The organism is Rhizobium sp. RU36D, assembly GCF_900176345.1.
Lineage (GTDB): Bacteria > Pseudomonadota > Alphaproteobacteria > Rhizobiales > Rhizobiaceae > Allorhizobium.
Window position 1 is genome coordinate 170,493 of record NZ_FWXU01000003.1, and the last position, 112,359, is coordinate 282,851.

The following is a 112,359-nucleotide window of genomic DNA, read 5'->3' on the forward strand; positions in this document are numbered from 1 at the left end:
CGAATAGGCTTCGTCCCAGATCTGCGCCAGGCCGTATTCGTAAAACAGTGTCGGAACGTCGAGGCTGTAGCGCGATGCAAACGGGAAGTAGCCGCCGAAGACCTTGATGTCGACGGGCGAATTCATCGAGTCGTCGTCCGACTGGACGGCATCGATCGTGCCGGCCTGCATGGCGCGGAACAGTTCCCCGGTCGGGACCAACTGGTCGGCGGTGTAGAGCTGTATTTCCATCTCGCCATTGGCAGCCTTGTTGAAGGCATCGACGGCGGGACGGATGACGAATTCGGCGAGTGCAGCGCCGGCATAGGTCTGCAGCCGCCACGTGATCTTGGCATTCTGGGCCTTGACGTAAGGTGCTGCCAGAACGGCGGGGGTCGCCATGGCGGCCGTCTTCAGGAATGAACGTCTGCTGTTGGTCATTTCGTTTCCCTCTGTTCTTCGTTTCTCTGAGAACCCGGCAGATCTTGTGATCCCGCGGGTAGTCTTTTGGCGGGCCCGTTTGCCGGGCCTCTTGTCATTCGAACGCTAGCCTCTGACGTAGACCTGGCTCGGCAGCCATGTCGCAATCTGCGGGAAGATCATGATGATGATCATGCCGAGTATCATGATCAGGACGAAAGGCACGATCGACCTGTAGATGTCGATCAGCCTGAGATCCGGCGGCGCCATCGCCTTCATCAGGAAAAGATTGTAGCCGAAGGGCGGTGTCATATAGGCGATCTGGCAGGTGATCGTGTACAGCACGCCGTACCAGATCAGCGCATTGTCGACCCCAAGGTCCAGCTTGCCGACCAGCGGAATGTAGAGCGGCGCAACGATGACCAGCATCGCCGTGTCATCCAGGAAAGCCCCCATCACCAGGAACGACAGCTGCATCATGATCAGGATCTGCCAGGGTGTCAGGCCGATATCGTTGACCAGCAGCTTTTCGATCGCGCGGACCGCCCCCAGACCATCGAACACCGCACCGAAGCAGAGCGCTGCCAGGATGATCCACATGAACATGCAGGAAATGCCGAGTGTCTGCTCCAGGACGCGGTTCCACACCGCCTTGGTCAGGCGGCCCTTGTACCAGGCAGCAAACAGAGCGCCGAGAGCACCAACGGCCGAGCTTTCGACCAGGCTGGTGATGCCCATCAGGAACAGCCCCATCATCAGGAAGAAGATGAGGAATGGCAGGATGCCGGCGCGCAGCAGCTTCAGCTTCTCGACCATCGGCATGTCGCGCTCTTCCTTCGGAAGTGCGGGACCAAGCGCCGGATTGAGACGGCAGCGGATGATGATGTAGATGCAGAACAGCGTCGCGAGCAGCAGGCCCGGAAAGACGCCCGCAAGCCAGAGCTGGCTGACCGGCTGGCGCGCGATCATGCCGTAGAGCACCAGCACCACGCTCGGCGGGATCAGGATGCCAAGCGAGCTGCCGGCCTGGATCACGCCCGACACCATGATTTTGTCGTAGCCGCGGCGCAGCAATTCAGGCAGCGCAATCGACGCGCCGATCGCCATACCGGCAACCGATAGGCCGTTCATGGCCGAAATCACCACCATCAGGCCGATCGTGCCGACCGCAAGACCGCCCGGCATGCCTCCGAACCAGACATGGAAAGCCTTGTAGAGGTCTTCCGCAATGCCGGATTCCGACAGCATGTAGCCCATGTAGATGAACAGTGGCAGCGTCAGCAGCGGATACCACTTCATCAGCTTCATGCCGGCCGAGAAGCCCATCTCAAAGCCGCCATTGCCCCAGAGCACGGCTGCGGCGACAACACCGACAAAGCCGATGGTCGCGAAGACACGCTGTCCCGTCAGCATCGACATCATCATCGACGAGAACATCAGGAGCGCGATCATTTCATAGCTCAGCATGGCGCTCATGCGATCGGCCTCCCCATGGCGACCGCAAGGTCCTTGATGAAGATCGAGGTGGCCTGCAGGAATGTCAGGACGATACCGACGACCATGATGATCTTGATCGGCGCCATGTAGGGCGACCAGGAGGAATAGCTGGTTTCCCCATATTGAAGCGCATAGGCTGTGCTTGATACGCCGCCCCAGAGCAGGAAGAACAGATAGACGAACAGCATCATGATGGTGATGACGTCGACCAGCGCCTTCGTCTTCGGCGACCAGCGACCATAGAGCAGGTCCATCCGCACATGGCTGTCGAGCTGCAGCGAATAGGCTCCGCCCAGCAGGTAGTAGCCGGCCATCACGAACTGCGCCATTTCCAGCGTCCAGTGAGCCGGCAGGAACATGCTCTTGGACAGGGAAGAATAGAGCAGGATGCCCATCATGACGAACACGCCATACATAATGATGCGTCCGACACGGCGGTTAAACGCATCGACGATGCGCACATAGGTCTTCAGCGCCTCAGGCATCGGCACATTGACGGCAATCACGGGGCATGCCCCGCATCGCTGCCGTTCCTTTTACTTCACGCATTCCAGCCGGCATAGGTTCCCCTTATTGTTGGTGCCGTCATTCGTCGTGTCTTTTGGGCTCCGTGGTTTCAGAGCCAAACCCTCATGCGGTCAGGCCTTCGCGCAGCAGGCGGCACAAATATGCCGCCACGCGCTGCTGTCCCGCATCGTCTCTCACGAGATCGTTGCGGACCTCGATCATCACATTCATCAGCCCGTTTGGCAGGGCATGAAGCTTCAGGCTGTGGGTCACGCCATCGGCAGGGCCATAGGGTTGATTGCGCTCCACCCTGTGAGGCGGATCTGCACCGACAGCACTCAGCATGCCGTCTGCCAGCCGGCTGTCCTCGTCATGGAGGATGCCGATCTCCACCGCTCGCGGCTTGCCGAAATAGACGGGCGTGAAGGTGTGAACCGTGACCAGCACCGGCGGGCGCCCGGTAGCCACCCTTTCGGCAACGATCTCAGCAATGCGATCATGGAAGGGCACGTAAAGTGCGGCTGTCCGAGCATAGCGCTCGGCGGTGCTCAAATCCTCGTTGCCGGGAATCCGGTAGATCTCGGAGGTTTCCGGCATGGCGGCCGGACTGTCCGGCGGCCGATTGCAGTCATAGATCAGCCGGGAGAAGCGCTGGTACACGAGGGTCCCGTCGAGCTCACTGGCCATGAGCCGTGCGACCACCAGCGCGCCCGGATCCCAGGCGATGTGACTTTTCAGCGCTTCGGCCTCAAGCCCGAGATCGCCGGCCCGCTCCGGCAGTGTCGACGACGCGTGTTCGCAGATCAGGAGGATGTCACCGCCCGCGGTCTCGTTCTCCACGGCGACGGACGCGCCATCGGCAGCGGTCAAAATGTCCGATCGAACCAGCATGTCTACCGCCCCCTGGAATTTTCCCAGCTCCCGTTACGAAAAGAATTCTTCACGATTAACCCGTTGTCAATCTCCTGTTGAAAATTCCTCTTCAAAAATTCCGTTGACTCCCGGCAATTGTGACAGGATAGATTTGTGACAACGCCGACAAAGATCGGCAGGGGAACATGAGGTCACAGTGCCGAATACGTCGAGGACAGTCTCGGACACAATCCGTGCGCATTTTGGCGGGCTGACGCGCGCCGAACGGCAACTGGCCGACAGTCTGCTCGACAACTACCCGGTATCGGGTCTTGGCAGCATCACAACGGTTGCCGACAATGCCGGCGTTTCCACACCGACCGTCGCCCGCATGGTGCAGAAACTAGGCTACAAGGGTTATCCCGAATTCCAGGCGCATCTGCATCAAGAACTGGAAGCCACGCTCTCCAATCCGATCGCCAAGCACGATCGCTGGGCGGCCAATGCACCCGACACTCATATCCTGAACCGCTTTGCCGATGCGGTGATGACCAACATGCGCCAGACGCTAACCGAGCTCGACACCAACGTCTTCGATGAGGTCGCTCGCCTGCTGTCGGATCGCAAGCGCTCCGTCTATTTTGTCGGCGGCCGCATCACCGGCGCGCTGGCCGAATATTTCTATACCCACATGCAGGTGATCCGGCCCAAGACGACGCTGATGTCGCTGAATGCCAGCGCCTGGCCGCAGCATATGCTGAACATGAGCCGCGGCGACGTGCTGGTGATTTTCGACATCCGCCGCTACGAGGCCGACATGGTGACGCTGGCGGAAGTGGCGAAGGCAAGCGGCGTGGAGATCGTTCTTTTCACCGACCCCTGGAGTTCGCCGGTCTCCAAGCATGCCCGGCACAGCTTCAAGGTCCATATCGAGGCACCCTCAGCCTGGGATTCCTCCGTCGTCATGCTGTTCGTCATCGAGGCTCTTATCGAGGCAGTGCAAAGCTCCTCCTGGGCCGAGACGCGCGAACGTATCCACACCCTGGAAGGCCTGTTCGAGCAGGCCCGCCTGTTCCGCAAGCCACGGTAAGATGTTGAGCCAGAGAGAAAAAGGGAGGCCTCTAAACGACAGAAATTGCTGCAGGGACTGTGAAAGCAGCCGTTCGAGGAGCCGCTCAAGCCGTCACAAAACTATCACCCAACACGCATAACAACTCGCCCATCGCTGTGACACCAACAAGGAGAACGTCAGTGAAAACTAATTTCCGCCGACTGCTGTCGCTTTCGACCGCCATGGTCGTGGCCTCGACTTCGCTCGCATTCGCAGAGCCGAGCGCCGAACTCATCGCCGCTGCCAAGAAAGAGGGCATGCTGACCACCATCGCCCTGCCCCACGACTGGTGCGGCTATGGCGAAGTCATCGCCGCCTTCAAGAAGAAGTATCCGGAAATCACCGTCAACGAACTGAACCCGGATGCCGGCTCGGCTGACGAAGTCGAAGCCGTCAAGGCCAACAAGGATAACAAGGGCCCGCAGGCTCCTGACGTTGTCGACGTCGGCCTCGCGTTCGGTCCGCAGATGAAGAAGGAAGGTCTCCTTCAGCCGTACAAGGTTTCCACCTGGGACGAGATTCCGGACAACATCAAAGACGCCGAAGGCTACTGGTATGGCGACTACTACGGCGTCATGTCCTTCCTGGTGAACAAGGACCTGGTCAAGACCGCGCCGCAGGATTGGGCCGATCTGCTGAAGCCGGAATATGCCGGTCAGGTCGCGCTAGCCGGTGACCCGCGTGCTTCCAACCAGGCCATCCTCGGTGTTCTGGCTGCCGGCATGTCGACCGGTGCCAAGGCTGGCAAGGAAGCCGGTGAAGCCGGTCTGAAGTATTTCGCCGAGCTCAACAAGGCCGGCAACTTCGTACCCGTCATCGGCAAGTCCGGCACGCTCGCCCAGGGCGCCACCCCGATCGTCGTGATGTGGGACTACAACGCGCTCGCCGCCAAGGACACGCTTGCCGGCAACCCGCCTGTTGAAGTCGTCGTTCCCGCTTCCGGCGTTCTCGCCGGCGTCTATGTCCAGGGCATTTCCGCCTATGCTCCCCATCCGAATGCAGCCAAGCTGTGGATGGAGCACCTGTATTCCGACGAAGGCCAGAACCTCTGGCTGAAGGGCTATTGCCACCCGGCCCGCTTCAACGCAATGGTCAAGGCTGGCAAGGTTCCGCAGGACCTGATCGACAAGCTGCCGCCGGCTGCTGCCTATGAAAAGGCCTACTTCCCTACGCTCGAGGAAGTCGACGCCAACAAGGCTGCCGTTACCGGCGGCTGGGATGCCGTCGTCGGCGCCAACGTCCAGTAACCGGACATGACTTCCACCGTCCCGGCTTTTTTGGAGCCGGGACGGATTTTGACAAACGCAGTTTTCATCTGACATTAGAAAAAGCCTGGGCCGGGGATCGAACAGGATGCAATCCGAAAATGCCAGCATGCAGACGGCCCCGATGCCGCCAAAGCGACGGTTGCCATTGTATTGGCTGGGAGTCGTGCCGTTCTTCCTGTTCGTGACGCTGTTTCTGATCCTGCCCACGATGCGCATCGTTGTCGGCGCATTCCAGACACCCGATGGCACCTTCACCTTCAACAATATCCTGGGGCTTTTCAAACCCTCGATCCTGGCGGCCTACTGGATATCGATCAAGATCAGCCTCGCCTCCGCGGTGCTGGGCTGCGCCATCGGCTTTGCCATGGCAGCCGCCGTTGTGCTTGGAGGCCTGCCGCGCTTCATCCGCGGACCGCTTCTGACCTTCTCCGGCGTCGCCTCGAACTTTGCCGGCGTGCCACTGGCCTTTGCCTTTCTGGCGACCCTGGGTCCCGTAGGCCTTATCACCGTGTTCCTGCGCAGCGAACTGGGCATCGACCTGCGGGTCCTCGGTTTCAATCTATTGTCCTTCTGGGGCCTGACGCTGACATACCTGTTTTTCCAGATCCCGCTGATGGTGCTGATCATCACGCCGGCCCTTGACGGGTTGAAGCGCGAATGGCGCGAGGCGGCCTCGATCCTCGGGGCAACGGGCTTCCAATACTGGCGCATGGTCGCCTTTCCGATCCTCTTTCCGTCGCTGCTGGGCACGCTGGCCCTGCTTTTCGCCAATGCCTTCGGCGCGGTCGCAACAGCGATCGCGTTGACGGGCTCCTCGCTGAACATCGTGCCGATCCTGTTGTTCGCCCAGATCCGCGGCGATGTGCTGGGCGATCCGCATCTGGGCTATGCCCTCGCCTTCGGGATGATCGTCGTCACCGGCGTGGCCAATGCGCTCTACATCTGGCTGCGGACACGCAGCGAAAGGTGGCTGAAATGATGAGAATCTGGAACTGGGCTGCCTTCACCTTCGGGCTCCTATACTTCACCCTGCCGCTCGTCGGCATGACCAACTTCTCGCTGAAGATGCGCCGCGGCGAGTATTCCTTCGACGCCTATGCGAAAGTGTTCGGCGATCCGCGCTTCCAGGAAACCTTCGGCTACTCGGTCGGCATGGCGCTGTTCACCATCGTGTTCGGCGTTCTGCTGGTCGTGCCCACCACCTATTGGGTGCGGCTGAAGATGCCGTGGCTGCGGCCCTATATCGAATTCATCACGCTGCTACCGCTCGTCATCCCCGCCATCGTGATCGTGTTCGGCTATATCCGGCTCTACAACACGTCGAGCTGGCTGCCGCTGACAGGCACCACGACCGGTACTAACATCCTCCTGATGTTCGGCTATGCCACACTCGCCCTGCCCTACATGTATCGCGCCGTTGATACCGGTCTTCGCACCATCGACGTGACAACACTCACCGAAGCGGCACAGAGCTTGGGCGCCGGATGGGGCACCATACTTTTCCGCGTGATCATGCCGAATGTGCTGGTGGCCGTGCTCTCGGGTGCCTTCCTGACCTTCGCCATCGTCATCGGCGAATTCACCATGGCGGCCCTGCTGAACCGTCCGGCCTTTGGGCCCTACATGCAGCTCCTAGGCGCCAACCGCGCCTATGAGCCGGCGGCACTGGCCGTCATCGCCTTCTTCATCACCTGGGGCTGCATGGGCATTATCCAGCTCGTCTCCCGTCTCCAGAAATCTGCACAGCGTCCGGTCTGAGGATTATCAAGCATGTCGTTTCTCACCCTCAGCAATCTCCAGAAATCCTTCGGTCCGGTGACTGTCGTCCACGGCTTCAACATGGCTATCCACAAGGGCGAGTTCATCTCGTTTCTCGGGCCATCCGGTTGCGGCAAGACGACGGTCCTGCGCATGATCGCCGGCTTCGAGACGCCAACAGGCGGTACCATCTCCATCGACGGCAAGGACCAGACATCCCTGAAGCCGAACCAGCGCAACATCGGCATGGTGTTCCAGGCCTACGCGCTGTTTCCCAACATGGACGTCTTCGGCAATGTCGCCTTCGGCCTCAAGGTGGCCGGCATGCCCAAGGCCGATATCGAGCAGCGCGTCATGGAAATGCTGCGGCTGATCAAGCTCGACCATCTGAAGGACCGCTACCCCTACCAGATGTCCGGCGGCCAGCAGCAACGCGTGGCACTGGCCCGCGCCCTGGCGCCGAAGCCACAGGTGCTGCTGCTCGACGAGCCGCTCTCGGCGCTCGATGCCAAGATCCGCGTGTCGCTGCGCGAGGAAATCCGCCAGATCCAGCAGCAGCTCGGCATCACCACCGTCTTCGTCACCCATGACCAGGAAGAGGCGCTGTCGATCTCCGATCGCGTCGTGGTTATGAATGCCGGCCGCGCCGACCAGATCGGCAATCCCTTCGAGATCTACAACAAGCCTGCCACGCGCTTCGTCGCGTCCTTCGTCGGCACGCTGAATGTCATCGAGAGCACGGTGATCGATCCGACCACCGGCACCATCAAGGTCGGAGACGATACCGTCACCCTGAAAAAGCCCCTGCAGCAGCCGGCGGGAAGCCCGGTTCAGCTCGCGATGCGGCCGGAAGCGGGCTCGCTCAGCGGCCGCACCAATGGCGACACGACCTTGCACGGCACGGTGATCTCCAGCCACTTCCTGGGCTCGGTCATCCGCACCCGGGTCAATGTCGCCGGCAATCCGCTGTCCTTCGACATGTTCAACGATCCCGGCACCAAGCCGCCGGCCGTTGGCGAGGCGGTCGCTGTCAAGATAAACGCCGACGACCTGCTCGTCCTTCAGGACTGAAACCCACTATCCTTTGCAACGTCGCAGGGGTTGCTGACGTCACAGCTTGGCGGCACCTCACGAGACAGGGCTTGAACCGGAGCGCCGGTTGCTTCTACTGTGTCCCTGCGGGCCTTCACGGTCCCCTGGTCGGAGGGTTGGCATGGGCATGAGAAGGTCTAGGCACGGCATGGTCACACCCCGCAACAACGCATGGACGAGCCTGACATGACGGTGGGTATGCGCACCATCGATCTCGTGGAGATGTTCTCCGAAGTCGCGGCCGCCATGCAGGAAAACGGCGAAATCCTGTCCCGTCTCGACACCATCGACGGCGACCATGGCAAGACCATGGTTCAGGCCTTTGCCCTGATCGAAACGAAACTGGCGGCGCTGGAGCCGGACAGCATCTCGCCATCCGACGTCTTCGATATGGCCGCGGAAATCCTTCTTTCGATGAACGCCGCCTCGGCAAGGCTTTATGCCGCCGCCTTTCGCCGCGCCGGAACCTCCATCATGCGCCGCCGTGTGCTGAAACCGGAGGACTTCGCCACAGCCTTCGGTCAGATGGCGGCGGGCATCGCTGCCCATGGCGAACCAGGAGCCGAGGCGCGCAACATTGCCGATGTCTGGGACACCGCCGCCCGCGCCTATATGGCAGCGGCCCATGCCGGCCACGCGCCGGTGGAGTGCCTGACATCAGCTCTCTCGGCTGCCGAAGGCGATACGGAAACCAGCTCGCTGCTGGCCGGCACGGAAGCCTTCATGACGGGACGGCGCTTCATGGATGCCGGCGCAATCTCGGCGCTCGTGATGATCCGCGCCATGCGCGACGCCCTCCGCTGACCCACGCCATCAATCCATCTCTGATCATCTCACTCCAACCCTGGAGCCCATAACCTTGACCTCTGCCTTCAGCCTCGTCGTTCTCGACAGCATCACCGATCCCGGCAAACCGGACCGGCCGAACGAGGATCGCTTCGGCTACAATGACGTCGCGGCTTTCGTGCTGGATGGTGCGACAGGGCTCGGCGATCGGCAGTTCATGGACGGCCATGGCTCCGACGCGGCCTGGATCGCGGAGTTCGGTGCGGACCGCCTGGCCGCAAGACTGGATGTCGAGGCCGATCCCAAAGCCGTGCTCGCCACCATATCGGCAGAGGCACGGCAGCACTTCGAGGCTGTGGCCGGCAATCAGCCGCGTTATGCCTGGCCGCTCTGCAGCCTCACGGCCCTGCGCGCGACGCCCAATGGTTTCCAGTATTTCGGCCTGGGCGATAGCTGCCTCTACCTGCTGCATGACAACGGCCAAAGCGACTTCGTCATCCCGATCCCCGGCGCCTATGAATGGGAACAGCATGCCGCCGCCAAGCACATCGCCCGCCTCGGCGGCATCGGCGCATCCGGCAGCGCCAACACCGACCCAACCACGCTGGAAGATCTGCGCCGCGGCCGCGCGCGGCAGAACACGCCCGACGGCATCACCTGGACCTTCGGCATCGTGCCGGAAGCGGCTGAGCATCTCTTTATGTGCGACGTGCCCGTCCACGGCGGCGGCGCATATGCCCTGCTCTGCTCCGATGGCCTCGCGGACCTGGTCGCCCTCTACAAGGCCTATGATGCCGGCTCGCTGGTGCAGGCGGCCAGGAGCAAGGGGCTGGCCGCGTTGGTGGAGGAACTCAGGCGGTTCGAGCGGGAAATCGATCCGGATGGGCTGAAATACCCAAGGTTCAAGCAGAGCGATGACACGACGGCGGTGCTCTTGCGGCTGACATCAGCAGCCTGACCTCACGCCCCCATCCGCAGAAACAAAAACGCCTCCCACGGGGTAGATGGGAGGCGTCTGCTTTGGCAAGCCGGGCGAAAAATGGCCCGACCACAACCGTCACTCAGCCGCATCGATTCCTCATCCCCCAAATGGGGGAGAGGCGAATTTTTCTAGCGACTGGCAGTCGTCAAGCCGCCTCGTCCACAGCGCCCGCTGCCTTGCCCGGCACGTAGTTTAGAACCGGCCCGAGCCAGCGCTCGATCTCCTCGACCGCCATGCGCTTGCGGGCCGCATAGTCTTCCACCTGGTCGCGCTCGACCTTGGCGACGCCAAAATAATAGCTGTCGGGATGGCCGATATAGATGCCCGACACCGAGGAGCCCGGCCACATCGCCATGCTTTCCGTGAGCTTCACGCCGGTCGCGGCTTCCGCGTCGAGCAGCGAGAATAGCGTGACCTTCTCCGTATGATCAGGCTGGGCGGGATAGCCCGGTGCCGGGCGGATGCCGGCATAGCTCTCGCCGATCAGTTCTTCCGGTGCCAGCGTCTCGTCGCTGGCATAGCCCCAGAATTCGCGGCGCACACGCTCGTGCATATGCTCGGCAAAGGCTTCGGCGAAGCGGTCCGCCAGCGCCTTGACCAGGATCGACGAGTAGTCGTCATTGGCCCGCTCGAAGCGCTCGGCAATGGCGATCTCCTCGAAGCCGGCGGTGACGACAAAGCCGCCGACATAATCCTCGACGCCGCTATCGACAGGCGCGACGAAGTCCGACAGCGCCACATTCGGCCGGCCATCGCGCTTCGATAGCTGCTGGCGCAACGTGAAGAAGGTCGCGAGAGCTTCGCCACGATCTTCGCCGGTGAACAGCCTGATATCGTCGCCGATGCTGTTGGCCGGCCAGAAGCCGATCACGGCCCGCGGGCGGAACCACTTCTCATCGATGATCTTGGCCAGCATGGTCTGCGCATCGGCAAACAGCGCCCGCGCCGCCGCCCCCTGCGTCTCGTCTTCCAGGATCGCCGAATAGCGGCCCTTCAACTCCCATGTCTGGAAGAACGGCGTCCAGTCGATATACTTCGCCAGTTCCGCCAAGTCGTAATCCTCGAACACCTTGGTGCCGGTGAAGCTCGGCTTCTTCGGCTTGTAGCTCGACCAGTCCACCTTTTCCGCATTCTCCCGCGCGCGCGCGAGCGGCAGGCGCTGCTTTTCCCGTTCGGCGCGGGCATGGGCCTCCGCCACCTTGGCATATTCCGCGCGGATGCCGGCCGCATAGCTTTCGCGGGTATCCGGCGACAGAAGCGCGGAGACCACGCCGACGGCGCGGCTGGCATCGGTCACGTAGACAGCCTGGCCCTTCTCGTAGCGCGGGCTGATCTTGACGGCGGTATGCACGCGGCTCGTCGTCGCGCCGCCGATGAGCAGCGGAACCTCAAAACCCTGGCGCTCCATTTCGGAGGCCACATGCACCATCTCGTCTAGCGAGGGGGTGATAAGTCCGGACAGGCCGATGATATCGACCTTCTCCTTGATCGCCGTCTCGAAGATCTTGGTGGCCGGCACCATGACGCCGAGATCGATGATTTCGTAGTTGTTGCAGGCCAGCACAACACCGACGATGTTCTTGCCGATATCGTGCACGTCGCCCTTGACGGTGGCGAGCAACACCTTGCCTGCCGTCTGGCGTTCGCCCTCGACACCGCCATTGGCGAGCTTCTCGGCTTCCATATGCGGCAGCAGCACAGCGACGGCCTGCTTCATCACGCGCGCGGATTTCACCACCTGCGGCAGGAACATCTTGCCCGACCCGAAGAGATCGCCGACCACGTTCATGCCCGCCATCAGCGGCCCTTCGATCACATGCAGCGGGCGTTCGACATTGAGCCGCGCCTCATCGGTATCGGCATCAATGTACTCGGTAATACCGTTGACCAGCGCGTGCTCCAGCCGCTTTTCAACAGGCCATTCGCGCCAGCTGAGATCCTGCGCCTTGGCCTCCTTGCCGGGACCGCCGCGGAAGCGCTCGGCAATTTCGAGCAGCCGTTCGGTCGCATCGGCGCGGCGGTTCAGCACCACGTCTTCGCAGGCCTCGCGAAGCTCCGGGTCGATGCTTTCATAAACCGCCAACTGGCCGGCATTGACGATGCCCATGTCCATGCCCGCCTGGATGGCGTGATACAGGAACACGGCATGCATGGCCTCGCGCACCGGTTCATTGCCACGGAACGAGAAGGACAGGTTCGACACACCGCCGGAGATATGCACCAGCGGCATTTCCTGGCGGATCGTGCGGGTCGCCTCAATGAAGTCGACACCGTAATTGTTGTGCTCCTCGATGCCAGTGGCGACGGCGAAGATATTGGGGTCGAATATGATATCCTCGGGCGCAAAGCCCGCGTCTTCTGTCAGCAGCTTGTAGGCGCGACGGCAGATCTCGATCTTGCGCTCATAGGTATCGGCCTGGCCCTTCTCGTCGAAGGCCATGACCACGACGGCCGCACCGTAATTGCGCACCAGCTTGGCCTGGGTGATGAAGGCTTCCTCGCCTTCCTTCATCGAGATGGAATTGACCACCGCCTTGCCCTGTACGCATTTCAGGCCGGCCTCGATGATCGGGAACTTCGAGCTATCGATCATGACGGGAACGCGAGCGATATCGGGTTCGGCCGCGATCAGGTTGAGGAACTCGACCATGGCCTTCTCGGAGTCGATCAGGCCTTCGTCCATGTTGATGTCGATGATCTGCGCGCCGTTCTCCACCTGGTCGCGAGCGACCGCGAGGGCGGCGGTGTAGTCGCCCGCCGTGATGAGCTTGCGGAACTTGGCCGAGCCGGTGACATTCGTCCGCTCGCCGACATTGACGAAGGGAATGTCCTTGGTCAGCACGAAGGGCTCAAGGCCCGAGAGCGACATGAAGGGTACATGGTCGGGCACCTGCCGCGGCTTGTGACCGGCAACCGCCTGGGCGATCGCCCTGATATGCTCCGGCGTCGAGCCGCAGCAACCGCCGACGATGTTGACGAGACCGTCGCGGGCAAAGCCCTCGACCTGCGCTGCCATCATCTCGGGCGTTTCGTCATACTGGCCGAATTCGTTTGGCAGGCCGGCATTGGGATAGGCGCAGATGAAGGTATCGGCGACGCCGGACAATTCCTGAAGATGCGGGCGCATGGCATCGGCACCGAGCGCGCAGTTCAGCCCGATGGTGAAGGGCTTGGCATGGCGCACAGAGTTCCAGAAGGCCGACGGCGTCTGGCCGGACAGCGTGCGGCCCGAGAGGTCGGTAATCGTGCCGGAGATCATCACCGGCAGGTGGATGCCCTTGGCCTCAAACCGCTCTTCGCAGGCGAAGATTGCGGCCTTGGCGTTCAGCGTATCAAAGATCGTCTCGATCAGGATGAGATCGGCGCCACCATCGATCAGCCCGTCAATCTGCTCGCCATAGGCGATGCGCAGATCATCGAACGAGACGGCGCGATAGCCGGGATTGTTGACATCAGGCGAAATCGACGCGGTACGGTTCGTTGGCCCGATGGCGCCGGCGATGAAGCGGCGCTTGCCGTCCTCGCGCTCGGCGCGGATGGCGGCACGACGGGCCACGATGGCACCCTGCTTGTTGAGGTCATAGACCGCCTCCTCCATCTCGTAGTCCGCCTGGGCAATGCGGGTGGACGAGAAGGTGTTGGTCTCGATGATATCGGCACCGGCCATCGCATAGCGATAGTGGATCTCCTCGATCGCATCGGGCTGGCTGAGGATCAACAGGTCGTTGTTGCCTTGCTGATGGCAGGCGCAGCCGATGAAGCGGTCGCCGCGAAAGGCGGTCTCGTCGAAGCCCAGCCCCTGGATCTGGGTGCCCATGGCACCGTCGAGAATGAGAATGCGCTCCCGCGCGGCCTTGGCCAGGGCTTCAGCAATCTCCTTGCCATCGCGCTTGGCGCCTTCGGCACCGAACAGACCGTCGAGCATGAGCGAACTCCCTTGTTCTCATTGCGACACACTATCGAAATCACATAAAGATATGCTTATGTCAACATGCGAATGCTCATGTGTACATTTCCCTTGGAAATGGTCCCCTTAAGCGCGGTGACAAGCCGCCCCTCACCCGCTATAGAAATTCAACCGATTGAATGCGATGCGACTGAGGAGGACAGCATGACCGAGGCAACTGAAGGCGTGGCGACGACCGCATGGAGCGAGCGCAGCTATCACCGCCATTGGCTGCTGGCCCAGGCCGACAGCCTGTTCGATGTCTTCCAGTTTAACTCTATCAATCCCAAGGGCGGCTTCTACGATCTCGATCCGACCGGGCGCCCCTTCCCTGGCGACAACCAGATCCGCGGCATTCATTCGAGCGCCCGCATGGTGCATTGCTTTGCCATCGGCGAACTCTTGGGCCGGCCGGGCTCGGGCGACATGGTCGACCACGGCATGGACGTGCTGTGGAACCGCCACCGCGATCAGGCGAATGGCGGCTATTTCTGGCAGGTCGATGATACCGGCGCCGCCGATGGCTCCAAGCAGGGCTATGGCCACGCCTTTGTGCTGCTCGCCGCCTCCTCCGCAAAAGTGGTGGGCCATCCCCTCGCCGATGCCATGCTGGCGGATATCACCGAGGTTCTGGAAAAGCGTTTCTGGGAACCGGCGCACGGCGCCATCGCGGAAGAGTTTTCTGAGGATTGGCAGCCCGTGCCCGGCTATCGCGGCCAGAACTCCAACATGCACCTCACCGAAGCGCTGATGGCGGCCTATGAGGCAACCGGCGAAACCCACTATCTCGACAAGGCCGCCAGCATCGCCGACCTGATCATCCGTCGCCGCGCGGCCGAATGCGGTTACCGGGTTGCCGAGCATTTCGACGAAGGCTGGACCATCGACGAAAACTACTATCACCCGAACGAGATGTTCCGCCCGGCCGGCACGACACCGGGCCACTGGCTCGAATGGGCCCGCCTCGTGCTGCAGCTCTGGGTCCTGCGCGGCAAGACCGACGACTGGATGCCGGTCGCCGCGCGCGGCCTGTTCTTCCAGTCCATGTCGCTTGGCTGGGACAAGGACCAGGGCGGCTTTTTCTATACGCTCGATTGGGAAAACGTGCCGGCCAAGCGCGCCAAGCTGTGGTGGCCGCTCTGCGAAGGGGCGGCGGCAGCGCACTTCCTCAACCAGCACCAGGAAAGCGATTTCCACGAGCAGAGCTACCGCAAGATCTGGAGCTTCATCGCCCGCTACAGCCTCGATCGCCAGCATGGCGGCTGGCATGAGGAACTGACCGAAGATCTCCAGCCGTCGCACGAGCTGTTCAAGGGCAAGGGCGATATCTATCACGCCCTGCAGGCTTGCCTGATCCCGCTCTTTTCGGCGACCGGCAGCCTGACAAAGGTCATCCCCGAGTCCGGCAGCCGCTTCTGAACGATTGGATAAGCATGTCTCCCAAAAGTGGACGCCGCTTTTGGGACAAAGACATGCGAAAACAAAAGTCTACAGCAGGGCGACCTGCTGTAGCCGCCGATCACTCGGTCGGCGGCGTGCCATCCGTCTCAAACGACGCCACGAAATCCTGCAAGCGTCCGAGCTTGCCGGCGCAGCGAACCGTCATGCGCCCGCGATAGGGATCGCCATAGGTGCAACTGCCTTCGGCAGCAATGACTTCGGGCTTGTTGGTTTCCAGGCCGTCGTTCAAGACGATGCGGTCCACCTGCACGGCATTCGATTGCTGTTTCGAATGAATCCCCGACACCGTGAAGATATGGCGGCTGCGCATCATGAAGTGGAAACCGGTGCGCCCATCGGCATAGACGGCCATGCCGAGCTCGCCGGTGCAACGCCCGGTCAGATCGTCGCGCGCAATCGACACCTTGAGGCATTGCCCCCTGACGGTGAGCAGGCCCACGAGATTTGGCGGCGTCTCCTCGGCCCTGATAACCCAGGCCGAACAGCCCACCGCCAGCATCGTGGCTAGCAACAAGGATCCGCGCCGGCGCATCAATAGCCCGGCATCGGCGCCTGCGGGTTCTGGCGGAACCAGTCGATATCGCGCTGCGCCACCCCAAGCTGGAAATTGACGTCATCAATGTCACGACGCATCCGGCGGATTTCCCGATCCAGCTGGTCGATCTCGTCGCGCAGCAAGCGACGGCGGTTCTCGTCCTGCGAGCCCTTCATCTCGTTATATTTCCGGTCGATCTCGGATTCCTTGAACGACATGCTGGAGCGGATCGAATCGGCTTGCGAGCGCAGTTCGTAGCCACGGCGTCCGAGGCCATAGCCCTTCAGGAAGCCGGCCGATGTCTCCGGCGGGCAGACATTGTGATAGCTGTCGCCGGCCTCGCCATGGGTCAGACCGCTGAGCGGCGTGCAATAGCGCTTGAGGCCGGCCTGGTAGCCCTCATACCACTTGGTCTGGTCCGGCACGACCTTGATCCGGGCGCAGGATTTGACGTGGGAGGCAAAACGATCCTGCGGATTGTAGCCCGCGGCACCGTCGGTATCCCCGATCACAAGCCAATCCGCCGCGGCGCATTCTTCCTTAGACAAGGAGTTGCACGATGCCAGCGACAACAAAACGACCATCATGGTCAAAAGCGGAACGAAACGCATGAAATCCCCCAAAGATTTGCCAGTTCCTTATAGGCGCTTTTTTCGCCACAAGCCTAGGCGTCATCGCCCAATTCTGGAGGTTCCCCAGCTCAAATGAGCCATTATCGCGCCTCCACCAGATTGCCATCCGCCAGGGTGTCGCGCGGATGCAGGATCACAACATCGCCCTGCGACAGACCCGACAGCACTTCGGCCGTTTCGTCGTTCATATGGCCAATCTCCAGGGGAACCTGTCGCGCCCGGCCGTCCCTGAGCGTGAACAGGTTCCATTCCCGGCCATTGCGGAACAGCGCGGAGATCGGCACCTGCAAGGCGTTCTCGCTCTGCCACAGGGTCATCCGGGCATAGACTCTGAAGCCATGGCCGAGACGTGGATCGCCCTCATCGAGATCCAGCACCAGATTGACCCGCTGCTCCTCGATCCCAAGTGCCGAAACCTTGGTAAAGCCGGCCGGCTCGACCCGTCTCACCGTTGCCGGCAAGGCACGGTCGCCGCCCCAGTCGATAATCTCCGCCTTGGCGCCGGGCGCCAGTCTCACCGCGTCGGATGACAGGAGGTCGACCTGGACTTCCAGATCCCGGGGATCGCCGATCTCGGCAATCTTCGCTCCCACGGCGATCGGCTGCTCGCTCTTGGCGAAGACACTGAGAACGACGCCATCCACCGGCGCCGTCAGGTTGACGCAGCAGGTCCGGCGCATGTCTGCGGTTTCCGTCGGCTGGCTGAGTTTTGCCTCGATGCTGGAAAGCTCCGCCTTGCGCAATTCGATTGCAGCGCGCATCTGGTCGGCCTGGGCCTCCAGCACCTCCACATCAGTGCCCGCCTTCTGCAGGGCACTTTCGGCCATGACGCCCGTTTTGGCCAGTTGCACGGCGCGGTCCAGATTCTTGCGCGCCAGATCCAGATCGAACTGCACGCGCCGAGACTCGATCTCGGCCATTCTCACGGAGGCCCGTGCACCATCGCGTGCCGCCGTCAGTTCCGCCAGGCTGCGGCGATCGATGAGCGGCGGATCGAGCGGATGGATCGCCGCGACAACGGTGATATCGGCGCGAACCCTGTCGCCTTCAACCAGCAGCGTGCGGGCCAGATGCCCGGCAATCGGTGCTGAGACGGTGTAGACATCCCGCACCCGCGTGCTGCCCTCCTGGGATATCGTCACCCTCATCGGCCCGCTCACCACAGTCGCAGTATCGACCGGTTGCGGCTGTTCGCGCATCGCATAGGCCAGGCCACCGGCCAGCGCGGCCAGCAACAGGAACAAGGCCAGACGTTTTGCCCATATCATCATGGTCACTCCCGTGTTTTCAGCACTGCGATCAGGTCGAGATTGTCGATCCGCCGGCGCACGATCAGCGCCGCCGCAAGCGAGGCGGCCAGCACGACCAGGCTCGCCATCGCGAAGGTGGCGCTCTCGACGACGAAGGGGATGCGGAACAGATCGCTTGCCACGCCATCAATGACCATCTTCGAAAATCCGTAGCCAAGCCCCCAGCCCACCGGCTGCGCCGCAAGCACGATGATGGCAAGCTCGGTCAGAAGCACGCTCGACACCTCGCCGCGGGTGAAGCCCAGCACCCGGAGGCTCGCCAGTTCGCGCGCCCGCTCCGAAAGCTGGATGCGGGCGGAATTGTAGATGAGGCCGACGGCGACGATGATCGCCAGCGTGGTATAAACCACGTTCATCATGGTGATATTCTGTTCGATGGTGGCGCGGAACTGGTCACGCGACAGGCCGATCACCATGATATAGGCGATGGCCGGCGTCGCCTTGACCGCGTCGAACAAGGCGACACGCTCCAGCGGATCGATGGCAACCCGCACGCCGGTAAGGCGCCGCCCGTCGCCAACCAACCGGTCCAGCGCCTCCTTGCGCATATAGGCATCGATTCCGACAAGGCTCTGGGAAATGCCGGCGACCACCACCGATACCCGCCGATGATCCTTCTCGGTCAGCTCCATCTCGAGCGTATCGCCGACGCGGAGATTGAGCTGTTCCGCCACCCGGCCCACCACCAGCAATCCGTTCTGTGGTGTGGGAATCGGCCGCATGTCCCGATCCATGATCTGCAGCAGGTCGCTGTCTTCCTCCACGCCAAACACGGTCAGTTCCTTGTCGCGGTGGCCGTGATGCAGCTTGACCGGCACCGAACGGAATGCCTCCGCGCGCAATACGCCCGGCAGCCGCGCGACTTCGTCAAGCGCCGCCTGCGGTCGTTCCCGGTCGAACCTCAGCAAGGCATCGGACCGCTCCATGCGGAAGAACACCTGCTCGATCATGTATTCGACGGAGTCTGAGGTGAACATCGCGACCACCAGCAGCGCGACCGAAAAGGCGGCGCCAAGCGAAGTGAGCGCCGCCCGCACCGGCCTGCGGATCATCTGGCGCAACGCCATGATCGTCAGTTGCGAGAAGATCTTCGAGGCGCCGCCGCCGGCCGCAAACATCTGGCGGAACCGCTCCGGTGCTGGCGGTTTCATGGCAATCGCGGCCGGCAGCGCGATCACGGTCCAGATCGCCCTGCCCGCTCCAGCAAGCGCCGAGGCGATGCTGACGCCGGCGGCAATGCCATAGAGGTCGAAGCTCTGGCGGAAGATCAGGAACGGAAAGGAAAAGAATTCCGCATAAAGCCGTGTCAGCCCGCGCCCTGTCCAGTTGCCGACGATGCAGCCGATCGTAACGCCGATCATCGCCACCACGATGGTCAGCTTGGCATAGTGCCAGGCCACCGCCCATTCGCTATAGCCGAGTGCCTTCAAGAGCCCGATCTGTTCACGCTCCAGCGCGATTAACCGCGTCAGGATCATGTTCACCAGGAAGGCCGCGACAAACAGGAAGATCGGCGGGATCACCGCTGCCATGGCCCGCAACTGGGTCAGCTCGTTATCGAGGAACGTGTGGGAGATCTGGTCCTTGCGCAGATAGGCGCCCCGCCCGCCATAGCGCTCCAAGACCTCATCCACCGCGCTGAGCAGCGGCGCGGTCTGCACGCCGCGCAGGGTCGACAGCGCTAGGCTGTTGAAGGCCCCGCCCATGTCGAAAATACCCTCCAGCGTCGAGCGCGACATGTAGAAAACGCCAAAGCGGCTGGGATCCGGCATCATGTCGCCGGGCCCGATGGCATAGATATATTCCGGAGACAGCACGATGCCGGTGACCACAAGCTGCTGCCGGCGGCCGTTCATGATCGCGGTAAAGGTGCTGCCCTCGCGCAGCCGATGGGCGGTGGCGAAGCTCTCGATGACGGCTGCCTCCTGCGGCCGCCCCGGATCCGGCAGTCGCCCGGAGCGCATGTAGAGCCTGTTGACCGAGGGCTGGCCGTCGTCTGGCAGCGAAACGGCCACCCCGGTGGCGGGCGCTTCCATGCCGGGCATGTCGAGCAGCACGTATTTGACGATCCTGAGGTCGATGCCCGCAACGCCCTCGATACCGGCGATCCTCTCGCGCAGGGAAAGCGGCGCCCGATTGGCCGTGGCGAAGACATTGGCAAAGCGATAGCGGTCGTAGAAGGCGGAACGGGTCTCCTCCAGCGATCGATAGGCGCCGATTGCGATGATGATCGTCATGACACCGCAGGCCATGACCAGCGCAATCGCCAGCACCTGGGCCCAAAGCCGCGCGAGATCGCGCAGCAATTTGCGATCGAGCATCGACATCACCAAGTCACCTCTTCCGGCTTCAGCCTGATGGCGTTTTCCACCGCTTCTTCGATGCGCCCGTCCCGGAAGGAAAACACCCGGTGGGCGATCTGCCGGATCCCGGCATTGTGGGTGATGATCGCAGTTGTGGTGCCGAACTCCTCGTTGACACGCCGCAACACCTCAAGCACCAGCACGCCGGTCTTGGAATCGAGCGCGCCGGTCGGCTCGTCGCAGAGTAGCACGCCGGGACGCTTGGCAATCGCGCGCGCGATCGCCACCCTCTGCTGCTCGCCACCGGACAGCTGCGCCGGGAAATGCGTCATTCGATCCTTGAGCCCGACCATGTCGAGCGCTTCGGCCGGATCAAGCGGGTTCACGGCAATCTCGGCAACCAGCGCCACATTTTCCCAGGCGGTCAGGCTCGGGATGAGATTGTAGAACTGGAAGACGAAGCCGACATGCTCGCGGCGAAAACGCGTCAACTGCCGCTCGGAACAGGCCGTGAGATCCTGCCCATCGAACCGCACCACCCCGCCCGACGCCCGGTCGAGCCCACCCATGATGTTGAGAAGCGTCGACTTGCCGCTTCCCGACGGCCCCAACAGCACCGCCATCTCGCCACGATGAAGCGCCAGATCAACACCCCGCAGCGCCCAGACCTCCACATCGCCGGTGCGATAGGACTTCGTGACATTCTCAACCTGAAACAGCGGCTCCGCCATGCCCAACGCCTCATTGACGGCTGGGACTATACCCGATGAGGGAGCGTCGGTCTTGAGGTGGATCAAAGGAGGTGGCGGGGGGTGCCAAGGATGAATTGCATGCGTATCAGCACGCATACCAGCTTGCGCCAGCGCATAAAAAGCGAAGCCTGCGCAACAAAAAACAGAATTGGTACATCAAGAGAAGCACCTCGAACCCTGGCATCAAGATGGCGGGGTCTTCTCAGCCTGCCACCTTGACCTCAGTGATCATCCAAGGCTGCTCAGCGACCTCGATAAAAACTCCATGGCATAGTTGGCCACGTCCTTTGGCGGCAGCGTAGGCGCGGTTAGGGTGACTTTCCTTTTGGCTCTCACAACCTGTAAATCTCGAAATTCAAGTACCGTTTCATTCATGCCGATTAACAGGTGCCTCCCGTTAACAAGCAAATCATGGCCGTTAACGTGCAATGCTCCTTGGACGCGTCGAAGTGCAGGGGCGCTCGTACCGTCAGCAGTGTGCTCCTCAGTATTTCTAGCTTCCCAAACATAGTCAAGGAGAGGGTCGAAAATGCGCTCATGATGCATTTCGTCCGCAAGCTTATCCATTGAATTATTTCGATAATGTGCTGAAACTTGGTTCAAGCTTCTGCGCCACGCAGAGAGAAAAACCTCCCAGGCTCTTTGTTGTTCAACAATATCTGTTGACAGAGATAAGCGTGCCAGTGCCTCTCGCGCCTCGGTCGCACTCCTTCGTATACGTGCTTCTTGCGTCATGATGCACTCTCCGATGTCTGAGCACGGGAGTGAACAAAGGGTCGTTCGATGAGTCAACGAGAACAGAAGGGGCACGCTAGGTTGATTGAGGCGCAACGCTTGGCTTTAATCTGGGAGTAAGGCGCCACGACGGCGGGCCGTTCTTTGACATCTTGACGCGTCAAAGCCCGTTGAAGACGTGGGTTTTGGATCGGTCTGCAACAATCCCGCCGGCATTCGCGCGAGCCTAGATATACATCCCCCGGAAAACCGGCGTGCTCTCCTAACCTCAGATATTCATGGCGTCGATAATGCTCCCCATGTCCATCGTCATATTGGCGAAGGGACGTATGGCGCATGTGTGCGGCGGCTTGTTCGGGATGGCGGCACGCTCGCACACTGCCGTTTGACAATGCTTCTGGAATTTTCATCATTCGATTTTGGGTGACAATGCTCCCGCTTTTAAGATGAACCATAGCTAAGTTGTTGATTTTATTGAATTTTTCTGAAAAAATGATTGGTGGGCCCGGAGGGACTCGAACCCCCAACCAAGCGGTTATGAGCCGCCGGCTCTAACCATTGAGCTACAGGCCCGCCGTGCCGGGGCATGGCCGGTTGGGTCATGCGGGGGCGGGTCGCGGGCAATGGTTCCCGCGACGGAAACCCGCTCTAAACCAAATAATCGAAAGCTACAAGTCGTTGCCGCAATGGCTTCACAATCAATCGTCATGAGGGCATTGATCATGCCAAACTAGGGAAACCATCATGCAGATCCAGAAGAATGTCCTCCTCGCCGCCGTCGCCGTGTCTTCATTGCTTGCCGCGCCGGCGGTGGCCGAGGAGCGCCCGCGCGAGGCCACGATCATCGTGTCCGGTGAGGGCGAAGCGAGCCTTGCGCCCGATATGGCGATCATGACCATGGCTGTCGTGAAGCAGGCGGAAACGGCTGAGCAGGCCCTTGCCGACAACAATGGTGCCATGGCATCCGTGCTTGCCGATCTCAAGGCGACTGGCATCGAGGATCGCGATCTGCAGACCACCGGCTTTTCCATCTCGCCGCAATATCGCCAGGAGCCGGATGGCAATGGCGGCTACAAGCCCCCGGTGATCATCGGCTACCAGGTGAGCAACTCGCTGACCCTGCGCATTCGCGATCTCGCCAAGCTCGGCGAAGTCATCGATCGCTCGGTGAAGCTCGGCATCAACCAGGGCGGTGAGATCAACTTCACCAACAACGATCCCGAAGCCGCCGTGACGGAAGCGCGCAAGGCTGCGATGCAGGAAGCCATGGCCAAGGCCAAGACGCTCACCGAAGCCGCTGGCGTATCGCTTGGCCGCGTCATCGAAATCAGCGAGAATTTCGCCCGTCCCATGCCCCAGCCGATGTTCCGCGCCGCCGCGGCCAAGGAAGTGTCGGATGCCGTTCCCATGGCCTCGGGGGAGAACACCTACACCGTCACCGTTAACGTGACATTTGGCATCGATCCGGAGTGAGCCGAACCCGGCCGTGCCAGTCGTGGCACGGCCACATCGCCGGGCTTGCATGACCGGTCGCCGCTTCGGGCGGATATCGCGAGGGAGCCATGGTGAGGTATTCCCGACTATGCCCAGAGATGGCAGGGCGTCGCATCGGGATGTGGCGCCGGTGAACGTCATCGCGTCGATAGCAATCGCCGCGGGTGGAATGATGCCCTGCATGCCGGCCGGGGCACGACCGATGGTCTCGGGCACTCGCATCTTATGACCACCCAAAACGACACCGTCCCCGCCGAGCCGAGATCGACGGGGACGGTGCTCGGCAGTCCGCTCCCGGGCAAGGAGACATGACGGACGGCCGGTTGACGCGGGGCCGCGGGCGAGGCCCCGATGACGGAGAAGGATTAGCCGCGCAGCAGCGGGCAGCCGCGCACATTGGCGAACACCATCCGGTCCGGATAGCCATGGCGCAGGCCGCCGATCACCACCCGACGCGGGGAGATATCGCGCACATGGGCGCGGCGCAGACCGTTCCAGCGGGCTTTCTCAACAGCATGGCCCGGTGCGCAGGCGCCATGCCGAGGGCCATCCCAGCCCGGTCCACGGCCACGATCGTCCCAGCCGCGGCGCGGTCCGTCCCAACCGGGGCCACGGCGATCCCAGCCGGGGCCGTCGACATAGATGCCAAAGCCAATGCCATCGGCGGCGGCGGTCGAAACACTGCCGAAAACCGCGGTGAGCGCCATGGCAGCGGCAATGCCCAGTTTTGCGAAATGATTGGTCATGGTCCTGTCTCCTTGGTGCGATGGGCCTGTCCGCCCAATCGGTTCCCGCTCTCATCAGCGATTGGTGAGACACTAGTCGACCGCACCTGAACGCTCTCAGAACCACGCGTTCAGCTTTCGTTCATCGCAAGGAAAGACGAACAGGACCCTGTTTTCACTGCGTTATTAGGGAGAGAGATGCAGCACGATCTCTCGCCGGTGCGCCTCGTCGCGGTGTTCGAAGAGATAGAGCCCCTGCCATGTGCCGAGCAAAGGCGCGCCATCCGCGACCGGAATGGATAGCGACACTGCAGTCAGCGCCGCCTTGATATGGGCTGGCATGTCGTCGGGCCCCTCGAGGCGATGCGTCGCCCAGTTCATGGATGGATCGGTAGCGGCCGGCACCAGTCGCCTGAAGAACTGATCCAGATCGCGACGCACATCGGGATCTGCATTTTCCTGGATGAGCAGCGAGCAGGAGGTATGCCGCACGAACACCGTCAACAGCCCCTCCCCGGCACCTTGTTCGCGCACGAAGGCGTGCGCCCTGTCGGTAAACTCGTAAAATCCCTGTCCGCGCGTTGCGATCGTCAGTCTGGTTTGCGGCATGCCGGTCTTCTCCTCTGCACATGTGTAAACGCGCCAGCCTGCCCTGCGCTGCCAAGATAAGACAAGACAGAATCATTTTGCTTCCCGCCAAGATGCAGTAGGGTCGCCGCGCCATTCAGACCGAGGAGGAATACCGTGTCGAGCGACAGCAATCTTATCGAAATCCTTGCCGAGCAGGAAAGCCGCCTGGTTTTTCCAGCCTTCGACGAGACGGTCGCCCTGGCCGTCGGGCTGAAGCTCGTGGATATTGCGCGTCGTGACAACGCCCCCGTGATCATCAATATCAGGACGCCGGACCGGGTCTTGTTTCATGCCGCGATGCCAGGCTCCTCGCCGGACAATGACCATTGGGCGCGGCGCAAGAGCAATGTGACGCTGCGCTTTCACAAGGCATCCATGCGCATCGGCGAGGCGCTGCGGCTGAAGGGCCGGGAACCATCGCCCGATATCGGTCTCGACCCCCTAGATTATGCCAGCCATGGCGGCAGCTTTCCCGCACGCGTTGCCGGCACCGGCGTGGTGGCCGCCATCACCGTCTCGGGTCTCGCCTCGCGGGAAGACCACGACATGATCGTCGCAGCCATCGAGGATTATCTGGCCGCGCTCTGATCGGCCCGCTCGACCAAGTCCCGCTGCGAAAACAGCGGCATCAGCAGCTCGAAAGGCTGTGGCTTGCTGTAGTAATAGCCCTGTTGCCGGCAGCAGCCGGTAGCGGTCAGCCAGTCTGCCTGCGCCTTGACTTCGATGCCCTCGGCAATCACCTCGACGCCTAGTCCTTTTGCCATCTGTAGAACCGCCCGCACGATCGCCTGGTCCACCGGCTGCCGCTCCACATGGGTCAGCAAGCTGCGGTCGAGCTTCAGCCAGTCGATCGGTAGCTTGCGCAGCGAGGCAATGTTGGAATATCCGGTTCCAAAATCATCCAGCGCCAGCCGAACCCCGCGTTTTGCCAGTTGCGACAGTTCGCGGAAGGCGGTGCGCAGGTTGCTCATGACAAGTTCCTCGGTGATCTCGATCACCAGGGCGCTTGCGGGAAATCCGGTTTCCGCCAGCACCGCCTGCACCGTCGCAGCCAGCCCAGATGTGCGAAACTGGCTGGGCGAAGCATTGAGCGAGACGTAGGAGATCTTGCCGGATAGGACCAGCGGTGCGGCCAGTTGGCAGGAGCGCTTCAGCATGGCGCGGAACAGCGGCTCCATCAGGTTCTTTTCTTCCGCCAGTGGGATGAACAGCGAGGGCGGAAGCATGCCGCGCAGCGGGTGCCGCCACCGCGCCAGCGCCTCCAGTCCCACCACCTTGCCGGAGATGGTATCCACGATCGGCTGGAACCAGGGCAGAATATCCCCGCAGGTCAGGGCCTGCGGCAGTTCGGAGGCAAGGCCGCGTCGCTCTTCGACCTCGGTGCGCAGCTTGTCGTTGAAGGCCTGCATCTGCGAGCGGCCGTGTCCCTTGGCATGATCGAGAGCCATGCCGGCAAATCGCTGCAGGTTCTCAGGCGTGGACGCGTGATCCGGCAACAGCGCGTAGCCGATGCTGGCGGTGACATCCAGCATGCGGTCGTCCACCGCAATCGGCGGCCGCAAGGTATCGAGCAGCGCCAAGGCGAGCGCGTCGGCCGCCATGTCCTCGTCTATATCGCCTGCAACAAGCGCAAATTCGTCGCCGCCCAGGCGGGCGGCATGATCGATGCTGGGACAAGCCGCAAGCCGGCTGGCTACCGCGCACAGAACCGCGTCGCCGACGGCATGTCCCATCGTGTCGTTGATGCTCTTGAAGTTGTCGATGTTCAGCAGAAACACAGACAGCCTCTTGCCAGTGGCCAAGGCCTGGGCGATCGCCTCTTCGAGATAGGTGGCATGGTATCGTCTGTTGGCAATGCCCGTCAGCAGGTCCTCGCGCGCCAGGGAAACGGCGCGTTCCCGCTCCCGCGTCAACTCGGCCGTCCGCTGATGGATCCGCTCTTCCAGTGCGCCGGCAAAGGCTGCGAGTTCGCGGTTCGCGACAGACAGCGCCTGGGATTTTTCCTCCAGAAGAGCCTCGGCCTTGATGCGCGCTGCCTCTTCCCGCTCAAGACGTCGTTCCAGCCGCGCGATCTTCTGCTGGTCGGTTTCCACTAGGCTCGCCGCCGCGGACTTGCTCATGCTGCCAATCCGATCGACAAACGATTGATAGCCCCGCCCGCTTCCGAGGTGTTATCCCGACACCCTTTGAACCCGATACCGGTCATTTCGAACATATGCCCCCCTCGTCCTCCCAGCAGTTGGCGGATGCTCTTTAGAAAACAGACCTGTATCGGAAAAAGCTTAGCAAAGCATTTGCAAGGCAATTTTGTTTCGATGTGACACAGAAAATCACCGCATCACATAATGTATACAATGAGGAGCGACGGATTTCGCCTGCCTCAAGAGCCGTAAAGGCTGATGCGGACGATCAGGTCATTGTCCCGTTCGACAACAAGCACGGCCGATGTGCTGAGGCCATTGTTCTTCAGGGTCACTTCTGCCGCACCCCGCTGCTGCGTGGCATCACTCATGAATACGCTGTCGGCAAACTGCACATCGCCCTGCAGCAGATAGGCGGCGAGCGAATTTCGCAGACTCTCCCGGCCGATGATGCGGCTGCCGCCCGGCAGATCCAGCACGCAATCGTCATCCACCATCATCTCAACGCCGGCAAACTCCCGGCGGTTGATGAGGTCGATCAGTTTGGACATCGCGGTTTCAAGGCCAGGTCTCATCGTCGTCATCCCCTATGTTTCCCCGTTGAGGGTGCGGAGCTTAACGCATCTCGGTCAGGCTGGTTCCAGACCCATACCCTGGCGGCAGCAGCGCGCCACGGGCCGCCTGCTGCACGGATTGTGTGACCGGCATCATCGCCTTTCCCACCGACCGGCTCCAGTGCCAGAAAAGTGGCACGTCGAGAAAGGCATTGTCGACCAGCGGCACCAGCCTGCCCGTCGCAATCAGATCCGAGACCAGGTTCAACGGGTTCATTCCCCATCCAAGTCCAGCCAGGCATCCATCCACGAAAGCCTGCGACGACGGCAGCCAATGGGTCGGCGGGTCGATCCGCTGACCGGTCGTCGCTTCGATCCACCGCGTCTGCAGGGCGTCCTTGGCATTGAAGGTGATGCAGGGTGCCTGTGCCAGCGCTTGGCGCCCGACACCCTCAGCAAACCAACGGCTGACAAAGGCCGGGCTTGCCGTCGCGATATAGCGCAGGGCGCCGAGCGGCTTGACGTCGCAACCCTGCACGGCGCCGGAAAAGGCGCTGACCGCGGCCCGCACCTCGCCGCGCCTAAGCCAGTCCGCACTGTGATCCTGGTCGTCGAGCACGAGATCGAACAGGCATTCCCCGGCGCCTGCCATGGCCTCAATGAACCAGGTGGCCAGGCTGTCGGCATTGACGGCAATGCGCAGCATCGGCATTGGACCTTCGCCAAGGCCCAATTCGCGGCTGAGCCCGCGCTCCATCAACGCCACCTCCTCGGCATGGCGGAAAAGGCGTTCGCCTGCTGGCGTTGCCACGCATGGCTGCCCCCGGACGATGAGGATGATCCCAAGCTGCTCCTCGAGCTGCCGCACGCGCTGCGACACCGCAGACGGCGTGATGGCGAGATGCCGTGCGGCCTTCTCAAAACTGCCGGTGCGGATCACCGCCTCCACCGCCGCCACCTGCGCGTAGTCGAACATCGGATTAAAATTCCTAATGCCAGGACAATTTATTTAATTTTCCTAATGGTCGGACATGATCTAGTCAACGCCGTGCATAACGGGGAAAACACAATGCTAGCAGCCACCGTCTCGGGTTTCTTCCTGGGTTTGAGCCTTATCGTTGCCATTGGCGCGCAAAACGCCTTCGTCCTGCGTCAGGGGTTGTTGAAAAGCCATGTCTTTGCGATCTGCCTGACCTGCGCCCTGTCGGATGCCCTTTTGATTGCCGCCGGCGTGAGCGGCTTTGCCGGTGCTGCCGATGCGCTGCCCTATCTCGTTCCCTTGCTGCGCTATGGCGGAGCAGCCTTCCTGTTGATCTACGGGCTGCGGAGCTTCCGCTCGGCCTTCGGGCAGGCCCAGACGCTGGCGCCGGCTGATGCCACCTCGACCGGCCTTTCAAAGGCGCTGGCCACCTGCCTGGCGCTGACCTGGCTCAATCCGCATGTCTATCTGGATACGGTCGTGCTGCTCGGATCAATCTCCACCCGCTTTGCAGGACACGAACTCTATTTCGGCCTGGGCGCCACGACAGCCTCCTTCGTGTTTTTCTTCTCGCTCGGCTATGGCGCCCGGCTGCTGCGGCCAGTCTTTGCCCGTCCCCTGGCCTGGCGGATCTTGGATGGGGCTATCGCGCTGATCATGTGGTCGATCGCGGCACGGCTGGTGCTGATGGAGTGACTGCGATAAGACCGAAACAATGATTTCGAGGGAGGTGCGCCATGTTTTTGACCGAGAGGGATATCGTCGAACTCACCGCCCTGCGGCATGACCTGCACCGCTTCCCGGAAATCTCTGGGGAGGAGCGCGAAACCGCAGCGCGCGTGCGCGACTTCGTCAAGGGTTTCGGGCCCGACGCGATCATCGAACATCTCGGCGGTCATGGCCTGGCGGTGGTGTATGACAGTGGCAAACCCGGCCCGACCTTGCTCTTCCGCTCCGAACTCGACGCCCTTCCGATCGAGGAGTTGTCCGAGATCCCGCACCGCTCGATCATCAAGGGCAAGGGCCATCTCTGCGGTCATGACGGCCATTCGACCATTCTCGCGGCCATGGCAGTGGCGCTATCGCGGCAGCGCCCCGGCAAGGGCCGGGTGGTGCTGCTCTATCAGCCGGCGGAGGAAAACGGCGCCGGCGCGGCTGCCGTCATCGCAGATCCGCGCTTTTCGGAAATTGCGCCCGATTTCGCCTTTTCGTTGCACAACCTCCCGGGCATGCCGCTCGGCCATGTCGCGCTGAAAGCCGGCCCGGTCAACTGCGCATCTCGCGGCATGCTGATCCGCCTGACCGGCAAGACCGCCCACGCTTCGCAGCCGGAAGCCGGCACCTCTCCCATGCGGGCCATGTCTGGCCTGCTGCCGCTGCTGACGGATCTGGCCCATTCCATGCCGCCGGACCCGGCATTCCGCATGGCGACCGTCACCCACGCACGCCTTGGAGAGGCCGCCTTCGGCATAGCCCCGGGTGAAGCCGAAATCTGGGTGACGCTGCGTACCCTCACCGACGACCGCATGGCCGAACTGGTGGCAATGGCAGAAAAAGCCGCACACGATGCCGCTGCTGCGCATGGCCTGCAGTTGCAGATCGGCTATCACGACATATTCCATCACTGCGAAAACGCGCCCGAGGCCGTCGGCCATCTGCTGCGCGCGGTTGAGGCGGAGAGGCTGACCCACGACGAGCGCGGCCTGCCGATCCGCGCCTCGGAGGATTTCGGCCGCTTCCGCGACAAGGCGCCATCGGCCATGTTCTTCCTAGGAGCCGGCGAAGCATCCCCCGCCCTGCACAACCCGGATTACGACTTTCCCGACGCGTTGATCGCGACCGGCGCCCGCGTCTTCATGCGGGTCGTGCGGGATATCCTGGGTTAATTTTCCACCGCCCGGATCATTTCGGGCGTCCACTCGCTGCGCGGTATCACGTCACCAACGCTGAAAGAAAATGACGTGACCTTTGTGACCTTGGCATCCACTTCACAGCGAAAATAGACCTTGTGAAACTTGCCCTTTGCATAAAAGTTGCTTTCAGCCATCTGTACGCCTGATGCTGGCATGCTGTATCGTCGCACCAACTCGACAGCGTAACGCGGCTTCATGTTCCATAACTGCAATTGCAGTTCGGACGAACACAAGACACCGCCCCTAATATCAGGAGGCGTTTGGCCAATCGCGGTCATCGCCAAGAGCGCATCGGTATCGCTCTGGGAGTAGAGTTTCTTCGCCTTGGTCAGCTTGACCTTGCCTGTTGTCAGCGCATCTGTCGGAAGGGACGAGGCAGGCTTGGCCGCGGGTGCCGCCAGCACACCAGCCTTCCCGTCGTCAGCCTCTCCACCCGCACCCGCACGGCTGGGGGAACTCGGACCGAAATCAACGCTGGGCGCCTGGATGTTGTCGGGTATCAAGCTGCCGGCCAAAGTCTGGTTGCCCTGCTCCGGCCCTTCCGATGGTGCGTCCTGGCCAGCCATGGCAACCTGTTCGTCCGGGCTCGTGGCATCGGTGACGTCGGCCGCGTCCTGCTCGGAGGCTGCCGCTTCGGATGCATCTTCTGCTGTCGACGCCCCATCGGTTGCGCCTGGACCTTCAGAGCTTACGCGCGGCCCGCTATTTTCCTCGCCATATCTGCGCACAACCTGCATGAGCGGCACCGGCGATCCGGCACCTTGCTCTCCCTGCGGCTCTGCGGGCTCCGGTTCCTCTGGCATTGCCTCAGCCTTCTCTTCCGGCGGCTTTTCCTGCGGAGCCGGTGGCGGTGGTGGCGGTGGAGGTGGCGGCGGTGGCGGTGCAGCCTGCTCCTCAGCCTGCTTTTCCTCTGGCGGCGGCTCCTCTGGCTTCGGCGCTTCTTCCGGCTTTTCTTCCGGCGGCGGAGGGGGCTCGGCCTTGGCCTCTTCCGGCTTCGGCTCCTCCTTTGGCGGTTCCTCGGCCTGCTCCGGCTCCTCCTCGGGCGGCGGGATGAGATCGACGCTGACGCTTTCCTCCGGCTCCGGCACGGGCGGCTCAGCCGGCAGGTCGATAAGCAACGCGGTTCCGACCGATAGATGCAGGGCCACGGAGGCAATTACGCCTAATCCGACTCGGTCCCGCCAGTTTGCAAATTCCTTAAGCATCGATCGTTCACTACATTGGCCAGCGCCGGCTGCAAAATCAAATCGCCGTAGCTCTCGCTATAGATAGGTGCAGGGCACCGCGCCTGCGATATCGCCGCCCTCGCCTAGACCATTCCCAAGGGCAAAATTTGGCAAAGGGTTCATCATATGCGAGTTTTTTCATGTGCTGATGAGCGAATAATTTACTGCGATGCCTTCAGGATGGGCTATTGCTCAGCCAGGACGACAAAGACTGGTCGGGACCGGACGCCGTCATATCGACGCTCTGATCGGCACAAGGCCGGGCACATCGAATGGAGTGAGGAAACATGTACGCGGTTGCGGTTCTTGATCGTGAGGCTCTGGAAGTCTTTCGGCGGGAATATCCCTGGCTCGAACTTACACCTGACGTGATTGAGGTCAGCCTCTACATGGACGAAAACGGCGCTCCGGTGCGCGTGACCGCCGCAAGCCTTGGCGCCTCAGGGGAGATGCAAGCCTACGACGTCAATGCCTTCGGCGCCGAAACCCTTCTGGCGCTCATCCGCCACGCCCCCCGCGGCAAGACCGCAATGGAGGACTGTCCCGAGGAGATCGAAGTCCGAACCCTCCTGGAAACCCTGCCGATCGCGGATGGCATCCGCAGTGTCGACGAGGTCGAGGCCCAACGAAAGCAGCAGTTGGAGCGCGCCTATGAAAGCCTGCGCACCATCGCCGCCAACAAATTTGAGCAGGCACTGGGCCAGGCCGCCAATGCCACCGAGCGCGACCGCATCGCCAGGAACCTGGCGGCCATCCCGGCAACGCTTCCCGAGATCGACGAGGCCAGCAAGAGCATCTTCCTGGAAGTAGACCTCTGGCGTCTTGTGGCCATCGTCCGCGACGAATATGTCCTGCCGGCCGATTACGACCTGTCGCTGCGCAAGCCCACGGAAAAATCCGTGACCGGCGCCTTTGCCGCAATCGAGGCCGACGCGCTCGCCTATCCCCTCATACAGGCCCTTTTCGACCTCTCGCCGACGGCCTTCTCCATCTCGACGACCGGCCAGGACAGCTCGCGCTTCGTGCGGGTAAACCAGGCCTATCTCGACCTTGTGGGCAAGGCCTGGGACGAGATTGCCGGCTCGGAAATGGTCTCCTCCGGCCTCCTGACCGACGACGCCGGCGCCCGCGCGCGCCGCTTAAGCCTCCTCGACAGCGACGGCGGCTATGTCGGCGAAATCGCCCTTATCCGCAACGGCAAGGGCGAAACCGTCACCGTCTCCATCTCCGCCCGCCGCCTGTTCCTGTCCGGCCAGTTCTACGATTTCGAAGTCCTGACCCCGATTGCGGGGTGAGGCGGGGCGGGAAAGTGTTTCAGCGGAAATGTTGAGGCAAACCCTTTTGCCGGCACTCGTCTTTCAAAGGGATTTGGAAAGCCAATCAAGAACAGGATCGATCCATTTGGCATAACTGGAAACCGCTTTGTCGACGCGTTCAGCTACCTTGCCGCCCTCCTCGGCACGTCGCAAGGCTCCCCATATCCGATTTTGCATGCTCATTTCGGCATGTTGAGCAGCACGGACGGGATCGACACCCGCAATCGGATCAGGCGGCAATGTGGTCGGGGCAGAAGACGAGGCACCGCCGTCAGACGAGGCTTCCTGCTTTTCCGTCGCTGGACGAGCCACATCAACAGCATGTTCAAATGCCGCATCGACCGAGGGTTCGAACACATCTGGCGTGTTGTCTGTAACCACCTGCCGCAACTTGGCGAGCGCCTCCAGCGGTGGAGGCTCAGCCTGACGCGCCTGTTTGACGTCATCATAGAAGTTGAGCAGTTCAGGAAAATAGACTCTCAGCCCATAGTGAGCCTCAATCAACCGCTGAAGCCGTGGGGCGAAACGATCACAGATGCCGTGGCGCATGTCGGTCTCAAGATCATCCCGCAGATTGCGGAGGGCGGCATCGGCTGAGTAGATGCTTTCTGTGGCATCCAGTGGCAGCCGGTCGCGGTAGTTTTCCAACTCCTTGATGTAGTGACGACCAACTTGGAAACGATTGTCCATCAATCCGGCAATCAGATCATTCGCAAGTTGCTTTGCCGCCTCCAACCGCTTTCGTGCGTCGCCAGGATCGCGGCTGGGCAGAACACTCATGGTGTTCATGGCCCCGGCCACAGCCGTGATCGTCTGGTTGGGCGTCAGCTCAAACTCGTAAGGGGACCGAACTCCAGACACCTCAGGCCGCCGCAGTTTGCCGATGGCCTCAAGCACTGCACTACGCCGGGCATCGCCAGTAAGGCCGACGAGAGACTTATAAACGATCTGTTTCGCCAAAGGCGGCAACTCAGTTTTCTCGATCAGGAGCGGGACCAGATATCGCTGCTCACCGGAGGGATCACGGTTGTAGGCAGCATTCCATTCAGCCTGACACTGCATCGATGCAACATATGCCGGCGACAAAACGGCTATCATCCGTTCCGCTTGCAGGCCCTTCTGCATCTCCGTAACAAAGTTCGAACCGATACCGAAATCTTTAAACTGAACAATGGTGGAGTAGCCGGCATCCTCAAAGTAACCGTTGATTTCCCGCGCTTCCGCTTCGTTTCTGGTGGAATAGCTGATGAATAAATCCACCTTTTCGGATGGCGCGTTTAAAGCCGCTTCCGGTTCTTGGCTCGTCTCCCCTCCCCCCAGCCGCTCCGCCAGATCGCGCGTAACTGCATCGGGATCACGTTCCCAGAATGCCTCGTCCTCATCGGCCAGCGCCAGCGTAACGGAGCCGAGCTTGTCCCCGAGATTGGCAAAGAGCGGACGACCATCCCGCAGGGCCTCGTAAAACTCACGAACCACGCGCCAGTCAGAACCGAATGCCTGCAGCTCCGCAGCGAAAGCCTTATCCCAGTCGAAAAACTGTCGTGGCTGAAGTCCCTCCAACCAGAGTGGCGCGGCAAGACAGACAACGACAGACGTCTCTTCCATCCATCTCAGGTCAGCACGAACAACCGCCCACGCAACGTCGGCGTCGGCGGCGGCGGCGGCGGCGTAGGCGGCGGCGGCGGCGTCGGCGGCGGCGGCGGCGTAGGCGGCGTAGGCGGCGGCGTCGGCGGCGGCGGCGGCGTAGGCGGCGGCGGCGTCGGCGTCGGCGGCGGCGGCGGCGTCGTCGTCGGCGGCGGCGGCGTAGGCGGCGGCGGCGGCGTAGGCGGGGCGTAGCTTCTTCTCATGGGCTGGAAAATTGCGCTCAGCCCATGAGAAGAACAGACAGCGAAAAACCAGCAACGTCAATTGCGGTTTTTTACCAGTCTTCAGATTGGATTGCAGCAACAAAAGCGGCATGACCCGAGCGGCAGATCGCAACGCAAGCACTCGCGCCTCGTCAATGGGGCGGCTGCGCAGATAAGCCTCCAGCGTCTCCCGATCTTTGATCACAGCAATGTCAGGCACCGCGTCAACCATCCATCCCCCAAAAGCCCTGTCCCGACACGCTGCAGGCGAAGCACCGCCACCGCGGCTGCATTGCTCCAGACTGCACAACCGCGCGGCGGCAGGCAAGCGGCAACCCTTCTCACCAAGCGAATTTTCCCGCCGTCAGATCGGTGTGGCCCCAGGGAGAGCCTGTCCGGGGAAGCTGAATTGCACAATAGGCGACAGTGCGGATGTCGCCCCCTCTGCCCTGCCGGGCATCTCCCCCACAAGGAGGGAGATCGGTCAGGCGACATCGCCCGCTCCCCTCGAAACAAACTGTGCGCCGATAGGTCTTGGCGAGGCGTGGGCAGCGAGTCGATCTCCCTCCTTGTGGGGGAGATGGTCGGCAGACCAGAGGGGGGTATCACTGCAATCGGCTGGCTTTCACGCACCGCACACGGATTCTTGGACCCCTGCCACTCCCGCATCTGCGCGATGTCCCGGGCCACAAGCCGGTACCGCCTGCGGGAGACAGCCGGTACCGGCAAACATGCCCCCCAACAAAAAACCCGGCGGAACTGCTCCCGCCGGGTTCTGTAATTCTCAAAACATCTGCTGCCTCAGCTATCCAGGAAGCTCCGCAGCTTGCGGCTGCGGCTCGGGTGCTTCAGCTTCCGGAGCGCCTTGGCCTCGATCTGGCGGATACGTTCGCGGGTGACCGAGAACTGCTGGCCGACTTCTTCCAGTGTGTGGTCGGTGTTCATGCCGATGCCGAAGCGCATGCGCAGCACGCGTTCCTCACGCGGGGTGAGCGAGGCGAGAACGCGCGTGGTCGTTTCGCGCAGGTTCGCCTGGATCGCCGCGTCGATCGGCAGCAGCGCGTTCTTGTCCTCGATGAAATCGCCGAGGTGGCTGTCCTCTTCGTCGCCCACCGGGGTTTCGAGCGAGATTGGCTCCTTGGCGATCTTCAGCACCTTGCGCACTTTTTCGAGCGGCATGGCGAGCTTTTCGGCCAGTTCTTCCGGGGTCGGCTCGCGGCCGATCTCGTGCAGCATCTGGCGCGAGGTGCGCACGATCTTGTTGATCGTCTCAATCATGTGCACCGGAATACGGATCGTGCGGGCCTGGTCGGCGATCGAACGGGTGATCGCCTGCCGGATCCACCAGGTGGCATAGGTCGAGAACTTGTAGCCGCGGCGATACTCGAACTTGTCGACCGCCTTCATCAGGCCGATATTGCCTTCCTGGATCAGGTCGAGGAACTGCAGGCCGCGGTTCGTGTATTTCTTGGCGATGGAGATGACGAGACGCAGGTTGGCCTCGACCATTTCCTTCTTGGCGATGCGCGCCTCGCGCTCGCCCTTCTGCACCATGGAAACGATACGGCGGAATTCGGTGATCGAAATCCCGGTTTCAGTCGCGAGATTCTGGATCTCGCCACGGATATCGCGGATCGTCTGGTTTTCCTCGCGGGCAAATTCCTTCCACCCGCGGGCGGAGAGATTGCCGATCGACTTCATCCAGTTCGGGTCGAGCTCGGCGCCCTGATACTGCTCCAGGAACGAATCGCGCTTCACGCCATAGCTCTCGGCCAGGCGCAGCAGGCGGCCTTCGTTCTGCATCAGGCGCTTGGAGATGTCATAGAGCTGCTCGACGAGCGAATCGACGCGGTTCTGGTTGAGCGACAGCGACTTCACCGCCGTGATCAGCTGGTCCTTCAGCTCCTTGTAGCGACGCTCCTGGCCGGAAGACAACGTGCCCGTACAGGCCAGACGCGCCTCGACCTGCTGGTCCTGCAGCTTGCGCAGCTTCTTGTAGGTATCGGCGATGAGGTCGAGGGTTTCCATGACCTGCGGACGCAGTTCGGCTTCCATCGCCGCCAGCGACAGGTTGCTTTCGTCCTCGTCTTCTTCCTCTTCCTCCGGCGGCAAGCCTTCGCCGCCGACATTGGTGATGTCGTCCTCACCTGACGGCGCGCGGCTGCGACGGGTCTTTTCCTTCTCTTCAGCGGCCTTGCGGTCAGCCTCGATCTTTTCCGGGCTCTGGAACTGCGGCGCAGCCTTGGCCTCAGGCCCCGAATAGGTGGTTTCGAGATCGATGATCTCGCGCAGGAGCGTCGTGCCTTCGTTCAACTCGTCGCGCCAGATGATCAGCGCCTGGAAGGTCAGCGGGCTCTCGCAGAGACCCGAGATCATGGTCTCGCGGCCGGCCTCGATGCGCTTGGCGATGGCGATTTCGCCTTCGCGCGACAACAGCTCCACCGACCCCATTTCGCGCAGATACATGCGCACGGGGTCGTCGGTGCGGTCGGTCGGCTCCTTCTTCTTGGCGGTCGCAAGCGCGGTGCCGGTCGAAGCCGTCAGTTCGCCGCCTTCGCTTTCGCCCTCATCGGCTTCGCCATCATCCTCTGGCTGGGCCACCTCTTCGGCGTCCTCATCCTCGATGACATTGATGCCCATGTCGGAAAGCATGGCCATGGTGTCCTCGATCTGCTCGGAGGTCACCTCCTCCGAGGGCAGCACCGAGTTCAACTCGTCCATGGTCACATAGCCGCGCTTCTTGGCGGCCTTGATCATCTTCTTGACCGCGTCATCGGAAAGATCGAGAAGCGGACCGTCAGAAGCGCCATCGCGTTCGTTCTCGGCTTCTTCGTTTTCTTTGACTTTGGTTGCCATTTATCTCGTCGCTTTCCCTGACGCGTACTGCTGACGCTTCCCATGCCATCGTAAGACGCGACCTCGGCTCCATCGCTGGAACTCGTCATCGCCTCGAATCAATGTCAATGACGTAACGGAATGATGTTTAATTCCCGATTAACCACACTGGTACCACCAGCCCGCGGTAGCTTGCGCATAAATGTGACCGGCCATGATATCATCGGTTTGCCTGACCCAATCCATCTTCGCCGCCTCGAATGGTGATTCCCACAATTTTTTCCGGCGTCAAGCTTTTCTCTTGGGTAAAGCGACGAAAATGTGGAAAACACGGACTATGCGGCCCACGGGCGGGTCATCTGCGTTATACCGCCTAGATAGTGACGACTGCTCCTAAGACAAGAGTGCGACTCGATATTGAGTGGCTATGTCCGCTTTCCCGTCAAAAACCACAGTTGCATGATGCCTTTGCCCTTGACGGCGATATCTCCGCGACGTTCGAAGGTGAACCGGTCTTCCAGTGCCTCCTTCAGGCAGTTCGGAACCTGGATATGGCCGCCGACACCGTGGGATTCCATACGGGCCGCCGTGTTCACAGTATCGCCCCAGACATCATAGAGCAACTTGCTGGTGCCGATCACTCCGGCCACGACGGGCCCGGCATCAAGCCCGATCCGAACCGTCACCTCCTGCCCCGTCTCCCGCGAAATCTCCCGGCAAAGATCAAGAATACCGAGCGCCATCTCTGCCACGACAACCCTATGGTCTGGCCGCGGCTCCGGCAATCCGCCCGCCGCCATATAGGCATCGCCGATCGTCTTGATCTTCTCCAACCCGAGACGCGCGGCCAGCTCGTCAAAGCGACCGAAAACGTGACTGAGAAAACTCACCACCTCCTGCGGCTGCCACCCGGCGGAGCGCGGAGTGAAATTGACGATATCGGCAAACAGGATAGTCGCGTCATCGATATGATCGGCGATGATGGCAGCATTGCCCTGCTTCAGGCGCCTCGCCACCGCCTGCGGCAGGATGTTTTCCAGGAGCCGCTCGGAATAGCGATACTCCTCCTCCAGGGCCATTTCCGCCTGCGCCGCCTCCTTGAAGGCGAAGAACACCGTCGTGAAGATCAGCAGGAAGGCGAAGGGTACGGTCAGGTAAAACAGGATTTCGAGAAAGAACTGGTCGACATGGATGAACGGCGCGGGGTGAACGAACACCACTTCCGTTGTCAGGAAGCCGCAAAGGGCGAGGAAGGTAACGAAACCGGACAACAGCAGCCGCTCCGATCCGAAGATCAGCATCGAGGCCGCGGCACCCGGCAGGAAGTAGAAATGCAGCCCCGATTCCCGGCCGAAGAACAGGCAATAGCCGATTCCGAAGACCAACCAGACCATGCAGAGATAGACCGCCCCGACCATCGATCCGAAGCGGTGGAAATAGGGGGTGATGGCAAACAGGATGATCTGCGGGGAAAAAACCAGGACCGCGATCTTCAGCGCCTGCAAATCATAAACGGCGTAAAGCAGGATATAGGGCACGGTCATCAGGCTGACCATGGACGAGATGACATTGGTGACGGCAAGACGGCGCCGGATGCGCGGCGGATAGCCCGCCGTGCCAATCCGTGCGATCAGCCACAGAAAGTTCGGCAGGCGCCAGCGGCTGCGAGCCGGGCGGCCATGGGCCGCCAGAAGTTCCAGTTCTCGCATAGTTGAGCCTTGCCCCCAGGTTTTTCTGGTTGCATGACCTATTCGGCCAGTTCCGGCAACCGGCAAATGGCCCAGCTGGTTACGTCGTGTGACCTATTGCCGGGCCTTTGACACGCCCGGACATCACCCCGAAGCCCTCAATGATCGCTTCCTGGTTTTCCAGCCGGGCGATCTCCTGCTGCACCTGCTGCAGCGCGCTTAAGAACATCGTCATGCGCTCATCATCCTCGGCCTCGGTCGCTTCCGCAATATCGCGCTCCAACTCCTGCCGCTGGCGCAGCAGCGCGCGCCCGCGTTTATGCAATGACAGGGATTGCTGGAACGCCTCGCGTGCATCTTCCGCCGCCGCCGTCGCGGTTGCCGTCCAGAGCCTGGTATTCCTGACCTGCTGGTCGAGCGCCTTCAGGAAGGCCCCAAAACCCTGGTCCTCGAGCCGGGCGATCAGCCCGTCGCGCTCCAACCGCGCCCCGGCGGCCGCAGCGGCCGTCAGCAGCGCCGACCAGAGCCGTTGCAGTTCGCGATTGTCGAAATCGATGGCGGCGACCTCGTCATACTCCTCCTGCAGCAATTGCGGATGGTTGACGATGGTCAGTGCCAGAACGCTCTCGCGCAGACCCGGCTGGTCGCGATGACCCTTGACCAGTCCCGACCGGGCGAGGCGATCGGAGATGCCGCCGATGCGACCGGCACCGGCTTGAGCCCCCTGCCCATTGGCAAAACGTCCGTTGCGGGGGCCAGCGCCGCCCTCCCCGCGCCGCCAGGGTGTCTCGTTCTGCACCGGCTGGAAAAACCGGTAGAGACGGTCGCGCACGTCCTGCAGGTAGTGCCGCCGCACGCTTTCATCTGCGATCACGGAGACCACCTGCTTGAGCTTCGCCTCAAGCGCCGCGCGCTTTTCCGGCGTGTCGAACTGGCCCTGTGCAATCTCGCGACACCAGACCATCTCGGCAAGCGGCATGGCATCCGCCAATACCTTGTCAAACGGTGCGCGGCCCTCGTGGCGCACCAGATCGTCGGGATCCTTTCCGTCAGGCAGCAGGGCGAAAGACAGGGATCGCCCGGGCTTCAGATGCGGCAGGCCGAGATCGACAGCCCGATGTGCTGCCCGCACGCCAGCGCCGTCGCCGTCGAAGCACAGCACCGGCTGCGGCGTCAGCTTCCACAGGAGGTCCAGCTGGTTCTCGGTCAGCGCCGTGCCGAGCGGCGCCACGGCGTTCTCCACGCCGGCCTGATGCAGGGCGATGACATCCATATAGCCCTCAACGGCGATCAAGGTTCCCGCGCTGGCCAAAGCACGACGGGCACGGGCAAAATTGTAAAGCACGCTGCCCTTGTGGAAGAGTTCCGTCTCCGGCGAGTTCATGTATTTGGCCATGGCATCCGCGGCCATGGCTCGCCCGCCGAACGCAATCACCCGCTCGCGTGAGGAGAGGATCGGAAACATGATCCGATCGCGGAAATAGTCATAGGAGACCGGGATATCGTCGCCGTGACGTACCAGGCCGCAAGCCTCGATCTGGTCCTTCGGCACGCCCTTGGAGGCCAGATGCTCCTTCAGGGCATTGCGGCTTTCGGGCGCATACCCCAACCGGAAGGTTTCGATCGTGCGGCCGGTGAGCCCGCGCTCGCGCAGATAGGCCCGTGCCTTGGCACCACCGGCTGCCTGCAGCTGATCCTGGAAAAACAGAGTCGCCAGTTCCATCACGTCGAGAAGGGAGGTGCGCTCCTTCTCCCGCTGCGCCGCTTGCGCATCGGGCTTGGGCATGGCGATGCCGGCCATGTCGGCGACCCGCTCCACCGCTTCGGGGAAGTTCAGGCCCTCGAGATCGGTGAGAAAGCGGAAATGATCACCCGACACACCGCAGCCGAAGCAGTGATAGCGCCCCTTGCGATCCTCACAGTGGAAGCTCGGGCTCTTCTCGCCATGGAATGGGCAGCAGGCCCAGAAGTCCCCGCGCGACACATTGGTCTTGCGCTTGTCCCAGGACACGCGACTGCCGATCACGGCCGAAATCGGCACGCGGTCGCGTATCTCGTCAAGGAAGTCGTTGGAAAAGCGCATCACATTATCCGGTTGAGCATTTCCATATAGGGTCGAGCGAAATTGAAAGCCAAGGCTTTGCTACATTCTGCCCGCTATTCACAGCTTCGGTCATACTTGCCACACCGCAATGACTCCGGCCAGGCGATCCGAAGCAGTCCTTGTCTGCTTCACCGCTCAGAAAATACAGATGCACCAAATTTGCTCTATCCACTTCAATTGAATATTCAAAGTTGCCGACATAGTCTCGACCATCATCGAAGGGAGGCTTTTCGTGATAATTCAAATGATTAGATTTTCTGTTTTCGTATTGGCCGGGACGTTGCTGACAGCGTGCCAAACAGGTGGATTGAAGCCCGGAAGCATCAAGTCAAACTATTCTCCGGCAGGATGGGTGGAAATTTCAAGAGGCGGCAACACGCTTCATGCCTGCCCTATCGAAAAATGCAAAACGCCCCAGGCCGTACTTGTCGGCCCAATTGCTGTTGGCGGCGACGTTGAAACTGCAATCCGCAAGGACATCCTGAGCACAGGCCTGCTTAGGGAGGTGGATAGATCCATCTCACGTGCAACCGATGGACAGCTCGTCGTAACGTCACGGCGCAAGGTGGTCACGAAAACATATTCCGGCTTCGAAGCGACTCTCAAGATAACAGCCGATAACGGCAAGGCGATCTATGTTGCGACCCGTTCGATCGTGCAGAACGACCGCGGCATGCAGATCTCATCGATAGCGACATCGGAAGCCACCGCGCGGGCGAACCTGAATTCGTATCTGGCACGAACGACCATCACGCGTGTTCAGTAAACACTGATTGGCCAAAAAATCAGGGGAGCCCCGCATCGGCGGAACTCCCCTTTTCTGTCTTGAATCAAGATTACTTCAGCAGTTCCTTCACCACGCCGGAGGCCTTGGCGAAATCCATCTTGCCCGTATATTTTTCCTTCAGGGCGTTCATGCACTTGCCCATGTCGCGCAGGCCTTGGGCACCGGTCTCCGAGATGATGCTGGCGCAGAGTTCGCGCACCTTCTCTTCGGAAATCTGCTCGGGCATGAAGCTGCGGATGACGAGGATTTCCTGCCGTTCCTGGGCTGCCAGTTCCGGACGGGCATTGTCCTCATAGATCTTGGCGGATTCTTCCCGCTGCTTGATCATCTTCACGAAGATCTGCATGATGTCGTCGTCGCTGACGGGGTCCTTGCCCAGGCCACGGTTGGCGATGTCGCGATCCTTGATCGCGGTCTGGATCAGCCGCACGGTGGAGGTCCGGACCGTGTCCTTAGCCTTCAGCGCATCTTTTAGTTCGTTGGCGAGCCTGTCGCGCATCATCTCTTTTTCTCCCGGAAAGCAGACCGCAAACCGTTAAGGATTGTGGCTTTTCCTTGTCATTTGTCACGGTGTCATAGCCATGGTCGCACAGACAATCAAATCAATTAGACAAGCTGTTGAAATGGTTTGGTAATAAAACCAAGCTTTCCACAGTGTCCGATTGACCCGCCGGAACGTTTTGGCTATTTTCCGGCACCTGCACGACATTTGGCATCAGGGTTTCAAACGCGAAGGTTAACTCGCGGGCCCTGGCTTGCGATATAGATGGCCCCTAGCCACCTGCCCTTCAAGGTCGGTGCTTCAAGGGCGGAAACGGATAAAAGATGACCTCGACAGCCCCTTGGACCACCCAGAAGCCTACCGCCATGCTCGTTCTTGCCGACGGCACTGTCATCGAGGGTCGCGGTATTGGCGCGACCGGAAAGGTGCAGGCGGAAGTGGTCTTCAACACCGCGCTGACCGGCTACCAGGAAATCCTGACCGACCCCTCCTATCTCGGCCAGATCGTCACCTTCACCTTCCCGCATATCGGCAATGTCGGCGCCAATGACGAGGATATCGAGGACCTGACGCCCGCCGCCCGGCACGGTGCGGTCGGCGTTATCTTCAAGGCCGACATCACCGATCCCTCGAACTACCGCGCCGCCAAGCATCTTGACGTCTGGCTGAAGTCCCGCGGCATCATCGGCCTTGCCGGCATAGACACCCGCGCCCTGACGGCCTGGATCCGTGAGCATGGCGCACCGAACGCCGTGATCGCCCATGATCCGCAGGGTGTTTTCGACATCGAAGCCCTGAAGGCCGAGGCGCGCGCCTGGAGCGGGCTCGAAGGGCTCGACCTCGCCAAGGTTGCCACCTCTGGTCAGTCCTCCCAGTGGAACGAAAAGCCCTGGGTCTGGAACGAGGAATATGCCGCGCTCAATGCCGCCGACGCGCGCTATCACGTGGTTTGCATCGACTACGGCGTGAAGCGCAACATTCTGCGCCTGTTTGCCGGGCTGGACTGCCGCGTCACCATCGTGCCCGCCACCACGAGCGCTGAGGACATCCTGGCGCTGAAGCCAGACGGCATCTTCCTGTCGAATGGCCCTGGAGACCCGGCAGCAACGGGCGAATATGCCGTGCCGGTGATTCAGTCGCTGATCAAGACGGATATCCCGACCTTCGGCATCTGCCTCGGTCACCAGATGCTGGCGCTTGCCGTCGGCGGCAAGACTGAAAAGATGCATCAGGGCCACCACGGCGCTAACCATCCCGTCAAGGATTTCACCACCGGCAAGGTCGAGATCGTCTCGATGAACCACGGTTTCGCGGTGGACTCCAAGTCCCTGCCCGAGGGCATCGAAGAGACCCATATATCGCTGTTCGACAACACCAATTGCGGCCTGCGCGTCACCGGCAAGCCGGTGTTTTCGGTGCAGCATCACCCGGAAGCATCGCCCGGCCCGCAGGACAGCCACTATCTGTTCCGCCGCTTCGTCAACATGCTGCGCGAGCGCAAGGGCGAACCGGCACTGGCCGAGCGCTGAGCCGAACGGCGATGATTGGATTTGGAATGGCCGGGGTTAAATCCCGGCCATTTTCATTTCATGACGCACCTTGGACAGGAACCGGAGGCTCAAAAGAACGGCCGCACTGCCAAGCCCCACAAGGAAGCCGAGCCAGATTCCGACGCTTCCCATGCCCGCGGGAAAGGCCAGGAGCCAGGCCAGGAAAAAGCCGATCGGCCAATAGGAAGCGAGCGCCAGCAACATCGGCACGCGCGCATCCTTCAATCCGCGTAGCAGCCCGCTGGCGATGGCCTGGAGACCGTCCACCAACTGGAATATGCCGGCAATCACCACCAACGGTCCCGCTACGGCAAGCACGGCAGCGGCTTCCGGCGTATTTTCATTAAGGAAAAAGCCGGCAAAAAACTGCGGCGCCACCGCAAACAGAATACCGCCCGTCAGCGAGAAGGCGGCGGCAATACCGAGAACCGCGATGGCCGCCCGCACCAGATCCCCATATTGTCCCCGTCCATGGGCCACGCCGATGCGCACGGTTGCCGCCTGCGACAAACCGAGCGGGATCATGAAGGCAATGGACGCGAGTTGCAGGGCAATACCGTGAGCGGCAAGCTCGATCGTGCCAATCCGTCCCATCAGCAGCGACGCCGCCGCAAACAGGCTGACTTCGGCAAGCACGGTAACGCTGATCGGCAGTCCCAGATGCACGACATCCCAAAGCGCCCGCCAGTCCGGCCGCCAGAAGCGCACGAACAACTCGTAGCGACGCGTCGACGGTTCCCACTGGATATAGGCGACCATCAGGAGAAAGCTCACCACATTGGCGACAACCGCCACGATGGCCGCCCCGCGCATGCCCAGTTCCGGCAGCCCGAGATGGCCGAGCACGAGGCCGTAGGCCAGTACGGCATTCAGCACCAGCGTCAACAGCGTGACCCAGAGAATGATACCGGCCTTGCCGGTGGCGCTGACGAGTGCGCGCAAGACTGCAAACAGCAGCGCGGGCAAGAGGCCGTATTGGCTGATGGCGAGATAATCCGCGGCAAGCTTTGCGACCTCGGGCTTCTGCCCCAAGGCCAGCAGGATCGTCTCCGCAAAGTAGAAAGCCGGAAGCGTGAGGATCGCATAGGCGATCGAGACCCACATGCCCATGCGCATCGAGCGACGGACCGAGATCGCGTCGCCCCGCCCGAAGGCCTGCGCCACCATCGGCACGACGGCGATCGAAAATCCCTGACCGAAGATGAAGATGGTGAAAAAGAACTGCCCAGCGAGCACCAACGCGGCCAAGGGCGCAGCGCCCAATTGCCCGACAATGATGACGTCCGTGGTGTGGATGCCGAGCTGCGCCAGTTGCGCGCCGATCAACGGAATCCCGAGCGACAGGGTCGCACGGATATGCGCCGCCCAGCTATCGACGGCTCCGCGATGCGGCTCTAGGGTCGCTTGCGCAAACATGATGATGCTCCAGACAGAAAAAGCCGCCTGCATTTTAGGCAAGCGGCGCTTTTTTCTGCATAGGAGAAAGCCGCTCGAGGGGCAATCCCAATTTCATAGCCAGTGATATTTGTGGCCGACACATCATCAGGACTGATGGGTTTTACGCTCGCATCGGCTCAATCGCGCGGGGATAACCGGCCAACCGGCCTTTCGCTCTGCCCGCCACCACGCTTAACTGCCCCTATTTTGGGGGATGATGCAAATGGTTGAACTACTCTGGCGCGGCGTGATCATCGGCATCGGTGCCACGATCCTCATGGATCTCTGGGCGATCGTGCTTAATCGCGTATTTGCGCAGCCGCGCGCCAATTGGGCGCCGGTGGGCCGCTGGTTTTATCACCTGAAAAGCGGCAGGATGTTTCACGACAGCATCGCGACATCAGACGCCTATGCCCATGAACTGGCGCTCGGCTGGGTCAGTCATTATGCCGTCGGCATTCTCTATGGCGTGCTGCTGGCGGTGTTCGTTGGGCCGACCTGGTTTGCCGAACCGACATTCCTGCCCGCATGGATCTGGGGCATCGTGACCGTCGGCGCCGGCTGGTTCCTTCTCCAGCCCGGTCTCGGGCTTGGCTGGGCGGCATCGAAAACGCCCAATCCAATGAAGGTCCGCGCCCTGAACCTGGTGGCCCACACCGTCTTTGCACTGGGCCTCTGGGGCACGGCGCTGCTGATCCGCTGAACGTCCGGAATGATTGCGGCCGGCAAACCGGCCGCAGCAAAGATCAGATATCGCCCGAGAACGTGTCGCAGGACTGGAAATTACCACTGTCAAAGCCGCGCTTGAACCACTCCATGCGCTGGGCCGAGGTGCCGTGGTTGAAGCTCTCCGGCACCACATAACCCTGGGAGCGCTTCTGCAGGGTGTCGTCGCCGATCTGCCGTGCGGCATTCAGCGCCTCCTCCAGATCACCGCGCTCCAGCAGCCCCTTTTGCTCGGTATATTTGCCCCAGATCCCGGCGAAGCAATCCGCCTGCAACTCGACGCGGACGGACATCTGGTTGGCTTCCACCTCCGACATGGTCTGCCGCATCTGGTTGAACTTCGGCAGGATGCCGGTGAGGTTCTGGACGTGATGGCCGACCTCGTGGGCGATCACATAGGCCTCGGCAAAGTCGCCCGAGGCGCCGAACTTGTCCTTGAGTTCACGGAAGAACGCGGTGTCCAGATAGACCTTGCGGTCTCCCGGGCAGTAGAAGGGACCTGTTGCGGAGGAGGCAAAGCCGCAAGCGGAGTTGGTGCTGCCGGAAAACAGCACGAGCGTCGGCTCCTCATAGGTCGCCCCCTCGGCCTGGAAGATGCCGTGCCAGGTGTCTTCGGTTTCGGCCAGAACAGTGCGCACGAAAGCCGTCATTTCGTCATTCTGCGGCGTCGACCGCTGCTGCTCGCTCGTCTGCGTCTGCACGCCCGAGCCACTGCCGTCATCCAGCAGCGTCAGCGGATTGATGCCCAGGAACCAACAGACGATCAGGATCAGGACGATCGAGCCGATGCTCAATCCGCCGCCCCGACGGCCACCAGTCGGAATGCGGAAACCGCCACCGCCAAACTGGCCAGTGCCCCTGCCACCGCGTCCGAACGACGTGCCACGACGGTCTTCAACATTGTCCGATTGACGTCGGCCCTTCCATTCCATGTCTTAGTCCTTTCAAGCCGACAGCTAACTTACGCGCGGAAACGCTCTATAGCCAATTGCGTTCCCGACCAACACCGGAATTGCCTTGGGTGCAGATCACGCGGATCGTGCACTGCTGGTCGCATAAGCATAGGCGCCGCCGCGCTCCAGCGCCTTTTTATAGGCAGGACGGGCGCGGATGCGGTCGAGATAGTCCTGGATCGCACCCGTCTCACCCATGTTGCCGATGCGCGTCATGCCCGCCTCGACCGGAAAGCTCATGGCAATATCGGCGGCGGAAAACTCTGGCCCTGCAAACCATCCGTCGCGGGCCAGTTCCGAATTCCAGAAGGCGACGTTATCAGCGAGCTGCGGATCGGTCAGCTTGTTCTGCACGCCCTTGGCGATCATGGCGGCGATCGGTCGGATGAAGAACGGCACCTGGGTGGGGATCTTGAGGAAGACCAGCTTCATCAGCAGAAGCGGCATGGCAGATCCCTCGGCGAAATGCAGCCAATAGGTATAGCGCAGCCGCTCATCCGTGCCCTGGGCCGGGCGCAGGCGAGAAGATTCGCCATAGCTATCGATGAGATATTCGATGATGGCACCGCTTTCGGCGATGATCCGTCCCTTGTCCTCAATAACGGGGGACTTGCCGAGCGGGTGAACCTTCTTCAGGCTCTCCGGCGCCCGCATATCGGGTCCACGCTTGTAATGCTTGATCTCGTAGTCGAGCCCGAGTTCTTCCAGCAGCCAGAGAATGCGATGTGCACGAGAGTTGTCGAGATAATGGACGATGATCAAGGCGATACCTTTCCTGCTGCGCTGAGGCGGAATGCCATCATTTAGCGTGGTTCCGACAGAAGTCGATGCCACAACCCACCGGCAGGGAACAAGAGGTACCAATCAGGCTTTATCACTCATCCCAGATGGAGGAGGAAACCATGGGTATCGAGCAAGCACCAACGGAAAAAGGCAAGGAAGCCGCACGCGGATTGCGCAAGAGCGCTGCACGCGACGAGAAGAAGGTGGAAGCCCGGAAGGGCTCAGACCTCGCGAAAGGTGCCGATCGCGTCGAAGAGCGGGCCAAGAGTTCCGACGGCAAGAGCGCTGGCGCCAAGCAGAAGCCACGCACGACAGGCTGACGACACTGCGCCCACACATTAAACCTTCGTGCACATAACCTGCATGAGGCTTCAGCGCCGCAAGAACGCCGCTGAAGCCTTTGTTTATGGCGATCCGATACACCTTTACGCCTTGTCAAACTTTTCCTGTCGATTCCGTCATCTCAGGGGTTCCGCTCTGCCACACATTTCCCTATAAGCCGCTTCTAGCCTGAAAAGACCCACGATCTGCGCCCGGCCGGTGATGCCTCTCACCGCAGCCGGTTTTTCGCGCAGCCTGAAAGCGGAATGACGAACCATGCCCAAGCGCCAAGATATCAAGTCCATCCTCATCATCGGCGCGGGGCCGATCGTCATCGGTCAGGCATGTGAGTTCGACTATTCCGGCACCCAGGCCTGCAAGGCGCTGAAGGAAGAAGGCTACCGGGTCATCCTGGTGAATTCCAACCCGGCCACCATCATGACAGATCCGGGTCTGGCAGACGCCACTTACGTCGAGCCGATCACGCCGGAAGTGGTCGCCAAGATCATCGCCAAGGAGCGCCCGGACGCGCTGCTGCCGACCATGGGCGGACAGACGGCGCTGAACACCGCGCTTTCCCTCAAGCGAATGGGCGTGCTGGACCGCTACAATGTCGAGATGATCGGCGCAAAGCCCGAAGCAATCGACAAGGCCGAGGACCGAGCGCTGTTCCGCGAGGCCATGGCCAAAATCGGGCTGGAAACGCCGCGCTCGATGCTGGCCAATGCCACCGACATCAAGGACGCCGACCGCAAGAAGCACGAAGCTGCCCGCGCGGAACTGCGGGCGAAGCTCTCGGGCGCGGACCTCGACAAGGCGCTCGACGAACTGGAAAACCAGTGGAACCTCGGCGAGACCGACCGCAAGCAGCGCTACATGAGCCATGCCATGGCGATTGCCGCCCAGGCACTCGACCATGTCGGCCTGCCCGCCATCATCCGCCCGTCGTTTACGCTCGGCGGCACAGGCGGCGGCATCGCCTATAACAGGTCGGAATTCTACGACATCGTCAATGGCGGCCTGGATGCCTCGCCGACCACGGAAGTCCTGATCGAGGAATCCGTCCTCGGCTGGAAGGAATATGAAATGGAAGTGGTCCGTGACAAGGCGGATAACTGCATCATCATCTGCTCCATCGAAAATATCGACCCGATGGGCGTGCATACCGGTGACTCGATCACCGTGGCGCCAGCGCTGACCTTGACCGACAAGGAATACCAGATCATGCGCAACGCCTCGATCGCGGTGCTGCGCGAGATCGGCGTCGAGACCGGCGGTTCGAACGTCCAGTTCGCCGTCAACCCGAAGGACGGCCGCCTGGTCGTCATCGAAATGAACCCGCGCGTCTCGCGTTCTTCGGCACTGGCGTCGAAGGCGACCGGCTTCCCGATCGCCAAGATCGCCGCCAAACTCGCCATCGGCTATACGCTGGACGAACTCGAAAACGACATCACCGGTGGCGCGACGCCCGCCTCGTTCGAACCCTCGATCGACTATGTCGTCACCAAGATCCCGCGCTTTGCCTTCGAGAAGTTCCCGGGCGCCTCGCCTGTCCTGACCACTGCCATGAAATCCGTCGGCGAAGTCATGGCGATCGGACGTACCTTTGCCGAATCCCTGCAGAAGGCCCTGCGCGGTCTTGAAACCGGCCTGACCGGCCTTGATGAGATCGAGATCCCGGGCCTTGGCGCCAATGGCGACACCGCCGACGACAAGAATGCCATCCGTGCGGCCATCGGCACCCCGACCCCGGACCGGTTGCGCATGGTGGCGCAGGCACTGCGCCTCGGCATGACCCAAGCCGAAGTGCATGAAGGCTGCAAGATCGACCCCTGGTTCATCGCCCAGCTCAAGGCGATCGTCGAAATGGAAGCCCGCATCCGCGAGCACGGCCTGCCGAAGGATGCGGAAAACCTGCGCATGCTGAAGGCCATGGGCTTCTCCGACGCCCGCCTCGCCAGCCTGACCTCAAAGCGCCCGAAGGAAGTCGCCGAACTGCGCAACAGCCTCGGCGTACGCCCCGTCTTTAAGCGCATCGACACCTGCGCCGCCGAATTCGCCTCGCCGACGGCCTATATGTACTCGACCTATGAGACGCCGTTCGCCGGCGCCACGCGCTCTGAAGCCCAGGTTTCCGACCGCAAGAAGGTGGTGATCCTCGGCGGCGGTCCGAACCGTATCGGCCAGGGCATCGAATTCGACTATTGCTGCTGCCACGCCGCCTTCGCCCTGAAGGATGCTGGCTTCGAAGCCATCATGATCAACTGCAACCCGGAAACCGTGTCCACCGACTACGACACCTCGGACCGGCTCTATTTCGAGCCGCTGACCGCCGAGGACGTGATCGAGATCATGCGCGCCGAGCAGGAAAAGGGCGAACTGGTCGGCGTCATCGTCCAGTTCGGCGGCCAGACCCCGCTGAAGCTCGCCGAAGCCTTGGAAAAGAACGGCATCCCGATCCTCGGCACCGCACCTGATGCGATCGACCTCGCCGAAGACCGCGACCGCTTCCAGAAGCTGTTGATGAAGCTGGACCTCGCCCAGCCGAACAACGGCATCGCCTATTCGGTCGAGCAGGCCCGCTTGGTTGCGTCTGAAATCGGCTTCCCGCTGGTCGTGCGCCCGTCCTACGTGCTCGGCGGTCGCGCCATGCAGATCATCCACAACGAGGGCATGCTGCAGACCTATCTGCTCGACACCGTGCCGGAACTCGTGCCTGAGGATATCAAGCAGCGCTATCCCAACGACAAGACCGGCCAGATCAACACGCTCCTGGGCAAAAACCCGCTGCTGTTCGACAGCTACCTCACCAATGCGGTCGAGGTGGACGTCGATGCGCTGTGCGACGGCGAAAACGTCTTCGTATCCGGCATCATGGAGCATATCGAAGAGGCCGGCATTCACTCCGGCGACTCGGCCTGCTCGCTGCCGTCGCGCTCCTTCAGCCCGGAACTGCTTGACGAGCTGGAGCGCCAGACGAAGGCCATGGCCAAGGCGCTCAAGGTCGGCGGCCTGATGAACGTGCAATACGCCATCAAGGACGGCACGATCTACGTGCTGGAAGTGAACCCGCGCGCCTCGCGCACGGTGCCCTTCGTCGCCAAGACCATCGGCGCCCCGATTGCCAAGATCGCCGCGCGCATCATGACCGGCGAAAAGCTGGATGACGCGATCGCCGTCTATGGCGCAAAGCCCGATCCGCGCAACCTGAAGCACATCGCCGTCAAGGAAGCCGTGTTCCCCTTCGCGCGCTTCCCAGGCGTCGATACGCTGCTCGGCCCGGAAATGCGCTCCACCGGCGAAGTCATCGGCCTCGACACCGATTTCGCGCTGGCCTTTGCCAAGAGCCAGCTCGGCGCCGGCGTCGAACTGCCGCGCGACGGGGCGGTCTTCGTATCGGTGCGCGATGACGACAAGGAACGCGTGCTGCCCGCCGTCAAGCTCTTGACCGAGATCGGCTTCAAGGTCATGGCAACCGGCGGCACCCAGCGTTTCCTCGCCGAAAACGGCATCGAGGCGATCAAGATCAACAAGGTTCTGGAAGGTCGTCCGCATATCGAGGACGCGATCCGCAACCGCCAGGTCCAGCTCGTCATCAACACGACGGACTCGAACAAGGCGATCTCGGATTCGAAATCGCTGCGCCGCGCCGCGCTGATGCAGAAGGTGCCCTACTATACCACCATGGCCGGCGCGCTGGCCGCCGCCGAGGCGATCCAGGCGCTCAAGAAAGGCCAACTCGAAGTCCGCCCGCTGCAGAGCTATTTCTGAGGCCTCATGAACAAGCCGCTCCGATTCACCGTCCATGCACAAACGGTTGTATCGGAGCGGGGGCTTGAAGTCGCTTGGATTGAAGACGCCGTTTTTAATCCAGACTGGACGGAAATCGATCCCTCGGGCCCGCCCTTGGAGCGACGCTATCGCCGCATTGAAGAACGCGACGGCAGAATACTGCGCGTAATCTGCTTGGAAGATGCCGATGAAATTCGTATTATTACGGCATTCCTCGACCGGAAGGCGCAGAAGCCGTGACGAAACCCAAGCTTGAATATGATCCAGCAGCAAACGCTGCCTATGTCAGGTTCTCCAGTGAACCTGTGCTCGAATCCGAGGAAGTTTCTCAAGGCATCGTCCTGGATTATGACCGCAATGGCCATATCGTCGGCATGGAAATCCTGAACGCACGGACAAATCTTCCGGCAGCGGTGCTTGACGCAGCAGCCTGAGCACTGAACTCACTTTTCCTATTTCAACAGCCGCCCATTGACGCCACCCTTGCTATCCTTTATTTAACCTATCAGTTAATTAACTGATCGGCTAACTTCAGCAATGGACCCCCTCTCCGAAACCCTGTCCGCCCTGGCCGACCCCACCCGCCGCGCCATCCTTGCGCGGCTGTCGCGGGGCGAGGCCACGGTCAATGAACTTGCCGCACCTTTTTCCATGAGCCTGCCGGCCGTATCCAAGCACCTGAAAGTGCTGGAAAAGGCCAAGCTGATCTCCCGCGGGAGAAGCGCCCAATGGCGGCCCTGCAGGCTGGAGCCGGAGCCGTTGAAGATCGTGGATCATTGGCTCGATGAATACCGAAGCCTTTGGGAACAGCGGTTCAACCGGCTGGAGGCCTATCTCGAAAGCGTTAAATCGCCATCAGACAAGGAGAGTGACGGCAGTGACCGACAAGCTTGAAATCCTCAACACCCGCCTGATTGCGGCCCGCCGCCAGGATGTGTTCGACGCCTTTGCCGAACCGCCACAACTGGAGCAATGGTGGGGGCCGGATGGTTTCACCAACAAGGTCCCGCATTCTGACCTGCGCCCCGGTGGCCAATGGCGCATCATCATGACCGCCTCGAATGGCACGGATTTTGACAATCTCTGCACCTTCGAAGAGGTCGTGATGCCCGAGCGCGTCAGCTATATCCACCACGAACCCATGCATGTCTTCCACATGAGCATGGTATTCGAAGAGGAGGCCGGCGGCACGCGCCTTACCTGGCGCATGCTGTTCGACAGGACAGAGGAAAATCTCGAACTCGAAAAATTTCTGGCGGCAGCCAATGAGCAAAACTTCGATCGCCTGGAAAGACACCTTCAACAGACCGGAAAGATCCTGTCATGACATCCGCACTCGACCCGACCACAACGCTATCGGTCTCGCGCAGCGTCAAGGCGCCGCCTGCGCTCGTCTTCCAGATGTTTTCCGACGCCCGCCACCTTGATGCCTGGTGGGGGCCTGACGGCTTCACCAACGAGACCCATGCCCTGGATTTCTCCGTCGGGGGTGTTTGGCACTACACAATGCATGGCCCCGACGGCAAAGCCTGGCCGAACTGGATCCGCTACCGGGAGATCGACCCGCCCTCCCGCCTGCTCTACGATCACGGCGGCGAACTCGGTGAACCCGCACATTTCGAAGGCCTCATCACCTTCGAAGCTGACGAAGACGCTACCCTCGTAACGCTGACATTGATCTTCCCCACAGCAGAAGCCCGGAACGCCACGCTGAAGTTCGGCGCAGTCGAAGGCGGCAACCAGACGCTTGCCAAACTCGACGCCTTTGTCACCCGGCAGGCGGCCGGCGAGCACTGAGGAGCAGTACCCTTTTCAGCCAGGCAAACCCCGGCTTATGGCGGCGATTCGCTGGAAATCCTGTTGAAACCGGGCGAGTTCCTCGGCGCGCTTGTGCTCATCCGGCAAGCGAAGCAGATAGGACGGATGCACGGTGACGAACAGCGTGATGCCATTGCCCATCGCGCTCTCGCCCCGCATCTGCGACAGCGGCGACGTCTGCCCCGTCAGCGAATAGACGGCAGTCGCCCCCGTGGCGACGATCAGCTTCGGCTTGACCAGCTCGATTTCGCGCGTCAGCCACCAGCGGCAAATATCCACCTCGCCTTTGTCGGGTCTCTGGTGGATGCGGCGCTTGCCGCGCGGCTCGTATTTGAAGTGCTTGACCGCGTTCGTCATGTAAATCTTCCCGCGATCAATGCCGGCCTCGGCCAGCACGCCGTTCAGCAAACGCCCGGCGGGGCCGACGAATGGACGCCCGGCCAGATCCTCCTCGTCGCCCGGCTGCTCACCTACGATCATGACGTCAGCCTGGGCTGGACCTTCGCCAAAGACGGTTTGCGTGGCGTTGCAGTGGATCGGACAGCGGTCGCAGACCCTCGCCGCTGCGCGCAAGGCCTCGAGGGATTCTGGCTCAGCCGCCGGGTCTTCCTGGACAGGGAGAGGCACTCGCAGCTTGTGGTGAAAGCTCGGCGGAATGGTTGGAGCCCGCGCGGCCATGTCGATCACCCGCGCTTCGGCGGAGGCGATCAGCTCGGGAATGAGCGCGGCCTCCGGCAGGTTCTTCCAGTATTTCTTCGGCATCTCCGTCATCATCATCTTCACCTTCAGCCGGGCCGGATTGAAGATGGAGGCGTAATAGGTGCGCCAGAGATCGTCGGTCTGGTCGGTGAGATCGGGCTTCTCCGCTGGCTGATCTGATGTAAGAAGCTCGGCTCCGTCCCAGATGATCGAACCCTTCGGCGTAGCGATCAGCCAGTCCATGTCGGCAAACCGCCGCTGGAAGAACGGGGCGATCCGGGCGACGATGAAATGATCCGGCTCGAACCAGGCGATGAACCGGCGACGTCCAACGACACCAGGCGGCAGGGGCATTTCCTTGAAACGCACGAAGGCTGTCATCTTGTGGCAGTCGCGGCGCACCGACTGCGCCCATCGCCGCGCCTGGGCCACATCGGCATCGGCACGCATGTCGAGCACATTGCGGTCGCGCGCCAGCCGGAACAGCAGCCGGTAGAGCAGTGCAAACCGAGCGGGATCGCCGTGGCAGATCACCGCCTGCGACAGCGTCAGGAATTCGGCCGGCACGTTCGGGGCGGGAATATCGGGCGACGGCGCCGGCAGGTCCGTCGGCGCGTCGGAAAACAGCCCCGCCTCTCCCCCGGCGGTCCGCCAATCGATCCGCTCCGGCTCGACTCCCGCCATCAGGTAGGCGCGGGCCGGGTCGCGCCATTCGGCAAAGTCGCCCCGGCCCTTGAGGATCGCGACATGCATCACAACAGTGCCAACTGCTCCGGCGGCGGCGCAAACAGGCTGCGCAAGTCGCTGCGTTCGGTAAGCTTCATCGGCGTCCAGCCCTCGGCAACGATAAAGGGCCGCACTTTCTTCAACGACACGTTCAGCCGCTTCAAATCCTCAAGCCGAAGCCGGCCATGACGTCGCGCCGACAGCACGGATTGCACCGTCTTGACGCCAAAGCCCGGAACGCGAAGCAACATCTCCTTGTCCGCCTTGTTGACATCCACGGGAAAACGCGACCGGTTGGCCAAAGCCCAGGCAAGCTTCGGATCGATGTCGAGATCGAGCATCCCGTCTGCGCGCGCCGACGTGATTTCGCCGATATCGAAGCCATAGAAGCGATAGAGCCAGTCTGCCTGGTAGAGCCGATGTTCCCGGATGAGCGGCGGCTTGACGAGAGGCAGCTTGCGCGAGGCATCAGGGATTGGACTGAAAGCCGAATAATAGACGCGTTTCAGCTGATAGCTGCCATAAAGCCGCGCGCTGGTCCCGAGGATGGTGGCATCACTGGCCCCATCGGCACCGACAATCATCTGCGTGCTCTGCCCGGCCGGCGCAAATATCCGGCGACGCTTGGTCTGCACTGTCGGCTCCGCCATTTCCTCGATCTTCAGCCGCAACGCGCCCATGGATCGGCGGATACCCTCAGGTCGTTTCTGCGGGGCGTAATCCGTAATACCGCGGTCCGTCGGCAGCTCTATGTTGATCGACAATCGATCGGCATAGAGCCCCGCCTCCTCGATCAGACCAGCCGATGCCTCGGGAATAGTCTTCAGATGAATATAGCCGCGGAAATTATGCACCGTCCTCAGGTCGCGGGCGACCCGCACCATCTCCTCCATCGTGTGATCCGACGAGCGGATGATGCCCGACGACAGGAACAGTCCCTCGATATAGTTGCGCCGGTAGAATTCGAGGGTCAGCCACACGACTTCCTCCGGCGTGAACCGCGCCCGCGCGACATTGCTCGAGGAGCGGTTGATGCAATAGGCGCAGTCATAGATGCAGAAGTTCGTCAGCAGGATCTTCAGCAGCGATATACAGCGTCCATCGGGTGCATAGGCGTGGCAGATACCGGATCCTTCCGTCGATCCCAACCCGCCCGATCGCGCCGAGTCACGCTTTGTCGTACCGCTCGAGGCACAGGACGCATCATACTTTGCCGCATCGGAAAGGATGGCAAGCCGTTCTTTCAGGGATTTCGCAACCATAAATGTTCACTATACGTTCTTTCTTTTCCTGTCAATCTGTATTAGCTTGGCAACGGCAGCAGGAATTGATCTTCCGCAAGTCAGGCCGGACGCAAGGTGCGCGGCGACAGGAGGATAAGGGATCTGCTAGGCACAACAGAGGCGCATGCGGGGGCACCGACGCCAACAAATCTGGGGACGATGAATGCTGGATACCGCAAGCCTGTCACCGCCTTTGGCCGGGCGTCGAGAATGGATCGGACTGGCGATCCTGTCGATCGCCTGCCTGATCTATTCCATGGATCTCTCGGTCCTGTTCCTTGCCATGCCGGCGATCGTCACCGATCTTGATCCGACGGCTGCCGAACTGCTGTGGGTCAACGATATCTATGGCTTCATGGTTGCCGGTTTCCTGGTCACCATGGGCACGCTGGGCGACAGGATCGGCCGCCGGAAGGTCTTGCTAATCGGCGCGGCTGCCTTTGGGCTGGCCTCCATCTTTGCCGCCTATTCCACGACGGCATCCATGCTGATCCTTGCACGGGCGCTTCTCGGCATAGCCGGCGCCACCATCGCGCCGTCCACCCTGTCGCTGATCGTCAACATGTTCCATGACGAAGGGGAGCGGAACCGGGCGATCGGCATCTGGGGCACCGGTTTCGCACTGGGTGGCCTGATCGGCCCACTGATCGGCGGCGTGCTTCTGGAATATTTCCATTGGGGCTCGGTGTTTCTGATCAATGTTCCCATCATGCTGCTGCTGATCGTGCTGGCGCCCTTTCTGCTGCCGGAATATCGCAGCAACGAGAGCGGCCGGCTCGACCTTGCGAGCGTCGCTCTGTCCTTGGCGACGGTGCTGCCGGTCATCTATGGCGTGAAGAAGATTGCCACGGAAGGCATGTCGCCCCTGTACCTCCTTCCCATCGTTTGCGGCATTCTCTTTGGAGGGCTTTTCATCCGGCGGCAGAAGCGTCTCGCCGACCCGCTCGTGGATCTTGCTTTGTTCAAGATCCCGGCCTTTTCCACGTCACTGATGATCAATCTGGCCGGCGTCTTTTTCATTTTCGGCATCTTCCTGTTCCAGAACCTGTTCCTGCAACTGGTGCTGGGATTGTCGCCACTCGAGGCGGCGCTCTGGTCTGCCGCACCCGGCATCGTGTTCACCATCATGTCGCTGCAGGCCTATCGCATCACCAACCGGCTGGGGCCTGTCCGCACGGTCCTGCTTGGCCTCATCATCGATGCCGTGGGCATGTCACTCATGGCGATGGCCGCCTATGCCCAGAATCTCTACGGCATTCTTGTGGCCAGCATGGTGATGGGACTGGGTTTCGTGCCCGTGGTCTTGACCACGACAGGGCTGATCGTGGGCTCTAGCCCGCCCGAGCGCGCCGGCGCGGCATCCGCCATATCCGAGACGAGCGCCGAGCTCGGCGGTGCGCTTGGCGTTGCCTTCCTGGGAAGCCTGGGGACACTCTTCTATCGCCTTGCCATGGCCGATGTGGATCTCGGTGGCGTTGGCGGCGAGCAGGCAGACGCGGTCCGATCGACGCTCGCGGGGGCTGTCGATACGGCCCGCCAGATCGGCAGCACCGCACCTTTGCCCTGGCTCGATCTCGCCCGTGACAGCTTCTCCATGGGCTTCGCTGTCTGCTGCGCCCTGTCGTCCATGACGCTGATTCTGCTCGTTCTCGTCGCGCGGCGCGTCTACGGCGCGTCAGGCGAGCCGCCAACCGCATCGCATTAGCTTGCACAGCACCGGATCCGTCAGGTTTCCAAATACCTAACGAAATTTCTGGAAATTGCCGCAACCTATCTGCTATATTGCGGTTATTCGATTTGAACATGGTTCCGTAGCTTTGCTTCGGAACCTGTTTTTCTTTTATGTCGTCGCATTGCCGGCATAAGATGTGAAGGAAGAGGAAATGGTAGATAAGGTACCCATGACGCAGAACGGCTTCGCCAAGCTGCAGGAGGAACTGCGCTGGCGTCAGCAGGAAGAGCGTCCGAGAATCATCGAGGCGATCGCCGAAGCGCGGGCCCATGGTGACCTTTCCGAAAACGCCGAGTATCACGCCGCCAAGGAAGCGCAGAGCCACAACGAAGGTCGCATCGGCGAACTCGAGGACCTGACGGCTCGCGCCGAGGTGATCGACCTGTCGAAAATGTCCGGCTCGAAGATCAAGTTCGGCGCCACCGTGAAGCTGGTGGACGAGGACACGGAAGAAGAGAAGACCTACCAGATCGTCGGCGACCAGGAGGCGGACGTGAAGGCGGGCCGCATCTCGATCTCCTCACCGATTGCCCGTGCCCTGATCGGCAAGGAAGCCGGCGACAGCATTGAGGTCGTGGCACCCGGCGGTTCCAAGGCCTATGAAATCATTGCCGTCAACTGGGGCTGATACCGCCACCGCGGTCTCGCGTGACTGGCAGGACATCAGCGATGTCAGGGTTCTCGCACCGAACTTCAAGCGCAGACTGTCAGGCGTAACCTCCACCATCATCCAGCTCGTGCCTGTGCAAAACCGGCTCGGGCAAAAGGTGGCGACGGTCGGCGCCGGGCTGCCGCCGTCCCTCACCGCCGTCAGGTGGCTCGACCTGTTGTCGCTCTGGCGGCCCCCGACAGGATTTTCCAATCGCGTCTGGCACGCGCGCCGCAATATCGAGATGCTGCCGGGCATCATCATGCGCGACGTGTTGCGCATGCCCTTGAAGCTGGTTTTCACCTCGGCGTCCCAGCGCCGCCACAGCCGTTGGACCCGGGTGCTGGTCTCGCGCATGGATGCGGTGATCGCGACCAGCGCCAAGACCTCGGCATATCTCAAGGTGCCCAACACCGTCGTGATGCACGGCATCGACACCGTCAGGTTCTCGCCGCCGGATGATCGCGCGCGCGCCAAATCCAGTCTCGGACTTGACTCGCATCAGCGCCATGTCGGCTGTTTCGGGCGGGTGCGCCGCCAGAAGGGCACCGATCTCTTTGTCGATACCATGATCCGCCTGCTTCCCGACCGTCCGGGCTGGTCGGCGGTGGTGGCCGGTCGCGCAACTGCGCAGCACCAGTCTTTCGAGCAGGACCTCAAACGCAAGGTGGCCGAGGCAAACCTGTCCGACCGCATCCTGTTCGTCGGCGAGCACACCAATATCAACGACTGGTATCGGGCGCTGGACCTGTTTGTCGCACCACAGCGCTGGGAGGGTTTTGGCCTGACCCCGCTAGAGGCCATGGCGACCGCCGTGCCGGTGGTCGCAACCGACGTTGGCGCCTTCAGCGAGCTTCTCGCCTCGCCCAAGGGCGAAACCGGCCTCTTGATTCCGGCCGATGATTTGGAGGCCATGGTCGCCGCCACCGCCACGCTGATGGATGACGATGCACGCCGCCACGGGGCTGCCGCACAGGCGCTGAGCCAGGCCCGGGAGCAGTTCACGATCGAGGGAGAAGCCCGGCAGATCGGGGCGATCTATGACAGCCTGCTGAACAAGGCTCAGCGGTAAAGCGTCAACCGCCCTTTGATGCTCATCGTCCAGTTGCTTGCAGAGGGCGCGGCTCGCCTCAGATCGCGACCAGATCCAGTTTCTTGACTTGCCGGATCGTCAGCATGGTCTTGACCGTGTCGACATTTTCGGTGGCAGTCAGCACTTCGATGACGAAGTCCTGGAAACTGGTGAGGTTTTCCGCCACGCAATGCAGCAGGTAATCGCTTTCGCCGGAGACCATCCAGGCCTGGCGCACCATCGGCCAGCCCTCGGTTGCCGCCGCAAAAGCCTTGAGATTGCTGTCGGACTGGTGCTTCAGCCCCACCATGCAGAAGGCCACGAGGTCGAACCCCAGCCGCGGCGCATTCAGCATGGCGTGATAGCCTTCGATGATGCCGGCCTCTTCCAGCTTGCGAACCCGCCTAAGGCAGGGCGGCGCCGAAACGCCGACGCGCTCCGCCAGCTCGACATTCGTCATCCGGCCGTCGCGCTGCAGCTCCCGCAAAATCTTGAGATCGATGGCATCCAGCGCCGCGCGCAAAGCTCAAACCCTTCCTTGGTAACGAGATGCATTCTTTAGTCGGACCGGAGGGATTCGCAAGAATATGTCGTCGCCGTGAACAGATATGTCAGTCAAAATCCGATGAATCGGAATCTGGCTGGCTAATTTCCGATCCAAGCAAGGTTGCAAAAGCCCGATTTGCCCAATCGGGAGGCAGCCGACCCTCGTCGTTAACAGGAAAAACTGCGACTGCGCCAATTCGGCTTGTTATTTGCGCAAGGCTGCCCTTGAATAAACGCATGGAGCGATAATAATCGCCGATGGAAAAAACGCGTTGCATGTCGGCCTCTGCATCGCCATTTAGAGGGCCTCATCTGCGACGCGATCGAAAGGACATATCATGAGCGCCCGTCATACCAAGGTGCTGATCATCGGCTCTGGCCCGGCCGGCTACACGGCTGCCATTTACGCGGCGCGCGCCATGCTGCAGCCGGTCTTGATCGCTGGCATGGAACAGGGTGGTCAGTTGATGATCACGACCGATGTCGAGAACTATCCGGGCTATGCCGACCCGATCCAGGGTCCCTTCCTGATGGAACAGATGCTGAAGCAGGCGGTCCATGTCGGCGCCGAGATCGTCAATGATCTCGTGACCGAAGTCGATCTGTCGCGCCGCCCGTTCACCGTCAAGACCGATTCGGGCCAGGTCTGGATCGCCGATACGCTGATCATCGCCACGGGCGCCAAGGCCAAGTGGCTCGGTATCGAGAGCGAACAGCATTTCCAGGGTTTTGGCGTCTCGGCCTGCGCCACCTGCGACGGCTTCTTCTATCGCAACCGCGATGTGATCGTGGTTGGCGGCGGCAACTCAGCAGTCGAAGAGGCGCTTTATCTCTCCAATATCGCCAAGACCGTCACCGTCGTTCATCGGCGCGATAGCTTCCGCTCGGAAAAGATCCTGCAGGAACGGCTGTTCGCCAAGCCGAACATCAGGGTGATCTGGAACGCGGAAGTGGTGGAAATCACCGGCGATGCGGCCAAGCCGCCAATGCCGCCGTCTGTTACCGGCGCGCGCCTGCGCGATACCAGGACGGGAGCGATTACCGACGTCTCAACCCACGGCGTCTTCGTCGCGATCGGCCATGCGCCTGCCGTTGAGCTGTTCAAGGACAAGCTGCGGCTGAAGCCGAACGGCTATCTCTGGACCGCGCCGGACTCGACCGCAACGGATGTGGCGGGCGTCTTCGCCGCCGGCGACGTCACGGATGATGTCTACCGGCAGGCAATCACAGCAGCCGGCATGGGATGCATGGCAGCCCTTGAAGCTGAACGATACCTGACAGCCATGGAAACCCGCGCGGAAGCGGCGGAGTAACGATATGCGAGGTGGAGGCATGCCGCTCGATTGGGACAAGCTGCGCATTTTTCACGCAGCGGCAGAGGCCGGTTCCTTCACTCACGCAGCCGACAAGCTGCATCTGTCCCAATCGGCGATCAGCCGTCAGGTCAGCGCGCTGGAGCAGGATATTGGCGTCAAGCTGTTCCACCGCCATGCGCGCGGCCTGATCCTGACCGAACAGGGCGAACTGCTTTACCGCACGGCCCATGACGTGCTGCTGAAGCTCGAGACGGTGAAGATGCAGCTCACCGAGACGACGGAGAAGCCCACCGGGCGGCTGCGCGTCACCACGACGGTCGGCCTCGGCCAGGGCTGGCTCACCGACAAGGTGCAGGAATTCCTGCAGCTCTATCCGGAAATGTCGATCCAGCTCATCCTCGACAACGAGGAGTTGGACGTAAACATGCGCCATGCGGATTGCGCCATCCGCCTGCGCCAGCCGCAGCAATCGGACCTGATCCAGAGGAAACTCTTCACGGTTCACATGCATGTCTACGCCTCGCCGTCCTATATCAACCGCTTCGGCGAGCCCCAGTCGATCGAGGATCTCGACAACCACCGGATCATCTCCTTTGGCGAACCGGCACCGGCCTATCTGCTGGATGTCAACTGGCTGGAAATCGCAGGGCGCAATTCGGACAATCCGCGCCAGGCCCATCTGCAGATCAACAGCCTGACCTCGATCAAGCGCGCCTGCCTGCTGGGGATAGGCATAGCCATGCTGCCGGATTACATCGTCGGACGCGATCCCGGCCTGCTGCAGCTCGTCACCAATGCCGATGTGCCGTCGTTCGACACCTATTTCTGCTATCCCGACGAGATGAAAAATGCTGCAAAGCTGAAGGCTTTTCGCGACTTTATTGTCGCAAAAGCAAGAAACTGGAATTTTTGATTTTTGCGGTCACTCGCCTGAATAAACGATTTCAATAGGTTAACAGAAGCGGTGCATGCTACGCATGTCAGACATGCACAATTAATCATTGTTCACTGCACAAAAAACCACCATATCGCACTCAGCTGATGCACATGGTGGCTTTTCCTCCCAGTTCCACCGCAGCAGCTGTTCCCCTCTGGAGGTTTATTGACCTTCATAACTTATATGGGCCCTGGAGCAATCCGGTGGCCCTTTTTTTTGCCCGGTGATCAAAAATGCAGCGGATGCATGCCAGACATGCACAGGATGCTATTGAAATGTCCCGGGTACCGCCCCATATCCCCGTCAGCTGATGCACATGGTGGCTCCCTCCCAGTTCCACCGCAGCAGCTGTTCCCCTCTGGAGGTTTATTGACCTTCATAACTTGCAAGGGCCTTGGAGCAATCCGGAGGCCCTTTTTTTTTCAAACGTGCCCCTCACCGGGCCTGCCTACACGGATACGTGAATTGACGTATCGGACTTGAACGATATTTATATCGAAGAAATTCGATACGGACTTCAACGCATGCTGCACAAAAGCCTGTCGCAGTCTTGCGATAAGCACATGCGCAAACAACAGGAGCCTGAAGAATAGGGGCGGACGTGACGGTTCGCGACACGCTTCAGGGCATGACCATGGATGTCGATGAGATTTTGAAGGCGCTTGCCCATCCGACTCGGGTGCAGATGCTGCGCTGGCTGAAGGAACCCGAAAAGCATTTCAGCGATCAGGCGCATCCCCTCGACATGGGCATCTGCGCCGGCCAGTTCGAGCGTTGCGGCTTGTCGCAGTCCACCGTGTCGGCGCATCTCGCGACCCTGCAGCGCGCCAATCTGCTGACATCCGAACGCGTGGGCCAATGGATTTTCTACCGCCGCAACGAGGCGACCATCCAGTCATTCCTCACAGACCTTAGGACGCTTCTGTCCTGAACCTCCCTCCCCTCCCCTCCCGGAACGGCGGTCGTCGTTCCACCTCCTAAGCAAACCACAAGGATTGTTTCATGTCCGATCTCTTCGAACCGACCAAGGCCGGCGACATCGCGCTCGCCAACCGCATCGCCATGGCGCCGCTCACGCGCAACCGTTCCCCGGGCGAGGCGCCGAACGATCTCAACGTCACCTACTACCAGCAGCGCGCCACCGCAGGCCTGATCATTACCGAGGGTACGCCGATCACCCATCAGGGCCAGGGCTATGCCCATGTGCCGGGGCTCTACAAGCCCGAGGCGCTGGAAGGCTGGAAAAAAGTCACGGATGCCGTCCACAAGGCTGGTGGCAAGATCGTCACGCAGATCTGGCATGTCGGCCGCGTGTCCCACACCTCGCTGCAGCCTGGCGAAGGCAAGCCGGTGGCGCCCTCGGCGATCACGGCGAAGTCCAAGACCTATATCATCAATCCCGATGGCAGCGGCGCGTTTGCCGATACCTCCGAGCCGCGAGCGCTCTCGCTTGAGGAGATTCCCGGCATTCTTGAGGACTATCGCGTGGCCGCGCGTGCAGCCGTGGATGCCGGTTTCGACGGTGTCGAAATCCACGCCGCCAATGGCTATCTGCTTGACCAGTTCCTGCGCTCCGGCTCCAACCAGCGCACCGACGCCTATGGCGGCTCGATCGAGAACCGCACGCGCCTGACGCTGGAAGTCGCAGCCGTGGTGGCCAAGGAAATCGGCGGCGGTCGCACCGGCATCCGCATCTCGCCCGTCACCCCGGCCAATGATGTCTTCGACCCCGAGCCGCAGCCGCTGTTCAATCATCTGGTTTCGAAGCTCGCGGGGCTCGACCTGGCCTTCATCCACGTCATCGAAGGCGCGACCGGCGGTCCGCGCGACTTCAAGCAGGGCGACAAGCCTTTCGATTGGGACGAGTTGCGCAAGACCTATCGCGACGCCGGCGGCAAGGGCGCCTGGATGGTCAACAACGGCTATGACAAGGCATCCGCCACCGAAGCCGTTGCCAGTGGCCGGGCCGACATTGTCACCTTCGGCAAGCTGTTCATCGCCAATCCCGACCTGGTGCGCCGCTTCAAGGAGGATGCGCCGCTGAACGAGCCGAACAAGGCCACCTTCTATGGCGGCGGCGCCGAAGGCTATACGGACTATCCGTTCCTGCCCTAAGGCCTAGATATGATCGGGCATCCCGGAGCGATCCGGGATGCCCACTTAACTGCTAATGACATTAGAGTGCAGTCCGCCGCCAGCTTTCCACCGTAACCAGCAGCATCACAAGCGCATTGGCCGGATGCAGCGCCGATAGCCAAGGCAGCGAAAGATCCTGACCGAGCACCACAAGCATGACTTGGGTGATGTAGAGCAGCACCAGCATGAGCGCCGGCTGGCGAAAGAGCGCCCCTGCCGGCAGCAGGCTCAAAGCCGCCAGCGCCAGGATCGGCAGGGACAGCACGCCGCCGAAAAGGCCATGCATGCCCCAATCAGTCGGCCCGCCGAATAGCGCAAGCCCTGCCAGAAAGACCTGGACCATGATGCCGGCGATGATCGAGGCGGCGATCAGCGGTGCTGGTCCGTAAAGCGATTTGCTGGACGCGCTCATGCCGCCGCTCCCTGCCGACCCACGGCTGACGAAACCGTATGGTTGCGCTCGTCCGCCGCAGGTTCCAGGCAACCAAGGCTTGCCAACGTCGCCCGCACCGCTTCGTCGATCGGCGTGCGGGGCTCCGCACCGAGGAACGCCACCAGCCTGCCATTGTCCATCCGCACCGGTTGCTTCCAGAGATAGCGCATCTCCATCAACTCCCTGAAGACCGGGACGAAAGGTTGCAGCAACCAAAGCAGACCCCAGGCGAATCCTTTTGTCTTCAGGTCAGGCCGTCCCGTCACCCGCCGGATCGCCGCGCCGAGCTGCAATCCGTCCCGGTCCCAGAAGCCTTCCATATGAAAGCGGGCGAAAGCTGGCAGGTCCTCGGCGCGCTCCAGCAGTTGCACCATCGTTTCGGCCACATCAGGCAGATAGGCCCATTGATGCCCGACGCCTTCGTGACCCGGATTGGTGATAGCCTTGACAGGCTGTCCCGGCTTGACCACCGCCTGGGCAAACCAGTTGTTTCCGGCATTGGGGCCGAAGAAGTCCCCTGCCCGCACCAGGATGACCTGTACGCCCCGCGTCGCCGCAGCTTGGAGCCTTTGCTCCAGCTGCACCCGGATGCCGCCCTTGACCGTGACAGGCCGCTGCGGGCTATCCTCAAAGATATGCTCGAGCTCGCCGGGACCGTAATTATAGACCGTGCCCGGCATGACGATCCGCGCACCCACCGCTTCGGCCGCAGCGATCGTGTTGTCGATCATCGGCAGCACCAACTGGCCCCAGTTGCGATATCCGGGCGGATTGACGGCATGCACGATCACGTCAACGCCATCAGCAGCCCGCATCACGTCGTCCCGGTTCATGGCGTCGCCCTGCACCCAGGCAAACTGCGGCGTCTTGGCTGCCATGGCCTTGGCATTGCGATGCATGGCCCGCACGATATAGCCGCGGGCCGCCAGCTTGTCGGCGACCGCGCCGCCGATGCCGCCGGTCGCGCCGAGTATGAGAGCAACCGGCTTACGCGGGCTTGCTACAGTGTTCTGCCTGTCCGTTGTCATTGTCTTGCTCCTTCGGTTTCGATGAAGCGACTATGCGGCCGACATTCGCTAAACGGAATTGCCTATTAAAATTGAGATGCTATACAAAAATGTATGGCACTTACCGCACTCGACTGGGATCAGTATCGCACCTTTCTGGCCGTCCTCAGCGAAGGCTCGCAATCGGCGGCCGCGCGTGCGCTGGGGCTGACTCAGCCGACAGTGGCCCGCCATATCGATGCACTGGAAGCGGCGGTCGGCAAGCCGCTCTTTATCCGCTCGCAACAGGGACTGCTGCCCACCGAGACCGCCTTGGCCATGCAACCCTATGCGGAAGCCATGGCGGCCAATGCGGCAGCCCTTGCCCGCGCCGCCACGGTAAGCGGCGACGCAGTGGCGGGCACCGTGCGCATCAGCGCCAGCGAGGTCGTGGGGCTTGAGGTCCTGCCGCCCATGCTGAGCGCGCTTCAGGAGCAGCATCCCGGCCTGCAGATCGAACTGTCGATTTCGGATGTGGTGGAAGACCTCCTGCGGCAGGAGGCGGATATCGCGGTCCGCATGGTCGCACCGACCCAGGCCGCACTCATCAGCCGTAAGATCGGCACCATCCCGCTCGGTTTCCATGCCCATCGCCGCTATCTGGAGCGGCACGGCTCACCGGCGACACTTCACGAACTGGCGGACCATCGGCTGATCGGCTTCGACCGCCAACTGGCCTATGTCCGGGCCATGGCGCAGCGCATGCCGGAGGTGGCCGCCATGCGCTTTGCTTTCCGCACCGACAGCAATGTCGCGCAACTCGCCATGATCCGCGCCGGCGGCGGCATCGGCATCTGCCAGCGTGCTCTGGCCGCCCGCGATGCAGACCTCATCGAGGTTCTGCCGGGGCTTCTCGACATGAAGCTTGAAACCCATGTCGTGATGCATGAGAACCTGAAGTCGGCGCCCCGCTGCCGCGTGACATTCGACGCGCTGGTCGAGGGCTTCCTAAAATACATCGCGCAATGAAGGGCGGGAATGCATGACCCAACTTGACCAGGCCGCCCGCAATGCAGCGAACGCGCAGGGCAATATGCCAACGGGAGGCTTTGCGCCACTGGTGCCGGAACTTGACGTCACGAACATCGAGGCGAGCCTCGCCTTCTGGTGCGATCTTCTCGGCTTCCGCATCGCCTATGCGCGGCCGGAGGCGAAATTCGCCTATCTGGAGCGGCAGGGCGCGCAGGTGATGCTGTGCGAGATCAATGGCGAATGGATCACCGGGCCGCTCGATCGCCCGTTCGGACGCGGGGTGAATTTCCAGATCGAGACAGACCAGTTGCTGCCCCTGCTGGATCGCTTGTCAGAAGCAAACTGGCCGCTCTTCCGTCCGGAAAAAGAGAGCTGGTACCGCATCTCCGCCACGCAGGAGCGCGGCTCGCGCGAATTCCTGGTGCAGGACCCCGACGGCTATCTGCTGCGCTTTTCGCAGTCACTCGGTGAGCGCGGCGCCGCGTGATCGCCATCACACCGCCGGATGCTTCGGCTCTTCATAGAGATCGAGAATGACGGCTTCCGGGCGGTCGCCGCCGTCGGAATATTCCTCGTGCCACTTGCCGTTTTCATCCTGGAAGCTGATCTCGGCTGACTCGCCGCCAACCTGCTGCTCCTGGGTCACGATCCGCGCGGCCTCCACCGCTTCAGCATGGCTGGCGAATGTTTCGGAATAGACGCCGTCCAGCCTGTAGGCCCAGCCGCCATCATGCGGCACGATTTCATAGGTCACTCTCATGATGCCTTCTCCCTCGGCGTGAGACCTCCTGCCCGCACCGAATATCGCACCATCAGGGAAAACTGGAAAGCCCAATCGATGAGGCAGACATCAGAAGCCTGAAAACGACAAAGCCCGCTTGGTGGGGCGGGCTTCGGGTCGTTGAGGAAAAGCAACAGTTACCGGCAGGCGGCGCAGAAGCGCTGGATGCGGTTGCAGGCTTCTTCCAGCTTGTCGTTCGAGGTCGCGTAAGAGACGCGGAAGTTCGGGCCGAGTCCGAAGGACGAGCCGTGAACGGTTGCCACGCCCTCGGTTGCCAGGAGTTCCATGACGAAGTCTTCGTCCGTCTCGATGACCTTGCCCGAGGGCGCGGTCTTGCCGATCAGACCGGCGCAGGACGGATAGACGTAGAAGGCGCCTTCTGGCTTGGGGCAAACGATGCCTGTCGCCTGGTTCAGCATCGAGACGACGAGGTCGCGGCGCTCTTCGAAGGCCTTCTTCGATTCCGTGATGAAGTCCTGCGGACCGTTCAGCGCCTCGACGGCAGCCCACTGGGCGACCGAGCAGGCGCCCGAGGTCTGCTGGCCCTGGATCATGTCCATGGCCTTGATCAGCGGCAGAGGACCGGCCGCATAGCCGATACGCCAGCCGGTCATGGCATAGGCCTTGGACACGCCGTTCATGGTCAGCGTGCGGTCGTAAAGCGCCGGCTCGACCTGGGCCGGGGTGTAGTAAACGAAATCGCCGAACACCAGATGCTCGTACATGTCGTCGGTCAGCACCCAGACATGGGGATGCTTCATCAACACATCGGTCAGCGCCTTCAGCTCTTCCTTGCTGTAGGCAGCACCCGACGGGTTCGACGGCGAGTTGAACATGAACCACTTGGTCTTAGGCGTGATCGCCTTGTCCAACTGCTCGGCGGTGAGCTTGAAGTTGTTTTCGATGGTGGTCTCAACAAACACCGGCGTGCCGCCGCACAGCGCGATCATTTCCGGATAGGACACCCAGAACGGCGCGGGGATGACGACTTCGTCGCCGGGATTGATCGTCGCCATGAAGGCGTTGAACAGGATCTGCTTGCCGCCGGTACCGACGATGACCTGCTCCGGCTTGTAGTCCAGGCCGTTTTCGCGCTTGAACTTGTCGGCGATCGCCTTGCGCAGTTCCGGAATGCCGGCAACGGGCGTGTACTTGGTTTCGCCGCGGGCGATCGCGGCAATGGCCGCGTCCTTGATGTTCTGGGGCGTGTCGAAATCCGGCTCGCCGACCGACAGCGAAATGACGTCCTTGCCTTTCGCTTTGAGGTCCCGGGCCATCTGCGTGACAGCGATGGTCGCGGAGGGCTTGATGCGGGAAAGGGCGTCGGCGAGGAAAGCCATTGTTTGGGTCCTGAGCTGATTGAACATCGGCCCCGATACCTCAAGGCCTCAGGTCCAAGCTCTATGGCGAAAGCCGCCGCCTGTTTCAAGCGGAAAGCGGTGAACATGCAAGAAAGCGTCATGATTTCGTCACCCGTTGCAAGCCGACCGGCTCACGATCACGCCCGAAGACCCCTACAGGGGCATAAATCGCAATAAGGCCACAATAATTGCCGCGCTCCGCCGCAATTCGGTCCCCGAAGCGACGCGATGCGGGACTTTCCTTCGCCTTGCCACGGGCAAAAAGGGGACGGTCATGTTTCTGGATGATGAGGATCAGACGAAGCGTTTGCGTGAAAGACGGAAACTGGGGCATCTGCAGATCGTCGCCGCGACGGCGCTCGCTTGCCTGGTCAGCCTTGTCGGTCTGACGGTCACCGTACAGGCCCAGTCGCAGCCGACCGCAAGCCAGGCTTCGTCCGCCGCGACAACAGAGGTTGCGGCCCTCGTCCGGCCCGGCGACATGAACATGGGCGGGCTGCTTCTCCCCTCCAAGGAACCGGGCTTCTTTGTCGAGGCGCCGCGGCTGAAGACCGATGTCGCGATCGACGTTGCCGGCCCCATCGCCCGCGTCAAGCTCACGCAGCGCTTTCAGAACCCGTCCAAGGGCTGGGTCGAAGGCACCTATGTCTTCCCCCTGCCCGAGAATTCGGCGGTCGACAGCCTGCGCATGCAGATCGGCGACCGCTTCATCGAAGGCAAGCTCAAGCCGCGCGAAGAGGCCCGCCAGATCTATGAACAGGCCAAGACCGAGGGCAAGAAGGCCGCTTTGCTGGAGCAGCAGCGTCCCAACATCTTCACCAACCAAGTGGCTAATATCGGCCCTGGCGATGAGATCGTGGTGCAGATCGAATACCAGCAGGCCGTCCACCAATCCCAGGGCGAATTCTCGCTGCGCTTCCCCATGGTGGTCGCCCCTCGTTACAATCCCCAGCCGATCGTGCAATCCGTCGAGTTCAACGGCAATGCCGGCTTTGCCATAAGCCCGGATCCGGTGGAAAACCGGGAAAAGATCGAGGCGCCGGTTCTCGACCCCAAAGAGAACGCGAAGATCAATCCGGTTGCGCTGACCGTGAGCCTTAAATCCGGCTTTCCGCTCGGCGAGGTCAAATCATCCTACCATGACGTTACGATTGCAGGGGAAGGCGACCAGGACCGCCGGATCACCCTGAAGACCGAGTCGGTTCCGGCGGACAAGGATTTCGAGTTGACCTGGCGCGCGGCTCCCGGCGCCTCGCCCCATGCCGGCCTGTTCCGCGAGGTGGTGGACGGCAAGACCTATCTCATGGCCTTCGTCACCCCGCCGGCTGCACCGGCCCAGGCGCCCGCCCCGCGTGAAGTCGTCTTCGTCATCGACAATTCCGGCTCCATGGCCGGCGCCTCGATCGAACAGGCCCGGAAGAGCCTGGCGCTTGCCATCTCACGCCTGAAGCCGACGGACCGCTTCAGCGTCATTCGCTTCGACGACACGATGACCGACTTCTTCGGCGGCCTCGTTCCGGCGACCGGCGACAACCGGGAAAAGGCGGTGGCCTATGTCAACGGCCTGACTGCCGACGGCGGCACGGAGATGCTGCCGGCGCTCCTGTCGGCGCTGCGCACCCAGGGCCCCAAGGCTCCCGATGCCCTGCGCCAGATCGTGTTTCTGACCGACGGCGCCATCGGCAACGAGTCGCAGTTGTTCGACGCGATCTCCGACAATCGCGGCGACGCGCGAGTCTTCACCGTCGGCATCGGCTCGGCGCCGAACTCGTATTTCATGAGCAAGGCCGCCGAAATCGGCCGCGGAACCTTCACCCAGATCGGCACCGACGACCAGATCGCTGAGCGCATGGCCGAGCTGTTCACCAAGCTCGAAAACCCTGTCATGACCGATATCGCCGCGAGTTTCGACGGCGCCAATGCCACCGAGATCACGCCCAATCCGATGCCGGACCTCTATGCCGGCGAACCCGTGATCCTGACCGCCGAGATCGAGGGTGCCGCACCTCAAGGCAAGCTTCAAATCCTCGGCCGCACCGCCGACCAGCCATGGCGGGTGGAGATGGACATTGCCAAGGCCGCCGATGGCCGGGGCATTTCCAAGCTCTGGGCCCGCCGCAAGATCGATGACATCGAGGCGCGCGCCTACCGCGCGGCAAACCCTGAAGAGACCGACAGGCAGGTCGAACAGGTGGCCATGGTCCATGGGCTGGTGTCCCGCATGACAAGCCTCGTTGCCGTCGATGTCACGCCATCAAGGCCTTCCGATGAGCCGGTGCATGACGTCAAGCTGCCGCTGAACCTGCCTGATGGTTGGGACTTCGAAAAGGTCATGGGAGAGCCGTCACCATCGCCGATGCCGATCAACGGTCAGCTGCCGTCTCCGGCCATGCAGGAGGCCAGTGCCGTGACCTATAGCGCGATTGCGGCCGCACCGACGGCCAAGGCCGCTGCGGTGGTCGCCCAGAACAACAGCTCCGTCGCCCTGCCCCAGACCGCGACGCTCGCCGACCAGCGCATCCTGATGGGCCTGATCTTCCTTGCCTTCGCCGCCATGGCGATCGTCTGCCTGGCGCTGTGGCGTCGGGGTCTCAGGGATGTGATCAACGCGGAGTCCCGTCGCCGTGGACGCTGATGTTCTCAACGGCCGTCCGTTCTGGCAGCGACTGGGCGGCGCGGAAAAGGCGGTCGCCTTGGCCGCCTGTGCCGGAGCACTCGCTGGAACGGCTCTCATCGCCGATGGCCTCTACATCAAGGCCAAGGCGTCACTGTCCCAGGTGCTGCTGCAGCGCAGCTTTGCCGCCGAACTCTCAGGTTACGCCGGCGCCAGGCCTTGGCCATGGGCGGATTTCGTCACCGAGGCGAGGATTGCCGCGCCCCGGCTCGGCGCAGAGGCGATCGTGCTGCGGGGCGCCAGCGGCGAGACGCTGGCCTTCGGTCCCGCCCATCTCGAGGGCACGCCGCTGCCCGGCGAAGCAGGCACGGCGGTCATCGCCGCCCATCGCGACACCCATTTCCGCTGGTTGAAGGACCTTCACCCCGGCGATGAGGTCGAGATCACCAGGCGCGATGGCCGCATGCTGGTGTTCGAGGTATCGGAGGCGCGCATCGCACCCTGGAATGAGAGCGGCATCAACGCCTCGGCGCTCGGCGTGCATCTGGCACTCGCCACCTGCTGGCCATTCGACGCCACAACGCCCGGCCCGCTGCGCTATATCGTCGACCTGGAACTGGTCCGGGATGCAACGCTTTCCGAAGAGGCGATCCCCACGGCGGCACGCTACACATCTGCGTTATCGGCGCCATTCCCGTCCTGAGCATCCTTGATGCCGCAGGGGGTGAAAACCATCTTGCCCCTAACGAGGAAACGTCAGGAGGCTCCATTGAATAAGACCCTAAGCACCGCCGTGAAGGTGATGACCCTGTCCACCGCTGGCATGGTGATGGCAAGTTCCATGGCCTGGAGCCAGCAGGGAGACGTCGTCGCCACGCAGGATGCCAATGTCCGGGTGGAGACTGTCGTCGACGGGCTCGAACATCCCTGGGCCGTGGAAGTGCTGCCGGATGGCGCTTACATCGTCACGGAAAGACCGGGCCGCCTCAGGATCGTCCGCGACGGCGCGCTCTCCGATCCCCTGGGCGGATTGCCGGAAATCCGGGCAGCCGGCCAGGGCGGTTTGCTGGATGTGGCGCTCGCACCTGATTTCGCGCAGAGCCGCCTACTCTTCCTTACCGCTTCCGTTCCCGGAGAGGGAGGTGCGGGAACCGCCGTCTTCCGCGCCAAACTCTCCGCTGACGAGAAAAAGCTTGAAAATGTCGAGCGCATCTTTGCCATGAACAAGTTCACCGGCGCCGGCCAGCATTTCGGCTCGCGCATCGCCATCGATCGGGACGGCGCGCTGTTCTTCGGCATCGGCGACCGCGGCGATGGCCCCCGCGCCCAGGACCCGAAGGACCATGCCGGAAAGCTGATGCGCATCAGCCAGGACGGCAAGGTGCCGGCGGACAATCCCTTTGCCAAGGGCGGCGACGCGCTCCCTGAAATCTGGTCCATGGGTCACCGCAACCCGCAGGGCATCACGATCGATCCGGCCGACGGTCGCCTCATCACGGTGGAACATGGCGCACGGGGCGGCGACGAGATCAACGTGCCGCAAGCCGGCAAAAACTATGGCTGGCCGGTGATCAGCTACGGCGTGAACTATTCCGGCTCGCAGATCGGCGAAGGGTCTGCCAAGGAAGGGCTGGAACAGCCGCTGCATTATTGGGATCCCTCTATCGCCCCGGGCGCCATCGCCATCTATCGCGGCGAGATGTTTCCGGAATGGGATGGCGATTTCATTGTGGCGGCCCTGAAGTACCAGTTGATTTCGCGCGTGCCGCGCGACGCCGATGGCAGCATCGGTCCGGAGGAACGCCTGTTTCAGGGAGACTACGGGCGTATCCGTGATGTCGTTGTGGCGCCAGACGGGGCCTTGCTGATGGTGACCGACGAGGACAACGGCGCCCTGCTGCGGGTCTCGCGCGCCTCCAATTCCTGACGCCACACGCCCTTTAAGCGCAAATCACAAAGTTCTGAGGCGAATATCGCCTCGGAACGGTGGGCTGGCGAAGCCCCCTAAAAAAGTTTTTTGCTGACACGATTGGTAAATTTTTGCGCAATGCCTGCCGATTTTGAGCGCAACTGTATCGCGGGCGATGCAATTTTTGCGCTGCTGGATTAAAAAATCCGCACAACCGCGTGAGTCGGCTGTTTTTCGTGCGCGCGCACACGATAATGGACCAAATGTGTTAGAAAAGTTTTGCTTGCCAATTTTATTTAAAGCTAGCACTCTATTGGCGTTCGGGCAGTTTTACGAGCACGGGAAGACCTTATAAATCAATGCGCGCCGGAGACGCAAATAGTTCCGGGCAACCGGTTGGGAGAGCGGTGAAAGCCGTTTCGGACGGGCTGGTTGCGGTAACGAAAGGCCCCTTTCCTCACATTTCGAGAAATGCCTGCCGCACACCCGCCGAGGGTATAATTGTGATGCTGTCCGCCGGCACCGGACAGAGAGAAAAGGACCTTACGCATGGCCGAGACTGGCATTGTTAAATTCTTCAACACCGACAAGGGCTTCGGCTTCATCAAGCCGGACAATGGCGGCGCCGACATCTTCGTGCATATCTCCGCAGTCCAGGCTTCCGGTCTGTCAGGGCTTTCCGAGAACCAGAAGGTAAGCTTCGACACAGAGCCGGACCGCCGCGGCAAGGGACCGAAGGCTGTCAACCTGCAGATCGCAGGCTGATCGCGTCGATATAGCTTTGGCAACGCGTTGCGGCCCGGCAGTGATGCCGGGTTTTTTTGTTCAGCTTGCGTTCAGCCGACTGCCTCTATCAATGGCGCCAGTCGAGGAGCGATACCCCTCGGATCGTTTCGAAGGAAGACCACCATGCTGAAATTCGCACGTCTTGCCCTCATCACCGCAGCCGTCGTATCCGCCGGCATCACCACAGCCTCTCCGGCGCTGGCCGGTGGCCGTCACTGGGACAGGCGCGGCGAGCCGGTCGGCCGCGTGAATGATGATGCGGTCGCCCTTGGCCTGTTTGGCCTCGCAGCCGGTGTAATCGCCGGCTCGGTCATTGCCAGCCAGCCGCGCGAACCGCGTTATGTCGAGCCTGACTACGTCGAACCGGAATACGAGCCGGACTACCGGTCGGGTCCGCGCCCGATCTACAGCTATGACAACGACTACCCGCCGCCGCCGTCGCGCGCCACCTATGGCGCCGGTGCCGAGGCCTGGTCGCCGGAATGGTATCGCTACTGCCAGTCGCGCTATCGCAGCTTCGATCCGCGGACCGGCACCTTCATCGGCTTCGACAACCGCCGCCACTTCTGCACCGCCGGCTGATGACATGATGGGGAGTGCGCGACGCGCGCATTCCCCTATTCCACACCCTACCCCTCTTGGCCCTCTCAGATACCGCGCAGGAACGGGTTTTCCCGCCGCTCGTCGCCGATCCGTCCGCCCGGACCGTGGCCGCAGATGAAGCCCACGTCGTCTCCGAGCGGCAGCACCTTGTTCTTGATCGATTGCAGCAACTGCGCGTGATTGCCGCCGGGCAAGTCGGTGCGGCCGATGGAGCCGGCAAACAGCACGTCGCCCACATGGGCGAACTTCATGGCATCGTTGTAATAGATGACGTGGCCCGGTGCATGGCCGGGGCAATGAAACACCTTGAAGCTGTGGTCGCTGAAGGAGACGCTCTCCCCATCCTCAAGCCAGCGATCCGGCATGCAGTTCTGCAAGCCGGTAATGTTGTATTTTCCGGCCTGGATCTCGATGGACTGCAACAGTGGCAGGTCGTCGCGATGGGGTCCGACGATCTCGACGCCGAGCGCCTCCCTGAGCTGCATCGCACCGCCCGCGTGATCGAGATGGCCGTGGGTCAACCAGATCGCCTTGATCGCGATCTTGTTTTCCGAAAGCACCTGCAGGATCACCTCGACATCCCCGCCCGGATCGACAACCACCCCTTCGCGGGTCTCGGCATCGAACAGGATTGTGCAGTTCTGCTGGAAGGGAGTGACGGGAACGACCCCGGCCTGCAAAGTACCCATGGATATACCTGACGCGCTGTTGAAATTGCGCCCAAGGTAATGATCGCCCGGGCATCGGGAAAGCCAGAACTGCCCCAATCCCCGGAAAGCTCACTCGGTGCGCAGAATTTCCGCGGTCGCCTGGGCATGGCCGGGCATGCTCACATTGGCGATCAGGATGGCGGCGGCCGTCAGCTTGGCGGCAAGCACGGCAATGACGACGGGGCGCAACTGCAACCGAGCGGATTGCCGGTCGTCCTGCAACGTATCGGAAAGGCTCATGCAAAATCCTCTGGCATAGAAGTGCTGTTCCATATCAGCGACACCTTGCGCTGGACTGGAAAACAGGCAGATAGGGATGGACATCGAAGCGGTAACCGCGTCGCAGCCGGCTTTGCGAGCGATGATTTTCTCATTTTGGCACAAGTCGGGCGCGGCTGCGCGAATATCGTCGAAAATGGTAAAGCATATCATTTTCGTTGGAGTTTTTGTTAAGCAGAGCTTAGTTTTGCCGCGAAAACATGGCCGGAGGAATTCCGGATCACAGGGAGTTGGCGCAGGGGGTATCACGATCCTCACGGCAGGAGAGCCGTTCCCGCGCTTGAAATATAAGGACACATGCCAGTGCCGCGACAATCCGCCAGTCGGACTGCCAAGAAGGACATACCGGAAATGCCCGTCGTCGATGACAAGGCCATCGACTTCGAGACCATCGAACTCCTGTTCTTCGCCTATCGCGATTTCATCGCCGATCCGGATGCGATCCTCGCCAAGATCGGTTTCGGCCGCGCCCATCACCGGGTCGTCTATTTCGTCAGCCGGCGACCGGGCATGACCGTGGCGGACCTCCTCGGCATCCTGCAAATCACCAAGCAGAGCCTGGCGCGGGTGTTGAGGGAACTGATCGATTCCGGCTATATCAGGCAGATGGCAGGACCGGCGGACCGGCGCCAGCGGCGGCTTTATCCCACGCTTGCGGGCCGGGAACTGGCGCTCGCCTTGTCAGACCCGCAGTCCCGACGGATCGCCAAGGCCATGGACTCGCTGAACCCCGACATGCGCGATGGTGTGCGGCAGTTCCTGAAGGCGATGAGCGACAGCGAAAAGGCGGCAACACCTGTGGACGTGGAGATCGACTGACATGGCGCGCAAGATCGAACTCGAGGACGACGCCGCGCATCTGCTTGTGGTGGATGACGACACCCGCATCCGCGACCTGCTGCATCGCTACCTCACCGAAAAAGGCTTTCGCGTCACCGTCGCCGCCGATGCCGGCGAGGCCAGGCGCAAACTCAAGGGGCTGAACTACGACCTCCTGATCGTCGACGTGATGATGCCCGGTGAGTCCGGCCTGTCGCTGACCCAGAGCCTGTCGCGCGACAAGCGGGTGCCGATCATCATGCTAACGGCACGCTCCGAGGCGGAATCCCGCATTGCCGGCCTGGAAGCCGGTGCCGACGATTATCTCGCCAAGCCTTTCGACCCGCGTGAACTGGTGCTGCGCATTAACAACATTCTGAAGCGCAACAGCGTTCCCGAGGCTCCGAAGATCGAACAGGTGATGTTCGGGCCCTACACCTTCTCGATCCTGCGCAAGGAGTTGAAAAAGGCCGCTGAGGTCATTCGCCTGACAGATCGCGAGCAGGAAATCATGCTGCTGTTCGCCTCGCGTGCCGGCGATACCATTCCCCGCCATGAACTGATCGGCAACGACACGGAGGTCGGCGAGCGTACCATCGACGTGCAGATCAATCGCCTGCGGCGCAAGATCGAGGACGATCCGGCCAATCCTGTCTGGCTGCAGACCGTGCGCGGCATCGGTTACCGCCTGAGCATGGACTGACCGGTGGAACGGGCGATCGACCAGCTTCGCGACCACCTGCTTTCCGGCCTCGCCCGTCTTCGCGAGCGAAAGCCGCGCACCTGCGAGAAGGGCGAGCCCCTGGTTCCCGGCCTCGACTCGCTGAAGCGTGACTACGAGCGCAGCACCGCCACTGGCTTCAGGGGCTTCCTGCGCTGGATGCGCCGGCGCTTGCCGACGGGCCTGTTTGCCCGCTCCCTGCTCATCATCATCCTGCCGATGCTGATCCTGCAGACGGTCGTCACCTTCGTCTTCATGGAGCGTCACTGGCAGATGGTGACGGAGCGACTGTCCGCGGCCGTCACCCGCGATATCGCCGCGCTGATCGAGATCATCGAGACCTATCCCAACGATCCCGACTACGCCAATGTCGTGCGCATCGCCCGTGAAAAGCTCGACATGACAATCTCGGTCGAGCCGGGCGGCCAGTTGCCGGCTCCAAGGCCGAAACCGTTCTTCTCGATCCTCGACCAGACGCTGAGCGACCAGATCAACCAGCAGATCCACAGGCCCTACTGGATCGATACGGTCGGTGATTCCCAACTGGTCGAGATCCGCATCCAGCTTCCCGACAAGGTGTTGCGCATCTTTGCCCAGCGCAACCAGGCCTATGCCTCCAACAGCCATATCTTCCTGGTGTGGATGGCGAGCACGTCGCTTGTCTTGATCATCATCTCAACCCTGTTCCTGCGCGGCCAGATCCGCCCGATCCTGCTGCTGGCCAAGGCAGCAGAAAGCTTCGGCAAGGGACAGAAGCCGCCGGAGAATTTCAGCCCCCGGGGCGCCGATGAAGTTCGCCGCGCCGGCCTCGCCTTCATCCAGATGCGCGAACGCATCGAACGGCAGATCGAGCAGCGCACGGCCATGCTGACCGGCGTCAGCCACGACCTGCGCACCATCCTGACCCGCTTCAAGCTGCAACTGGCGCTGGCTGGCGACAGTCCCGATCTCGAATACCTGAACAAGGATGTCGACGACATGCAGACCATGCTTGAAGGCTATATGGCCTTTGCGCGGGGCGAAGCGGAAGAGGATGTCGGCAAGGTCAAGCTCAGCACCATCCTGGAAAACCTCAGGAACGAGTTCGTGTTGCACGGCAAGGACTACAGCTACACGATTTCAGGCGACGACAATCTGGCGGTGCGGCCCAATGCATTCACCAGGCTGGTCGGCAATCTCGCCTCCAATGCCCGCCGCTATGCCCAGACCCTGCGCATCGAAGCCGTGCATGATGCGAAATGGCTGACCCTGCATTTCGACGATGACGGTCCGGGCATCGCCCGCGAAAGCCGGGAAGACGTGTTCAAGCCCTTCTACCGGCTGGACGAGGCGCGAAACCTCGATGCCTCGGGCACAGGCCTTGGCCTCGCCATCGCCCGCGACATCGCCCGCACCCATGGCGGCAATGTCACCCTCTCCGACGGCCCTCTGGGTGGGCTGAGAGCGACGGTACGCATTCCCGCCTGAACGATCAAAAGGAGCGCCCCATGTCCATCTGGCACAGCATGACCTGGCTCAACCCGCCGCCTCACCACGAGATCGATGGCACGGCGCTACGGGTGCGCACCGGCGACCACACCGATTTCTGGCAGACCACCTATTACGGCTTCCAGCACGACAATGGCCATTTCCTGCATGTGGAGCGCGAGGGCGAGTTCACGCTGAAGACCAAGTTTACCGGCCGCTACGAAACGCTTTACGACCAGGCCGGCCTGATGATCCGCCATGACGCTGGTAACTGGATGAAATGCGGAATCGAATTCACCGACGGCGCCTGCCACTTCAGCACGGTCGTGACGGTGGAGGGCCGCTCGGATTGGTCCGCCTTTGCCTTGCCGAGCCTGGAGGGCCCGCTGGCAGCCCGCGCAACGCGCATTGGCGACGCGCTCTTCATCCAGTATAGCCTGGATGACGGCAAAAGCTGGAAGATGGCCCGCCTTGCCTATTTCCCGGATCGCTTCAAAAGGCTTTCAGTCGGTGTCACCACCTGCTCACCCCAGCGCAAGGGCTTTGAGGTGGAGTTTCACCGCGTCAGCCTGTCGGATCCCTTGAGCCGGGACATTCACTGATAACGCGGCAGTTTGGCCGTCACATCATGTTCTCGCCGTTCGGCACAGCGCGCTCGACGGCAGCCAGCACGATGTCGCCATTCTCATCCGCGAAACCGAGTGTCAGCACCTCGGAACGAAACGGGCCGATCTGGCGCGGCGGAAAATTGACAACACCAAGCACCTGCCGTCCGAGCAATGTCTCCGGCGTGTAGCGCTTGGTGATCTGGGCCGAGGACTTGCGGATGCCGATGGCAGGGCCGAAATCGATCTTCAGCTTGAAGGCCGGCTTGCGAGCCTCGGGAAACGCCTCGACCTCGACGATGGTGCCGACCCTGATATCCACCTTCTCGAAATCGGCATAGGTGATCGCCTCGCGGGCCTCGCCTGTTCCGCTCATTGCGCCAGCTCCTCGGCGCGCTTGCGCGCGGCCTCGATTGCCGCATCGAACAGCGGTTGCATGCCCTTTTCATCCATCAGCACAGCCAATGCGGCCGCGGTCGTGCCGCCGGGAGAGGTCACGTTCTGCCGCAGGCGATCAGGAGTGTCCGGGGACTGGTGAAGCAGTTCACCAGCCCCCGCGACAGTTTCTCGTGCGAGACGCAAGGCTAGGTCCGCCTGCAGGCCGGCTTTACGGCCTGCCTCAGCCATGCACTCGACGAGATAAAACACATAGGCCGGTCCGCTACCGGAGACGGCGGTCACGGCGTTGATTTCGGCCTCCGAGCCGACCCATTCCACGGGGCCAGAGACCGCCAGCAACTGATGCACGAGATCGCGCTGGGCGGCGGAAACCTTGTCGTTGGCGAAAGCGCCGGTCACGCCGCGGCCGATCATGGCAGGCGTATTGGGCATGGCGCGAACCATGGCCGCCGGACCGAGATGACTTTCCATGGAGGCGAGCGTCTTACCGGCCGCGACGGACACGACAACCGTATCCGGCCCGACAACCGCCTTGAAGGCGGGAAGGACTGCATCCATGACCTGCGGCTTGACCGCGATGAACAGGATATCGGCGCGACCCGCAGCGCCTGCCTCGGCGGTCCACGTTGCACCAGCCTCGGCCAACTTCGCCTTCATGGCATCGGAGGGATTGGGGTCGACCACCGTGACACTGTCACCGGGAATTCCACTCTTGAGCCAGCCCGTCAGCATGGCCCCACCCATATTACCCGCACCGACGAGAACGATACGGCCGATCGGCATGCCAGTCATGCTTCAGGCCTCGCCGACAGTTTCGAACAGAACGGCGTCCATGGCGCTCTTGGCATCCATGCCCGACCAGACGACCAGTTGGAAGGCCTGGAAATAGGCCTCACAGGCTTCAATGGCGCTGGAGAGCAGCACTTCGACCTGGCGATTGGTCGGCTCCGCACCGCCGGCCAGCAGCAAGGATTGACGGAAGATCACCACATCCTCGACCCGCCAAAGGTCGAAATGGCCCATCAGAACCTGACCATTCACATGAGACAGTAGCCGGATGACTTCGTTGACCCGGCTTTCCGGCACGCGGATATCGAAGGCGCATGCCAGGTGCAGCGCCTCGAACTCTTCCATCCAGGAGAACGAGACATGATAGTCCGCCCAATGTCCCTCGACGGTCATGGCGATTTCGTCTTCGCCCGACCGTTCGAACGTCCAGTCGTTGTTCGATGCGACAAACTCGATCATGTCGACCGGGTTGGACTGACGTTCGAATTCAATTTCCATTAGGCTCATGCGGCATCCTCTAGACCGGAATGAATGCGTGCTCGTGCTGAAACGCCGAAAAACACACACCACTGACCGGAAACATTACAGAAGAAACGAGACTGAACAGCCCGAGGATAAAACGCCCACCCTGCCCGAAGCTTGCCAGTCCCTGTTTCGAATCATCATTTAAAATCAGTGTATAACGGCGGAGTCTCAACACCAGCCCCGAGGCGGAAAATCGCAGAAACCGCTGTGGACAGCCCTTCGCTTCCTGCATGCGGCGACGCAGTTAAACGACTCTTTGAATTGGCTTTTTCAGGCTTTCCCACATGTGGAAAAACAGCCGCGTTTTTGGCCTGAAAAGAGGCCCGAAAATCGGCTTGAGGCCTTATCCGAACGCCTTGAACCTCCCCATGAAGGGGCTTCGAAGCGGAGTTGATTCACGAGGGCGCCGACGCAGCGGACGATTCAGCTTGTCCTTCGCGATTAGCCAGGGGCCAGCCATGCCGGCCAAACGAAAAACGGCGACGCAGAGGCTGCATCGCCGTTCAGCATTATCAAGGATTGACGGATCTGATCCGCTTACTTGCCTTCAGCGGCCAGCCGAGCCTCAAGGGCGTCGATGCGGGCGCGCAAGGCGTCGTTCTCGTCACGGGCCTTCAGCGCCATCTCGCGCACGACCTCGAATTCCTCGCGCTTGACCACATCAAGGCTGTTCAGCCAGCGCTCGGCCTGTGCCTGGAAGGCCGTCTCCACCTCGCGCCGAACGCCTTGCGCCGCGCCGGCGGCATCGGTCATGAGTTTGGCGAATTCGTCCATAATACGATTGGGTCCGGTCGTCATGGATAAAGCTCCTGTAAAAAAGAGGCTTGCGCCTCGCCACGGGCGGCATGTCATTGAGGTAGGGTTTCGCCGCCGCCGATGCAAGTGGATTTAGCGCCGCAGCGTTCCCTAAGCATCCAGCATTAACTGTATATCAGGAATAATACATCTTGACCGTACCGAATTGGAACGCCATTTTCCGCGGACCCTTGAGGAACCGATAGCTTGCAGTCAGCCGCCAACCTTTTCGCCATACTGCCGTTTCCGTCCATAGACCCGGTGGCGCTATCGATCGGGCCACTCTCGATTCACTGGTATGGCATCGCCTATGTTGTCGGCATTATGCTGGGCTGGCTGGTCGCGCGCGACATGGCGTCGCGAGACCGCCTTTGGCATGGCAGCCAATCGCAGATCACCCGCGCCCATCTCGATGACTTTCTCGTCTGGGCAGCGATTGGTATCGTGCTGGGCGGCCGCGTGGGCTATATCCTGTTCTATGACATGGCGGCGATTGCGGCCAACCCGTTGCGCGCCATCGAGATCTGGAACGGCGGCATGTCCTTCCATGGCGGCCTCATTGGCACCACTATCGCCATGATCCTGTTTGCCCGGCGCAACGGCATCCCGGTCTGGAGCCTGTTCGACATCATAGCCAGCGTCGCGCCCGTCGGGCTGTTCTTCGGCCGCATCGCCAATTTCATCAATGGCGAATTATGGGGCCGCATCACGGACGTGCCCTGGGCCGTGGTCTTCCCCACCGGCGGCCCCTTTGCCCGACATCCCAGCCAGATTTACGAAGCCCTGCTTGAGGGCCTGCTGACGCTCCTGGTGCTGCAGATCCTGGCCCGACGCTTCGATGCCTTGAAGGCGCCTGGCCGCATCACCGGTGTCTTCATCATTCTCTACGGGTGCTCGCGTATTGCGGTCGAGTTTTTCCGCGAGCCGGATGCCCATATCGGCTATCTCGTCGGGAACTGGCTGACGATGGGTATGGTTTTGTCGCTACCCATGGTGCTCTTGGGCCTATGGGCCGTTTGGCGGGCAAACCGCGCGGCCGCATTGGCGTGAACTTCAAAAGCGAGGTTGAATTGTGAGTACCGCGCTCGGAAACAAGATCAAGACCCTGATCCGGACCTCCGGTCCGATCAGCGTGACGGATTTTTTCGCTCTCTGCTTGGCCGATCCGGAACACGGCTACTACAAGACCCGCGAGCCTTTCGGCATCGCTGGCGATTTCATCACCGCGCCCGAAATCAGCCAGTTGTTCGGCGAAATGATCGGTGTCTTCATGGTGCATGCCTGGCAAAGCCATGGCGAGCCCGATGGAACTCATCTGGCCGAAATCGGCCCGGGCCGCGGCACCATGATGGCGGACATGCTGCGGGTGATCTCGCGCATTGCGCCCAAGCTCTACCAGAGCTGCACGGTTCACCTGGTGGAAACCAGCGATCGGCTGCGCGCAGTCCAGAACGAGACGCTGATCGAACACCAGGGCAAGGTGCGCTGGCACGGCAGCTTCGGTGAATTGCCGCCCGGCTTCACGCTGTTGGCCGCCAACGAATTGTTCGACGCCATTCCGATCCGCCAGTTCGTCAAGACGCCGACCGGTTTTCGCGAACGCATGATCGGCCTCGACGCCGATGACAACCTCGCCTTCAAGATCGGCATTGCGACCCTCGATCCCGCACTGCTGCCGGAGGGCGGACTCCCCGCCGACGGCACCGTGTTCGAATTCGCCCCGGCTCGCCAGGCGGTGATGCAGGCCATATGCGAGCGGCTGCATCTGTTCGGCGGAACGGCGCTGATCATCGACTATGGCCACATGACCACAGGCTATGGCGACACACTGCAGGCAGTGCGCAACCACGAATATGATGGGCCGCTCGACAATCCCGGTCTGGCGGATCTGACCAGCCATGTCGATTTTGCCCATCTGGCACGAACGGCCGTCGCCGCCGGCGCCCATCTCAACGGCTGCATGTTCCAGGGCGATTTTCTTGCCGGGCTCGGCATCGAGACCCGTGCAACAGCGCTGGGTCGCGACAAGACCGACCATACACGGCGCGCGATCAAGACGGCCGTCGAGCGTCTGGCCGGCGCCGGTGAGGGCCGCATGGGCGAGCTGTTCAAGGTGCTCGCCGTTTCCAGCCCCTCGGTGCGACTGGAACCCTTCCGCGTGACGGATTGACAGCACGCGCCGGCTTGGGCCACCATCATCAATACATTGCGCCGCTGGATTGGAGGCGCCAAGAGAAGCGATGTGCTGGCACGGACCGGCGCGCGCACGGCCCGCAACCTTTCCCTTGTCCCTAATAACCCAGCAGACAAAAGCATGACGCAGGATCACCATCACGTGCAGCCGATCGAATCGCCCCTTCTCTCTTCGCCGGGGCTGAAGCACGGCTTCTTTACTCGCCAGGGCGGCGTCTCCTCCGGCATCTATGCCGGGCTGAATGTCGGTCTCGGTTCCCGCGATGAGCGTGAGGCGGTGATGGAAAACCGGGCGCGTGCCAGCCGCTGGTTCGACATCGATCCCGCGCGCCTCGCCACCGTGCACCAGGTTCATTCACCCGATGTCGTCGTGGTGACGGCGGACAACGTGGCGGAACGCCCCGCGGCCGACGCCATGGTGACAGCGACACCTGGGATCATTCTAGGCGTGCTTGCCGCCGATTGCGGCCCCATTCTCTTTGCCGACCCTGAAGCAGGCGTGGTCGGTGCTGCCCATGCCGGCTGGAAGGGCGCCTTGTACGGCGTGCTGGAAAACACCATTGAGGCCATGATTGCGCTCGGCGCCCGCCGCGAAAACATCCGCGCGACCCTGGGGCCCTCGATCAGCAGCGCCAACTATGAAGTAGGTCCCGAATATGTGGCCCGCTTCATCGATCACGATCCGTCCTATCAATCCTTCTTCACGCCGTCCGCCAAGCCGGGCCATGCCATGTTCGACCTGCCGGCGCTCACCCTGAAACGCCTGTCGGCTGCGGGGGTAACGGCCACAAGCCTTGGCCTGTGCACCTATGCCGACCCTAAGCGCTTTTACTCCTATCGCCGCACCACCCATGCCGTCGAGCCGGACTATGGACGACTTCTCTCCGCCATCGCCATCCGGGAGGCATGACGGCGGCGGCAAACGCCGCCTGCCCTGACCACCCGCGCGACGAACCAGATACCATCCAGCCACGAAAGGCGACCGATATGGCCCTGCACTTCGACAACAGCGAATATGCCGCCCGCATGAACAGGCTGACGGAGCGGATGCGCGAGGAAAAGCTGGATGCCCTGCTGCTCTTTGCTCAGGAAAGCATGTACTGGCTGACCGGCTACGACACCTTCGGCTACTGCTTCTTCCAAACCCTGGTGGTGAAGGCGGACGGCACGATGACGCTGCTGACCCGCTCCGCCGATCTCCGCCAGGCGCGCCACACCTCCATCATCGACAACGTCCTCGTCTGGGTCGACCGGGTCAATGCGGACCCTACCGTCGATCTGCGCAACCTGTTGAACGACATGGACCTGCTCGGCGCTCGCATCGGCGTGGAATATGACACCCATGGCATGACGGGCCGCGTGGCGCGGCTCCTGGACAACCAGTTGATGAGTTTCGGCCAGATCGTCGACGCCTCCTATCTCGTGAGCGGCCTGAGGCTGATCAAGAGCTCCGCGGAAATCGCCTATGTCGAACGGGCTGCTGCCTTGGCCGACGATGCGCTCGATGCCGCCCTCCAGATCATCAGGCCCGGCGCAGACGAAGCGGATATCCTGGCGGCCATGCAGGGCGCCATCTTTGCCGGCGGCGGCGATTATCCGGCCAATGAGTTCATCATCGGCTCGGGCAAGGATGCGCTGCTGTGCCGGTATAAGGCCGGCCGCCGCAAGCTCGATGACAAGGATCAACTTACGCTGGAATGGGCCGGCGCCAGCGCCCACTACCATGCGGCGATGATGCGCACCGTGGTGCTTGGCGATGTCACGAGCCGCCACCGGGAACTCTATACGGCCTGCCTGGAAACCATCAAGGCGATCGAACAGGTTCTACGCCCCGGCCATACCTTCGGCGATGTCTTCGACACCCATGCCAAGATCATGGACGATCGCGGCCTGACCCGGCATCGGCTCAATGCCTGCGGCTATTCGCTCGGCGCGCGGTTCTCCCCGTCATGGATGGAGCACCAGATGTTCCACACCGGCAACCCGCAGGAGATCAAGGCCGACATGTCGCTCTTCGTGCATATGATCATCATGGACAGCGAGCGCGGCGTCGCCATGAGCCTTGGCCACACCTATCTCACAACGGAAGAGGCACCGCGCGCCCTCTCGCGCCATCCCCTCGACCTGATTGCACGATAGGCAATGGGCATCACGATCATGTAAAATGGGGGAATTGACAGGCAAGGGCGCAAGCACCCATAAATCGTGTGGAGGACTGCGCCTTGCACGCAGACAACGAGGACGGGCATGGGTTTTGTCAAACTTGCGGCGCTGATCCTCGCCATCGCGGCGGGTCTCGCCTCCTGTAACACCACCGACACGCTGACACCGCCCGCCGATGTCGGCGATGGCTCCGCCATGACGACGTCGGGCGGCGCCGGAACGGCTTACGACCAGGCCCAGTCGGAACCGAACCAGCCCTTTCCCGCCGCACCGGCTTCAAACACGATGCAATCCGGCGCGATGCCGGCGCAGAATTCGCTGGATGCCCAGGCCCAATCGCTCGCCGCCGGCAATGGCCCGATGCAACCGCCACCGCCGGTTTACGGCAATGGCCAGCAGCCAACGCTGCAGCAGACGGCGGCCCGGCAGAACGCCCTGCAACAACCGTCTCCCATCCAGCAACAGCAGCCGGCTCCGCAACAGCAGCAACCGGCCCCGCAGCAACAGCAACAACAGGCGGCCGTCGCGCCGGCGGGTGGCCCGACCATCCGCTTCCTTCCCATCATCGGAGCGCCGGTGCAGGCGGTCACGCCCTTGTCGCGGCAGCTCGGCGCCGATGCCCGCGCCAATGGGCTCACCATCAAGGGTTCCGGCGATCCCGCCAGCGACCATATCCTGAAGGGCTACTTCTCCGCCTTCAGCGATGCCGGCAAGGTCAACGTCGTCTATGTCTGGGACGTGCTCGACGCCAATGGCGGACGGCTGCACCGCATCCAGGGACAGGAAACATTCGCCTCTGCCGCCGGCGATCCCTGGGCGGCGGTCCCGCCCCAGTTGATGCAGCAGATCGCCACCAAGACGATTGCCGAATACATGTCCTGGCGCCGTGGCGCTCCGGGTTGACGCAAACAAGTCACAGGCTTTTAACGAAATCCAACGGCCGGACAGCCTAACCCCTTGCATTCGAGGTCAAGGGCGGTAAAAGGCCCCCATTCAGCATGCTAACGGGCGGGCCACTATGAAGGTATTCGCAGGTAATTCGAACCGGCACCTCGCCGAGGCCATCTGCAATTATCTCAATGTACCACTAGGAAAAGCCAGCGTCAGGCGCTTCGCCGACCAGGAAATCTTCGTGGAAGTGCAGGAAAATGTCCGCGGTGAAGACATTTTCGTGGTCCAGTCGACCTCGTTTCCGGTCAATGACCACCTGATGGAACTCCTGATCATGATCGATGCGTTCCGCCGTTCCTCGGCGCGCCGCATCACCGCGGTGCTGCCCTATTTCGGCTATGCCCGCCAGGACCGCAAGTCAGGCCCGCGCACGCCGATCTCCGCCAAGCTGGTGGCCAACCTGATCACCGAGGCCGGTGCTGACCGCGTTCTGACGCTCGACCTTCATGCCGGCCAGATCCAGGGCTTCTTCGATATCCCGACCGACAACCTCTATGCGGTTCCGATCCTGGCCCGTGACGTGAAGGAACACTACGACACCAAGAACGTCATGGTGGTTTCGCCTGACGTCGGCGGCGTGGTGCGGGCCCGGTCGCTTGCCAAGCGACTGGACTGCCTGCTGGCGATCGTCGACAAGCGTCGCGACCGTCCCGGTGAATCCGAGGTCATGAACGTCATCGGTGACGTGACCGGCAAGGACTGTATCCTAATCGACGACATCGTCGATTCCGGCGGCACGCTTTGCAATGCTGCTGAGGCTCTGCTGAAGCACGGCGCCACGAGCGTCACCGCCTATATCACTCATGGTGTTCTCTCTGGCGGCGCTGTCGCCCGCGTCACCTCCTCCAAGCTGCGCGAATTGGTGATCACCGATTCCATCCAGCCCACGACCGCGGTGCAATCGGCCCATAACATCCGCGTCCTGACCACCGCCAACCTGTTGGGCGAAGCGATCAACCGGACCAGCGCCGAGGAATCGGTTTCCAGCCTGTTCGACTGACAAGGCCATGCCCGTTATGCCATCACCATGGATGGCGGTGCCAGCGCGCTTGGGGTCGATAGTGAGAATGCTGACTTAAGACCTTTGCAACAAATTTAATCGAAACTTCCCCTGGAGTGCATTTTGGGGGATGTTTTATGTCTATTAAGGGTACAAAGTCCGGACCATTTTCGTCCGTCAAGGCCAAGTTTGCGACGCTGGTGCTCGGCGCAACGCTGGTCTCCTGCCTTTCCGTCGGCGCCATCAGCTATCAGATCGGCAAGTCGGGCCTGATCGAAGCCAGCGAACTCCGGCTCGATTCCGTGGCTGGCAACCAGGCCAAGGCCATCAAGGCCTATACCCAGCGGGTGGACCAATCGCTGGCAGAGCTTGCCCAGAACACCGCAATCGGCGAAGCGTCGGAAACGGTGACGAACCTGATCGGCATCGAAGCGGCTGACGTCATCAAGGCTTTCCAGGATCCCTCAAAGACGCCCGAGCAGCGCGCCGCCTTCGATGGCGCCGGCTTGAAGCTGCTCTATGGCGTGCGCCACGCCGGCATTCACGGCACCATTTCCAGTGCCTGGAAGAATTCGAATGTCAGCGATATCTTCGTCACCGACACCAATGGCATGATCATCTACAGCGTCACGAAGGGTCCGGAATTCCTGACCAAGGTCACCGATCCGCAGAACGCCGCGATGAAGACGGTCTATGATGCTGTCCAGGCCGGCGCCGACGACCAGATTCATCGGTCAGGTTTCGTCGACTTCAAGTCCGAGGACGGCACGGTCTCCGCCTTCGTCGCCAAGCCGCTCGCCATCTCCGTCTGGGGCCAGGTCGTGCGCAAGGGCACGATCATCATGCGCATCTCCGCTACCAAGATGGATGGTGTTCTGGCTCCTGAAGGGCTCGGCAAGACGATCGACGATGCCTATCTCCTGTCCAGCACCGGCTCCCTGCGCAGCGGCACTGTCTCGACCGGCGCCGGCGCCAGCATTCCAGGCCGCCTGACAGACGCCGCCAAGACCCAGCAGACCGGCACCCTGTTCTCCGATACCAGCGGCAAGGGCACGTTCTACTCCTATCTGCCGGTTGACGTCTTCGGCCAGCCGCATCTGCTGGTGATCGGCCAGGGCGAAAAGGAAGTACTGGCGGCCGCCAACGAATTGGCCTGGTACGCATTCCTGGCGACCGTCGCCGTGCTGGCCTGCATGGGCGGCGTCGGCGTGCTGGTTTCGTCCAGCCTCACCCGTCCGCTCACCGATCTCGCCAAGCTGATGAACCGGCTGAACGACGGCGACAAGAATATCGACATCAAGGCCACCACCCGGTCCGACGAAATCGGCACCATGGCACGGGCGCTGGAATCCTTCCGCCAGAATGCGCTCGAAAAGGAACGCATGGAAGCCGACGCCGTCACCCGTGGGCAGCAGATCGACGAGGAGCGCCGGCAGCGCGAAACCGAGAAGGCCCGCAGCGCCCAGGAACTGGAGGATGCCGTCTCGGCTCTCGCCACTGGCCTGCAGAACCTCTCGGCCGGTAAGCTGAACCTGCGCATCGAGCGTCCCTTCGTTCCCTCGCTCGATCACCTCCGGCTTGACTTCAATGACTCGGTCGACAAGCTGGAAGCGACGATCCGCAGCATCAGCGAAAGCGCAGACACGATCCGCGCCGGCTCGGGCGATCTCAAGTCGGCTTCGGAAAACCTCGCCCACCGCACCGAGCGCCAGGCAGCCTCGCTGGAGGAAGCAGCCGCGGCGCTGGGCGAAATGACCGGTTCGGTCAATGACGCGCTCAAGCGTTGCGAGACCGCCGTCGATGTTGCCGCCACGGCTCTGAATGGTGCCAAGACCTCGTCCACCGTCGTCAACGAAGCCATCGTTGCCATGGAACGGATCGAAAGCTCCTCGGCCAAGATCCGCCAGATCATCGACGTCATCGACCAGATCGCGTTCCAGACCAACCTGCTGGCGCTCAACGCCGGGGTTGAAGCCGCCCGCGCCGGTGAAGCCGGCAAGGGCTTCGCGGTCGTCGCCCAGGAAGTCCGCGAACTCGCGCAGAAATCCTCAGGTGCTGCCCGCGACATCAACAACCTGATCAACACCTCGACGGCCGATGTCGAAGGTGGCGTGGCCCTCGTTCTGAAGACCGGCGAGAGCCTGCATTTGATCGAGGCCAACATCGTGTCGATCAACGAGCATATCGGCGCGATTGCCGCGGCCTCCCGCGAACAGTCAGGCCGGCTGGGCGAGATCAACGCCTCGGTCAACGATCTCGACCACGTCACCCAGCAGAACGCCGCCATGGTCGAGGAAACCACCGCTGCCGCCTTTGCGCTCTCCAGCGAGGCTGATGGCCTGACCCAGCAGGTCAGCCACTTCCAGATCGGCGCAGCCCCCGTGGCCGCCTACCGCCAGAGCCGCGCGGCCTGACGTAACCGGCAAAAATACACAGGGAAACCCCGTGGAGGCCGATGCCTGCCACGGGGTTTTCATTTCGGGATACCCGTCTCGCTCGGCAAGGGACAAACCTCGTCGCCACCAAACAGCCGTGATCGCGTCAGGAACCGCTTCTCCCGACCATTGTCGAGCGAGAACATGCCGCCCCTACCCGGCACCACGTCGATGATCAATTGCGTGTGCTGCCACAGCGCATATTGCGAGGCATGGATATAGAACGGCACCCCGCCGATCTCACCCAACAGCACATCCGTCTCGCCCACCCTGTATTCATCGGCCGGATAACACATCGGCGACGACCCATCGCAGCAGCCACCGGACTGGTGGAAAAGGATGTCGGGATGCTCGAGACGAATTTCGGCAATCAAGGTCAGAGCAGTATCGGTGGCGATGACGCGGGGTTCATCTTGTTTGGTCATGACTGGCTCCAGCAAGTCCCCTTTCCCCGCTTGCGGGAAGAGGGTTAGGGTGAGGGGCAAATCAGAGCAACGGGCGCACCCTCCCCTTGTGCGGGAGGGTCGGCAAGCAGTGCCGGGGTGGGGTGACCCTTTCGGCGGCGGCACAGTCACCCCCACCCGCAGTTCCGCTGCGACCTCCCCCCTCAAGGGGGAGGTGCGGAACCATCAGAAGAACCCAAGCGCCTTCGGGCTGTAGGACACCAGCATGTTCTTGGTCTGCTGGTAGTGGTCGAGCATCATCTTGTGCGTCTCGCGACCGATGCCCGACTGCTTGTAGCCGCCGAAGGCCGCATGGGCCGGATAGGCATGGTAGCAATTGGTCCAAACGCGACCGGCCTGGATGTTCCGGCCGAAATGGTAGCAGGTATTGGCATCGCGGCTCCACACGCCGGCACCGAGGCCATAAAGCGTGTCGTTGGCGAGTTCCAGCGCTTCGGCCTCGTCCTTGAAGGTGGTGACGGACACAACAGGCCCAAAGATCTCCTCCTGGAAGATGCGCATCTTGTTGTGCCCGCGGAACACCGTCGGCTTCACGTAATAGCCGCCGGCCAGTTCGCCCGGCAGTTCGTTGCGATAGCCACCGGTCAGCACCTCCGCACCTTCCTGTTTGCCGATGTCGATATAGAACAGGATCTTTTCGAGCTGCTCGCTGGAGGCCTGCGCACCGATCATGGTCGACAATTGCAGCGGATGCCCCTGCTGCACGGCTTCCACGCGCTTGATCGCCTTTTCCATGAACCGATCATAGATCTTCTCATGCACCAGCGCCCGGCTCGGGCAGGTGCAGACCTCGCCCTGGTTCAGCGCGAACATGGCAAAGCCTTCCAGCGCCTTGTCGAGATAGTCGTCGTCCTCGCGCATGACGTCTTCAAAGAAGATGTTCGGCGACTTGCCGCCGAGTTCCAGCGTCACCGGGATCAGGTTCTGGCTGGCATATTGCATGATCAGCCGCCCGGTCGAGGTCTCGCCGGTAAAGGCGATCTTGGCGATGCGGGGGCTGGTCGCCAGCGGCTTCCCGGCTTCCAGGCCAAAGCCGTTGACGATGTTGAGCACACCCGGCGGCAGAAGATCGGCGATCAGTTCGGCGAGAACCAGGATGGAGGCCGGCGTCTGCTCGGCCGGCTTCAGCACCACGCAATTGCCGGCGGCGAGCGCAGGCGCCACCTTCCAGGCCGCCATCAGGATCGGGAAGTTCCAGGGAATGATCTGGCCGACGACGCCGAGTGGCTCATGGAAATGATAGGCGACCGTGTCATGATCCACCTCGCCGATCGTGCCTTCCTGGGAGCGCACGCAGGCGGCGAAATAGCGGAAATGGTCGATCGCCAGCGGAATATCCGCGGCCATGGTCTCGCGCAGGGGCTTGCCGTTGTCCCAGGTCTCGGCGCGCGCCAGCAGTTCGAGATTGGCCTCCATGCGGTCGGCGATCTTGTTGAGGAGGTTCGCCCGTTCGGTAGTCGAGGTGCGGCCCCACTTGTCCTTGGCGGCATGGGCGGCATCCAGCGCCAGATCGATATCGCTGGCGTCCGAGCGCGCCACGTCGCAGAGCTTGCCGCCGGTGACGGGCGTGATGTTCTCGAAATAGCGGCCATTGACCGGCTCGCGGAATTCGCCGCCGATGAAATTGCCGTATTTCAGCTTGAACGGCGTGCCTGCGACCGGTTGAACCTGAATATTCATGTCTTCATCCTCCCTGATGATGGCAGCCCCTCCGTGGGCCGTGGGCGAATGATCATCGCGAATCCCGGTCGGCGGTAGTCACCACAGGCCATATCGCAGCGCACACTGTTTCAGTTATGCGACACATACGGACAGGAATGTCATTGCAGGCCGAAGCGCTTCAGCTTGCGGTGCAGCGTGGCGCGGCTGATGCCGAGTTCCTGCGCTGTCTGCGACACATTGCCGTTGCTGCGTGACAAGGCCCGGCGAAGCGCCGCCCGCTCGGCATCGTCGAGTTCCGATGCGCCTGACGGTCGCTGCTCCAGCAATACGTCGGCGGCCGGCAATCCCCGTGCCAGGGCAGCATCGTCCAGCTTCAGCGCCAATCGCGCCGCCCGGTTGGCGCCCACCACCACATCGTCGGCATCGACCGCAAGCAGCGCGCTGGCAACGGAAGAGCCTGACGGAACCAGAACCATCCGCGCCGCCGGAAAAGCCAGCCGGAACAGGCAGGATTCCACGCGGCCCACGACATCGCGGACCGATTGCGACAGGATCGCCAGCGTCAGCTCGCTCACGTCATCGCGGCAGGTTGAGATATCGACCGCCCCGGCCACCCGACCGAGATGATCCCGGAACGGTGCTGTCACGCAGCTCAGCGCGATGTTGGAGGATAGAAAATGCTGGTCGCGATGGATGACGACGGGACGCTCATCGGCGAGCGCCGTGCCGATGCCGTTGGTCCCCACACTGGCCTCGCTCCAGACATTCTGTTGCCAGAGCCCCAGCCGCCGGAAATCAACGTCATCGCCAGCACCGCTGCGGCGATCGACGATCACGCCATCCCGGTCGGACAAGACAATGCAGCAACCGGCGCGCCCGACCGTCTGGTAAAGCCGGTCGAAGTCCTCCGCGCAGGCTTCGATGACCGGCTGCAGCCGTTGCCGGGCCTCCTCGAACCGCGCCTGCTCGACCTGAACCGGCCGCCGCGCCTCCTCCGGGGCGAGATGGTGCACATCAAGGCAGCGACGCCAGGAGGCCGCAATCGGCGAACTGATCGCCGCGGACCGCTGAGATGCCGTATCGTAAACCCTGTCGGAATGTGTTGTGAGATGCCGCATGCGCTCCTCCGGATGCCATGGCATCATGAGCGCGGTACCGGCATCTTTCAATCGGGGAATCACGACCCGCGACGAAAGGATGACCTCAGGCCGCCCGTGTGACAGGCTCCTGCTGGTCCGGCGCGACCGCACTGTCCGGATCCGCGCCTTCGCGGTTGACCATCTCCTGGATATCGCCGCGCGGCACGGGACGGCTGTAGAAATAGCCCTGCACCTGATGGCAGCCTTCGGCCGTCAGGAAGCGGATATGTTCCTCGTTTTCCACGCCCTCGGCCAGGACGGGGATATCGAGGCTCGCCGCCAGGATCAGCGTCGACCGCACGATGGCCGCCGACTGCCGGCTCGTTGCGACGCCATCAATGAAGCCGCGGTCGATCTTGATCTTGTCGAAAGGAAACAGTTGAAGCGTCGACAGCGACGAATACCCGGTGCCGTAATCGTCCATCGCGATCTTCACGCCCAGCACCTTCAGCTGACGGATGATGTGCAGCGCATGCTGCTGGTCGGCAATGATGCCGGACTCGGTGATCTCCAGCTCCAGCCGATGCGGCGCAAGACCGGTATCGATCAGGATCTGGTGCACGACGGCAGGCAGGTTGTTGTTGGCAAGCTGCTGCGGCGCGACATTGACCGCCACACGCAGGGGGCGCTTCCAGGTGGTGGCCTCGCGACAGGCCTCCCGGATCGCCCAGTTGCCAAGCTCGATGATCAGGCCGGTCTTTTCCGCAATCGGGATGAACTCGACCGGCGACACCTTGCCGCGAACCGGATGGTTCCAGCGCATCAAGGCCTCGAAACCGACGAGCTCTCCTCCGACCGTGTTGTTCTGCTGCTGGTAGTAGAGTTCGAACTCGCCCCGCTGGAAGCCGGCACGCATGTCCAGCGCCAGGGCATTGCGCTCGCGCGCCGCCTGGTCCATCGACGTGTCGTAGAAACAGATATTGTTCGATCCCGTCGCTTTCGCCCGGTACATGGCGACATCGGCCTGGGCCAGCAGGTCGTCGATGGTCTCGGCATTGTCGGGATAGAGCGATATGCCGATGCTCGTGCCGACACCGATCACTTCGCCGTTCCAATCGATCGGCTGGCAGATCTCCGTGATCAGCCGCTGCGCCAGTTGATGGGCATCCTTCTGGGTGAAATAGGCGCCGGAAACGGCTACGAATTCATCGCCCCCGGTACGGGCGATGAACTCCCCGTCGCGCAATTTCGCCGCCATGCGCGCCGACACCGTGCGCAGCACGTGGTCGCCTGCCGCATGACCCCGCACGTCATTGATTTCCTTGAAGCGATCCAGATCGAAGGACAGGACCATCATCTTGCCCGTGCGATCGACCGACCGTTCCAGCAGGCGTTCGATATGCTCCATGAATGCTGTGCGGTTCGGCAGGCCCGTCAAGGCGTCATGCAGCGACAGATGGCGGTAGCGCTCAAACGAGGCTCGCGTTGTCTGCATGTCAATCGCATAGGTCGTGGCACCGAGCGACAGGATCACCGTGATGATCGACAGGATCACCACGATCAGCACGCCGTTGTGCAAGACATCGACAGGCGCCAGCGCTTCGGCATTGGGCACCATGGTTACCGCTGTCATGCCGGTAAAATGCATCAGGGCAATCGCGCAAATCAGCGAGACGCCACCGCCATACATGCAGAAGCGTGTATGAGGGCGCGCCACCCTGTTCGTGGCGAGCGCACCGAAAAACGCACCGAGCACCAGCGAAGCGACGACATAAGTGGTGTCCCAGACCATGTCGGCCTGAACCTGATAGGCCGACATGCCGAGATAATGCATCAGCGCAATGCCAAGGCCGAGGATCGCACCGCCACCCTCAATCAAGAGGCCGCGTGTCGCATAGGCAGCGATGGCAAGGCCGGCGCCCGTCGTCAGCACGGCACTGACCAGCGACAGCAAGGTGACGACCGGCTCATAGCCGCTCGGCGTTGCCACGTCATATCCCATGATGGCGACGAAATGCGTGGTCCAGATCGAGGCGCCGCCAACGATCGCCGTCAGCCCAAGCCAGCTGAGCCGCGTCATGCCCCTGTTGTTGCGCGCGCGGGCAAAGAGCCGCATCGTCAGCAGCGAACCCAGCACGCAGACTGCGACGGCTGCGGCAAGAAAGACCGAATCGTGCTCAACTACGATACAGGTCAGGACGTTCAGCATGTTTCACCGGCCATAATAGCATTTCAACAGATGATGATTTAACAGTCGTCAATTTCAAAAGGCTTGCCAATAATGGTTAGCATATTGCTTATTGGCCGCCTAACCGAACGATCTTGCCGCAGCCCGGATCGACAAAACCGGCAATTGCGGCCGAAAAGCCCGCCGCTTCTTGCGTTTCCGGGCTGACTGTATTATAGCGCGCCCACCCGCGTAGACACCCTTGGAGGCAACGCGGATGGAAGCGTTTTGACAACGCCTCCGGTTTTGCGGCCCGGCGCATGCCTATCCGCAAGGCTCTCCATATAACATCGAAAGGAAATGCCATGAGCCACGCATCTTACGAGCTCAAGGCCGAAACGCGCGAACGGGTTGGTAAGGGGTCCTCCCGTGAACTTCGCCGCAACGGTCTCATTCCCGCTGTCATCTATGGTGACAAGCAGGCCCCCATCTCCATCTCGCTGAACACCAACGAGGTGACCAAGCGCATTCACGCCGGCGGTTTCATGACCACCGTTGCCGTGATCGACATCAATGGCGAAAAGATCCGCGTTTTGCCGAAGGACTACCAGCTGGACGTCGTTCGCGACTTCACCATGCACGTAGACTTCCTGCGCGTATCGGCCGACAGCCAGGTCGTTGTTGAAGTGCCGGTTCACTTCATCAACGAAGACAAGTCCGGCATCAAGGTTGGCGGCGTGCTGAACATCGTCCGTCACGCAGTCGAACTGCACTGCCCGGCCAGCGACATTCCGGAATTCATCACGGTTGACCTCGCAGGTCACAAGATCGGCGCCAGCCTGCACATCTCGCATGTGAAGCTGCCGGCCGGCGTGACCCCCGTCATCACCGACCGCGACTTCACCATTGCAACGATCGTGGCACCGGCTGGCGGCACGACCGAAGGCGAAGAAGCCGAAGCCTGATCAAGGGCTCGCCGGACCGGTTCCGGCCTGATAGACTGATAGACGGCCCGAAAATCACCCCGATTTTCGGGCCGTTTCGTTGAAGACGAGACATGGACCAGGCTCATGATCATCCTCGCCGGCCTCGGCAATCCCGGCGCCCAATATGCGGGCAACAGGCACAATATCGGCTTCATGGCGGTGGATGCCATCCAGCGTCGCCACGGCTTTTCGCCCTGGTCGAGGAAATTCAAGGCGGAGATTTCCGAAGGCTCGCTGGCAGGCGAAAAGGTGCTGCTAATGAAGCCGCAGACCTATATGAACGTCTCGGGTGAAGCCGTCGGTGAGGCCATGCGCTTCTACAAGCTCGGCCCTGAAAATCTCGTCGCCATCTATGACGAACTCGATCTCGCGCCGGGCAAGGTCCGCATCAAGACCGGCGGCGGCCATGGCGGCCACAACGGCATCAAGTCGCTGGACGCCCATTGCGGCCTGCCCTATCGACGTCTCAGGCTCGGCATCGGCCATCCCGGCGACAAGGCGCGCGTCCAGGGTCATGTGCTGGGCGATTTCGCCAAGGTCGACCGCGACTGGCTGGATCCTCTGCTCAAGGCGCTGGCAGACAACGCCGACATGCTGGTGCGCGGCGAAGAATCCCAGCTCATGAACAAGCTGGCGCTGGCGACGGGTGGCAAGGCCGACGACGAGAAAGGCGAGAAAGCGGCGAAGCCCGCAAAGCCGCAAGGCCAGTCCCACATCCGGCAGGCCCGTAATTTCGCCCAGCCCAAGAAACTGCCGGAGACCGGTCCCATGGCCGATATGCTGAAGCGCATGTTCGCCAGGAAGGATGAAGACGACAAGTCTTGACGGCCCGCCCGGTCAACAGGCGACACCGAAGTCGCGACAGGATTACGACCAGCTGGCGGTCTCGATGCGGAAGGCCAGGATATTGTCCATGCTGCCGAGGCCGGTATCGACCACCTTGGCCATGACGGCTGCAACGTCGGGCGACGCCAGCATGACACACAGGCCGGACAGAGCCGAAAGCGCAACCGCATTGCGCAGGTTGCGCATCGACGTCAGCCGATAATGTCCGCTCGCATCGTAATCGGTGCGAAGCGGTCCCTGTTCGCCCGGCAGATCGTCGTCAAGCGCCATCTCCAGGGTGGAGAAGTCAGGTGAGCGATCATTAACGGGATTGAACAGCGCACGACAGACATGCGCGAGCGCACCAAGGCAGCAAAACATGCCAATGCCCGCGATGTAGTGCCAGATAGCCACATCATGTTCCATGCGACCTCCTTTGGAGCCCTCATCCCAGACGGCTATACCGCCTACGATGTCACCCGGGCGTCCCAACAGCGGAACGACTCAAACCCGGAGACTCCAACGTCAAGATTATGAAGCAAGAAGGCTAACAAACCGTTGCACGCAACGGACTGAGCTTAACTACTCCTCCGGTTCCGTCGTAAACATCAGGGGAAATCCGGCTTCCTTGGCGAGATCGGTCGCCTCCTTGGCCTTTGTCTCCGCAATATCGCGTGTAAACACCGCAACCACGCACGAACCCTTCTGGTGCGCGGTCATCATGATCCGATAGCTGGTCTCCGGCCCGATGCGAAACACCGCCTTCAGCACGATCACCACGAAATCCCGCGGCGTATAGTCGTCATTCAGCAGGATGACCTTGTAGAGCCGCGGCCGCTCGACTTTCGGCACGGTCTTCAGTCTCGGTTTCAGTGTCACATCCTTGTCAGGCATCGGCGACTTTCGTCATGAGATGACATCGGTTGTCATGGCGCGTTCAGATTAATACAGGGGCGCCGACTTGCCGAGAAGCGTCGAGCAGCATCCCTGTCGAAGGTTACGAACGTCTCCGCTTGGAAACGTTCACCTTCGACGGCAATGACGGCATCGGCAAAATCGCCACCGCTTTCGAGGAACTCAAGCCCGGCAGCCACTGCTGGCGCATCGAAGATAACGCTTTCCGTGTTGATGATGGCCCTGACCGCCTGGCTCAGTTCGGAACGACTGAAGCGATAAACGCGCGCCAACACCCATAGGAGTTCGCAAAAGACCTGGTTGGTGACAACGGGCTCGTGCAAGGTAAGAAAGTCGGTGGCCTTCTCCGCTTGAGCTTCGTCATCGTTGGTCAACACTCTCACCAGGACATTCGTGTCGACCGTCACCCTCAAAGCTTGACCTCGCCGGCCCAACCCGCGGCGACTGCCTCATTCATCTCCTCGATTGAAACAGGTCGATTGGCTTTATGGGCAAAGAGACCGCGCAGAGCGACAACGGAACCTTTGGGCTCATTGGCACTCTTAGGCAGGTCGGAGCGGGCGGGCACTTCGATGTCGATTTCGTCGCCCGGCTTCACGCCCAATTCTTCCATAAGGTCGGGGTCAAGCGTCACCTGACCGCGTATGCCGATTGTGACACGAACCATGCTCCAGGCTCCTCTTGTCGCCACCGTCGGATTCCATCCTGCCTCAGACAGCCTTGCAGCGCAATAACCAGCCTCCACCCTTGACCCCGGCGCCACCTTCCCCCATAGGCATGGCCATATCCCCGATTTACGTGACGGAATGCATCCATGGGCTTCAAATGCGGTATCGTCGGACTGCCGAATGTCGGCAAGTCCACCCTCTTCAACGCGCTGACCAAGACGGCAGCCGCGCAGGCCGCCAACTATCCGTTCTGCACCATCGAGCCGAACACCGGTGAAGTGGCAGTTCCCGATCCGCGCATGCAGAAGCTCGCCGCGATCGCCGGCTCCAAGGAAATCATCCCGACCCGCATCTCCTTCGTCGATATCGCCGGCCTGGTGCGCGGCGCGTCGAAGGGCGAAGGTCTTGGCAACAAGTTCCTCGCCAATATCCGCGAAGTCGATGCCGTGGTCCACGTGCTGCGCTGCTTCGAGGATGACGACATCACCCATGTCGAAGGCCGCATCAACCCGGTGGGCGATGCCGAAACCATCGAGACGGAACTCATGCTGGCCGACCTGGAAAGCCTGGAGCGCCGTGTCGACCAGACCCGCAAGCGCGCAGCCTCGAAGGACAAGGACTCGGTTGCCCAACTGCCGATCATGGAAGCGGTGGTGAAGCTGCTGAACGAGGGCAAGCCGGCCCGCCTGCTGTTGAAGACGCTGGGCGCCGACGAGATCGCCATCTTGAAGGGGCTGAACCTCCTGACCTCGCATCCCGTGCTTTACGTCTGCAACGTGGCGGAAGCCGATGCCGCGACCGGCAACAAGCACACCGAGGCTGTCGCCGCCATGGCGCGCGAACAGGGTGCGGAATGCGTCATCATCTCGGCCGCCATCGAAGCTGAAGTCGCCCAACTGCCGGAAGAGGAAGCGACCGAATTTCTCTCCGCCCTTGGTCTCGACGAAGCCGGCCTCGACCGCCTGATCCGTGCAGGCTACCACCTGCTCGACCTCATCACCTATTTCACCGTCGGCCCCAAGGAAACCCGTGCCTGGACCATCGTGCGCGGCACCAAGGCACCGCAGGCCGCCGGTGTGATCCACACCGATTTCGAGCGCGGCTTCATCCGTGCCTTCACCATCTCCTATGACGATTATATCGCCTACAAGGGCGAAGTTGGCGCCAAGGAAGCCGGCAAGGGCCGCGACGAAGGCAAGGAATATGTCGTGCACGACGGAGACGTGATTCACTTCCGCTTCAATACCTGATCAACTCCGGCTATTACTTCCCCGACGCAGTCGCAAGCGCAGGTGCGCGGGGAGGTTGAATGGCATTGATGTCCAAGCGGATCCTGGCAACGTTTATGTTCGCCACGGTCCCCACCTGTTTTGCAATGGCGGAACCGGGCAACGAAGCGACCGCCCGCCAGATTGAACAGCAATACGAGGCGCTTCTCGGCCTACCGACCGGCATCGTGAAGGTGGCCACTGCCACGGACGGCTACCAGTTGGTCATAGACGCCCCGCAGCTTTTGCAGAAGTTTGCGGTTCCGGGCCTCGTCGTCGAAGGCCTCCAGTCCTTCGCGATGCAGTTGAAGCCCACATCGAATGGCGACTGGCAGATTGAGCAGAGCGACAGCTTCGACATCAGCGGCCGCTACCAGCAGCCGCCATCGCTGGAGACGCTTTCCTTGCGCTACAAGGTCGGCAGCTTGACCGGATCGGGACTGGCCTCGCACGATTTCCAGATCCCGAAATTAATGCAACTCGATATGCGCGATGTCTCGACGTCGGTCGTATCGGGCGCCTATCGCAGCGAACAAACGGCTGAGCGCATCACCTGGGACCAGTCCACGGACAATGTCCGGGATGGGCTGCTGGACCTGAAGACCGACTCCACCGAAACCAAAATGAAAAACGCCGGCCAGCCCGATGCCTGGACGGCGGACAAGCTGACAAGCAGCATTCGCATGCAAGGTGTCCCCTATCTTGCCTTGCAGGATCTGTTGGACGCATGGATGAAGCAGGTGCAACTCGGCAAATCGACGCCTGACATTGCCGTGGCCCTTCGCCCTGATCTGCAGCAGATCATGCCAATCGCTCGAGGTCTTCAATACACCGGCGCGTTCGAGGGTTTCGCGGCCTCGGCGCAGGGCATGGAGTTGAAGGCACGCAATGTTACCTACAGCGTCGATGCCGCCAATCTCGCCGGCGATGTCGATCTTGGGATCGGTCTCTCGATCGATACCCTTGAGGTCGATGACCGGCTGCCTGCCGCAACGGCAGAGCTGCTGCCGGACACCGTCACCATGGACGTCGACGTCGACGAGCTGAATTTCCAGCGACCCTGGGAGTATTTCATCAAGAGCTTTTCCCCGCAGCAAGCGCTCAACGACAACCAGACGGCACTGCTGATGAATTACCTGCTGCCGAAGGACCAGGTGAAACTCGATATCTCGGAAAGCCGCGTGGCTTCATCGCTTTACGACGTCACTGCCGGCGGAACGGTGGACTTCAAGATCGGCGCGCCGCGTCCCGCCGGACAGATCAAGATCACCGCTCATCGGATCGACCCGCTGATTGCCCACCTGCAGAAGAACGTCAAGCAGGTTCCGGAATTCGGCCAATATGCCTTCTTCGCCCTGGCTGCCAAGGGCTTTGCCCAGACCGGGCCCGACGGCGGCCTTGTCTGGGACATCGAGATGGACGAGACCGGTGCGGTCAGGATCAATGGCCGCTCCTTCGGCGGCGCTCCGAATTGACGCATGCCGTCTTCTTGTCACGGGCCACACAGTTCGGCATTGTGCGCGCCGGACAAGGCAAGGGACGCATGGCATGAGCGCTGACAGACTGTACTACGAGGACCTCGACGTCGGACGGGTCTTCGAGCTAGGACCGAAGCAGGTGGTGGCCGAAGAGGTCATCGCATTCGCAACCGAGTTCGACCCGCAACCCATGCATCTCTCGGAGGAAGGCGGCAAGGCGAGCATCCTCGGCGCCCTCTCGGCCTCCGGCTGGCATACCAGCAGCATGTTCATGCGCATGATGATCGACGCCTATCTGCTGAACTCGGCCTCGGAAGGCTCGCCGGGCATCGACGTCATGGAATGGAAGCGCCCTGTGCATGCCGGCGATACGCTATCGGGCCGCTCCACGGTGCTGTCCGCCCGGCCCATGCGCTCGCGGCCGCATATCGGCATCGTCAAGTTTCGCCATGAGGTGGAGAACCAGCGCGGGGAAATGGTGCTGGTCTCGGAAAACTCGATCATGTTCCGCAGCCGCGCGGCAGAGGGCCAGGCCGCATGAAGATGATCGAACTGCACCCGGTCGGACAGAGGGTCGTGATCGGCCAGAAACTGTTTTCCGCCGAGGATATCATTCGTTTCGCCGAAAAATTCGATCCACAGCCCTTCCATACGGATGCGGAGGCGGCCAAGCAATTCGTGTTCGGGGCGCTCTGCGCCTCCGGCTGGCATACCGCATCCAACTGGATGCGCACCTTCATCGAATATTGGGAGGCGGAAACCCGCAGGCTGCTGAAGGACGGGATCGACCCGCCGCGGCTTGGCCCCTCCCCCGGCTTTCGTGAATTGCAGTGGTTGAAGCCCGTCTTTGCCGGCGACACCATCACCTATAGCATCACGGCGCTGGAAAGCCGCCCCCTTGCCTCGCGTCCCGGACGCCTTATGAACATTGCCCTGTGCGGCGGCGACAACCAGCACGGCGAACCCGTCCTGCGTTTCAAGAGCGCCATTCTCGAATTCGACAATCTGGAGGAACCGGCATGACCGTGCATGATTTCAAGGCCAAGGATATCACCGGCAAGGAGCGTGAACTTTCCGAATTCGCCGGCAAGCTGCTGCTGATCGTCAACACGGCCAGCGCCTGCGGCCTCACCCCGCAATATCAGGGCCTGCAGGCGTTGCAGGACGAGTTCAAGGATGATCTCGTGGTGCTGGGCTTCCCCTGCAACCAGTTCGGCGCTCAGGAGCCGGGCAGCGAGGAAGAGATCGCCGCATTTTGCGATCTCAACTTCAAGGTCGGCTTCCCGCTGTTCTCGAAGATCGACGTCAACGGCGAGAATGCGCATCCGCTCTACAAGTACCTGACGCATGAGGTGCCGGGTGTCCTGGGCACGGAATCGATCAAATGGAACTTCACCAAATTCCTGATCGGTCGCGACGGACTGCCGATCACCCGCTATGCCCCAACCACCACGCCGGAATCCATCGCACCTGATATTAGGGCCGCCGCGGCAGCCTGAGGTCGGCGCCATGGCCGGCTTCAGGCAGATACCGACCGGTTTACCCGGCCTGCGCGCCGACTGGGCGGAAAGCAGCCATGCCTTTCCGCGCCACAGTCACGACGAATATGGCATCGGGGTGATGCTGGCGGGCGGACAGCTCTCGGCCTCTGGCCGTGGGCAGGTCACCGCCGGCCCTGGTGATGTGATCACCGTCAATCCGGGCGAGGTGCATGACGGCATACCCGCAGGCGGCATGCCGCGGCGCTGGGCCATGTTTTACCTGACGCCCGGCCTGATGGCCGAGATGCGGATCGGCCTCAAGGGTAATTCTGCCGAGGTCGAATTCGAGGCGCCGGTGCTGCAGCAGCCTGATCTGTGCCGCGCCTTGAAGAGCTTGCAGACGCAAATCGCGGACGATGACCACCACGCTCCAGATGCAAGCGTGCAGGAAGGCATGCTACACCTTCTATCGCTCGTGATCCAACCGGCGGATCGGAACCGCCTGTCCTGGCCAAGTAAAAAGCTGCGCCGCGTCAAGGAGATGATCGACGATGACCCGACCGGCAATCCATCGCTCGATTGCCTGGCGCTGGAAGCTGGCCTTACCCGTTTCCAGACATTGAGGGCGTTTCAGCGCGCCACCGGCTTCACGCCCCACGCCTATATCATGCAGCCCCGCTTTGATCTTGCCTGCGGGCTTCTTCGAACATCGGCGCCCTTGGCGGAGATCGCGGTGAGCAGCGGCTATTCCGATCAAAGCCACATGAACCGGGAATTCAAGCGCCGCTACGGCCTGACACCGCTGGCTTATCGCACGGCCATCACCGGCTGCAATTCCGTTCAAGACCGGGCCACGCCGACCATGGTCTGATCGGCTCTCCACGCAACGGAAGAGCCACCCATGTCCCCAGACTTCCTCATCACGTCCCTGATCATCGTCGCGACACCCGGGACGGGTGCGCTGTACACCCTGGCCAAGGCCCTAGGCGATGGCCATCGCGCCGCCATCGTCGCCGCCTTCGGCTGCACGCTCGGCATCATCCCGCATATGGCCCTCGCGATCCTGGGCCTCGCCGCGGTTCTCCAGACCGAACCTCGGCTGTTTACGGCGATCAAGATCGCCGGTGTCCTCTATCTCGTCTATATGGCCATCGGGCTGTGGCGTGCGCCTGCGCCCAACGCGGCGCAGAACGCCCCGCGGGAGAAGGCAGCCGCCGTGATCCGCCACGCCATCCTGATCAACCTGCTCAATCCCAAGCTGTCGATCTTCTTCCTGGCCTTCCTGCCGCAATTCGTGGCGCAGGAATCCAACGAGCCGCTACTGGCCATGACCGGCCTCAGCCTGATCTTCATGGCCATGACCTTCGTGGTCTTCGCGATCTATGGCCTGTTCGCTGCGAGCCTGCGCCAGCATGTGCTGACGCGACCTACGATCATGCAGGGCATCAACAAGCTCTTTGCCGCGACATTCCTGCTGATGGCCGGCCGCCTGGCTCTGTCGCAGAGATAGTTCAGGCCTGGTGGCTTTATAGGCAGCAAGCAGTCAGTGGCCGGAAAACTCGACCAGCGTGCGCACTTCGACACCCAGAGCTTCCAGCTTCTGGCGCCCGCCGAGATCCGGCAGATCGATGACAAAGCAGGCAGAGACGACATCAGCGCCGATCTGCCGCAACAACTGCACCGCGCCGACGGCCGTGCCACCGGTGGCGATCAGGTCGTCCACAAGGATCACCTTCTCGCCCGGCTGCACCGCATCCACATGCATTTCCATCTCATCAACGCCATATTCCAGGCTGTAGGCGATGCGAACGGTCGTATGCGGCAGCTTGCCCTTCTTGCGGATCGGGACGAAACCGGCCGAAAGCTGATGGGCAACCGCTCCGCCGAGAATGAAGCCGCGGGCTTCCATACCGGCGATCTTGTCCACCTTCAGTCCCGCATAAGGCTGCACGAGCTCGTCGACTGCACGGCGAAACGCCCGGGCATTGCCGAGCAGCGTGGTGATGTCGCGAAAGATGATGCCGGGCTTCGGATAATCGGGAATGGAGCGAATGGCGGCGGTTAGTTCGTCTGCGATCTTGGTCATGGAGCATCCGGATTGGAGCGGAAGGAATTGCCAGGGACTCTACCAAGATTGGCAAGGTCCCCCAACAAAAAAGGCGGCCCGAAGACCGCCTTTTGCATCATATCGCGCCACACTGATAACGATCAATGTTCCTTGTTGGCGTAGACCGACTTCTTCGTCAGGTAGACCAGGGCGCTGAAGATCACCAGGAACACCATGACCATGAAGCCGGTGCGCTTGCGGTCTTCCAGGTGCGGTTCAGCCGTCCACATCAGGAAGGCGGAAACGTCGCGGGAATACTGGTCAAGCGTTTCCGGCGAACCGTCGTCATAGGTCACCTGACCGTCCGAGATCGGCTGCGCCATGGCAAGCGACTGGCCGGCGATGAAGTACGGGTTGTAGTGCGTGCCTTCAGCGACCGTGATGCCTTCCGGCGGTTCCTGGTAACCGGTCAGCAGGGCGTGGATATAGTCAGGGCCACCCTGCTGGTACTGGGTGAAAATGTCGAAGACGAAGGTCGGGAAGCCACGGGTCACGCCGCGGGCCTTCGCGATCAGGGAGAAGTCCGGCGGTGCGGCGCCATTGTTGGCGGCAGCGGCAGCTTCCTTGTTCGGGAAAGGCGACGGGAAGTGGTCCGAGGGGACCGCCTTGCGCATGTACATTTCGCCGTCGGCGTTCGGGCCGTCCTGCACTTCATACTCGGCGGCGAAAGCCTTGACCTGCTCTTCCGAGTAACCCAAGTGCTCCAGCGTGCGGAACGCCACCAGGTTCAACGAGTGGCATGCCGAACAGACTTCCTTGTAGACCTTCAGACCGCGCTGAAGCTGCGCCTTGTCGTATTTGCCGAAGGGGCCGGCAAAGCTCCAGTCCATTTCATGCGGCTTCAGGATCGGATAGTGGCCGGTCTGGGCGGCATGCTCGGTCAGATGGGCCAGATCGCCCTCACCCGCTGCCATTGCCTGGCCGGAGAACCCGGCCATGGCGGCGATCAGCGCGATGCTCGTGACAAGCTTCTTCATTGTTATCTTCCTCTCACGCGCTCAGGCTTGGGCAGCAGCAGATTTGCCGCTCTTTTCGAGAACTGCCTCGGTGATCGAGTTCGGGATACGCCGCGGCGTCTCGAACAGTCCGAGAAGCGGCATGATCACGAGGAAGAAACCGAAGTAGTAGGCAGTGCCGATCTGCGAGAAACCGACATAGTTGCCCTTGATGTCGCCCTGGAACAGCAGGCCGAACAGGCCCGTGCCTTCGGCCGGCATGGCGCCGAGCCAGCCCAGCATCAGCGCGTTGGCGACGAAGACCCAGAAGAACACCTTGTACCAGGGACGGTACACGGCCGAACGGACCTTGGAGGTGTCGAGCCACGGCAGGAAGAACAGCACGATGATCGCACCGAACATCACCAGAACGCCGCCGAGCTTGGAGTCGATGAACAGAACGTTGAAGGTGATGGCACGCAACATCGCGTAGAACGGCAGGAAGTACCATTCAGGAACGATGTGGGCGGGGGTCTTCAGTGCGTCAGCCGGAATGTAGTTGTCCGGGTGGCCGAGATAGTTCGGCATGTAGAAGATGAAGTAGGCGAAAACGATCAGGAAGATCGACAGGCCCAAGGCATCCTTCAGCGTCGCATAGGGGGTGAAGGGCACGGTATCCGTCTTCGACTTCACTTCAACGCCGGTCGGGTTCGTCTGGCCGGTGACGTGCAGGGCCCAGACGTGCAGGATGACGACGCCGGCGATCATGAACGGCAGCAGGTAGTGCAGCGCGAAGAAGCGGTTCAGCGTCGGATTGTCGACCGCGAAGCCGCCCAGCAGGAACTGCTGGATCCACTCACCCACCAGCGGAAACGCCGTGAAGAAGCCGGTGATAACGGTTGCACCCCAGAAGGACATCTGGCCCCAGGGCAGAACGTAACCCATGAAGGCGGTGGCCATCATCAGCAGGAAGATGACAACGCCGAGAATCCAGAGGATTTCGCGCGGCGCCTTGTAGGAGCCGTAGTAGAGACCACGGGCGATATGCAGGTAGACGGCGATGAAGAAGAACGACGCACCGTTGGCGTGCATGTAGCGCAGCAGCCAACCATTGTTGACGTCGCGCATGATCTTCTCGACCGAATTGAAGGCGACGGTCGTCTCGGCCGCATAGTGCATGGCCAGCACGACGCCGGTCAGGATCTGCACCACCAGCATCACCATCAGCATGCCGCCGAAGGTGTAGGCATAGTTGAGGTTGCGGGGAACCGGATAGGCTACGAAGCTGTCATACATCATACGCGGCAGCGGCAGGCGCGCGTCGATCCACTTTTCGAGGCCGGTGGACGGCTGGTAACTCGAATGGCCACTCATCTTGTCTTATCCCCCTCAGCCGATCGTGATGACAGTGTCGGATGTGAATGCATAGGTCGGCACCGCCAGGTTGGCGGGAGCGGGACCCTTGCGAATACGGCCGGCCGTGTCGTAGTGCGACCCGTGGCAGGGACAGAACCAGCCACCGAAATCGCCGGCCTGGCCGAGCGGCACGCAACCCAGATGGGTGCAGGAACCGATCATCACAATCCAGTTTTCCTTGCCTTCGCCGGCGGAGCGGGCCAGGTCTGTCGCCTGGGCGGCGGCGTCGATATTGGCGTTGCGGGCCACCGGATCCTTGAGATCCGTCAACTGCACGGCCTTGGCCTCTTCGACTTCCTTTTCGGTGCGGTTGCGGATGAAGACCGGCTTGCCGCGCCACTTCACCGTCAGCGACATGCCGGGCTCAAGCGCCGAGACGTCCACATCGATAGAAGCAAGCGCAAGCGTGGAGGCATCGGGACGCATCTGGTCGATAAACGGCCAGACGAAAGAAGCCGCACCCACCGCGCCGGCCATACCGGTGGTCAGATAAAGAAAGTCCCGGCGAGTAGGCTCGCCCAAGGTTTCGCTGTTGGTGTCGTGTTCGCTCACGGCTAAACCATCCTCTTCGCAAAGTTCTGCGACAAACCGCATTGCCCCCAGGAACCGGCGAATCTGAAGCGGACACAATTGTGCCATAGATTCCTCGGTAATCCGGCGCGTTCTAAGCCTGATCGTGATTTATGTCCAGTCTCGACAAGGGGATGAGGGCAGAATGTCGCGGAAAAACTTGCGCTTTCCATGCGGCTAATCGACGCCATCAGGCGCATGCTAACAGACCGTAAACAGAAGAGAACTTCGTTAGCCATTGATCTGGATTCCAACGCGGCCGAAAGGCGTGCTGCGTTGCAACGAAATGCCGCCCGTGATACCTCCGCCAAGGTCAAACAGGATATGACAGCGCCAATGAGATATGCCTTGTATTGCACGGTTTGTGCGGCGCTGACATTCCTGCTGCTGGCGCTCAGTGCCAGATATGTGTCCGACTTCTGGCTGTTTTCCTTCTTTTTCAGCCTCGCCACCCATTTGGGTCTTGCAGCGATCCTCGGCTCTGCCTTCGCCTTGCTGTTGAGGCGGAGCGTCTTCTCCGTGTTGCTGCTCGTCTGGTCACTGGCGGTCACCGGGCATTCGCTGTTCATGCGGCAGGAGTTCCTGGCCGACACGACAACCGAGATCCCGGCCGGCGCGCCGTCCTTCAAGCTGATGTCGCTCAATGTCCTGTTCAACAACTGGGAGGGCGCGGATGCCATCACCGATGCGATCATCGCGTCGGGAGCCGATGTCGTCTATCTGCTGGAAGCGATCCCGATGAGCGAGCGGCTGCAGCGACTGCAGGAGGCTTATCCGTATCGCGTTGGCTGCGGTATCGCCACGGACACCTGCGACCTGATCATCCTGTCGAAACATCCCCTGTCGAAGCCGACCTTCATCAACCTGAGCGACCTGCGCCGCCATCGATTCGTCATCGTGGACATGCAATTGGGTGACCGCACCGTCCATCTGGCCGCAGTTCACCTCACCAAGCCCTATTATGACGAGTATCACACCGACGAATTGCTGCTGGCCAAGGCGATCCTGCGCAAGCTGCGCAGCGATTTCGTGATCGGCGGCGATTTCAATTCGGCCAGCATCGCCCCTGACATGCAGCATTTTCTGCGGGCGCTTAGCCTTAAGACCGGGGAGAAGGAACCGGCCACCTGGCCGGATTTCGCTGGCGAATGGGGCATTCCGATCGACCACATCTTTGCCACCGCGAGATACAGGATACGCAATCTCCAGGCCGTAGAGCCCCATGGTTCGAACCATCTGGGCCTCTCCGCCGAAGTTGTGCTGCTGCCGAAACCGTAAATCGCAGGTCAGACGACCGGTGCAGTCTCCGCCTCGTCGCGTGCCAGGAAGCCTCCCGACTGGCGGGACCAGAGTTCAGCGTAGAGCCCACCCTTCTCGACCAGTTCCGCATGGGTGCCCTGCTCGATGATCCGGCCCTTGTCCATCACCACAAGGCGGTCCAGCGCCGCAATGGTCGACAGCCGGTGAGCGATGGCCAGCACGGTCTTGCCTTCCATGAGCTTGTCGAGGTTGGATTGGATGGCTGCCTCGACTTCGGAATCCAGTGCCGATGTGGCTTCGTCCAGCACCAGGATCGGCGCGTCCTTCAGCATTACCCGGGCAATGGCGATGCGCTGGCGCTGGCCGCCGGAGAGCTTGACGCCCCTCTCGCCGACATGGGCCTCGAAGCCCTTGCGGCCGCGCATATCCTCCAGGCGCATGATGAAATCGAGCGCTTCGGCCTTTTCAGCTGCTGCCAGCAATTGGGATTCGCTCGCATCCTCGCGCCCGAAGACAATATTGTCCCGGATCGACCGGTGCAGCAGCGCCGTGTCCTGGGTGACCATGCCGATCTGCGCGCGCAGGCTCTCCTGCGTCACGGTGGAAATGTCCTGCCCGTCGATCAGGATGCGCCCGCCTTCCATGTCGTAGAAGCGCAGGAGCAGATTGACGAGCGTCGTCTTGCCCGCACCGGAGCGGCCGATGATCCCGACCTTTTCGCCCGGCCGGACCGTCAGCGTCAGATGGTCGATCGCGCCGCTCTTGCGCCCATAATGGAAGGTCACGTCATCAAATCGGATTTCCGGCTTGCTGATATCCAGCCGCCGGGCGTCCGGCTTGTCAGTGAGGCCGATCGGTTGCGACACCAATTCCGCCGAGTTCTGGATCGTGCCGATATTGCGCATGATGCCATTGAGCTGCGTCATCATCCGCCCCAGCAGCATGTTGAGCCGCAGTACGAGGCCGAGCGTGAAGGCAAGGCCGCCCGAGGTGATCGCGCCGGCAAACCACAGGTCCACCGACAGTGCCGCCACCATCACGATCATCACGCCGGATAGCAGCGCCAGTGCCGCCCGCACGCCCGTCAACAGCCGCGCAAAGGGCCGCAGCTTGTCGCGATAGAGGTCGAAGCCGGAGCGGATATAGTGGTCGTTCTGATCCTCGCGCCCGAACAGCTTCAGCGTCTGGACATTGCCGAAGCTGTCCACCATACGGCCATTAAGCATGGATGCTGCCTCGGCGGTTTCCCGCGCATGGTGGCGTATGCGCGGCACGAAATAGCGCGCAAGGATCGCAAAGATGACGACCCACGCCAGGATGATCGCCGAAAGCCGCCAGTCCAGTTGGCCGACAAGGGCCATGGTCGAGGCGGTGTAGATCACCATGAACCACACGACCTGCAGCAGCGAGGTGAAGAGATCGCCCGTCGCCTGCCCCGCCGACCACACCTTCGTAACGATACGGCCGGCAAAATCGTTCTGGAAGAAGGAGAGCGACTGGCGCGCCACATGCGAATAGGCCTGCCAGCGCACGAGATTGACGAAGTTCAGCTCGACCGCCTGCTCCTCGACCAGCGCAT

Annotated in this window: 110 protein-coding genes and 1 tRNA gene (2 of these 111 running past the window's edge); 58 read left to right on the forward strand and 53 right to left on the reverse strand. The window is 61.6% G+C overall.

Going from position 1 to position 112,359, the window contains the following annotated elements; genetic code table 11:
* The 4 genes from B9A97_RS05375 to B9A97_RS05390 all read right to left on the reverse strand — a co-directional run.
* On the reverse strand, positions 1 to 420 hold the 5' end (the start) of the coding sequence (locus B9A97_RS05375; protein ID WP_084363996.1) for a TRAP transporter substrate-binding protein. The gene continues 621 nt to the left of window position 1, outside the view; only the first 420 of its 1,041 coding nucleotides appear in the window; the start codon lies at positions 418 to 420; its stop codon lies beyond the left edge, outside the window.
* Positions 421 to 525: 105 nt separating this feature from the next.
* The gene (locus B9A97_RS05380) at positions 526 to 1,863 is read right to left on the reverse strand and encodes a TRAP transporter large permease (RefSeq protein ID WP_084364162.1); all 1,338 of its coding nucleotides are present in this window, start codon (positions 1,861 to 1,863) and stop codon (positions 526 to 528) included.
* Between the two features lie 8 nt (positions 1,864 to 1,871).
* The gene (locus tag B9A97_RS05385; protein WP_084364163.1) at positions 1,872 to 2,381 is read right to left on the reverse strand and encodes a TRAP transporter small permease subunit; all 510 of its coding nucleotides are present in this window, start codon (positions 2,379 to 2,381) and stop codon (positions 1,872 to 1,874) included.
* A 145-nt stretch (positions 2,382 to 2,526) separates the two neighbouring features.
* On the reverse strand, positions 2,527 to 3,294 hold the full coding sequence (locus B9A97_RS05390) for an N-formylglutamate amidohydrolase (protein WP_084363997.1): 768 nt from the start codon (positions 3,292 to 3,294) through the stop codon (positions 2,527 to 2,529).
* A 178-nt stretch (positions 3,295 to 3,472) separates the two neighbouring features.
* On the opposite strand from B9A97_RS05390, the gene B9A97_RS05395 reads away from it, so the two are divergent.
* The 7 genes from B9A97_RS05395 (at position 3,473) to B9A97_RS05425 (ending at position 10,228) form a co-directional block, all read left to right on the forward strand.
* The gene (locus tag B9A97_RS05395) at positions 3,473 to 4,345 is read left to right on the forward strand and encodes a MurR/RpiR family transcriptional regulator (RefSeq protein ID WP_084363998.1); all 873 of its coding nucleotides are present in this window, start codon (positions 3,473 to 3,475) and stop codon (positions 4,343 to 4,345) included.
* A gap of 161 nt (positions 4,346 to 4,506) precedes the next feature.
* Positions 4,507 to 5,613 (forward strand): ABC transporter substrate-binding protein, encoded by a 1,107-nt coding sequence (locus tag B9A97_RS05400; RefSeq protein ID WP_084363999.1) that lies wholly within the window; start codon positions 4,507 to 4,509, stop codon positions 5,611 to 5,613.
* Between the two features lie 127 nt (positions 5,614 to 5,740).
* Positions 5,741 to 6,613 carry an ABC transporter permease gene (locus B9A97_RS05405; RefSeq protein WP_084364164.1) on the forward strand — a complete coding sequence of 291 codons (873 nt, stop codon included), beginning with the start codon at positions 5,741 to 5,743 and terminating at the stop codon, positions 6,611 to 6,613.
* Complete coding sequence (locus tag B9A97_RS05410) at positions 6,610 to 7,392, forward strand: ABC transporter permease (protein WP_084364000.1); 783 nt, start codon at positions 6,610 to 6,612, stop codon at positions 7,390 to 7,392. The genes B9A97_RS05405 and B9A97_RS05410 overlap by 4 nt, the downstream gene beginning before the upstream one ends.
* 12 nt (positions 7,393 to 7,404) lie before the next feature.
* The gene (locus tag B9A97_RS05415) at positions 7,405 to 8,463 is read left to right on the forward strand and encodes an ABC transporter ATP-binding protein (protein WP_084364001.1); all 1,059 of its coding nucleotides are present in this window, start codon (positions 7,405 to 7,407) and stop codon (positions 8,461 to 8,463) included.
* Between the two features lie 207 nt (positions 8,464 to 8,670).
* Positions 8,671 to 9,288, forward strand: coding sequence for a DAK2 domain-containing protein (locus B9A97_RS05420; protein WP_179145228.1), 618 nt, complete (start codon positions 8,671 to 8,673; stop codon positions 9,286 to 9,288).
* Between the two features lie 55 nt (positions 9,289 to 9,343).
* The gene (locus tag B9A97_RS05425) at positions 9,344 to 10,228 is read left to right on the forward strand and encodes a PP2C family serine/threonine-protein phosphatase (protein WP_084364003.1); all 885 of its coding nucleotides are present in this window, start codon (positions 9,344 to 9,346) and stop codon (positions 10,226 to 10,228) included.
* Positions 10,229 to 10,397: 169 nt separating this feature from the next.
* Here B9A97_RS05425 and metH read toward each other — a convergent pair whose 3' ends face one another.
* Entirely contained in the window at positions 10,398 to 14,177 is a 3,780-nt protein-coding gene (gene metH / locus B9A97_RS05430) for a methionine synthase (RefSeq protein WP_084364004.1), read from the reverse strand.
* A gap of 186 nt (positions 14,178 to 14,363) precedes the next feature.
* Here metH and B9A97_RS05435 point away from each other — a divergent pair, with 186 nt between their 5' ends.
* Positions 14,364 to 15,617, forward strand: a complete 1,254-nt coding sequence (locus tag B9A97_RS05435) for an AGE family epimerase/isomerase (RefSeq protein ID WP_084364005.1) — start codon at positions 14,364 to 14,366, stop codon at positions 15,615 to 15,617.
* 100 nt (positions 15,618 to 15,717) lie between these two features.
* Here the strand turns inward: B9A97_RS05435 and B9A97_RS05440 are convergent, their stop codons facing one another.
* From B9A97_RS05440 to B9A97_RS05470, 7 genes are all read right to left on the reverse strand, one after another.
* Complete coding sequence (locus tag B9A97_RS05440) at positions 15,718 to 16,170, reverse strand: hypothetical protein (RefSeq protein ID WP_143530334.1); 453 nt, start codon at positions 16,168 to 16,170, stop codon at positions 15,718 to 15,720.
* A 20-nt stretch (positions 16,171 to 16,190) separates the two neighbouring features.
* Positions 16,191 to 16,805 (reverse strand): DUF2799 domain-containing protein, encoded by a 615-nt coding sequence (locus B9A97_RS05445; protein WP_084364007.1) that lies wholly within the window; start codon positions 16,803 to 16,805, stop codon positions 16,191 to 16,193.
* A 101-nt stretch (positions 16,806 to 16,906) separates the two neighbouring features.
* Positions 16,907 to 18,097: an efflux RND transporter periplasmic adaptor subunit gene (locus tag B9A97_RS05450; RefSeq protein WP_084364008.1), complete on the reverse strand. Its 1,191-nt coding sequence runs from the start codon at positions 18,095 to 18,097 to the stop codon at positions 16,907 to 16,909.
* A 2-nt stretch (positions 18,098 to 18,099) separates the two neighbouring features.
* Positions 18,100 to 20,463, reverse strand: coding sequence for an ABC transporter permease (locus tag B9A97_RS05455; RefSeq protein WP_084364009.1), 2,364 nt, complete (start codon positions 20,461 to 20,463; stop codon positions 18,100 to 18,102).
* Positions 20,463 to 21,170, reverse strand: coding sequence for an ABC transporter ATP-binding protein (locus B9A97_RS05460; RefSeq protein WP_084364010.1), 708 nt, complete (start codon positions 21,168 to 21,170; stop codon positions 20,463 to 20,465). The genes B9A97_RS05455 and B9A97_RS05460 overlap by 1 nt, the downstream gene beginning before the upstream one ends.
* 249 nt (positions 21,171 to 21,419) lie before the next feature.
* Positions 21,420 to 21,926, reverse strand: coding sequence for a hypothetical protein (locus B9A97_RS05465; RefSeq protein ID WP_143530335.1), 507 nt, complete (start codon positions 21,924 to 21,926; stop codon positions 21,420 to 21,422).
* A 497-nt stretch (positions 21,927 to 22,423) separates the two neighbouring features.
* A tRNA-Ile gene (locus B9A97_RS05470) sits at positions 22,424 to 22,499 on the reverse strand.
* A gap of 171 nt (positions 22,500 to 22,670) precedes the next feature.
* Here B9A97_RS05470 and B9A97_RS05475 point away from each other — a divergent pair.
* Positions 22,671 to 23,399, forward strand: coding sequence for an SIMPL domain-containing protein (locus tag B9A97_RS05475; protein ID WP_084364012.1), 729 nt, complete (start codon positions 22,671 to 22,673; stop codon positions 23,397 to 23,399).
* Between the two features lie 386 nt (positions 23,400 to 23,785).
* On the opposite strand, the gene B9A97_RS05480 is transcribed toward B9A97_RS05475, so the two are convergent.
* A complete protein-coding gene (locus B9A97_RS05480) occupies positions 23,786 to 24,166 on the reverse strand; it encodes a hypothetical protein (RefSeq protein WP_084364013.1) in 381 nt (126 codons plus the stop codon).
* Between the two features lie 165 nt (positions 24,167 to 24,331).
* A complete protein-coding gene (locus B9A97_RS05485) occupies positions 24,332 to 24,754 on the reverse strand; it encodes a secondary thiamine-phosphate synthase enzyme YjbQ (RefSeq protein WP_084364014.1) in 423 nt (140 codons plus the stop codon).
* A 135-nt stretch (positions 24,755 to 24,889) separates the two neighbouring features.
* Between B9A97_RS05485 and B9A97_RS05490 the strand changes: the two genes are divergently transcribed.
* Complete coding sequence (locus tag B9A97_RS05490; protein ID WP_084364015.1) at positions 24,890 to 25,363, forward strand: heme-degrading domain-containing protein; 474 nt, start codon at positions 24,890 to 24,892, stop codon at positions 25,361 to 25,363.
* On the opposite strand, the gene B9A97_RS05495 is transcribed toward B9A97_RS05490, so the two are convergent.
* The 3 genes from B9A97_RS05495 to B9A97_RS05505 all read right to left on the reverse strand — a co-directional run bounded on the left by B9A97_RS05495 (position 25,345) and on the right by B9A97_RS05505 (position 28,446).
* Positions 25,345 to 26,895 carry a putative bifunctional diguanylate cyclase/phosphodiesterase gene (locus tag B9A97_RS05495; protein ID WP_084364016.1) on the reverse strand — a complete coding sequence of 517 codons (1,551 nt, stop codon included), beginning with the start codon at positions 26,893 to 26,895 and terminating at the stop codon, positions 25,345 to 25,347. The two genes, B9A97_RS05490 and B9A97_RS05495, sit on opposite strands and share 19 nt — an antisense overlap.
* Positions 26,896 to 27,155: 260 nt before the next feature.
* Positions 27,156 to 27,500 carry a hypothetical protein gene (locus tag B9A97_RS05500; protein ID WP_084364017.1) on the reverse strand — a complete coding sequence of 115 codons (345 nt, stop codon included), beginning with the start codon at positions 27,498 to 27,500 and terminating at the stop codon, positions 27,156 to 27,158.
* A 31-nt stretch (positions 27,501 to 27,531) separates the two neighbouring features.
* Positions 27,532 to 28,446, reverse strand: coding sequence for a LysR family transcriptional regulator ArgP (locus B9A97_RS05505; protein ID WP_084364018.1), 915 nt, complete (start codon positions 28,444 to 28,446; stop codon positions 27,532 to 27,534).
* 93 nt (positions 28,447 to 28,539) lie between these two features.
* Between B9A97_RS05505 and B9A97_RS05510 the strand changes: the two genes are divergently transcribed.
* Entirely contained in the window at positions 28,540 to 29,145 is a 606-nt protein-coding gene (locus B9A97_RS05510) for a LysE/ArgO family amino acid transporter (RefSeq protein ID WP_084364019.1), read from the forward strand.
* A gap of 41 nt (positions 29,146 to 29,186) precedes the next feature.
* The gene (locus B9A97_RS05515; RefSeq protein WP_084364020.1) at positions 29,187 to 30,335 is read left to right on the forward strand and encodes an amidohydrolase; all 1,149 of its coding nucleotides are present in this window, start codon (positions 29,187 to 29,189) and stop codon (positions 30,333 to 30,335) included.
* On the opposite strand, the gene B9A97_RS05520 is transcribed toward B9A97_RS05515, so the two are convergent.
* Entirely contained in the window at positions 30,332 to 31,480 is a 1,149-nt protein-coding gene (locus tag B9A97_RS05520; protein WP_143530336.1) for a DUF930 domain-containing protein, read from the reverse strand. The two genes, B9A97_RS05515 and B9A97_RS05520, sit on opposite strands and share 4 nt — an antisense overlap.
* Before the next feature lie 395 nt (positions 31,481 to 31,875).
* On the opposite strand from B9A97_RS05520, the gene B9A97_RS05525 reads away from it, so the two are divergent.
* Positions 31,876 to 32,883, forward strand: coding sequence for a PAS domain-containing protein (locus B9A97_RS05525; protein WP_084364022.1), 1,008 nt, complete (start codon positions 31,876 to 31,878; stop codon positions 32,881 to 32,883).
* A gap of 63 nt (positions 32,884 to 32,946) precedes the next feature.
* Here B9A97_RS05525 and B9A97_RS05530 read toward each other — a convergent pair whose 3' ends face one another.
* From B9A97_RS05530 to dnaG, 4 genes are all read right to left on the reverse strand, one after another.
* Entirely contained in the window at positions 32,947 to 34,983 is a 2,037-nt protein-coding gene (locus tag B9A97_RS05530) for a toll/interleukin-1 receptor domain-containing protein (RefSeq protein WP_084364023.1), read from the reverse strand.
* A gap of 569 nt (positions 34,984 to 35,552) precedes the next feature.
* A complete protein-coding gene (gene rpoD, locus B9A97_RS05540) occupies positions 35,553 to 37,607 on the reverse strand; it encodes an RNA polymerase sigma factor RpoD (protein ID WP_084364024.1) in 2,055 nt (684 codons plus the stop codon).
* A 404-nt stretch (positions 37,608 to 38,011) separates the two neighbouring features.
* Positions 38,012 to 39,295: an adenylate/guanylate cyclase domain-containing protein gene (locus tag B9A97_RS05545; protein WP_084364025.1), complete on the reverse strand. Its 1,284-nt coding sequence runs from the start codon at positions 39,293 to 39,295 to the stop codon at positions 38,012 to 38,014.
* 79 nt (positions 39,296 to 39,374) lie between these two features.
* Entirely contained in the window at positions 39,375 to 41,357 is a 1,983-nt protein-coding gene (gene dnaG / locus B9A97_RS05550) for a DNA primase (protein ID WP_084364026.1), read from the reverse strand.
* 253 nt (positions 41,358 to 41,610) lie between these two features.
* Between dnaG and B9A97_RS05555 the strand changes: the two genes are divergently transcribed.
* Positions 41,611 to 42,144, forward strand: coding sequence for a hypothetical protein (locus tag B9A97_RS05555; protein ID WP_143530337.1), 534 nt, complete (start codon positions 41,611 to 41,613; stop codon positions 42,142 to 42,144).
* 70 nt (positions 42,145 to 42,214) lie between these two features.
* On the opposite strand, the gene B9A97_RS05560 is transcribed toward B9A97_RS05555, so the two are convergent.
* Complete coding sequence (locus B9A97_RS05560; RefSeq protein ID WP_179145235.1) at positions 42,215 to 42,664, reverse strand: GatB/YqeY domain-containing protein; 450 nt, start codon at positions 42,662 to 42,664, stop codon at positions 42,215 to 42,217.
* Between the two features lie 326 nt (positions 42,665 to 42,990).
* On the opposite strand from B9A97_RS05560, the gene carA reads away from it, so the two are divergent.
* Complete coding sequence (gene carA / locus B9A97_RS05565; protein WP_084364029.1) at positions 42,991 to 44,196, forward strand: glutamine-hydrolyzing carbamoyl-phosphate synthase small subunit; 1,206 nt, start codon at positions 42,991 to 42,993, stop codon at positions 44,194 to 44,196.
* Between the two features lie 36 nt (positions 44,197 to 44,232).
* On the opposite strand, the gene B9A97_RS05570 is transcribed toward carA, so the two are convergent.
* The gene (locus tag B9A97_RS05570; RefSeq protein ID WP_084364165.1) at positions 44,233 to 45,633 is read right to left on the reverse strand and encodes an MATE family efflux transporter; all 1,401 of its coding nucleotides are present in this window, start codon (positions 45,631 to 45,633) and stop codon (positions 44,233 to 44,235) included.
* A 244-nt stretch (positions 45,634 to 45,877) separates the two neighbouring features.
* On the opposite strand from B9A97_RS05570, the gene B9A97_RS05575 reads away from it, so the two are divergent.
* Positions 45,878 to 46,357: a DUF2938 domain-containing protein gene (locus B9A97_RS05575; RefSeq protein WP_084364030.1), complete on the forward strand. Its 480-nt coding sequence runs from the start codon at positions 45,878 to 45,880 to the stop codon at positions 46,355 to 46,357.
* A gap of 43 nt (positions 46,358 to 46,400) precedes the next feature.
* Here B9A97_RS05575 and B9A97_RS05580 read toward each other — a convergent pair whose 3' ends face one another.
* On the reverse strand, positions 46,401 to 47,312 hold the full coding sequence (locus B9A97_RS05580) for a KPN_02809 family neutral zinc metallopeptidase (protein ID WP_084364031.1): 912 nt from the start codon (positions 47,310 to 47,312) through the stop codon (positions 46,401 to 46,403).
* A 96-nt stretch (positions 47,313 to 47,408) separates the two neighbouring features.
* Entirely contained in the window at positions 47,409 to 48,095 is a 687-nt protein-coding gene (locus B9A97_RS05585; protein ID WP_084364032.1) for a glutathione S-transferase family protein, read from the reverse strand.
* Positions 48,096 to 48,235: 140 nt separating this feature from the next.
* On the opposite strand from B9A97_RS05585, the gene B9A97_RS05590 reads away from it, so the two are divergent.
* The 7 genes from B9A97_RS05590 to B9A97_RS05620 all read left to right on the forward strand — a co-directional run bounded on the left by B9A97_RS05590 (position 48,236) and on the right by B9A97_RS05620 (position 54,026).
* Positions 48,236 to 48,436: a hypothetical protein gene (locus tag B9A97_RS05590; RefSeq protein ID WP_084364033.1), complete on the forward strand. Its 201-nt coding sequence runs from the start codon at positions 48,236 to 48,238 to the stop codon at positions 48,434 to 48,436.
* Positions 48,437 to 48,713: 277 nt separating this feature from the next.
* The gene (carB, locus tag B9A97_RS05595; RefSeq protein WP_084364034.1) at positions 48,714 to 52,208 is read left to right on the forward strand and encodes a carbamoyl-phosphate synthase large subunit; all 3,495 of its coding nucleotides are present in this window, start codon (positions 48,714 to 48,716) and stop codon (positions 52,206 to 52,208) included.
* Between the two features lie 6 nt (positions 52,209 to 52,214).
* Positions 52,215 to 52,469 carry a DUF4258 domain-containing protein gene (locus tag B9A97_RS05600; protein WP_084364035.1) on the forward strand — a complete coding sequence of 85 codons (255 nt, stop codon included), beginning with the start codon at positions 52,215 to 52,217 and terminating at the stop codon, positions 52,467 to 52,469.
* Positions 52,466 to 52,663, forward strand: coding sequence for a DUF2283 domain-containing protein (locus tag B9A97_RS05605; RefSeq protein WP_084364036.1), 198 nt, complete (start codon positions 52,466 to 52,468; stop codon positions 52,661 to 52,663). The genes B9A97_RS05600 and B9A97_RS05605 overlap by 4 nt, the downstream gene beginning before the upstream one ends.
* A gap of 103 nt (positions 52,664 to 52,766) precedes the next feature.
* Entirely contained in the window at positions 52,767 to 53,123 is a 357-nt protein-coding gene (locus B9A97_RS05610) for an ArsR/SmtB family transcription factor (RefSeq protein ID WP_084364037.1), read from the forward strand.
* Complete coding sequence (locus B9A97_RS05615) at positions 53,107 to 53,556, forward strand: SRPBCC domain-containing protein (protein WP_084364038.1); 450 nt, start codon at positions 53,107 to 53,109, stop codon at positions 53,554 to 53,556. Before B9A97_RS05610 ends, B9A97_RS05615 begins: the two co-directional genes overlap by 17 nt.
* Positions 53,553 to 54,026, forward strand: a complete 474-nt coding sequence (locus B9A97_RS05620; RefSeq protein ID WP_084364039.1) for an SRPBCC family protein — start codon at positions 53,553 to 53,555, stop codon at positions 54,024 to 54,026. Before B9A97_RS05615 ends, B9A97_RS05620 begins: the two co-directional genes overlap by 4 nt.
* 15 nt (positions 54,027 to 54,041) lie before the next feature.
* Here the strand turns inward: B9A97_RS05620 and B9A97_RS05625 are convergent, their stop codons facing one another.
* Together B9A97_RS05625 and B9A97_RS05630 are read right to left on the reverse strand one after the other, a co-directional pair.
* The gene (locus B9A97_RS05625) at positions 54,042 to 55,499 is read right to left on the reverse strand and encodes a UdgX family uracil-DNA binding protein (protein ID WP_084364040.1); all 1,458 of its coding nucleotides are present in this window, start codon (positions 55,497 to 55,499) and stop codon (positions 54,042 to 54,044) included.
* Entirely contained in the window at positions 55,499 to 56,734 is a 1,236-nt protein-coding gene (locus B9A97_RS05630) for a putative DNA modification/repair radical SAM protein (protein ID WP_084364041.1), read from the reverse strand. Before B9A97_RS05630 ends, B9A97_RS05625 begins: the two co-directional genes overlap by 1 nt.
* Before the next feature lie 184 nt (positions 56,735 to 56,918).
* Between B9A97_RS05630 and B9A97_RS05635 the strand changes: the two genes are divergently transcribed.
* From B9A97_RS05635 to B9A97_RS05645, 3 genes are all read left to right on the forward strand, one after another.
* A complete protein-coding gene (locus B9A97_RS05635) occupies positions 56,919 to 58,460 on the forward strand; it encodes an MFS transporter (protein ID WP_084364042.1) in 1,542 nt (513 codons plus the stop codon).
* 178 nt (positions 58,461 to 58,638) lie between these two features.
* Complete coding sequence (gene greA / locus B9A97_RS05640; RefSeq protein ID WP_084364043.1) at positions 58,639 to 59,115, forward strand: transcription elongation factor GreA; 477 nt, start codon at positions 58,639 to 58,641, stop codon at positions 59,113 to 59,115.
* On the forward strand, positions 59,087 to 60,208 hold the full coding sequence (locus B9A97_RS05645) for a glycosyltransferase family 4 protein (protein ID WP_084364044.1): 1,122 nt from the start codon (positions 59,087 to 59,089) through the stop codon (positions 60,206 to 60,208). Before greA ends, B9A97_RS05645 begins: the two co-directional genes overlap by 29 nt.
* Before the next feature lie 58 nt (positions 60,209 to 60,266).
* Here the strand turns inward: B9A97_RS05645 and B9A97_RS05650 are convergent, their stop codons facing one another.
* Together B9A97_RS05650 and B9A97_RS29305 are read right to left on the reverse strand one after the other, a co-directional pair.
* Positions 60,267 to 60,731: an Lrp/AsnC family transcriptional regulator gene (locus B9A97_RS05650; RefSeq protein WP_084364045.1), complete on the reverse strand. Its 465-nt coding sequence runs from the start codon at positions 60,729 to 60,731 to the stop codon at positions 60,267 to 60,269.
* Positions 60,732 to 60,819: 88 nt separating this feature from the next.
* Entirely contained in the window at positions 60,820 to 61,032 is a 213-nt protein-coding gene (locus B9A97_RS29305) for a hypothetical protein (protein WP_143530338.1), read from the reverse strand.
* Positions 61,033 to 61,092: 60 nt separating this feature from the next.
* On the opposite strand from B9A97_RS29305, the gene trxB reads away from it, so the two are divergent.
* The 4 genes from trxB to B9A97_RS05670 all read left to right on the forward strand — a co-directional run bounded on the left by trxB (position 61,093) and on the right by B9A97_RS05670 (position 65,122).
* On the forward strand, positions 61,093 to 62,067 hold the full coding sequence (trxB, locus tag B9A97_RS05655) for a thioredoxin-disulfide reductase (RefSeq protein WP_084364046.1): 975 nt from the start codon (positions 61,093 to 61,095) through the stop codon (positions 62,065 to 62,067).
* Positions 62,068 to 62,086: 19 nt separating this feature from the next.
* Positions 62,087 to 62,983, forward strand: coding sequence for a LysR family transcriptional regulator VtlR (locus tag B9A97_RS05660; RefSeq protein ID WP_084364047.1), 897 nt, complete (start codon positions 62,087 to 62,089; stop codon positions 62,981 to 62,983).
* Positions 62,984 to 63,641: 658 nt separating this feature from the next.
* Positions 63,642 to 63,938, forward strand: a complete 297-nt coding sequence (locus tag B9A97_RS05665) for an ArsR/SmtB family transcription factor (RefSeq protein ID WP_084364166.1) — start codon at positions 63,642 to 63,644, stop codon at positions 63,936 to 63,938.
* A 71-nt stretch (positions 63,939 to 64,009) separates the two neighbouring features.
* Complete coding sequence (locus tag B9A97_RS05670; RefSeq protein ID WP_084364048.1) at positions 64,010 to 65,122, forward strand: alkene reductase; 1,113 nt, start codon at positions 64,010 to 64,012, stop codon at positions 65,120 to 65,122.
* Between the two features lie 61 nt (positions 65,123 to 65,183).
* Here B9A97_RS05670 and B9A97_RS05675 read toward each other — a convergent pair whose 3' ends face one another.
* Both B9A97_RS05675 and B9A97_RS05680 read right to left on the reverse strand, forming a co-directional pair.
* Positions 65,184 to 65,555 (reverse strand): DUF6220 domain-containing protein, encoded by a 372-nt coding sequence (locus B9A97_RS05675; RefSeq protein WP_084364049.1) that lies wholly within the window; start codon positions 65,553 to 65,555, stop codon positions 65,184 to 65,186.
* The gene (locus tag B9A97_RS05680; protein WP_084364050.1) at positions 65,552 to 66,604 is read right to left on the reverse strand and encodes an SDR family NAD(P)-dependent oxidoreductase; all 1,053 of its coding nucleotides are present in this window, start codon (positions 66,602 to 66,604) and stop codon (positions 65,552 to 65,554) included. Before B9A97_RS05680 ends, B9A97_RS05675 begins: the two co-directional genes overlap by 4 nt.
* A gap of 93 nt (positions 66,605 to 66,697) precedes the next feature.
* Between B9A97_RS05680 and B9A97_RS05685 the strand changes: the two genes are divergently transcribed.
* Both B9A97_RS05685 and B9A97_RS05690 read left to right on the forward strand, forming a co-directional pair.
* The gene (locus B9A97_RS05685) at positions 66,698 to 67,591 is read left to right on the forward strand and encodes a LysR family transcriptional regulator (RefSeq protein WP_084364051.1); all 894 of its coding nucleotides are present in this window, start codon (positions 66,698 to 66,700) and stop codon (positions 67,589 to 67,591) included.
* Positions 67,592 to 67,604: 13 nt separating this feature from the next.
* Positions 67,605 to 68,081: a bleomycin resistance protein gene (locus tag B9A97_RS05690; protein ID WP_244564137.1), complete on the forward strand. Its 477-nt coding sequence runs from the start codon at positions 67,605 to 67,607 to the stop codon at positions 68,079 to 68,081.
* A 6-nt stretch (positions 68,082 to 68,087) separates the two neighbouring features.
* On the opposite strand, the gene B9A97_RS05695 is transcribed toward B9A97_RS05690, so the two are convergent.
* Together B9A97_RS05695 and B9A97_RS05700 are read right to left on the reverse strand one after the other, a co-directional pair.
* On the reverse strand, positions 68,088 to 68,357 hold the full coding sequence (locus B9A97_RS05695) for a DUF2188 domain-containing protein (RefSeq protein WP_084364168.1): 270 nt from the start codon (positions 68,355 to 68,357) through the stop codon (positions 68,088 to 68,090).
* A gap of 155 nt (positions 68,358 to 68,512) precedes the next feature.
* Positions 68,513 to 69,715: a pyridoxal phosphate-dependent aminotransferase gene (locus B9A97_RS05700; protein WP_084364169.1), complete on the reverse strand. Its 1,203-nt coding sequence runs from the start codon at positions 69,713 to 69,715 to the stop codon at positions 68,513 to 68,515.
* 295 nt (positions 69,716 to 70,010) lie between these two features.
* Between B9A97_RS05700 and B9A97_RS05705 the strand changes: the two genes are divergently transcribed.
* The 5 genes from B9A97_RS05705 (at position 70,011) to B9A97_RS05725 (ending at position 75,627) form a co-directional block, all read left to right on the forward strand.
* Positions 70,011 to 72,371 (forward strand): marine proteobacterial sortase target protein, encoded by a 2,361-nt coding sequence (locus tag B9A97_RS05705; RefSeq protein ID WP_084364170.1) that lies wholly within the window; start codon positions 70,011 to 70,013, stop codon positions 72,369 to 72,371.
* A complete protein-coding gene (locus B9A97_RS05710) occupies positions 72,361 to 73,053 on the forward strand; it encodes a class GN sortase (RefSeq protein WP_084364052.1) in 693 nt (230 codons plus the stop codon). Before B9A97_RS05705 ends, B9A97_RS05710 begins: the two co-directional genes overlap by 11 nt.
* Positions 73,054 to 73,179: 126 nt before the next feature.
* Positions 73,180 to 74,277: a PQQ-dependent sugar dehydrogenase gene (locus tag B9A97_RS05715; protein WP_244564142.1), complete on the forward strand. Its 1,098-nt coding sequence runs from the start codon at positions 73,180 to 73,182 to the stop codon at positions 74,275 to 74,277.
* Between the two features lie 531 nt (positions 74,278 to 74,808).
* A complete protein-coding gene (locus B9A97_RS05720) occupies positions 74,809 to 75,024 on the forward strand; it encodes a cold-shock protein (RefSeq protein ID WP_027488319.1) in 216 nt (71 codons plus the stop codon).
* Positions 75,025 to 75,168: 144 nt separating this feature from the next.
* Positions 75,169 to 75,627, forward strand: coding sequence for a BA14K family protein (locus tag B9A97_RS05725; protein ID WP_084364053.1), 459 nt, complete (start codon positions 75,169 to 75,171; stop codon positions 75,625 to 75,627).
* A 65-nt stretch (positions 75,628 to 75,692) separates the two neighbouring features.
* Here B9A97_RS05725 and B9A97_RS05730 read toward each other — a convergent pair whose 3' ends face one another.
* The gene (locus B9A97_RS05730; RefSeq protein WP_084364054.1) at positions 75,693 to 76,337 is read right to left on the reverse strand and encodes an MBL fold metallo-hydrolase; all 645 of its coding nucleotides are present in this window, start codon (positions 76,335 to 76,337) and stop codon (positions 75,693 to 75,695) included.
* 90 nt (positions 76,338 to 76,427) lie between these two features.
* Entirely contained in the window at positions 76,428 to 76,598 is a 171-nt protein-coding gene (locus B9A97_RS29730; protein WP_179145229.1) for a hypothetical protein, read from the reverse strand.
* 336 nt (positions 76,599 to 76,934) lie between these two features.
* Between B9A97_RS29730 and B9A97_RS05740 the strand changes: the two genes are divergently transcribed.
* The 4 genes from B9A97_RS05740 (at position 76,935) to B9A97_RS05755 (ending at position 80,246) form a co-directional block, all read left to right on the forward strand.
* The gene (locus tag B9A97_RS05740) at positions 76,935 to 77,456 is read left to right on the forward strand and encodes a MarR family transcriptional regulator (RefSeq protein WP_084364056.1); all 522 of its coding nucleotides are present in this window, start codon (positions 76,935 to 76,937) and stop codon (positions 77,454 to 77,456) included.
* Between the two features lies 1 nt (position 77,457).
* Positions 77,458 to 78,159 carry a response regulator gene (locus B9A97_RS05745; RefSeq protein WP_084364057.1) on the forward strand — a complete coding sequence of 234 codons (702 nt, stop codon included), beginning with the start codon at positions 77,458 to 77,460 and terminating at the stop codon, positions 78,157 to 78,159.
* 177 nt (positions 78,160 to 78,336) lie between these two features.
* On the forward strand, positions 78,337 to 79,644 hold the full coding sequence (locus tag B9A97_RS05750) for an ATP-binding protein (RefSeq protein ID WP_084364172.1): 1,308 nt from the start codon (positions 78,337 to 78,339) through the stop codon (positions 79,642 to 79,644).
* 20 nt (positions 79,645 to 79,664) lie between these two features.
* Positions 79,665 to 80,246 carry a DUF1349 domain-containing protein gene (locus B9A97_RS05755; protein WP_084364058.1) on the forward strand — a complete coding sequence of 194 codons (582 nt, stop codon included), beginning with the start codon at positions 79,665 to 79,667 and terminating at the stop codon, positions 80,244 to 80,246.
* 19 nt (positions 80,247 to 80,265) lie between these two features.
* Here B9A97_RS05755 and B9A97_RS05760 read toward each other — a convergent pair whose 3' ends face one another.
* The 4 genes from B9A97_RS05760 to B9A97_RS05775 form a co-directional block, all read right to left on the reverse strand.
* The gene (locus B9A97_RS05760; protein ID WP_084364059.1) at positions 80,266 to 80,625 is read right to left on the reverse strand and encodes a tRNA-binding protein; all 360 of its coding nucleotides are present in this window, start codon (positions 80,623 to 80,625) and stop codon (positions 80,266 to 80,268) included.
* Positions 80,622 to 81,440, reverse strand: a complete 819-nt coding sequence (gene proC, locus B9A97_RS05765) for a pyrroline-5-carboxylate reductase (RefSeq protein ID WP_084364060.1) — start codon at positions 81,438 to 81,440, stop codon at positions 80,622 to 80,624. The genes B9A97_RS05760 and proC overlap by 4 nt, the downstream gene beginning before the upstream one ends.
* A 3-nt stretch (positions 81,441 to 81,443) precedes the next feature.
* On the reverse strand, positions 81,444 to 81,944 hold the full coding sequence (locus B9A97_RS05770; protein ID WP_084364061.1) for a type III secretion system chaperone family protein: 501 nt from the start codon (positions 81,942 to 81,944) through the stop codon (positions 81,444 to 81,446).
* A gap of 555 nt (positions 81,945 to 82,499) precedes the next feature.
* Positions 82,500 to 82,760, reverse strand: a complete 261-nt coding sequence (locus tag B9A97_RS05775) for an accessory factor UbiK family protein (RefSeq protein WP_084364062.1) — start codon at positions 82,758 to 82,760, stop codon at positions 82,500 to 82,502.
* 204 nt (positions 82,761 to 82,964) lie between these two features.
* On the opposite strand from B9A97_RS05775, the gene lgt reads away from it, so the two are divergent.
* The 7 genes from lgt to B9A97_RS05810 all read left to right on the forward strand — a co-directional run bounded on the left by lgt (position 82,965) and on the right by B9A97_RS05810 (position 91,478).
* Positions 82,965 to 83,807 (forward strand): prolipoprotein diacylglyceryl transferase, encoded by an 843-nt coding sequence (lgt, locus tag B9A97_RS05780; protein WP_084364063.1) that lies wholly within the window; start codon positions 82,965 to 82,967, stop codon positions 83,805 to 83,807.
* A 22-nt stretch (positions 83,808 to 83,829) separates the two neighbouring features.
* Complete coding sequence (locus tag B9A97_RS05785) at positions 83,830 to 84,927, forward strand: class I SAM-dependent methyltransferase (protein WP_084364064.1); 1,098 nt, start codon at positions 83,830 to 83,832, stop codon at positions 84,925 to 84,927.
* 144 nt (positions 84,928 to 85,071) lie between these two features.
* Positions 85,072 to 85,860, forward strand: a complete 789-nt coding sequence (gene pgeF, locus B9A97_RS05790) for a peptidoglycan editing factor PgeF (protein WP_084364065.1) — start codon at positions 85,072 to 85,074, stop codon at positions 85,858 to 85,860.
* A 77-nt stretch (positions 85,861 to 85,937) separates the two neighbouring features.
* Positions 85,938 to 87,089, forward strand: coding sequence for a M24 family metallopeptidase (locus tag B9A97_RS05795; protein WP_084364173.1), 1,152 nt, complete (start codon positions 85,938 to 85,940; stop codon positions 87,087 to 87,089).
* Positions 87,090 to 87,197: 108 nt separating this feature from the next.
* Positions 87,198 to 88,016 carry a hypothetical protein gene (locus B9A97_RS05800; RefSeq protein ID WP_084364066.1) on the forward strand — a complete coding sequence of 273 codons (819 nt, stop codon included), beginning with the start codon at positions 87,198 to 87,200 and terminating at the stop codon, positions 88,014 to 88,016.
* Between the two features lie 115 nt (positions 88,017 to 88,131).
* Positions 88,132 to 89,064: a ribose-phosphate pyrophosphokinase gene (locus tag B9A97_RS05805; RefSeq protein WP_084364067.1), complete on the forward strand. Its 933-nt coding sequence runs from the start codon at positions 88,132 to 88,134 to the stop codon at positions 89,062 to 89,064.
* A 137-nt stretch (positions 89,065 to 89,201) separates the two neighbouring features.
* Positions 89,202 to 91,478, forward strand: a complete 2,277-nt coding sequence (locus B9A97_RS05810; protein ID WP_084364068.1) for a methyl-accepting chemotaxis protein — start codon at positions 89,202 to 89,204, stop codon at positions 91,476 to 91,478.
* Positions 91,479 to 91,537: 59 nt separating this feature from the next.
* On the opposite strand, the gene B9A97_RS05815 is transcribed toward B9A97_RS05810, so the two are convergent.
* The 4 genes from B9A97_RS05815 to B9A97_RS05830 form a co-directional block, all read right to left on the reverse strand.
* Positions 91,538 to 91,924 (reverse strand): DUF779 domain-containing protein, encoded by a 387-nt coding sequence (locus tag B9A97_RS05815; protein ID WP_084364069.1) that lies wholly within the window; start codon positions 91,922 to 91,924, stop codon positions 91,538 to 91,540.
* Between the two features lie 204 nt (positions 91,925 to 92,128).
* Positions 92,129 to 93,643: an aldehyde dehydrogenase gene (adh, locus tag B9A97_RS05820; protein ID WP_084364070.1), complete on the reverse strand. Its 1,515-nt coding sequence runs from the start codon at positions 93,641 to 93,643 to the stop codon at positions 92,129 to 92,131.
* A gap of 140 nt (positions 93,644 to 93,783) precedes the next feature.
* A complete protein-coding gene (locus B9A97_RS05825; RefSeq protein WP_084364174.1) occupies positions 93,784 to 94,743 on the reverse strand; it encodes a helix-turn-helix domain-containing protein in 960 nt (319 codons plus the stop codon).
* Positions 94,744 to 94,828: 85 nt separating this feature from the next.
* Positions 94,829 to 96,913 (reverse strand): putative bifunctional diguanylate cyclase/phosphodiesterase, encoded by a 2,085-nt coding sequence (locus B9A97_RS05830; protein ID WP_084364071.1) that lies wholly within the window; start codon positions 96,911 to 96,913, stop codon positions 94,829 to 94,831.
* A 323-nt stretch (positions 96,914 to 97,236) separates the two neighbouring features.
* Between B9A97_RS05830 and B9A97_RS05835 the strand changes: the two genes are divergently transcribed.
* Positions 97,237 to 97,836 carry a 50S ribosomal protein L25/general stress protein Ctc gene (locus tag B9A97_RS05835; RefSeq protein WP_084364072.1) on the forward strand — a complete coding sequence of 200 codons (600 nt, stop codon included), beginning with the start codon at positions 97,237 to 97,239 and terminating at the stop codon, positions 97,834 to 97,836.
* 105 nt (positions 97,837 to 97,941) lie between these two features.
* Positions 97,942 to 98,682: an aminoacyl-tRNA hydrolase gene (pth, locus tag B9A97_RS05840; protein ID WP_084364073.1), complete on the forward strand. Its 741-nt coding sequence runs from the start codon at positions 97,942 to 97,944 to the stop codon at positions 98,680 to 98,682.
* Positions 98,683 to 98,724: 42 nt separating this feature from the next.
* On the opposite strand, the gene B9A97_RS05845 is transcribed toward pth, so the two are convergent.
* The 4 genes from B9A97_RS05845 to B9A97_RS05860 form a co-directional block, all read right to left on the reverse strand.
* The gene (locus tag B9A97_RS05845; RefSeq protein ID WP_084364074.1) at positions 98,725 to 99,108 is read right to left on the reverse strand and encodes a hypothetical protein; all 384 of its coding nucleotides are present in this window, start codon (positions 99,106 to 99,108) and stop codon (positions 98,725 to 98,727) included.
* Between the two features lie 156 nt (positions 99,109 to 99,264).
* A complete protein-coding gene (gene clpS, locus B9A97_RS05850; protein ID WP_084364075.1) occupies positions 99,265 to 99,576 on the reverse strand; it encodes an ATP-dependent Clp protease adapter ClpS in 312 nt (103 codons plus the stop codon).
* Between the two features lie 32 nt (positions 99,577 to 99,608).
* Positions 99,609 to 100,004, reverse strand: coding sequence for a type II toxin-antitoxin system VapC family toxin (locus B9A97_RS05855; protein ID WP_143530339.1), 396 nt, complete (start codon positions 100,002 to 100,004; stop codon positions 99,609 to 99,611).
* A 2-nt stretch (positions 100,005 to 100,006) separates the two neighbouring features.
* Positions 100,007 to 100,264: an AbrB/MazE/SpoVT family DNA-binding domain-containing protein gene (locus B9A97_RS05860; protein WP_084364077.1), complete on the reverse strand. Its 258-nt coding sequence runs from the start codon at positions 100,262 to 100,264 to the stop codon at positions 100,007 to 100,009.
* Positions 100,265 to 100,411: 147 nt separating this feature from the next.
* On the opposite strand from B9A97_RS05860, the gene ychF reads away from it, so the two are divergent.
* From ychF to B9A97_RS05900, 7 genes are all read left to right on the forward strand, one after another.
* Positions 100,412 to 101,515 (forward strand): redox-regulated ATPase YchF, encoded by a 1,104-nt coding sequence (gene ychF, locus B9A97_RS05865; protein ID WP_084364078.1) that lies wholly within the window; start codon positions 100,412 to 100,414, stop codon positions 101,513 to 101,515.
* 59 nt (positions 101,516 to 101,574) lie between these two features.
* Positions 101,575 to 103,008 carry a hypothetical protein gene (locus tag B9A97_RS05870; protein ID WP_084364079.1) on the forward strand — a complete coding sequence of 478 codons (1,434 nt, stop codon included), beginning with the start codon at positions 101,575 to 101,577 and terminating at the stop codon, positions 103,006 to 103,008.
* Positions 103,009 to 103,081: 73 nt separating this feature from the next.
* Positions 103,082 to 103,552: a MaoC family dehydratase gene (locus B9A97_RS05875; RefSeq protein WP_084364080.1), complete on the forward strand. Its 471-nt coding sequence runs from the start codon at positions 103,082 to 103,084 to the stop codon at positions 103,550 to 103,552.
* Entirely contained in the window at positions 103,549 to 104,034 is a 486-nt protein-coding gene (locus tag B9A97_RS05880; RefSeq protein WP_084364081.1) for a MaoC family dehydratase, read from the forward strand. Before B9A97_RS05875 ends, B9A97_RS05880 begins: the two co-directional genes overlap by 4 nt.
* The gene (locus B9A97_RS05885) at positions 104,031 to 104,510 is read left to right on the forward strand and encodes a glutathione peroxidase (protein WP_084364082.1); all 480 of its coding nucleotides are present in this window, start codon (positions 104,031 to 104,033) and stop codon (positions 104,508 to 104,510) included. The genes B9A97_RS05880 and B9A97_RS05885 overlap by 4 nt, the downstream gene beginning before the upstream one ends.
* Before the next feature lie 10 nt (positions 104,511 to 104,520).
* Positions 104,521 to 105,363: an AraC family transcriptional regulator gene (locus tag B9A97_RS29310; RefSeq protein WP_179145231.1), complete on the forward strand. Its 843-nt coding sequence runs from the start codon at positions 104,521 to 104,523 to the stop codon at positions 105,361 to 105,363.
* Between the two features lie 30 nt (positions 105,364 to 105,393).
* The gene (locus B9A97_RS05900; RefSeq protein ID WP_084364083.1) at positions 105,394 to 106,002 is read left to right on the forward strand and encodes a LysE family translocator; all 609 of its coding nucleotides are present in this window, start codon (positions 105,394 to 105,396) and stop codon (positions 106,000 to 106,002) included.
* 33 nt (positions 106,003 to 106,035) lie between these two features.
* Here the strand turns inward: B9A97_RS05900 and B9A97_RS05905 are convergent, their stop codons facing one another.
* The 4 genes from B9A97_RS05905 to petA form a co-directional block, all read right to left on the reverse strand.
* A complete protein-coding gene (locus B9A97_RS05905; protein ID WP_084364084.1) occupies positions 106,036 to 106,578 on the reverse strand; it encodes an adenine phosphoribosyltransferase in 543 nt (180 codons plus the stop codon).
* A 122-nt stretch (positions 106,579 to 106,700) separates the two neighbouring features.
* Entirely contained in the window at positions 106,701 to 107,576 is an 876-nt protein-coding gene (locus B9A97_RS05910; RefSeq protein ID WP_084364085.1) for a cytochrome c1, read from the reverse strand.
* A gap of 21 nt (positions 107,577 to 107,597) precedes the next feature.
* Positions 107,598 to 108,908, reverse strand: a complete 1,311-nt coding sequence (locus B9A97_RS05915; RefSeq protein ID WP_084364086.1) for a cytochrome b — start codon at positions 108,906 to 108,908, stop codon at positions 107,598 to 107,600.
* Between the two features lie 15 nt (positions 108,909 to 108,923).
* Positions 108,924 to 109,502 (reverse strand): ubiquinol-cytochrome c reductase iron-sulfur subunit, encoded by a 579-nt coding sequence (gene petA / locus B9A97_RS05920; RefSeq protein ID WP_084364087.1) that lies wholly within the window; start codon positions 109,500 to 109,502, stop codon positions 108,924 to 108,926.
* A gap of 354 nt (positions 109,503 to 109,856) precedes the next feature.
* Between petA and B9A97_RS05925 the strand changes: the two genes are divergently transcribed.
* The gene (locus B9A97_RS05925) at positions 109,857 to 110,798 is read left to right on the forward strand and encodes an endonuclease/exonuclease/phosphatase family protein (RefSeq protein ID WP_179145232.1); all 942 of its coding nucleotides are present in this window, start codon (positions 109,857 to 109,859) and stop codon (positions 110,796 to 110,798) included.
* A gap of 8 nt (positions 110,799 to 110,806) precedes the next feature.
* Here B9A97_RS05925 and B9A97_RS05930 read toward each other — a convergent pair whose 3' ends face one another.
* On the reverse strand, positions 110,807 to 112,359 hold the 3' portion of the coding sequence (locus B9A97_RS05930) for an ABC transporter ATP-binding protein (RefSeq protein ID WP_084364089.1). The gene runs 328 nt beyond the window's last position; 1,553 of the gene's 1,881 nt are visible here — the last part of the coding sequence; its start codon lies beyond the right edge, outside the window; its stop codon occupies positions 110,807 to 110,809.

What these genes read in the sequence shown, in the direction of transcription:
- B9A97_RS05910 (WP_084364085.1), bottom strand. Translation starts at nt 107,576, where the DNA reads ATGAAGAAGCTTGTCACGAGCATCGCGCTGATCGCCGCCATGGCCGGG.
- B9A97_RS05885 (WP_084364082.1), top strand. Translation starts at nt 104,031, where the DNA reads ATGACCGTGCATGATTTCAAGGCCAAGGATATCACCGGCAAGGAGCGT.
- carA (WP_084364029.1), top strand. Translation starts at nt 42,991, where the DNA reads ATGACCTCGACAGCCCCTTGGACCACCCAGAAGCCTACCGCCATGCTC.
- B9A97_RS05690 (WP_244564137.1), top strand. Translation starts at nt 67,605, where the DNA reads ATGACCCAACTTGACCAGGCCGCCCGCAATGCAGCGAACGCGCAGGGC.
- B9A97_RS29310 (WP_179145231.1), top strand. Translation starts at nt 104,521, where the DNA reads ATGGCCGGCTTCAGGCAGATACCGACCGGTTTACCCGGCCTGCGCGCC.
- B9A97_RS05925 (WP_179145232.1), top strand. Translation starts at nt 109,857, where the DNA reads ATGAGATATGCCTTGTATTGCACGGTTTGTGCGGCGCTGACATTCCTG.
- B9A97_RS05500 (WP_084364017.1), bottom strand. Translation starts at nt 27,500, where the DNA reads ATGACGACGATGAGACCTGGCCTTGAAACCGCGATGTCCAAACTGATC.
- B9A97_RS05745 (WP_084364057.1), top strand. Translation starts at nt 77,458, where the DNA reads ATGGCGCGCAAGATCGAACTCGAGGACGACGCCGCGCATCTGCTTGTG.
- B9A97_RS05830 (WP_084364071.1), bottom strand. Translation starts at nt 96,913, where the DNA reads ATGCTGAACGTCCTGACCTGTATCGTAGTTGAGCACGATTCGGTCTTT.
- B9A97_RS05415 (WP_084364001.1), top strand. Translation starts at nt 7,405, where the DNA reads ATGTCGTTTCTCACCCTCAGCAATCTCCAGAAATCCTTCGGTCCGGTG.
- B9A97_RS05815 (WP_084364069.1), bottom strand. Translation starts at nt 91,924, where the DNA reads ATGACCAAACAAGATGAACCCCGCGTCATCGCCACCGATACTGCTCTG.
- B9A97_RS05620 (WP_084364039.1), top strand. Translation starts at nt 53,553, where the DNA reads ATGACATCCGCACTCGACCCGACCACAACGCTATCGGTCTCGCGCAGC.
- greA (WP_084364043.1), top strand. Translation starts at nt 58,639, where the DNA reads ATGGTAGATAAGGTACCCATGACGCAGAACGGCTTCGCCAAGCTGCAG.
- trxB (WP_084364046.1), top strand. Translation starts at nt 61,093, where the DNA reads ATGAGCGCCCGTCATACCAAGGTGCTGATCATCGGCTCTGGCCCGGCC.
- rpoD (WP_084364024.1), bottom strand. Translation starts at nt 37,607, where the DNA reads ATGGCAACCAAAGTCAAAGAAAACGAAGAAGCCGAGAACGAACGCGAT.
- B9A97_RS05845 (WP_084364074.1), bottom strand. Translation starts at nt 99,108, where the DNA reads ATGGAACATGATGTGGCTATCTGGCACTACATCGCGGGCATTGGCATG.
- B9A97_RS05900 (WP_084364083.1), top strand. Translation starts at nt 105,394, where the DNA reads ATGTCCCCAGACTTCCTCATCACGTCCCTGATCATCGTCGCGACACCC.
- B9A97_RS05740 (WP_084364056.1), top strand. Translation starts at nt 76,935, where the DNA reads ATGCCAGTGCCGCGACAATCCGCCAGTCGGACTGCCAAGAAGGACATA.
- B9A97_RS05670 (WP_084364048.1), top strand. Translation starts at nt 64,010, where the DNA reads ATGTCCGATCTCTTCGAACCGACCAAGGCCGGCGACATCGCGCTCGCC.
- B9A97_RS05435 (WP_084364005.1), top strand. Translation starts at nt 14,364, where the DNA reads ATGACCGAGGCAACTGAAGGCGTGGCGACGACCGCATGGAGCGAGCGC.
- B9A97_RS05860 (WP_084364077.1), bottom strand. Translation starts at nt 100,264, where the DNA reads ATGGTTCGTGTCACAATCGGCATACGCGGTCAGGTGACGCTTGACCCC.
- B9A97_RS29305 (WP_143530338.1), bottom strand. Translation starts at nt 61,032, where the DNA reads ATGCAACGCGTTTTTTCCATCGGCGATTATTATCGCTCCATGCGTTTA.
- B9A97_RS05660 (WP_084364047.1), top strand. Translation starts at nt 62,087, where the DNA reads ATGCCGCTCGATTGGGACAAGCTGCGCATTTTTCACGCAGCGGCAGAG.
- B9A97_RS05580 (WP_084364031.1), bottom strand. Translation starts at nt 47,312, where the DNA reads ATGGAATGGAAGGGCCGACGTCAATCGGACAATGTTGAAGACCGTCGT.
- B9A97_RS05455 (WP_084364009.1), bottom strand. Translation starts at nt 20,463, where the DNA reads ATGTCGATGCTCGATCGCAAATTGCTGCGCGATCTCGCGCGGCTTTGG.
- B9A97_RS29730 (WP_179145229.1), bottom strand. Translation starts at nt 76,598, where the DNA reads ATGAGCCTTTCCGATACGTTGCAGGACGACCGGCAATCCGCTCGGTTG.
- B9A97_RS05495 (WP_084364016.1), bottom strand. Translation starts at nt 26,895, where the DNA reads ATGAGCAAGTCCGCGGCGGCGAGCCTAGTGGAAACCGACCAGCAGAAG.
- B9A97_RS05590 (WP_084364033.1), top strand. Translation starts at nt 48,236, where the DNA reads ATGGGTATCGAGCAAGCACCAACGGAAAAAGGCAAGGAAGCCGCACGC.
- B9A97_RS05870 (WP_084364079.1), top strand. Translation starts at nt 101,575, where the DNA reads ATGGCATTGATGTCCAAGCGGATCCTGGCAACGTTTATGTTCGCCACG.
- proC (WP_084364060.1), bottom strand. Translation starts at nt 81,440, where the DNA reads ATGACTGGCATGCCGATCGGCCGTATCGTTCTCGTCGGTGCGGGTAAT.
- B9A97_RS05835 (WP_084364072.1), top strand. Translation starts at nt 97,237, where the DNA reads ATGAGCCACGCATCTTACGAGCTCAAGGCCGAAACGCGCGAACGGGTT.
- B9A97_RS05915 (WP_084364086.1), bottom strand. Translation starts at nt 108,908, where the DNA reads ATGAGTGGCCATTCGAGTTACCAGCCGTCCACCGGCCTCGAAAAGTGG.
- B9A97_RS05750 (WP_084364172.1), top strand. Translation starts at nt 78,337, where the DNA reads ATGCGCCGGCGCTTGCCGACGGGCCTGTTTGCCCGCTCCCTGCTCATC.
- B9A97_RS05510 (WP_084364019.1), top strand. Translation starts at nt 28,540, where the DNA reads ATGCTAGCAGCCACCGTCTCGGGTTTCTTCCTGGGTTTGAGCCTTATC.
- B9A97_RS05705 (WP_084364170.1), top strand. Translation starts at nt 70,011, where the DNA reads ATGTTTCTGGATGATGAGGATCAGACGAAGCGTTTGCGTGAAAGACGG.
- carB (WP_084364034.1), top strand. Translation starts at nt 48,714, where the DNA reads ATGCCCAAGCGCCAAGATATCAAGTCCATCCTCATCATCGGCGCGGGG.
- clpS (WP_084364075.1), bottom strand. Translation starts at nt 99,576, where the DNA reads ATGCCTGACAAGGATGTGACACTGAAACCGAGACTGAAGACCGTGCCG.
- B9A97_RS05700 (WP_084364169.1), bottom strand. Translation starts at nt 69,715, where the DNA reads ATGGCTTTCCTCGCCGACGCCCTTTCCCGCATCAAGCCCTCCGCGACC.
- B9A97_RS05525 (WP_084364022.1), top strand. Translation starts at nt 31,876, where the DNA reads ATGTACGCGGTTGCGGTTCTTGATCGTGAGGCTCTGGAAGTCTTTCGG.
- B9A97_RS05570 (WP_084364165.1), bottom strand. Translation starts at nt 45,633, where the DNA reads ATGTTTGCGCAAGCGACCCTAGAGCCGCATCGCGGAGCCGTCGATAGC.
- B9A97_RS05665 (WP_084364166.1), top strand. Translation starts at nt 63,642, where the DNA reads ATGGATGTCGATGAGATTTTGAAGGCGCTTGCCCATCCGACTCGGGTG.
- B9A97_RS05405 (WP_084364164.1), top strand. Translation starts at nt 5,741, where the DNA reads ATGCAGACGGCCCCGATGCCGCCAAAGCGACGGTTGCCATTGTATTGG.
- B9A97_RS05905 (WP_084364084.1), bottom strand. Translation starts at nt 106,578, where the DNA reads ATGACCAAGATCGCAGACGAACTAACCGCCGCCATTCGCTCCATTCCC.
- B9A97_RS05385 (WP_084364163.1), bottom strand. Translation starts at nt 2,381, where the DNA reads ATGCCTGAGGCGCTGAAGACCTATGTGCGCATCGTCGATGCGTTTAAC.
- B9A97_RS05480 (WP_084364013.1), bottom strand. Translation starts at nt 24,166, where the DNA reads ATGACCAATCATTTCGCAAAACTGGGCATTGCCGCTGCCATGGCGCTC.
- B9A97_RS05730 (WP_084364054.1), bottom strand. Translation starts at nt 76,337, where the DNA reads ATGGGTACTTTGCAGGCCGGGGTCGTTCCCGTCACTCCCTTCCAGCAG.
- B9A97_RS05390 (WP_084363997.1), bottom strand. Translation starts at nt 3,294, where the DNA reads ATGCTGGTTCGATCGGACATTTTGACCGCTGCCGATGGCGCGTCCGTC.
- B9A97_RS05880 (WP_084364081.1), top strand. Translation starts at nt 103,549, where the DNA reads ATGAAGATGATCGAACTGCACCCGGTCGGACAGAGGGTCGTGATCGGC.
- B9A97_RS05770 (WP_084364061.1), bottom strand. Translation starts at nt 81,944, where the DNA reads ATGAGCCTAATGGAAATTGAATTCGAACGTCAGTCCAACCCGGTCGAC.
- B9A97_RS05600 (WP_084364035.1), top strand. Translation starts at nt 52,215, where the DNA reads ATGAACAAGCCGCTCCGATTCACCGTCCATGCACAAACGGTTGTATCG.
- B9A97_RS05825 (WP_084364174.1), bottom strand. Translation starts at nt 94,743, where the DNA reads ATGCGGCATCTCACAACACATTCCGACAGGGTTTACGATACGGCATCT.
- B9A97_RS05720 (WP_027488319.1), top strand. Translation starts at nt 74,809, where the DNA reads ATGGCCGAGACTGGCATTGTTAAATTCTTCAACACCGACAAGGGCTTC.
- B9A97_RS05875 (WP_084364080.1), top strand. Translation starts at nt 103,082, where the DNA reads ATGAGCGCTGACAGACTGTACTACGAGGACCTCGACGTCGGACGGGTC.
- B9A97_RS05680 (WP_084364050.1), bottom strand. Translation starts at nt 66,604, where the DNA reads ATGACAACGGACAGGCAGAACACTGTAGCAAGCCCGCGTAAGCCGGTT.
- B9A97_RS05410 (WP_084364000.1), top strand. Translation starts at nt 6,610, where the DNA reads ATGATGAGAATCTGGAACTGGGCTGCCTTCACCTTCGGGCTCCTATAC.
- B9A97_RS05530 (WP_084364023.1), bottom strand. Translation starts at nt 34,983, where the DNA reads ATGGTTGACGCGGTGCCTGACATTGCTGTGATCAAAGATCGGGAGACG.
- B9A97_RS05645 (WP_084364044.1), top strand. Translation starts at nt 59,087, where the DNA reads ATGAAATCATTGCCGTCAACTGGGGCTGATACCGCCACCGCGGTCTCG.
- B9A97_RS05795 (WP_084364173.1), top strand. Translation starts at nt 85,938, where the DNA reads ATGGCCCTGCACTTCGACAACAGCGAATATGCCGCCCGCATGAACAGG.
- pgeF (WP_084364065.1), top strand. Translation starts at nt 85,072, where the DNA reads ATGACGCAGGATCACCATCACGTGCAGCCGATCGAATCGCCCCTTCTC.
- ychF (WP_084364078.1), top strand. Translation starts at nt 100,412, where the DNA reads ATGGGCTTCAAATGCGGTATCGTCGGACTGCCGAATGTCGGCAAGTCC.
- B9A97_RS05575 (WP_084364030.1), top strand. Translation starts at nt 45,878, where the DNA reads ATGGTTGAACTACTCTGGCGCGGCGTGATCATCGGCATCGGTGCCACG.
- B9A97_RS05760 (WP_084364059.1), bottom strand. Translation starts at nt 80,625, where the DNA reads ATGAGCGGAACAGGCGAGGCCCGCGAGGCGATCACCTATGCCGATTTC.
- B9A97_RS05475 (WP_084364012.1), top strand. Translation starts at nt 22,671, where the DNA reads ATGCAGATCCAGAAGAATGTCCTCCTCGCCGCCGTCGCCGTGTCTTCA.
- pth (WP_084364073.1), top strand. Translation starts at nt 97,942, where the DNA reads ATGATCATCCTCGCCGGCCTCGGCAATCCCGGCGCCCAATATGCGGGC.
- B9A97_RS05420 (WP_179145228.1), top strand. Translation starts at nt 8,671, where the DNA reads ATGACGGTGGGTATGCGCACCATCGATCTCGTGGAGATGTTCTCCGAA.
- B9A97_RS05460 (WP_084364010.1), bottom strand. Translation starts at nt 21,170, where the DNA reads ATGGCGGAGCCGCTGTTTCAGGTTGAGAATGTCACGAAGTCCTATCGC.
- B9A97_RS05515 (WP_084364020.1), top strand. Translation starts at nt 29,187, where the DNA reads ATGTTTTTGACCGAGAGGGATATCGTCGAACTCACCGCCCTGCGGCAT.
- B9A97_RS05505 (WP_084364018.1), bottom strand. Translation starts at nt 28,446, where the DNA reads ATGTTCGACTACGCGCAGGTGGCGGCGGTGGAGGCGGTGATCCGCACC.
- B9A97_RS05625 (WP_084364040.1), bottom strand. Translation starts at nt 55,499, where the DNA reads ATGCATGTCGCGATCCTCAAGGGCCGGGGCGACTTTGCCGAATGGCGC.
- B9A97_RS05800 (WP_084364066.1), top strand. Translation starts at nt 87,198, where the DNA reads ATGGGTTTTGTCAAACTTGCGGCGCTGATCCTCGCCATCGCGGCGGGT.
- B9A97_RS05445 (WP_084364007.1), bottom strand. Translation starts at nt 16,805, where the DNA reads ATGCGTTTCGTTCCGCTTTTGACCATGATGGTCGTTTTGTTGTCGCTG.
- B9A97_RS05635 (WP_084364042.1), top strand. Translation starts at nt 56,919, where the DNA reads ATGCTGGATACCGCAAGCCTGTCACCGCCTTTGGCCGGGCGTCGAGAA.
- B9A97_RS05715 (WP_244564142.1), top strand. Translation starts at nt 73,180, where the DNA reads ATGGCAAGTTCCATGGCCTGGAGCCAGCAGGGAGACGTCGTCGCCACG.
- B9A97_RS05810 (WP_084364068.1), top strand. Translation starts at nt 89,202, where the DNA reads ATGTCTATTAAGGGTACAAAGTCCGGACCATTTTCGTCCGTCAAGGCC.
- B9A97_RS05465 (WP_143530335.1), bottom strand. Translation starts at nt 21,926, where the DNA reads ATGACGCAAGAAGCACGTATACGAAGGAGTGCGACCGAGGCGCGAGAG.
- B9A97_RS05450 (WP_084364008.1), bottom strand. Translation starts at nt 18,097, where the DNA reads ATGATGATATGGGCAAAACGTCTGGCCTTGTTCCTGTTGCTGGCCGCG.
- dnaG (WP_084364026.1), bottom strand. Translation starts at nt 41,357, where the DNA reads ATGCGCTTTTCCAACGACTTCCTTGACGAGATACGCGACCGCGTGCCG.
- B9A97_RS05805 (WP_084364067.1), top strand. Translation starts at nt 88,132, where the DNA reads ATGAAGGTATTCGCAGGTAATTCGAACCGGCACCTCGCCGAGGCCATC.
- B9A97_RS05560 (WP_179145235.1), bottom strand. Translation starts at nt 42,664, where the DNA reads ATGCGCGACAGGCTCGCCAACGAACTAAAAGATGCGCTGAAGGCTAAG.
- adh (WP_084364070.1), bottom strand. Translation starts at nt 93,643, where the DNA reads ATGAATATTCAGGTTCAACCGGTCGCAGGCACGCCGTTCAAGCTGAAA.
- B9A97_RS05725 (WP_084364053.1), top strand. Translation starts at nt 75,169, where the DNA reads ATGCTGAAATTCGCACGTCTTGCCCTCATCACCGCAGCCGTCGTATCC.
- B9A97_RS05675 (WP_084364049.1), bottom strand. Translation starts at nt 65,555, where the DNA reads ATGAGCGCGTCCAGCAAATCGCTTTACGGACCAGCACCGCTGATCGCC.
- metH (WP_084364004.1), bottom strand. Translation starts at nt 14,177, where the DNA reads ATGCTCGACGGTCTGTTCGGTGCCGAAGGCGCCAAGCGCGATGGCAAG.
- B9A97_RS05610 (WP_084364037.1), top strand. Translation starts at nt 52,767, where the DNA reads ATGGACCCCCTCTCCGAAACCCTGTCCGCCCTGGCCGACCCCACCCGC.
- B9A97_RS05485 (WP_084364014.1), bottom strand. Translation starts at nt 24,754, where the DNA reads ATGCCGCAAACCAGACTGACGATCGCAACGCGCGGACAGGGATTTTAC.
- B9A97_RS05630 (WP_084364041.1), bottom strand. Translation starts at nt 56,734, where the DNA reads ATGGTTGCGAAATCCCTGAAAGAACGGCTTGCCATCCTTTCCGATGCG.
- B9A97_RS05775 (WP_084364062.1), bottom strand. Translation starts at nt 82,760, where the DNA reads ATGACGACCGGACCCAATCGTATTATGGACGAATTCGCCAAACTCATG.
- B9A97_RS05685 (WP_084364051.1), top strand. Translation starts at nt 66,698, where the DNA reads ATGGCACTTACCGCACTCGACTGGGATCAGTATCGCACCTTTCTGGCC.
- B9A97_RS05755 (WP_084364058.1), top strand. Translation starts at nt 79,665, where the DNA reads ATGTCCATCTGGCACAGCATGACCTGGCTCAACCCGCCGCCTCACCAC.
- B9A97_RS05545 (WP_084364025.1), bottom strand. Translation starts at nt 39,295, where the DNA reads ATGCGAGAACTGGAACTTCTGGCGGCCCATGGCCGCCCGGCTCGCAGC.